This window comes from Oceanomicrobium pacificus, from assembly GCF_009833495.1.
GTDB classification, from domain to species: domain Bacteria; phylum Pseudomonadota; class Alphaproteobacteria; order Rhodobacterales; family Rhodobacteraceae; genus Oceanomicrobium; species Oceanomicrobium pacificus.
The window spans coordinates 283540-395715 of the sequence record NZ_WUWG01000003.1; the positions used below are offsets into that span (position 1 = coordinate 283540).

Consider the following 112176-nt stretch of genomic DNA (forward strand, 5'->3'; position numbering starts at 1 on the left):
GGCCTCGTAGCGCAGCGCCAGCCCCTTGGCATCGGCCAGTTCGGCCAGCGCCTGCCCGTGCATGGCCAGCATGGCCTTGTTGGCGGTGACCACATGTTTGCCCGCGGCCAGAGCCGCTTCGGTGGCGGCCTTGGCCGGGCCATCCTCGCCGCCGATCACCTCGATCAGAACATCCACATCGTCCCGCCGCGCCACCGCGACCGGATCGTCTTCCCAAGCGTAGCCGGACAGGTCGACTCCGCGATCCTTGGACCGCGAGCGCGCGGAAATCGCCGTGATCTCGACCGGGCGACCGGCGCGCGCTTCCAGGAGCGCAGCGTGGGTCTGGACAATGCGGACGATCCCCGTGCCGACGGTTCCGAGCCCGGCAAGGCCCAAGCGAAGCGGTGATGTCATGGTTGTCCTGTCCCGATCTGAATTGGTCTCGATGTTGCTTAGGGGATCAGCGCGGGCGCTGCAACCGCCGCGCCGCCGGAGGGCTTTGATCAGGGCTCCCAGAAGCCCCAGCCGTCCGGCGTGAAGCCGCGCGCGAGCGCTATGCGGCTCGTGCGTTCCTCATGCAGCCAGATCTCGTCAACGGCGAGCGCGACATCCTCCACCGCGACGGAAAACCCGCCATCCTCGGATGGGGTCGCCGCATAGCCGAACATGCCGAGCGCGCGGGTGGCGGCCTCCAGATCGGCTCCGGCGCCCGGGACGAATGTCAGATCGAGCGTGACGCGCGCATCCTGCGGGAAATCGGCTTCGCTGCGAAGCTGGTGCAAGGTGGCGGCGGTCTGCGCCTGTTGCAGTTCGAAATCCCAGTCCGGAGTCAGATCGGTCATGCGGCCTCCGGATCAAATTCGGCGAGCAGGCTGTCGGCATTGTCGAGCACCTTGCGGACGCCGCGCGCCGCCTGCCGGATGCGCTGTTCGTTCTCCACCAGACCGAGCCGCACGAACCCCTCGCCATATTCGCCGAAGCCGACGCCGGGGCTGACGGCCACACCGGCCTCTTTGAGCAGGATCTTGGAGAAGGCCATCGAGCCGACATTGTCGAACCGTTTGGGGATCGGCGCCCATGCGAACATGGTCGCGGGCGGGGCGGGGATGTCCCAGCCCGCGCGGCCCATCGCATCCACGAGCGTGTCGCGCCGCGCACGGTAGGTGTTGCGGATCTCCGCGATACAGTCGTCCGGCCCGTTGAGCGCTGCAGCCGCCGCCACCTGCACCGGCGTGAAGGCACCGTAATCGAGATAGGATTTGATCCGGGTCAGCGCCCCGATCAGCCGCCTGTTGCCCACGGCAAAACCCATCCGCCAGCCCGGCATGGAATAGGTTTTCGAAAGCGAGGTGAATTCGACCGCGATATCCTTGGCGCCGTCGACCTGCAGGATCGAGGGCGGCGGATTGTCGTCGAAATAGATTTCCGCATAGGCAAGGTCGGACAGGACCCAGAGGTGATGCTTCTTCGCGAAGGCAATAAGCTCGCGGTAGAAATCGAGATCGCAGACCTGTGCCGTCGGGTTCGAGGGGAAGGACACGACGACGGCCACCGGTTTCGGGACCGAATGGGCCATCGCGCGGTCGAGCCCGCGCATATATTCCTCGGGGTCGAAGCGCCCCTCATGGAGCGCGGGCAGGTGGCGCAGCGTGCCGCCCGCGATCATGAACCCGTAGGGATGGATCGGATAGGACGGGTTGGGCACCAGCATCACGTCGCCCGGCGCGGTGATCGCCATGGCTAGGTTGGCAAGCCCTTCCTTCGAGCCCAGCGTCGCGATCACCTCCGTCTCCGGGTCGAGATCGACGTCGAACCGGCGCTTGTAATAGCCCGCCTGTGCGCGGCGCAGTCCCGGAATGCCCTTGGATGAGGAATAGCGGTGCGTGCGCGGCTTGCGCACTGTCTCCACCAGCTTTTCAACGATATGCGGCGGCGTATCCATGTCCGGATTGCCCATGCCGAAATCGATGATGTCCATGCCGGCGGCGCGATATTCGGCCTTCAGCCGGTTCACCTCGGCAAAGACATAAGGTGGCAGGCGTTTGATCCTGTAGAATTCTTCTTCAGCCATGCGTGCGGCCCCGTTTCCCTCTTTGCTGCCTTATAGCAAGGGTGCGCTGAAAAAACAGAGGTCTTGGACGACCGGTCCGCGCGGCAAATTGGCCAAAGGCTCAGGGCAGGGGCAGGGCGGCCAGACGGGCGGCTTTCTCTTCGTCGCTGAGGCTCTGGTCCGACAGGATGGCCGCGCGCTGCTGTAGAATTGCGGCCCGGGCCGCAAGCGCCGCCTCTGCCGCCTGCCGCTCCTCTTCGGTGCCGGTGGCGGGTGCGGTGAAAATGCCGCGCGGTTCCAGCACCGGCCAGACCGACGGTGTGCCGGCGGCGACCGGACGGCTCGAATCGTAGTTGGGCAGTTCCGCCCCGATGCTGCACGCCCCGAGGCAGAGGCACAGCGCCATGCCGCAGCCGCGCCGGACCACACGGCGGGTGGCTGTCCTGTGGCGGGCGGGGAACGGGAACTGGCGCGTCATGCGGCCTCTTGCCGGAGGGGTCATTGAGGGCTTGGGAAATGCGGCCCTGCTCTGCCATAGTAAGACCGGTCACCGGACGGGAACAAGGCGAAAGGTCGGGCGAAGCATGGGCGAGAAGGGGCAGAATCTGGAACAGGATTTCGAGGAGCTGACGGAGGACAGTCAGGAATTCGCGCGCAACATGGCGCAAGCGGCGGAAACCTCGGCCCAGATCTGGCAGACCTTCCTCGAAGCGCAGGCTGCCGAGAAGCCCCAGACCCAGCCCGACCCGCTCAACACGATGCCGGCCTTTGCCGAACTGACACGCGCACTTTGGGACAATCCCGAGAAACTGGCCGAACGGACGCTTGAATTCTGGACCGAGCAGAACCGTCTCTGGCAGCACAGTTTCCTCAAATGGCTGGGCGCGGAAGAAGAGGCCGAGGCCCCGAACCTGCCCGACATGGCAGCGCCGGGCAAACGTTTCTCCCACGAGCAATGGTCGCAAAACGCGCTCTTCGACTATATCAAACAGTCCTATCTGCTGACATCAGGCTGGATCCAGAACACCGTCCATTCGGTGGAGGATCTGAGCCCGCGCGACCGCAAGAAGGCGGAGTTCTACACCCGGCAATATGTCGAGGCGATGAACCCCGCCAATTTCTTCGCGCTCAACCCCGAAGTGCTGGAGACCACGGCGAAGGAGAAGGGCCAGAACCTCGTCCGTGGTTTGCAGATGATGTTGCAGGACATGCAGCGCGGGAAGGGCAAACTCCTGATCCGGCAGACCGACATGGACGCGTTCGAGGTCGGCCGCGACATGGCGATAACGCCCGGTGCCGTGGTCTGGGAAAACGAGATCCTGCAGCTGATCCAATATGCGCCCACGACGGACGAGGTCCGCTCGGTGCCGATCCTCTTCATCCCGCCCTGGATCAACAAGTTCTACATTCTCGACCTGAACCAGAAGAAGAGCATGGTCCGCTGGCTGGTGGAGCAGGGCTACACCGTCTTCATGATCTCCTGGGTCAATCCTGACCGCGCGCAGAAGGACGAAACTTGGGACAGCTACCTGACGAAGGGCGCGCTGGCCGCGATCGACAAGGTGCTGGAAGAAACCGGGCAGAAAAAGCTGCATCTGGCCTCCTACTGTATCGGCGGGACGCTGACGGGCACGCTAATGGCCTGGCTCGGCAAGCAGGGCGACAAGCGGATCGCCTCCTCCACCTTCTTTACCGCGCAGCTCGATTTCGAGGATGCAGGCGAGTTGCAGGTCTTCGTCGACGACCGGACGATCGACCTTGTGGACGAGCAGATGGAGGAGGGCTACCTGCCCGCCGAGACCATGGCGAGCGCCTTCAACATGCTGCGGTCCAACGATCTGATCTGGTCCTATGTCGTGAACAATTACATGCTCGGCAAGGACCCGTTCCCCTTCGATCTGCTCTACTGGAATGCCGACAGCACGGCCATGCCGGCCAAGGTGCACCATTTCTATCTGGAACGGTTCTACCGCGACAATGCGCTGGTGAAGGGCGGGCTTTCGGTGCTCGACACGCCGATCACGCTCGCCGACATCAAGGGGCCGGTCTATCACGTCGCCACGCGGGAGGATCATATCGCGCCCGCGGCATCGGTCTATCGCGGCGCGCGGATGATGAAGAACGCCAAGCTGCGTTTCATCCTGTCGGGGTCGGGCCATATTGCCGGTGTGGTCAACCCTGTCGCGGCGCAGAAATACCAGTATTGGACCAATGACGATATGGACCAGCCGACGCTCGAGGATTGGTTCGACGGCGCGACGGAAACCCAGGGCAGCTGGTGGCCGGACTGGGACCGCTGGCTGACGCGGCGGTCCGGCAAATGGGTGCCCGCCCGCGCGCCCGGCGCGACACTCGGCCAGATCGAGCCTGCGCCCGGCCGCTACGTCAAACTGCGTTTCGACCAGCGCTGACGGGCTGGCCGCTCGGTCAGCGGATGCTGGTAATGACCGTGCCGCCCCAGAAAAGCACGAAGGCCGCGGGAAAGACGAACCGGCAGACATAGTCGATGCGCTGGGCCTGCGCCTCGCGCCCGCGCCGCGCGAGCGTGCCGGTGTAGAGCGCCTCCAGCAGGGCCGCGAAGACGAGCAGCGTCGCTCCGAAGAGCATCCAGTCGAGCGTCGTGAAATAGTTGAGCCGCGGCAGGATGGAACTCGTCGTCAGCTGGAATGCGATCAGCGTCAGCATGGATGTCGCGGCGAAGCCGATCTGCGCCTCGAATTTCTGCGGCGGAATCCAGAAGACGGTCCAGCTCATCGCCACGATCAGCGTCAGCGGCGTGATGATCTTGAAAAGGAAAAAGCCGTAATAGCGCGCCGCATCGATGGTGACCGCAGCGATGCTGCGCTCTTCCTGCAGGGTGCTCAACATGCTGTTCGCGGCGCTGATCGTGACACCGCGGATGTCCCAATCCTCGATGTTGAGCGTGTCGGCGAGCCGCGCGCCGTCCACCATGGGGACGAACTGGAATTCATCCACGCCGAGGGACGGGGAGGCGAACTCCATCGTGATCTGCTGCCGGTCGAACGGAAACTTGTGCAGGTCATGGTAGGAGGAAATCGTGCCGGTCAGCCGCTGCAGGTAGGTGACACGACCGCCCTCGGCCACGCTCACCTGATTGCGCGCCTGCGTGTAGGTTGCCCTCAGGTTGGAACTGTTGAGCAGGTTGGCTGGCGGGAACCAGACCTGCGTGATCGGAAAGCGGCAGCCCCCAAAATCTGCCAGCCGCTTATCGGTCCATTCCAGCACCATCAGGAAATCGCCCTCGATCTGCTGGTTCACATCGTCGATGCCGAGCACGTCGGCGACGATCATGCCGATCTCGACGTCCGTCGGGCCATCACCGGCGCCGGGGCGCACATTCGTGTCGAACGCGGGCAGGGCGCAGGCCTGAACAGGTGCGGGTGTAGCTTGTGCTATCGCGGACCCCGACCAGAGCGGCAGCAGGGCCATAACCAATAGCAGGCGCAGAAGGGGCGCCAGAGGGCCGGATGCGGGGCGGGTGGTCCGGTTCATGCACTGCTCTCCTCGTTGGTCGCGCCAGATTTGCCGAGCGGCGCCGGTCTGGCAAGCCCTCTCGGCAAGCACCCACTGGCATTTGAACGGTCGTTCAGTTACCGTCGCCGCGAGAGGGGCATCATGGCGCGCAAAACCGGATCGAACGGGGAAAAAACGGCACGGGACCTGCGGCGGGCGGCCACCAGCCTGTTCGCCCGGCATGGCTATGCGGCCGTGTCGATGCGCCAGATCGCGCAGGCCATCGGCGTGCAGGCGGGGGCGCTCTATCTCTATACGCCCGACAAGCAGAGCCTGCTGGCCGATCTGATGGCCACGCATATGACGGAGCTTCTCGACGCGTGGCAGGCGGAGGCAGATGCAGGGGCCGCGCCCGAGGACCGGCTGGAACAGTTCGTGCGCTTCCATATCGGCTTCCACGCCGGCCGGCCGGACGAGGTGTTCATTGCCTATATGGAGCTGCGCAATCTGGAGCCTGACAATCTGGCGCTCCTGCAGAAGCAGCGCCGCGCCTATGAGGATGTGCTGGAGGATATCCTGAAATCCGGTGTGGCCGCGGGCCGGTTCGACATTCCTGATACACGTCTGGCCACCATGGCGCTCATCGCCATGCTGACCGGCGTCACCACATGGTTCCGCTCCGGCGGGCGGCTGACGCTGGAGGAGATCGAGGAAACCTATCTGTCCATGGTGCGCGGCGCGGTGGGCCTGACATGAAGCGCCTGCTGCACCACGTGCCGCACAGCCGGTCGCTGCGCAGCCTCTGGCTGCTCCGGGAACTCGACCTGCCGCACGAGGTTCGGCTTCACAGGTTCGGATCGGCCCTGCAGGACCCCGACTATCTGGCCCGCCATCCGCTTGGCCGCGTGCCCTGCTATGAGGAAGGGGGCCTGACTCTCTACGAATCCGGGGCCATCGCCGAACATCTGTGCGAATCCGTGCCTGACACGCCGCTCTGGCGCCCTCCCGGCGATGCGGAGCGGGCCGCGTGGCTGCAATGGCTCCACTATGCGGAAACGATCGCGGTGCACGCGGCCTATCTGACCCAGTCGCATCTTGTCCTGCGCCCGCCGGAGGCGCGTTCGCCGGTGCAGATGAAGCTGGAAACACGGCGGCTGGCCCGGGCGCTCGGTGTTGTGGCCGACCAACTGGCCGCCCGCGACCACCTGCTCGGGACGTTTACTGCGGTGGATATTGCGGTCGGCTACTCGGTCTGGGTGTCGGGCCATTTCGTCGAACTGGGCGACATGCCGGCACTGATGGCCTATCTCGAGCGGCTCCGCGCCCGTCCCGCGGCGGACGGGGTATTCGGCGCGCCTGAGGGGTACGGCATCTACATGCAGCCCTTCTACCCGCTCGACTGATCGGGCACGCCGACAATCGTGCGCAGTGTGTCCACGCCGACCAGCGGGGCCTTCAGGTCGAGACCGCGGATGACCCTGTAGGGCGCATCCCGCTGGCCAAGATCGCTCAGAACCATGCGGGACGTGCCGAACTTGTCCGATGAACTGTAGATCCCGGGCGTGGCCAGCACCGGCATGCCGAGTTCCACCGACACATCCGCGCTGCGGTCCGAATCCTCGATCGCGACGAGCGAGCCTGCCTGTTCGCCCAAGCGCGCGAGCAGGTCGACCCGGGCGTTGCGCGCGCCTTCTCTCATGTGCAGGCCGCCAGCCTCGAACACATGCCAGGCCGTGAAGGCCTTTTCCGGCGGGCGGCCGGTCAGCTTCCGGATCAACTGGTCGAAATCCGATTCCGTGCCCTGCATGATGGCGCCCGATTTCAGCCCGGCGCGGTCACTTTCCTCCAGCAGGCGCAGCACGCCGGGTCGGGGTGTGGCTCGACCGGCTGCGATGGACCGGCTGAAATGCTGCTGCTTGATCCGGTAGATCGTCTCATAGAGGCCGCCCACATCGAAGGCGGTGGCGAAATCGGGATGGCGGCGCAGCATGAAATCCATGATCCGGCCCGGCCCGTCCGGCAGGTCGAGCACACCGGCATACATGGCGCGGGTCCAGATCCAGTTCAGGCCCAGATCCTCGAATGCGTGATTGTAGGCCTGACGGTGCAGGTCGGCCATGTCGGCGAACGCATCTTCGATATTGAAAACGAGTCCGGTCAGATCCACCGGCATCATTCCTTGTTCGGGCCCCGCGCGCCAACCGAACCCTGATCTTTGAACGCGTCTGATTTACAAATGGTTACGCCAACAGGTGCAGGCATCGGCTCAATTTGCGTTAACCTTGCCCGAACGGATCAGGCCGCCCCGTCCGGAGCGGCCTGCACGAGAATTCATCTGTCCGGGCTGACGGCCCGCGGATCACAGATCGGGATAGATCGGGAAGCGGGCGCAGAGCGCGGCCACATCCGCCTTCACGGCGGCTTCGACCTCGCCATTGGCGTCCGAACCGTTGGCGGCAAGACCATCCACGACCCGCACGATCATCCGGCCGATCTCTGCAAACTCGTCCGCGCCGAAGCCGCGCGTGGTGCCCGCCGGCGTTCCGAGCCGGATGCCCGAAGTCACCATCGGCTTTTCGGGATCGAACGGAATGCCGTTCTTGTTGCAGGTGATATGCGCACGGCCGAGCGCCACTTCCGTCTCGTTGCCTTTCACACCCTTGGGGCGCAGGTCGACGAGCATCACATGCGTGTCGGTCCCGCCGGTGACGATATCGAGCCCACCCGACATCAGCGTGTCTGCCAGCACCTTGGCATTGGCAACGACCTGCTCCTGATAGGCGCGGAATTCGGGGCGCAGGGCCTCGCCGAAGGCCACGGCCTTGGCGGCGATCACATGCATGAGCGGGCCACCCTGAATGCCGGGGAAGATGGCCGAATTGACCTTTTTGGCGATCGCCTCGTCATTGGTCAGGATCATCCCGCCGCGCGGGCCGCGCAGCGTCTTGTGCGTGGTCGTCGTGGCGACATGGGCATGCGGGAAGGGCGACGGGTGGACGCCGGCCGCCACAAGACCCGCGAAATGGGCCATATCGACCATCAGGTAGGCACCGACACTGTCGGCAATCTCGCGGAACCGCGCGAAGTCGATCTGGCGCGGAATGGCCGAGCCGCCTGCGATGATAAGCTTCGGCTGGTGTTCCTTGGCCAGGTCTGCCACCTGATCGTAGTCGATCAGATTGTCCTGTTTGCGCACGCCATATTGCACCGCGTTGAACCATTTGCCCGACTGGTTCGGGGCGGCGCCGTGGGTCAGGTGCCCGCCGGAGGCGAGGTTCATGCCGAGGATCGTGTCGCCCGGCTTGATGAGTGCCGTGAAGACCCCCTGGTTGGCCTGCGAGCCGGAATTGGGCTGCACATTGGCGAAGTCGCACCCGAAAAGTGCCTTGGCGCGGTCGATGGCGAGCGTCTCGGCCACGTCAACATACTGGCAGCCGCCATAGTAGCGCCGGCCCGGATAGCCTTCGGCATATTTGTTGGTCAGGACCGTGCCCTGCGCTTCCATCACGGCGCGGGAGACGATGTTTTCCGATGCGATCAGTTCGATCTCGTCGCGCTGGCGGCCGAGCTCGTCGGTCACGGCGGCGAACAGTTCTGGGTCGCGGCTGTCGAGCTGTTCGGTGAAAAAGCCGGAATCGCGGATGGTGGCGTCCATTCAAGGTCTCCTCAGGTGGCCCGTCTGCAGTTGCGGCCTTTCTATCGCGCTTGTTTCCTATAGGAAACATAAAAGCGCGCGGCGGTGAGAGGCGGTGCCATGCAGAATTCTGCGCTTCTCTTAGCCCTGCCGTGACAGGTGAAAAAGGGTGAAATCGGCGCGTTTGCGCATTGCCGCGCGGATTTCGGCGCGCGCAGGGTGCGGAAAGCGGCCGTCGGTTTCCGACAGGAAACCCCGTGCGCGCCGGCGGTTCCGGTTCCGACGGCAGGCGGTCATGCGCAAATCCGCCGCAGCGCCAAGGGGATAGGCGCTTGAGTTGCGCGCCCGAAGCGGCGAAACTGCCGCAGCGCAGCAACGAAGGGCGACACGAGTGGGATTTGAACGGATCTGTTTCCGTGCCGCCGGCACGCCGGGCGCGCATGCCGCAATGGTGGCGCTGCGCCAGCGCTACGGCCAGCATCCGGCGGAAGATGCGGACGTGATCGTCGCGCTTGGCGGCGACGGATTCATGCTCAACATCCTGCACGAGATGCAGGGCCATGATGTGCCGGTCTACGGGATGCATCGCGGCACGGTGGGCTTTCTGATGAACGCCTTTTCCGACGCCGACCTGCCGGAGCGGCTCGCCGCCGCGGAGGAAACGGTGATCAATCCCCTGCGGATGGAAGCGACGCGCCGCGACGGCGAGATGCGCACCGCGCTTGCGATCAACGAAGTATCGCTCCTGCGGGCCGGTCCGCAGGCGGCCAAGCTGCGGATCTCGGTCGACGGGCGCGAGCGGATGGAGGAACTGGTTTGTGACGGGGCGCTCGTCTGCACGCCGGCCGGGTCCACGGCCTATAATTACTCGGCTCACGGACCGATCCTGCCGATCGAATCGGACGTGATGGCGCTGACCGCCATGGCCGCCTTCCGGCCGCGGCGCTGGCGCGGTGCGCTGTTGCCAAAGACGGCGCAGGTGCGGTTCGAGGTTCTGGAACATGCCAAGCGGCCGGTTTCGGCCGTGGCCGATTCGACCGAAGTGCGCGATGTGGTGACGGTGGATATCCGTTCGGAGCCTGACATCCGGCACCGGCTCCTTTTCGACCCCGAACACGGGCTCGACGAGCGGTTGATCCGCGAACAGTTCGTGTGACGGCCGCGCGCCCGCGGCACCTGATCCAAGGGCAGAGCGGCGGATACGGCTTCCGGGCTTGCATGTGACACGGCGATGCCCGATCACACCGGAAAGACATGACGGCATCCGCGACGGGGAGCCGGCGCGCCGACAAGGAGGAAGAAGCGACTATGAAACTGGGCATCCGCGAACAGGTGCTGTGGTGGACTGGCGGGCTCGTTGCGCTCGTCGCGATCCTGTGGCTGCTCGGTGACGCGATCCTGCCCTTTGTCGTTGGCGCGGCCATTGCCTATTTCCTCGATCCCGTGGCCGACCGGCTTGAACGAATGGGCCTGTCGCGGGTTCTGGCCACCACGCTCATCTCGATCGTCATGGTGCTGATCGTGGTGCTGATCTTCGTGTTGCTGGTTCCGGTCTTCATCGAGCAGGGGGCCGAACTCGGTCGTGCGTTGCCGCAATATGTGCAGCAGTTGCGCGGCGCGGCGGAAAGCCGGTTTCCAGACCTGCTGGCCGCCGATGGCGGGCTCGCCAAGGGGATCGAATCGTTGCGCGATGTCGCCGCCGACAAGGGCATGGCGCTTTTCAATCAGGTCCTGTCCTCGTCGCTCGCGGTGATCGACTTCCTGTTGCTTGTCGTCGTCGCGCCGGTCGTGGCCTTCTACCTGCTGCTCGACTGGGACCGGATGGTGTCCGTGATCGACGGCTGGCTGCCGCGTGACCATGTGGACACGATCCGCCGGCTGGCATCCGAGATCGACAGCGTGCTTGCCGGCTTCGTGCGCGGGCAGCTTTCGGTCTGTGCGATCCTCGGCACTTTCTATGCCGTGGCTCTGGTGCTGATCGGTCTGGAATTCGGCGTCTTCATCGGGCTGTTCGCCGGTCTCATATCCTTCATTCCCTTTGTCGGCGCGATCATCGGCGGCGCACTGGCGATCGGCGTGGCCCTCTTCCAGTTCTGGGGCGACCCGATCTGGATCCTCGCCGTGGCAGCCGTTTTCTTCGCCGGACAGGCGGTCGAGGGCAATGTGCTGACGCCATATCTGGTCGGCAGTTCGGTCGGCCTGCATCCGGTCTGGCTGATGTTCGCCCTGTCCGCATTCGGGACGCTCTTCGGTTTCCTCGGCCTGCTCATCGCCGTGCCGACCGCAGCGGCCATCGGCGTACTGGGCCGTTTCGCGCTCGACCAGTATCAGGCGAGCCGGCTCTACACAGGGGAACCCGGGCAATGAGCGGGGCGACACAGCTTGTTTTCGACCTGCCAAGCCGTGCGGCACGCGGGCGCGGGGATTTCTTCGTCTCGGACGCCAACGCGCTCGCCGTGCGCCAGCTGGACGGCTGGCGCGACTGGCCGGAGCGCAAGCTCGCGTTGATCGGCCCCGCGCGGTCCGGCAAGACCCACCTGACAGGCGTCTGGGCGACCGAATGCGGCGCACGGGTCATCAGTGCGGCCGATCTGCCGGACTGGGATCTTGCGGCTTTGACCGAGGTGCCGGCGCTGGCGGTCGAGGATGTGGACCGGCTCGCGCTCCTGCCCGAAACCGCCCGCGGCGAGGCGGAAACCGCGCTCTTCCACCTGCACAATGCCGTGCTGCAGGCGCAGGGGCACCTGCTCGTGACCGGTGCCTTGCCGCCCGCCCATTGGGAGATCGGTCTGCCTGACCTTGCCTCTCGGCTACGAGCGACGCCCGTGGCGCGGCTTGATCCGCCGGATGACGCGCTCCTGATGGCCGTGCTCGTGAAACTCTTTTCCGACCGGCAGTTGATCGTGGACCCCGATCTGATCGAATATCTTGCCGTGCGGCTTGACCGGTCGTTCGAGGCGGCGGCCCATGTCGTGGCCACGCTCGACCGCGAGGCGCTGCGCCGCCGGCGGCCGGTCACCGTCCGCCTGGCGTCAGAGATCCTCTTCAAGCCCGAACCGGGCCAGCAAAGGAGCCAAGCCGATGCCTGACGATGCCGCCCGCGACCTGCCCGAACGGGTGAACGCGGATTTCCTGCGCTCGGCGCCGGGACCGGGCGTCGAGATGCCCGAGCTTGATCCCGAGAGCCCCGACCGGTTTTTCAACCGCGAACTGTCCTGGCTGCGCTTCAACACCCGCGTGCTGGAGGAAGCGGAGAACCCGAATGTCCCGCTTCTGGAGCGTGTGCGGTTCCTGTCCATCTCGGGCAGCAACCTCGACGAGTTCTATTCGGTCCGTGTGGCCGGTCTGCGCGGGCTGGTGCGCGCGGGGCTCGCCCATCCGAGCGTCGACGGGCTGACGCCGGCCGAGCAGTTGCAGAAGATCGACACGAGCGCTCGCAAGCTGATGGCCCGCCAGCAGGATATCTGGCGCAGCCTGCAACTTGAAATGGAAGCGGAGAATCTTTTCATCCTGTCCCCGGAGCGGTTGACCGAGACCGATCTGGCCGTGCTGGAAGAGGTTTTCGTCAGTCAGGTGTTCCCGGTCCTGACCCCGCTCGCCATCGACCCGGCCCACCCGTTCCCCTTCATCGCGAACGAGGGGTTCGCGCTGGCGCTGAAACTCCAGAGCAAGAAGGGCAAGCGGCGGCTCGACGCGCTCCTGCCGATCCCCGCGCAGATCCCGCGTTTCATCGAGGTGGTGAACGAGGCGGAGGAGGGCCAGCGCTTCCTGCCGCTGGAGAGCATGTTGCAGGTGTTCCTTGGCAAGCTCTTCCCCGGCTACACGGTCAAGTCGAGCTGCATGTTCCGCGTGCTCCGCGACAGCGATCTGGAGGTGGAGGAAGAGGCCGAGGATCTGGTGCGCGAGTTCGAGACCGCGCTGAAGCGCCGCCGCCGGGGGGAGGTGATCCGCCTCACCATCACCGGGTCCACGACCCGCGACCTGCGCGACACGATCATCTCGGCCCTGCAGGTGGCCGAAGAAGAGGTGATCGAGATCGACGGCGTGCTCGGCGTGGCCGACCTGTCGGAAATGGTGCTCGACAGCCGCGCCGACCTGCTCTGGCCGCAATTCTCGCAACGTTTCCCAGAGCGCGTGCGCGATTTCGACGGGGATATCTTCGCTGCCGTGCGCCAGAAGGACATGCTGCTGCACCACCCGTATGAAAGTTTCGAGAGCGTCGTGCGGTTTCTGCAGCAGGCCGCGCGGGACCCTGACGTGGTCGCGATCAAACAGACGCTCTACCGCACCTCCAAGAACAGCCCGATCGTGGCCGCGCTGTGCGAGGCGGCTGAGGATGGCAAGTCCGTCACCGCGCTGGTGGAGTTGAAAGCGCGGTTCGACGAGGCCGCCAACATCCGACAGTCGCGCCAGTTGGAACGCGCCGGGGCGCAGGTGGTCTACGGGTTCACCGACTGGAAGACCCATGCGAAAATCTCCACCGTGGTGCGGCGCGAGGGGCGGAACCTCGTGACCTATACCCATTTCGGGACCGGCAACTACCACCCGATCACCGCGAATTTCTACACCGATCTGTCGCTCTTCACCTGCGACGCCGCGCTGGGGCGCGACGCGACCAAGATTTTCAATTTCGTCTCCGGCTATGTGGAGCCGCAGAAGCTCGAAAATCTCGCCATTTCCCCGATCGGCCTGAAACAGACGATCCTCGATCAGTTGGAGGCCGAGATCGAACATGCCCGCGCCGGACGCCCGGCTGCGGTCTGGGTCAAGCTGAACGCGATCATCGAGGCGGATGTGATCGATGCGCTCTACCGCGCCAGCCAGGCGGGTGTGAAAATCGACATGGTCGTGCGCGGCATTTGCGGTGTGCGCCCCGGGATCAAGGGCCTGAGCGAGAATATCCGCGTGAAATCCATCGTCGGGCGGTTTCTGGAACATTCCCGCATCGCCTGTTTCGCCAACGGGTCCGGTCTGCCGTCGAAACAGGCGCGGGTCTATATTTCCTCGGCCGACTGGATGGACCGCAACCTCAACCGCCGCGTCGAGTCGCTGGTGGAGATCACCAACGCGACCGTGCGGGCGCAGATCCTCGACCAGATCATGGCAGCGAACCTTGCCGACGAGGCGCAGAGCTGGGTGCTCCAGCCCGATGGCAGCTACATCCGCCACGAAGGGGCCGAGGGCGAGCGGCTCTTCAACTGCCACCGGTTCTTCCTTGAAAATCCGTCCCTGTCGGGGCGCGGCAGCGTGGGCATCAAGGATGTGCCGCGCCTGACCCATTCCTATGATGACTGACTGGCGCGCCACAAAACGGGCAGGGCGCCCGTGCTGAGCCTGCCCGACGGTCCCGGCGCGGCGCCCGCGCCACCCGCCGATCCGGTCGCGCGCATGGGCGTGATCGATGTCGGCTCCAACTCGGTGCGCTTCGTCGTCTTCGACGGGATCGCCCGCTCTCCGGCCTATTTCTACAACGAGAAAATCCTGTGCGGGCTCGGGGCCGGACTGGCCGAAAGCGGGCGGCTGAACCCGCAGGGCCGCATCCGGGCGCTCAACGCGCTGCACCGGTTCGCCGCCCTGTCGCGGGAAATGAAGCTTGGCGGCCTTGTCGCGGTCGCCACCGCCGCCGTGCGCGAGGCCGAGGACGGACCTGCTTTCTGCGCCCGTGTGGCGGCGGAAACGGGACTGACGATCCGGGTCGCGAGCGGCGCGGAGGAGGCCGAGTTCTCCGCCAAGGGCGTGCTTCTGGGCTGGCCGCATGCCAACGGACTGGTCTGCGACATCGGTGGCGCGTCGATGGAACTGGCGCAGGTGGCCGACGGGCAGATCGGACGCTTGCAGACCTCGCCTCTGGGGCCTTTGAAGCTGCGCGACCTGATCGAGGGTGGCGGCGATCTGCGAACACATCTGAAAGACCAGATCGGCCTGCTCCGGCAGAGTTTTCCCGAAGCTGTGCACCGGCTCTTCCTTGTCGGCGGTTCCTGGCGCGCCATCGCGCGGCTCGACATGTACCGGCGCGACTATCCGTTGATGGTGCTGCATGAATATGAACTGGCGCCGAAGGACCTGCGCGACACGCTCGACTGGATCGCGGATTCCACGCCCGAGGACCTGGCCGGGCTGACCGACACCTCATCGGCGCGCCTTGCGCTGGTGCCGCTTGCCGCCCGTGTGCTGCGGCGGATGCTGAAAAGCTTCTCGCCCGAGCTTGTCTCCTTCTCCAGCTACGGGCTGCGGGAAGGGGTGCTCTATGACCGGATGCCGGTCAGCCTGCGCGAAAGCGATCCGCTTCTGGAAGTGGCCCGCCATCTCGAAGCGCGCGAGAGCCGCTTTCCCGGCTTCGGCGCCGCGCTCTATGACTGGATGCAGCCCATCGTCTCGATGCTGGACGAGGCCGAGCAGCGCGTGGTGCGCGCCGCCTGCCACATGCATGACATTGCCTGGCGCGCGCATCCCGACTATCGCGGCGAGATCTGTTTCGACAGTGTCGCGCGCGCCAATTACAGCGGGCTCGACCATCGCGGGCGGATGTTCCTCGGGCTGGCGGTGCTGGCGCGCTACAAGAATGCGGAGAAGATGCCGGAATATGCGCTCGCGGCCGCGATGCTGCCGCCCCACCGTGTGGAGCAGGCGCTGACGCTCGGCAAGGCGCTGCGGCTCGGTGCCATGCTGTCGGGATCGGTCGGCGGCGCGCTTCTGCGCACGCGGCTGTCGGTCGAGTCGGACCGGCTGGTGCTGACGCTGAGTGGGCCGGACTGCGCGCTGGAGGGCGAGGCGGTGGAGCGTCGGCTCGCAGCCCTTGCGGACCGGTTGGGCCTCGCGCCGGAACTGCGCGCCACTGCCTGAAGCCGTTTCTGAAGAAGATCCGGGAAGCCGTTCGTTCCGTTCAAAGAAAAACGGTCCGCAATGCGGACCGCTTTCCTTTCCCCTAGACTTGAGCCAATCCCGAGCCCGTCCGTGTGCGCGGTCGTCTCTTGTCCCCGATAGGAGGGGGGCGACCGTCTGCCGCACCTATTAAGCAGATTTGGCACCATGTTTCAATTCGTTTCTTGCGGGCGGTCCGCGACGCGCGCGCCATTGCGCCTGTCGCGGGCTTGGCCTACACCTCTGATCGAGTTGAAACCGCCAGATCCAGAGTCATCCATATGCGTCTGTCCCGCTATTTCCTGCCCGTCCTCAAGGAGACCCCGGCCGAGGCCCAGATCGCCTCGCACCGGCTGATGCTGCGCGCCGGCATGATCCGTCAGGCCAGTGCCGGGATCTATTCCTGGCTGCCGCTCGGCTTCAAGGTGCTGCGCCGTCTCGAAGATATCGTGCATGAGGAGCAGATCCGCGCGGGCCATATCCCGATGCTGATGCCGACGCTGCAATCGGCAGACCTCTGGCGGGAAAGCGGCCGCTATGACGATTACGGGCAGGAGATGCTGCGCATCACCGATCGGCACAATCGCGACATGCTCTACGGGCCGACGAACGAGGAGCTGATTACCGATATCTTCCGCTCCACGGTGAACAGCTACAAGGAACTGCCGAAGACCCTCTACCACATCCAGTGGAAATTCCGCGACGAGATCCGCCCGCGTTTCGGGGTGATGCGCGGCCGCGAGTTCTACATGAAGGACGGCTACAGTTTCGACATTGACGAGGCATCCGCGATCCACGCCTACAACCGCCATATGGTGAGCTACCTGCGCACCTATGAGCGCATGGGCCTGCAGGCGATCCCGATGAAGGCGGACACCGGTCCGATCGGCGGCGATTACAGCCACGAGTTTCTGGTGCTGGCCGATACGGGCGAGAGCGAGGTCTTCTACGACCGCTCCGTGACCGATCTGTCGCTGGGCGACCGTTCGGTGGATTTCGACAATGTTGCGGAGTGCCAGGCGATCGTGGACGAGTTCACCGCGCCTTACGCCCGCACGGACGAAACCCATGACGAAGCGCTCTTCGAGGCAGAGGTGCCCGCAGACCGTCGAAAGTCCGCCCGCGGCATCGAGGTCGGCCAGATCTTCTACTTCGGCACGAAATATTCCGAAGCGCTCGGCGCCGAGGTGGTCATGCCGGACGGGTCGCGCAAGCCGGTCGAGATGGGCAGCCACGGGATCGGCGTGTCGCGTCTGGTGGGCGCGCTCATCGAGGCCAATCATGACGAGAACGGGATCATCTGGCCCGAAGGCGTGACACCGTTCCGCGTCGGCATCGTGAACCTGAGGCAGGGCGATACGGATACGGACGCGGCTTGCGACAAGCTCTATGCGGACCTGACGGCGGCCGGTCTCGACCCGCTTTATGATGACCGCGAGGAACGGGCCGGCGCGAAATTCGCCACCATGGACCTGATCGGTCTGCCGTGGCGGATCACCGTCGGGCCGCGCGGCCTGAAGGAAGGCAAGGTCGAACTGACCTCGCGCCGCACGGGCGAGAGCGAGTTGCTGACGCCCGCAGACGCGCTCGCGCGCTGCGCCGACATTTACGCCGGGCTCTGAGCCACAGATGGCCGCGACGCGCCCCTTTGCCGGTTTCGAATGGGCCATTGCATGGCGCTATCTGCGCGCGCGCCGCAAGGATGGCGGCATTTCGGTCATCGCCTGGTACGCGCTGATCGGTGTGATGCTGGGCGTCGGCACGCTGATCGTCGTGCAGGCGGTCATGTACGGTTTCCGCGAGGAGTTCACCGACCGCATCCTTGGCGCCAACGCGCATGTGACCGTCTATTCGGCGCTCTACGAGGATGCGAACGGCAACCGCAGCCGCGCGATCACCGACTATGATGATCTGACCGCACGTGTCGCGGCGGTGCCTGGTGTGACCCGTGCGGCCCCGATCATCCGCGGGCAGGTCATGGCCTCTGGCAACGAGCGCAACGCAGGCGTGGAAGTCTATGGCGAGCGGCCGGAAGACATGCAGACCCTGCCGCTCATCGCCAATCCCGAAACCGCGGAGGGCGACCTGTCGCGCTTCCCCGAAGGGATCGCGGTCGGGCAGGGGGTGGCCCGCGAGCTTGGCCTGCGGGTCGGCGATTTCATCACGCTCATCTCGCCGAACGGGGTGAAAACGGCCTTCGGCACCGCGCCACGGATCAACGATTACGAGGTGGTCTATATTTTCAGCGTCGGGCGGTACGATATCGATCGGACGCGGGTCTATCTGCCCTTCGACGAGGCACAGAGCTATTTCGACCGCGAAGGCACGGCCGACGAGATCGAGGTGCTGGTCCAGTCTCCGCAGGAGGTGGACCAGTATTACCTGCCGATCATCGAAGCCGCTGGCGGGCAGAATCTTGTCTGGACGTGGAAGGATGCATCGGGCGCGTTCCTGTCAGCGCTCGATGTGGAGCGGCGGGTCATGTTCATCATTCTGTCGCTGGTCGTGCTCATCGCGGCGATGAACATCATCTCTGGTCTGGTGATGCTGGTGAAAAACAAGGGCCGCGACATCGGCATCCTGCGCACGATGGGCCTGAGCCAGGGCTCGATCCTGCGCATCTTCTTCATCTGCGGGTCGATGATCGGCGTGATCGGCACGTTCCTCGGCGTCATCCTCGGCTGCCTCTTCGCCTACTATATTCAGGACATCCAAGCGCTGGTCGAATGGATCAGCGGCGGGCAGGTCTGGGATCCGGAGATCCGTTTCCTGACCGAGATTCCGGCGCGGCTGCGCTGGCAGGATGTGTCTGCCGCGATGCTGATGGCGCTGGGCCTGTCCTTCGTCATCACCATATTTCCGGCGCGTGCGGCGGCGCGGATGAACCCGGTGGAGGCCCTGCGCTATGAGTGATGCCGTGCTGCGCCTGTCGGGTGTCACCAAGCGGTTCCACCCCGGCAAGCCGAACGAGATTACCGTGCTCGACGGGGCCGATATCGCGCTTGCGCGGGGGGAGGTCGTGGGCCTGGTCGCCCCCTCGGGCGCGGGTAAGTCGACGCTTCTGCATATTGCGGGGCTTCTCGACACGGCGGATGCCGGCTCGGTCCATGTGCTCGGGCGGGAGGCCTCGGGCGCGCGCGACCGCGAACGGACCCGTCTGCGCCGCGCCCATGTCGGCTTCATCTACCAGTTCCACCATTTGCTGCCGGAGTTTTCCGCGCTGGAGAATGTCGTCCTGCCGCAGCAGGCCAACGGGGTCGCCAAGGCGGCGGCCGAAGACCGGGCACGGGCGCTCCTCGGCCAGATCGGCCTGGAAGCGCGGCTCGATCACCGGCCGGCGGAACTGTCGGGCGGCGAGCAGCAGCGCGTGGCATTCTGCCGGGCGCTCGCCAATGCGCCCGACCTGCTTCTGGCCGACGAGCCCACCGGCAATCTCGATCCCGAAACCTCCGATCAGGTGTTCGACATCCTGCTCGATCTGGTGCGCGATACCGGCCTGTCGGCGCTGATTGCCACGCACAATCACGAACTGGCGGCGAAGATGGACCGTGTGGTCCGGCTCGATGCCGGGCGGCTGGTCGCGGCCTGAGCGGTTTCAGTCCGCGCAGATCGCCTGCAGCGTGATCCAGGAAAAATCGTCAAGCGACGGGGTATAGGGGCTGTCCGGATCGATCGTGTTCGCGCGCCGCATTGCGGCCACGCGGTCGGGATCGGGGGCGGCCCATGCGAGCGCGGTGGAGAGCGGCACGGTCGGCAGGTCCGCCGCTGCCAGCCGTTCCATCGTGGCCGGGTCCGCTTCGGGCCGGTCTGCCAGCGGCATGGACAGATAGGTGTCGATTGCGGCCTGCCGTTCGGCCGCATCTAGCCCGCCGCGCCGCAGCACATCGATCTGCTCGACCAGACTGTCATCGGCGAGCAGCGCATCGAGCGGCGCTTCCAGCGCGGCCTCTTCGATTTCCAGCGCGATCCATCCGGCCAGCGCGTCCGGGTCGCGCGCGCCCGCTACAAGGCCGGAACTGATCATCAGCCGCTGGCCGGGGATGGCGAAGATGCGCGCGGCATGGTGCCGGAAGACCCGCGCCGACCAGCCGCTGCCGGGTGCCACCCGCGCCACGATCCGGTCCAGAGCCGTCTGACCGCGCCGGTTCCGGCAGATGGTCTGGCCCGACTCCCGCATCTCCGCCACGATCTGGATGCCGATCCGGTCCCGCTGCACGGGCGCGATCTTGCCGCGCAGCAGGCTGCCGGCGATCTCGGGTCCGACCATGACCGCAGCCACCACGAGCGCGGCGAACAGCCCGCCGGCCACCCATGGCCAGACCGGCCGCCGCCGCTCGGGCAGGCTGCGCGCGGCGGTGGAGATCCGTTCGATCGCCTCGATCATCAGCGGGTCGGCAATGGTCAGCGCCTCCGCGCCGTCACTGTCGGGCGAGAAGGTGACGCCTGTCTCGTCTTCGGCGAAGCGGCGGGTCGCGGTGAGCGACCAGTGGGTCAGCGTCACATCCTTCATGTCGCTCAGGACGAGCGTGGCATTGCCGAAGGACACGATCACCTCGCGCGGCGCGGCTTGCGGCGTTTCCCGCCAGAGGCCGACTGCCTCCAGCCGTTCATATTGGTCGAGCGCGGTCACGCGTGGGTGGCCCCTCGGTCCGGGGCAGGGATGCGCATCTGCGTCATGGGCGACTCGGGATTTCTTGCCATGGCCAGACGATAAACGCCTGCTCGGGCAAGGTCATCCGGGAAGTGAGTAGCCCGAGGCATGGATCTGTTCGCGCAGGTGCAGCTTGGAGATCTTGCCGGTTGCTGTGTGCGGCAACGCGTCGAGGAAAATCACGTCGTCCGGCAACTGCCATTTCGCGACATGCTGCGCGATCAGGTCGATAATCTCGCTCTTTTCGGGTGTGGCACCGGCTTTCGGCACCACGCACAGAAGCGGCCGCTCGTCCCATTTCGGATGCGGCATCCCGATCGCCGCGGCTTCCGCCACGTCCGGATGGCCGACCGCCGCATTCTCAAGATCGATGGAGGATATCCATTCCCCGCCCGACTTGATGACATCCTTGGACCGGTCGGTGATCCGGACATAGCCGAGCGGATCGATGGTCGCCACATCGCCCGTGTCGAACCAGTTCTCCGCATCCGTGGCAGGTGCATCGGCCTTCAGGTAGCGGGCCAGCACGGCCGCGCCCCGTGTCCAGAGCCGGCCTTGCGTCTTGCCGTCCCAGGGCAGGTCTTGGTCCGCATCGTCGGTGATCTTCAGTTCCACGCCGAAGGGCGGATGGCCCACCGTTTCCTGCACGTCGACGCGTTCGGCCCCGGACCGGGCGCGCACCTCGGGCTTGAAGCTGCAGATCGTGCCGACGGGTGAGATTTCCGTCATGCCCCAAGCGTGCATCACCTGTACGCCGTACCTGTTCTGGAAGGTCTCGATCACTGCGCGGGGACAGGAGGAACCGCCGATGAAAACCCGCTCCAGATCGGGCAGGCCGCGGCCCTCGGCTTCCAGATGCTGCAAGAGCATCAGCCAGACGGTCGGCACGGCGGCGGTCACGGTCACGCCGAGGTCGAGCATCTGGCAGATGCCTGCCGGTGTCAGGTCGCGCCCCGGCATGACCAGCGACGCACCCGCCATCGGCGCGGAAAAGCCGATGGACCAGCCGTTCGCATGGAAGAGCGGCACGACCGGCATCACCCGGTCCGCGGATGAAAAGCCGAGCATGTCGGGTTGCAGCATCGACATGGCGTGCAGAAGGTTGGAGCGATGGGTGTAGACGACCCCCTTGGGATTGCCGGTCGTGCCCGATGTGTAGCAGATGCCGCAGGCGTCCGTTTCGTCGCCCGTGGTCCAGAAACCGTCACCATCTTCCGCGCCGACGAACTCGGCATAGGCCATGGCGCCCGCGGGCGCATCGGCGGGCAGGGCACCATCGTCGGACATGACGATGATCGCCTCGACCGTATCGAGCCGGTCGCGGATCGCGGTGACGACCGGCAGCAGGTCCGGGTCGACCAGAAGCATCCGGTTTCCCGCATGGTTGATCACATAGACAAGCTGGTCGGCAAAGAGCCGTGGGTTCAGCGTGTGGAGCACGGCCCCTGCACCCGGCACGCCGTACCAGACCTCCATCATCCGCGCGCTGTTCCAGGCCATCACGCCGACCACGTCGCCGCGCGCGATGCCCCAGCGCCGCAGCGCCTGCGCCAGCCGCATCGCGCCGGTCCGGACGTCGGCATAGCGGGTTTCCTCGATTGTGCCGTCCTGCAGGCGCGTCAGGACAGGGCGATTGCCATGATAGCGCGCCGCATGGTCGATGATCTCCGACACGCGTAGCGGATAGGATTGCATCAGGTTGTGCATTGGCATCGCCTCCCGTCTTTTCCTGCAACGGTAGCAGCTTGCACCGGTCCGGCAATCCCCCCGCGGGTCGGGCCATGAAAAAGCCCGGCCCCCAGAACGGGGACCGGGCAATTCATGCCGTCAGGCTGGAGCGGTCAGGCGGCTTCGGCATCCGGCGCGAACCGGCCGTAGAAGCTTTCGCCCTTGGCCGCCATATCGCGCAGCAGCGCGGGTGCGGCGAACCGGTCGCCGAAGCGGTCGGTCAGATCGTCACAGATCTCTACGGCCTTGGTCGCGCCCAGAATGTCAAGCCAGCTGAGCGGACCGCCGGACCAAGGCATGAAGCCCCAGCCGAGGATCGCGCCCACATCACCCTCGCGCACATCCATCAGAACGCCCTCTTCAAGCGCACGGACCGCTTCGAGTGTCTGGGCCATCGCGAGACGGTGCTGCACGGTCGTCAGGTCTGGCTGTTCGTCCGCCGGGGTCCAGTTGTCGCGCAGACCGGACCAGAGGCCCTGCCGCTTGCCCTTCTCGTCATAGTCGTAGAAGCCGGCCTTCGATTTGCGGCCCAGCCGGCCCTCGTCGAAGAGCTTGAAGATCACCTCGTCGGCCGCGCCGGCCGGATAGGCGTCGCCCATCGCGGCCTTGGTCGCCTTGGCGATTTTCACGCCGAGGTCGATGGAGGTCTCGTCCATCAGCTGCAGCGGGCCGAGCGGCATGCCGAGCTGTTTGGCCGCATGTTCGATCAGCGCCGGTTCGACCCCTTCGCCGACCATCCGCGCCCCTTCGTTGAGATAGGGGATGATGCAGCGGTTGGCGTAGAAGAAGCGCGCATCGTTGACAACGATCGGCGTCTTGCGGATCTGGCGCACGAAGTCGAGCGCCTTGGCCACGGCCACGTCGCCGGTCTCTTTGCCCTTGATGATCTCGACGAGCATCATCTTGTGCACCGGCGAGAAGAAGTGGATGCCGATGAACTGCTCCGGCCGGACAGAGGCCTTGGCCAGTTCCGTGATCGGCAGGGTGGAGGTGTTGGTTGCGAAGACGGCGTTCTCGTCCAGCTGGGCTTCGGCGAGCTTGGTCACTTCGGCCTTGATGCCCGGATCCTCGAACACGGCCTCGACGATCAGGTCGCAGCCCTTCAGGTCCTCGTAGCGGGTGGAGGCCAGCACGCGGTCAAGCACCTGCGCCTTCTTCTCCTCGGTGGTCTTCTTGCGCTTCACGCCTTCGGCAAGAATATCCTCGACATGGGACTTGCCACGGTCGGCGGCGTCCTGCTCGCGGTCGATCAGCACCACCTCGATACCGGCCATGGCCGAGACATAGGCAATGCCTGCGCCCATCATGCCGGCGCCGAGGATGCCGACCTTCTTGACGCTCTGATCGGCCACATCGGGACGCACAGCGCCTTTTTCGAGCGCCTGCTTGTTGATGAAGAGCGAGCGGATCATCGCGGCAGAGGAGGGGTTCATCAGAACCTTGGTGAACCAGCGCGCCTCGATCTTCAGCGCCGTGTCGAAAGGCACCATCGCACCTTCATAGACTGCCGAGAGCAGCGCCTTGGCGGCCGGATAGACGCCCTGCGTCTTGCCGTGCACCATGGCCGACGCACCCACGAAAGTCATGAAACCGGCCGGGTGGTAGGGGGCGCCGCCGGGCATCTTGTAGCCCTTGGCATCCCACGGTTTGATGATGTCGGCATCCTTTGCGTTCAGCACCCATGCCTTGGCGCGGTCGAGAAGCTCGTCGGCCGGCACGACCTCGTCGATGAGGCCCGCTGCCTTGGCCTTGGCGGGCGCGAGCATCTTGCCTTCGAGCAGGAGCGGAGAGGCTGCCATGGCACCCATCATCCGCACAAGACGCGTTGTGCCGCCGGCACCCGGGAACAGGCCGACAAGGATTTCCGGCAGGCCGATCTTGGCCTTCGGATTGTCCGCCGCGATCCGGTGGTGACAGGCGAGCGCGATCTCTGTGCCGATGCCGGCCGAGGTGCCGGGCGTCGCCCAGACCACCGGCTTGCCGCCCTTGTTGGTCTTCGGGTCCATCGCGTTGCGCTCGATCTTGCGCAAGATGCGGTGGCCGTTCATCGTGAAGTCGAACAGCGCCTGAGCCGGATTGTCCCCGGCTTCCTGACGGATCTGCGCGAGCACGTTCAGGTCCATCCCGCCCGCGAAATCCTTCTTCGCGGAGGTGATGATGACGCCTTTCACGGCATCATCGGCGATGGCGCCGTCAAAGAGCGTCTCGAACTCCTCGAACGCATCGCGCGTCATGACGTTCATGTTCGCGTCGGGCTTGTCCCAGGCGATGGTGGCGACGCCGTCGGCATCGACGGAATAGTGGAAGGTCTTGGCCATGTCGGGTCTCCTTACACGCGTTCGATGATGGTGGCCGCACCCATGCCGGATGCGATGCAGAGCGTGGCGAGCGCGGTTTCCTTGCCGGACCGCTCCAGCTCGTCGAGCGCGGTGCCGATGATCATCGCACCGGTGGCGCCAAGCGGGTGGCCCATGGCGATGGAACCGCCATTCACGTTCACCTTGTCATGGTCGACATCGAAGGCCTGCATGAAGCGCAGCACGACGGATGCGAAGGCCTCATTCACCTCGAACAGATCGATATCGGAGATGGCCATGCCGCTCTCTTTCAGGATCTTCTCGGTCACCGGAACCGGGCCGGTCAGCATGATCGTCGGATCGGTGCCGATCTTGGCGGTTGCGCGGATGCGCGCGCGCGGCTTCAGGCCGTGGGCCTCGCCGAACTCCTTGGTGCCGACGAGCAGCGCTGCGGCGCCGTCGACAATGCCCGACGAGTTGCCGGCATGGTGCACGTGGTTGATCTTCTCCAGATGCGGGTATTTCAGGAGCGCCACGGCGTCGAAGCCCGGCATCACCTCGCCCATATCCTTGAAGGACGGTTTCAGGCTGCCCAGCGACTGCATGTCGGTGCCCGGACGCATATATTCGTCACGGTCGAGGATCGTCAGGCCGTTCTGGTCCTTGATCGTCACGATCGATTTGTCGAACCGGCCGTCTTCCCATGCGGCGGCGGCGCGCTTCTGGCTCTCGACCGCATAGGCGTCGCAATCGTCACGGGAGAACCCGTATTCGGTCGCGATAATATCGGCGGAAATGCCCTGCGGCACGAAATAGGTCTTCATCGCCAGCGACGGATCGACGGCAATCGCCGCACCATCGGACCCCATCGCGACGCGGCCCATCATCTCGACCCCGCCCGACACATAGGCCTGACCGGCACCGCCGCGCACCTGGTTGGCGGCCATGTTGGTGGCTTCGAGGCCGGAGGCGCAAAAGCGGTTGATCGCCACGCCCGGCACGCTTTCATTGAAGTCGGACAGGAGCACAGCCGAACGCGCAAGGCAGCCGCCCTGTTCGCCAACCTGAGTGACGTTGCCCCAGATCACGTCTTCGACCGCGGCCGTGTCGAGATTGTTGCGGGTCTTGATCGCGTTCAGCACCTCGGCCGACAGGCGGACGGAGGTGACTTCATGCAGCGAGCCGTCCTTGCGGCCCTTGCCGCGGGGGGACCGCACGGCGTCGTAGATATAAGCGTCTGTCATCGAGAACACTCCTTCACGTGACTTGGGTTAACCAGAAGAGGATCGCCAGCAGCAGGCCTGCGCCGGCGAGCATGAGTTGAAAGGGCGCGAGCCGCGCCAATGCGGGCAGGCGCGGCGCGGCGAGGACAAGCGCCAGCAGGCCGAGCGCCGCTAAGCCCGGGCCAACAAGCCCGTCGCGCCAGACCGCCTGCACGGCCACCATGACGAGCACCGTGCCGCCGACCAGCCGCACGAAAAGCATTCGCCACCGCGTGTCGCTGCCCAGATCCGACGGATCGGGGTGGGCGAGGGCCGCGCGGTGGGCGGCAAGGCCGAGGGCCGCGCAGGACGCGGCGGCCAGCGCCAGCAGGCTATGCTGCGCCAGAACCATCAGGCGCCGGTCCCCAGCGGGTGGCCGGGCATCAGGTCATAGGGATGTTTCCAGCCGGGCAGGGCGGCGATCGCGTCGCGCCAGCGGGCGATATTGGGATAGGCGGCCATGTCGATGCCCACCTCGTCGGTGAAATAGAGGTAGCCGATGCAGGACAGGTCCGCGATGGTCATCGCATCGCCGACGATCCAGTCGCGCCCGTCGAGCCGCGCGTCGAGCACCGCCATCGCCGCCTTGGCCCGGCCCATCAGGAAACCCGTGACATCGGCGTTGCGCTTTTCCTCGGGCAGAAAGTTCATCATGAATCGCCCGGTGGCGAGGTTTGCCGTCAGCTTGTGATTGTCCCACAGCGTCCAGCGCAGGATCTCGCGCCGCTCTTCCGCATTGCGCGGCCCGAAGCGGCCGAAAACCTCCGCCAGATAGTCGAGGATCACGCCCGACTGGCTGAGGCGCAGGTCGCCATGTTCGAGCGTCGGCACTTCGGCCATCTCGTTCAATGCCTTGTAGGCATCGCTGCGCGCGGCGCCCTTGAAGAAATCGACAAAGACGGGTTCCCAGTCGGCGCCGCACAGTTCCAGCATCAGCGCCACCTTGTAGGCATTGCCGGACTGGGCGAAACAGTGGAGACGATATTCGGCAGCCATCAGAGCGTCCTCGCGATCAGTTCCTTCATGATCTCGTTCGTGCCGCCATAGATGCGCTGCACGCGGGCATCGGTCCACATTTCCGCGACCGGATATTCCGTCATGAACCCGTAGCCGCCATGCAGTTGCAGGCACTCGTCGATCACCTGGCCCTGCAGGTCGCTCAGCCAGTATTTCTGCATCGATGCGGTCTCGTTCGACAGTTCGCCGCGCATATGCGCTTCGATGCAACGATCGAGGAAGGTCCGCGCCACGACCGTGTTGGTCTTGGCCTCGGCCAGCTTGAAGCGGGTGTTCTGGAACTGTGTGAGCGGCCCGCCGAAAGCCTCGCGCTCCTTGCAATAATCGATGGTGCGTGCCACCGCGCCTTCCATCGCACCGACCGCGCCGCAACCGATCGTCAGCCGCTCCTGCGGCAGCTGTTCCATCATCTGGTAGAAGCCGCGGCCTTCCTCGGTGCCGAGCAGGTTCTCCGGCGGCAGTTCGACATTGTCGAAAAAGAGCTCGGACGTGTCCGCGGCTTTCAGCCCGATCTTGTCAAGGTTGCGCCCACGGCTGAACCCGTCCGCGCCGTCGGTTTCCACGACCATGAGCGACACGCCTTTGGCGCCCGCCGACGGGTCGGTTTTGGCCGCGACAAGGATCAGGTTCGCATGCTGGCCGTTGGTGATGAAGGTCTTCTGGCCCGACAGGCGGTAGCTGTTGCCGGCCTTGACGGCCTTGGTCTTGATCGCCTGCACGTCCGACCCGGTGGAGGGTTCGGTCATCGCCAGCGCGCCGACCAGTTCGCCTGTTGCCATCTTCGGCAGCCAGCGCTGTTTCTGGTCCTCGGTGCCATATTCGAGGATGTAATGGGCCACGATGCCCGAATGGATCGGGTTGCCCCAGCTGGCCAGGTTGGCCCGCGAGCTTTCCATGTAGATCACGGCCTCATGGCCGAAATCCCCGCCGGCGCCGCCATATTCCTCGGGGATCGAGGCGCAGAGCAGCCCCATCTCGCCCGCCTGCTGCCAGGTCTCGCGATCCATCTCGCCCTGCTTGCGCCAGCGTTCGAAATGCGGCGCCCATTGTTCGGCGATGAACTGGTGGGTCATCTCCTCGAGCATCCGGTGCTCGTCGGTCATCCAGCGGCTCGGCAGATTGGCAAAGCTCATTTCTTCATCTCTCCCGGTTTCGGCGCGCCATATTCGGCGATGAAGTCTTCGAAGACTTTTCTCAGTTGGTCGTCGTCGGCATAGCGGTCCAGCCCTTCGAGCAGGACCACCAGCAGATAGTTGTTGCCCAACCCGTATTCCGCGTTGAGCGACCGAAGACGCGCATAGGCGTCTTCGGTCAGGGCCGCGTTGAAGCGCTTGGGCAGTGGCAAGCGCTTCGCCATCTCAGAAGGCCTCGGCGTCCAGCGCCATGACCGTGTCGGCACCGCTGTTGATGCGGGCCAGATGCATCGCCGTCGCCGGCAGCTGGCGCTGCATGTAATAGCGGCCGGTGGCGATCTTGGTCTCGTAGAAGGCAGCGTCACCGGTGCCCGCGTCGAGTGCGGCCTGCGCGGCCTTGGCCATGCGGGCCCACATCAGACCGAGGCAGACATGCCCGAAGAGATGCATGAAATCGGTCGAGCCGGAGAGCGCGGCATTGGGGTTCTTCATGCCGTTCTGCATGAAGAACATGCCGGCCGCCTGCAGGTCCTTCGACGCCGCTTTCAGCGGGTCGAGGAAGTCGGCCTTCAGCGCTTCGTTGCCCTCGTTTTCCTTGATGAAGCTTTTCACCAGATCGAAGAAGGCCATGACATGCTTGCCGCCATCCTGCGCCAGCTTGCGGCCGACAAGGTCAAGCGCCTGCACGCCGTTGGCACCTTCGTAGATCATGGCGATCCGGGCGTCGCGGGCGAACTGGGACATGCCCCATTCCTCGATATAGCCGTGACCGCCATAGACCTGCTGGGCCTGAATGGTCATGTCGAAGCCCTTGTCGGTCAGGAAGCCCTTGATGACCGGTGTCATCAGAGAGATCAGGCCGTTGGCATCCGCATCTCCGGCGCGGTGATGCGCGTCGATGAGCGTCGCGCCCCACAGCGCGAAGGCCCGTGCGCCTTCCACGAAGCTCTTCTGATCCATCAGGTTGCGGCGGATATCGGGATGCACGATCAGCGGATCGGCCGGACCATCGGGGTTCTCGACACCGGTGACGGCGCGGCCCTGCAGCCGGTCCTTCGCATATTCCACGGCATTCTGATAGGCGACCTCGGCCTGGGCGTAGCCCTGCAGGCCAACGCCGAGACGGGCCTCGTTCATCATCGTGAACATGGCACGCATGCCCTTATGCTCGGTGCCCAGCAGATAGCCGGTCGCCTCGTCATAGTTCATCACGCAGGTGGAGTTGCCGTGGATGCCCATCTTTTCCTCGATGGAGCCGACGGAAACGCCGTTGCGCGCGCCGACCGAACCATCCTCGTTCACTAGGAACTTCGGCACGATGAAGAGCGAGATGCCCTTCACGCCCTCGGGACCGCCGGGGATCTTGGCGAGGACGAGGTGGATCACATTGTCAGACATGTCATGGTCGCCGGCGGAGATGAAGATCTTCTGGCCGGAGATCTTGTAGCTGCCGTCATCCTGCGGTTCGGCCTTGGTGCGCATCAGGCCCAGATCGGTGCCGCAATGCGGCTCCGTCAGGTTCATGGTGCCGGTCCATTCGCAGGTGACCATCTTGGGCAGGAAGGTGGCCTTCTGTTCGTCGGTGCCATGCGCGTGGATTGCGGAATAGGCGCCGTGGGTCAGGCCGGCATACATGTTGAAGGCCATGTTGGCCGCCGAGAAGGTCTCGCCAACTGCGGTGGCGAGCACATAGGGCATGCCCTGGCCGCCATATTCGGGGTCGCAGTCGAGCCCGGTCCAGCCGCCCTCGCGCTGCGTGTCGAAGGCTTCCTTGAACCCTTTGGGCGTGCGCACGACGCCATTGTCGAGCGTGCAGCCTTCCTGATCGCCGACAGCGTTGAGCGGCGCCATCACGTCCCGCGCGATCTTGCCGGCTTCCTCCAGAATGGCGGAGGTGAAGTCGCGGTCCAGCTCGTCATAGCCGGGCACATCGCTTTCATGCACGTTGAGGGTCTCGTGAAGGACAAAGGACAGGTCCTTCACCGGCGGGTTGTAGACAGGCATAACTCTCTCCGTCGGCGGTGTCAGAATGGTTTTGGTCGGTTCCGGAAAGGTCGCCGCCCGGAACCGGCTGTGTCGGTGATTTTCGGTGCGCTGCGTGCGCGGCCCGCGGGATTATTCCGCGGCGCGTTTGACGCCCTTGGAGGCCAGGAATTCCTCGCCCCAGCGCAGCTGTTCCTTGAGGTCCTCGATCGCGGTCGTCAGTTCCTCGCGCTGCTCTTCCATCGCGCGCAGCCGATCGCAGCCCAGCTCATAGGTGCGGGCCATCTGCGTGACCTGCTGGTCGCCAATGTCATAGAGGTTGAGCAGCTGGCGGATCTCCTCCAGCGAGAAGCCGAAGCGCTTGCCCTGCAGGATGAGTTTCAGCCGGGCCCGGTCGCGTCGGGTGAACAGACGTTTCTGGCCTTCGCGCTTGGGAAACAGAAGCTCCTTGGCTTCATAGAAGCGAAGTGTGCGGGGCGTTACGTCATAGGTCTCGCACATTTCACCAATGGTATAGAGCTCGTCAGTCATTGCGGCGCTCCTCCGGTGTTTTGTTGTTGAACCTTATGACGCAAAGGTGCGCAATCGGAGGGTGCATTGCAAGGCTTTACCTTGACGTTAACGTCAAGTTTACGCAACGTTATGTGACCTTAACGTCAAGTCGAGCCGGAGCCGCCCGCCGAAAGCCTCTGGAAAGGCGCGGAAATTTGTGACCAACTCCGGAATAGGCGGATTTCCGCGCCCGGGGGTCAGGAAAGGCGATTTTCATGTCCGACGATCAGAAAGCGCAGATCGCGCGCCAGTTCATCAACGCGATTCCCCATTCCCGCGACCTCGGGATGGAGCTGCACGCGATCGGCGAAGGCATGGCCGAGATGACTGTGCCCTATGATCCGCGCTTCGTGGGGGACCCGGACACGGGCGTGATGCATGGCGGGGTCGTGACAGCGCTTCTGGACACGTCCGCCGGGGCAGCGGTCATGGCGCATCCGACCGGCGCGGTCGGCACCGCCACAATCGACCTGCGCATCGATTATATGCGACCGGCCAAGCCCGGCGACACAATCCGCGCGCGGGCCGAATGCTACCGGACCACGCGGTCGGTCGCCTTCGTGCGCGCCTTTGCCTATGACAGCGATCCCGACGATCCGGTGGCCACGGCGGCAGGGGCTTTCACGCTGGAGCGCCCGCGCAGCAAGGCGCAGTCGGGCAGCAAGGGGGCAGGGGCATGAGCCGGACCGCGCCCGAACCCGTACAGGTCATCAAGCAGCGCCGTGATGCCGCCCTGTCGCGCTTGGCGGGCGGGGTGCCCTATATCAACCATCTGGGCGTCATTTTCGAGCGGCGCGGCGACGAGTTGACCGCGCAGTTGCCCTACAAGGAAACGCTGATCGGCAATCCGGTGCTGCCGGCGCTCCATGGCGGCGCCATCGGTGCCTTTCTGGAGATCACCGCGATCATGGAACTGGCCTGGTCCATCGTCTGGGAACAGATGGAGGGGCGCGGCCCATGGGCCGAACGGATTGAGGAAGGGCAGTTCCCGCCCATGCCCAAGACCATCGATTTCACCGTCGACTATTTGCGCTCGGGCCTGCCGCGCGACGCCTATGCGCGGGCGCGGGTGAACCGGTCGGGCCGGCGCTACGCCTCGGTCCATGTCGAAGCATGGCAGGACAACCGCAACCGGCTCTTTGCGCAGGCGACCGGCCATTTCCTGATGCCGCAACTCGATCTCGACCGTGACTGAGCCCGCATCCGCGGGCGGCACGCCCCCGGCGGAGATCACCCATCGCCGGGTTCTGAACGTCGCGCTGCCGATTGTCCTGTCGAACGCCACATTCCCGATCCTCGGCGCCGTGGACACGGGCGTCATCGGGCAGATGGGCGCGGCGGCGCCGATCGGCGCGGTCGGGATCGGCGCGGTCATCCTGACCTCGATCTACTGGATTTTCGGCTTTCTGCGGATGGGGACGACGGGCCTCGTCGCGCAGGCCAAGGGGCGCGGCGACATACCGGAGACGGGCGCGGTCCTGACCCGTGCGCTGATGATCGCGGGCGCCGCGGGGCTGTTCTTCATCCTGTTCCAGCTGCCGGTCTTCTGGGCGGCCTTCCGGATCGCGCCCGCCTCGGCGGAGGTGGAAAGCCTGGCCCGCGACTATATGGCGATCCGGATCTGGGGGGCGCCGGCGTCCATAGCCGTCTATGCGGTCACCGGCTGGCTGATCGCGGTGGAGCGGACACGGTCGGTGCTGGTGCTGCAACTCTGGCTCAACGGGCTCAACATCGGGCTCGATTTCCTCTTCGTTTTGGGCTTCGGCTGGGGCGTCGGCGGCGTGGCGCTGGCGACGCTCATTTCGGAATGGACGGCCATCGGGCTGGGGCTCTGGCTCTGCCGCGCGGCCTTCACGGGCAGCCAGTGGCGGGACTGGGCGCGGGTTTTCGACCCTGAACGCGTCCGCCGCATGATGGCGGTGAACCGCGACATCATGATCCGGTCGATCCTGCTTCTGATCCCGATGGTGTCCTTCATGTTCACCGGTGCGGCCTTCGGCGATGTGACGCTGGCCGCGAACCAGATCCTGCTGCAATTCCTGAACATCACCGCGTTCGCGCTCGACGGGTTCGCCTTTGCCGCCGAAACGCTGGTGGGGCAGGCGCTGGGCGCGCGGGCCCGCAGCCGGCTGCGTCGCGCCGCGCTCCTGACCTCGCAATGGGGGGCGGTGTCTGCGGTGCTGCTGGCCACGGTCTTCGCGCTGGCCGGTCCTGCGATCATCGACGTGATGACAACGGCGGTGGACGTGCGCGACGCCGCGCGGACCTATCTGCCGTGGATGGTGGCGGCGCCGCTACTGGGACTGACCAGCTGGATGCTCGACGGGATTTTCATCGGGGCAACGCGAACGCGGGACATGCGCAATGCGATGATCTGGTCGTTTCTGGTCTTCGTTGCCGCCGCGCTTCTGCTTGCGCCGCTCTTTGGCAATCACGGGCTCTGGGCGGCGATGATGATCTTCTTCGTGGCGCGCGCCGTGACACTGGGGCTGCGCTATCCAGCGCTGGAGGCCGAGGCGGATAGCCCGGCCTGATCAGTCAAAGAGCGCCAGCACCGCTTCCGGCGGGCGGCCAAGCACGGCGCGGTCGCCTTTCACAACGATCGGCCGCTCGATCAGTTTCGGCTCCTCGACCATCGCGGCGATGATCTCCGCCGGCGGGCTGTCGGGCGTCAGCCCGCGGTCGCGTGCGGCCTGCTCGCCCTTGCGCAGAAGCGCACCGGCTTCGATCCCGAGCAGGGAGAGCACCGTTGCCAGTTCCGCGGCATCCGGCGGGTCCTGCAGGTAGAGTCGGATCTCGGGCGTGATGCCATGTTCTGCCAGAAGTGCCAGCGTCTGCCGCGACTTGGAGCAGCGCGGATTGTGCCAGATGGTCGTCATGTCCAGTCCTCCCGTCCCGTGCCGACCGCGTCGCGCACGGATGCAAACCCGCGGGCGGCGAGTAGCTTGTCCAACCCTTCGGCGATCCTCGCGCCCAGCGACAGGCCGCCATAGACCAGCCCGGTATAGAGCTGCACGGCGCTGGCGCCAGCGCGGATTTTCTCGAACGCCTGATCGGCGGAGGCGACCCCGCCGACGCCGACCAGCGGGATCGCGCCGCCGGTTTCGGCCGACAGGCGGGCAAGGACCCGCGTCGAGCGGTCGAAGAGCGGTTGGCCCGACAGCCCACCGGCCTCTGCGGCATGGGGCGACGCCAGCCCGTCCCGCGACAGGGTCGTGTTGGTGGCGATGACGGCCGAAAGTCCGGCGTCGAGCGCGACGGCAGCCACATCGGCCAGACCGGCATCGTCGAGGTCGGGTGCGACTTTCAGGAACACCGGAATCGGCCGGTCGAGGGCATCCCGCGCGGCCATCACCCCGTCGAGCAGCGCCGCCAGCGCCGCGCGGCCCTGCAGGTCGCGCAACCGCTCGGTGTTGGGGGAGGAGACATTGACGGTGGCGAAATCGACGAACGGACCGAGCCGTCTCAGGACGGTTGCGAAATCGGCCGCGCGGTCGTCGCTGTCCTTGTTGGCGCCGAGATTGACGCCGAGCGGAACGCCGGACTTGCGCGTCTCAAGCCGCGTCGCGACCGCCTCCATCCCGTCATTGTTGAAGCCGAACCGGTTGATCGCGGCGCGATCCTCGGCCAGCCGGAAGAGCCGCGGGCGCGGATTGCCGGGTTGGGGTTTCGGTGTCACCGCGCCGATCTCGACAAAGCCGAAGCCCGCGCGCGCGAGCGGGTCCACCGCCTCTGCGTTCTTGTCGAAACCCGCCGCAAGGCCGACCGGATTGGGCAGGGCAAGACCGGCCAGATCCGTGGCGAGACGCGGCGATGTGACGGGGCCGGGCAGGGGCGCCAGCCCGAGGCGCAGCGCCGACAGCGCCAGCCCGTGTGCGCGTTCGGGATCCACCTGCCGCAGAAGCGGCAGGCCGACCCGTTCAAGAATGCGGCTCATGCCAGTCCGTCCGGGAACGCATGCCCCTCGGGGCCGAGCGGCAGCGGGCCGTCGGCCTCGATGTCCGAGAGCCGCAAGGGCCGGTAGAGATGCGGGAACAACTGCCCGCCGCGCGACGGCTCCCAGCGCAGGTCATCGCCCAGCCTATCGCTGTCGAGGGTCAGCAGCACGAGCCCGTCCTCGCCCGCGAAATGCTTGGCGGCGGTCTCGCGCACCTGCGCAGCGGTGGAGAAATGGATGTAGCCGTCGGCCAGGTCGACCGGTGCGCCTGCGGTTTCGCCCTCAGCCTGCAACGCGGCCCATTCGGGGGCACGGAATATCTTGTAGATTTTCATGCCCGTCCCTTGCCCGACCAGCCGCGCTCGCGTCAACCCTGTGGCGTCATCACACGCCGCGCCTGGCTGCGCCGCAGGCCCAACTGACGTTCGCGCCAGATGATGAAGAGCCCGGCCAGAATGATAAGCCCGGCCCCGAACATCATCGTGCGGGTCGGCACTTCCCCGAAGAGCGCATAGCCGATCACGAGCGCCATGAGCATCGAGACATATTCAAACGGCGCGATGACAGATGTGGGCGCATAGCGATAGCTCGAGGTCAGAAGGATCTGACCGATCCCGCCGAGAAGCCCCGACGAGACGAGCAGCAGCGCCTGCCGCGTGTCGGGGAAAGTCCAGCCGAAGGGCAGGGTCAGAAGCGACAGGACCGATGCCGCGACCGAGAAATAGAAGACGATGGCCGCCGTGTTCTCCGTCTGCACGAGCTTGCGGATGAAAACCTGTGCCAGCGCCATGAAAACCGCGCCCATGAGCGCCGCCATGGCACCGAGCGCCTCCCATTTGGACGCATCCTCGAAGGAGGAGACGGTCAGGCGCGGCGAGAGGACCACCGTCACACCGATCAGCCCGACCAGCACCGCCGTCAGGCGGAAAAGCCGCACTTCCTCGCCAAGGAACATGGCCGCGAAGATGACGATGAGCAGCGGCGCTGCGTAGCCGATGGCCGTCACTTCGGGCAGGGGCAGGAGCCCCAGTGCGGTGAATCCCATTGCCATGGCGGCGGTGCCGACGAGCCCCCGCCACAGGTGCCCCATCGGGTTCTGTGTCTCCAGCCCGTGACGCAGGTTGCCCTGCCAGACGAGCCAGCCGAGGATCACGGGAATGGCGAAGAAGGAGCGGAAGAAGACCGCCTCGCCCGGCGGAATATCCGGTGCGGCGGCCTTGATGCAGGTGGCCATGGCCATGAAGACCGCGACGCTCAGCACCTTCAGCCCGATGCCGCGCATCGGCGCAGTCTGGCTGTCGTCCCCTGTGGCCGTTTCCGGTCCCGTCTTCGCCGTGTCGCTCACGCCAGCCCTTCGCTCCGCGCCCAGTCATGCGCCGCATTGAGCGCATCCTCGACCGGATCGAACAGTTCGTCCACTTCCGCCTCGGTGATGATCATCGGCGGGCAGAAGGCAAGGCTGTCTCCAATGGCGCGGCAGATCACGCCGCGCGCCGTCAGTTCGGCCGCCACCTTGGCACCGGTTAGCATCGGGCGGTCGAACATGCGGGTCGAGCCGTCGGGGCTGAGTTCCAGTGCCCCCATAAGCCCTGCATGGCGGGCCTGCCCGACCAGCGGATGGTCAGCCAGACGGTCGAGATGGGCTGCGAACCGCTTCGACACGCGTTTCACATGGCCCGGAATATCGTCGCGCTCGTAGATTTCCAGCGTGCGGATGCCGACCGCGCAGCTGACCGGATGGCCGCCATAGGTGAAGCCATGCCCGAAGGAGCCGATCTTGCCGGTATTCTCCTCGATCGCGCTTGCCATATCCTCGCGGATGGCAACAGCCGAGAGCGGCGCGAAACCCGCCGTCAGCTGTTTGGCCATGGAAATCGAGTTCGGCACATAGCCGAAGCTCTGGCTGCCGAACCATTCTCCGGTGCGCCCGAAGCCGGTGATCACCTCGTCGGCGATCATCAGGATGTCGTATTTTTCGAGCACCGGCATCACGGCCTCGAAATAGCCCTCGGGCGGGACGATGACACCGCCCGCGCCGATCACCGGTTCGGCGATGAAGGCGGCAATCGTTTCGGGATCTTCGGCGAGGATCGTCTCTTCCAGTTCGCGTGCCAGCCGCGCGGAAAATTCAAGCTCGCTCTCGCCCGCCTCGGCTTCGCGCCAGTGATGCGGTGTGCGCAGGTGGGTGACGATGTCGAGCGGCAGGTCGAAATCGCGGTGGTTGTAGGGCAGGCCGGTCAGCGAGGCGCTGGCAATGGTGACGCCGTGATAGCCCTTCATCCGGCTCAGGAGCTTCTTCTTCTGCGGCTTGCCGCGGGCATTATTGTAGTACCAGGCCAGCTTGATCTGCGTGTCGTTCGCCTCCGATCCCGAGGACTGGTAGAGCACACGCGCCATGTTGCCCGGCGCCAGCGCCTTGATCTTCTCGGCCAGTTCCAGCGCCGTCTCGTGGCTGCGGCCGCTGAAGATATGATAATAGGGCAGCTTCGCCATCTGCTCGTTGGCCGCCTCGATCAGTTCGGCATTGTTGAAGCCGAGCCCGCAGCACCAGAGGCCGGCCATCGCCTCGATATAGGGCTTGCCGGTATCATCGAAGACCCGGATGCCCTCCCCGCGCGAGATCATCTGGACGCCGTTTTCCTTCAGCGCCATCGCGTTGGCATAGGGGTGCAGCAGGCTGTCGGTGTCCCGGGTCCGCGAGTTCGAGAGATCTGTCATGGTCCTGCTCCTATGGTCGGTGATTCTGCCGCGAGCATAGTGGAGTGCAGGCCGGATGACAGGGGGGCGGGCAAAGCTTTTCGCCGCTCGGCGGACGGGCGCGGACAGGGCAGGGTCCGGCCGTTGCGGTCCCTGCCGTCCGTCAGGCCAATCGGATCAGCGCAGGCGCTGGTAGCGCACGATGCGTGAACTGTAGAAACCGCCGCGCTTGACCGTGATCTGGCGCGGGATCAGGAGCGCCTGCTGGCCCGCATAGCCCGGCTGCCACGGCAGCCCGGTCACCCCGCAAGCGACCTGACCGAGTGCAGCGCGCCCCGGGATGCGGTTGAAGAAGGCGACCGAATTGGCCACGACCGTGTCCCCGACGCGGGCATAGACGTCGCGCACGAAGCTTTCATTGTAGAGCGAGGCGCTGTTGTTGAGATAGGGCGCGATGGCCCCGCACAGCGCGAGCCGCCCATTGACCTCCCGCAACTCGCTGTAAATGTCCACGCCCCCCGAGCCGCCCTGGGTGATCTTGAAAATCTCCCAGTTGGCGCTGGCCGAAGACGGGTTGGCGGGTGCCTGCGTCACGGCCGAGATTCCGCCACCGCCTCCGGCACAGGCGGCCGTCAGGATCAGGGGCAGGATCAGCAACCAGCGGGGCATGGCGAACTCCTTTCACGTTTAGGGCAAACAAAGCGTAGTCGGAACCCGCGCGAGTTGCTAGCGTGGCGGGGGTGAGTCTCACGCGAATTTCAGTGGGCTTTCAATCGCATGACAAACGGGGAGCATAAAATGACACGCACCTTTCTGATCGCGGCGTCCGCGCTGGCCATGACGGCTGCGGCGGCACATGCCGAATACAAACTGACCATTCTTCACACGAACGATTTCCACGCCCGGTTCGAGCCGATCAGCAAATATGATTCCGGCTGTTCCGAAGAGGACAATGCCGCGGGCGAATGTTTCGGCGGCTCTGCCCGCCTTGTGACGGCCGTGGAAGAGGCCCGCGCACGGGCAGAAAATCCGGTCCTGTTCGATGGCGGCGACCAGTTTCAGGGCACGCTGTTCTACACTTACTACAAGGGTCAGGTCGCGGCCGAGTTCATGAACAAGCTCGGCTATGACGCGATGACCGTGGGCAACCACGAATTCGATGACGGTCCGGAAGTGCTGCGCGGGTTCATCGACACGGTCGAATTCCCGGTCCTGATGTCCAATGCCGATGTGAGCGGCGAGCCGCAACTGGCTGACGTCATCCAGAAATCCACGATCATCGAGCGCGGTGGTGAAAAGCTCGGCCTGATCGGTCTGACCCCGCAGGATACGGATGAACTGGCCAGCCCCGGCAAGAACATCATCTTCACCGATCCGGCTGACGCTGTGGCCGCGGAAGTGGCGAAACTCGAAGCCGAAGGCGTGAACAAGATCATCGTGCTCAGCCATTCCGGCTATGGCGTGGATCAGGAGGTGGCTGAGAAAGTGCCGCAGATCGACGTGATCGTCGGCGGCCACTCCAACACGCTTCTGTCGAACACCAGCGACCGCGCGGCGGGCCCGTACCCGACCATGGTCGGCACCACCGCGATCGTGCAGGCCTATGCCTATGGCAAGTTCCTCGGCGAATTGAACGTCACCTTCGATGATGACGGCAATATCGTCGAGGCGATGGGCGAGCCGCTCATCATGGACGGCAATGTGGTCGAGGATGAGGCCACCGTCGCCCGGATCAAGGAACTGGCCGGCCCGCTGGACGAGATCCGCAACAAGATCGTGGCCGAGTCCGCCGATGCGATCGACGGTGCACGCGAAACCTGCCGCGCCGGTGAATGTGCCATGGGCAACCTTGTGGCAGATGCCATGCTCGCCCGCGTCGCCGATCAGGGTGTGGACATCGCCATCCAGAACGGGGGCGGGCTGCGCGCGTCCATCGACGCAGGCGAAGTGACCATGGGCGAAGTGCTGACGGTGCTGCCGTTCCAGAACACGCTCGCCACCTTCCAGTTGAAAGGCGCGGATGTGATCGCGGCGCTGGAGAATGGCGTCAGCCAGATCGAGGAGGGCGCCGGGCGGTTCCCGCAGGTGGCCGGTCTCAGCTTCAAGTTCGACGCGGCGGCCGAGCCGGGCAGCCGGATTTCCGACGTGATGGTGATGAAGGACGGCGCGGCCAGCCCGATCGATCCGGACGCCACCTATGGCGTCGTGTCGAACAACTACATGCGCTCGGGCGGCGACGGCTACAAGGTCTTCGCCGAGGCGGCCATGAACGCCTATGATTACGGTCCAGGCCTTGAAGTCGTGGTGGCGGACTATCTGGCCGAGAATGCGCCCTATACGCCCTACACGGACGGCCGCATCGCCGCCAAGTAAGGCAGACTTGCAGTAACAATCGGGGCGCGCCGTCCGTCGGCGCGCCCTTTGCTTTGCCGGACCGGCCGGACTGGCGGCCGCGCACAGGCCGTTCTAGACTGGTGCCATGTGCGGCCGATTTGCCATGACGCTGCCCGTCGATGCGATGGCGGGTCTCTTCGACGCGGTGCCCGATCCGGTCGCCGCCGAGATCCCCGTGCCGCGCTACAATGTCAGCCCGACCCAGACCATCCCCGTGGTGACTGGCGACGCGGATGCAGGCCGCCGGATCGAGCCGCTGCGCTGGGGGTTCATCCCGCATTGGTACAAGACGAAGTCGGACGGGCCGCTCCTGATCAACGCGCGGGCCGAGACGCTGGCCGAGAAACCGGCCTTCCGAAAATCCGCACGGAGTCGGCGCTGCATCATTCCGGCCTCTGGTTTCTACGAATGGAAGCGCGCCGGAGACGGGGGCAAGCAGCCCTTTTACATGCGCGATGCCCAGGCGCCGCTATTGGCCATGGCCGGCATCTGGCGCGACTGGACCGATGCAGAGGGGCAGGTCACGCGCAGCTGTGCCATCGTCACCTGTGCTGCCAACAAAGCGATGGCCGATCTTCACCACCGCATGCCGGTGCTGCTGGCCGCATCGGATTACGGGCTCTGGCTGGGCGAAGAGGGCCATGGCGCGGCACGGTTGATGGTGCCCGCGCCCGAGGATCAGCTGCTCTTCGAGGAGGCTGACAGGGCGCTCAACGGCGCACGGGTGGACCGGCCGTTCACGTCGAGTCAGGCGGCGGCTGAAACCGCCGGGCGCGCGGAAGGATGACGTTGCGGCAGGACCGCCCGTGCCTTATTTCCGCCGCACAGCGCCCGGGGCGCTTTGCTCACACCGCCTGCGGTCAAATGTCTGATTTTTGCTGAAAATTTTAGCAGTCACCCGCACCTGTTTCCCACAGCCTGTGGATAAGTCGGGCGCGTCAATAGTCCCGAAAACCGCCGAATGACCAAATCGCAGCCCTAATCGCGCCCCAATTGAAGGTCAGATTCAGGATGCGTACGGGGGCAGTGTAGTGAGTAGCCCAGTGTAAATTTCGCTCCTGTACGCACCAGTCGGGCGCCCCCACCCGACGCCCCCAACTTCTTCCCAAAATGTCAGGATCGATGCCGCGCGGCTGAGCGCGTCACTGGCTCGTGGCCATGATGTAGCCAAGCGCGGCCGCCGCCAGCAGGCCGAGGATGACCGCGATGGTGATCTTGATCGCGCTGAACGGGCGCTCGCCCTCGACCGCGCCGGTGCGGCCGTTGACCACGAACCTGTAGGTGCGGCCGCGATACTTGTAAGCCGCCACCCAGATCGGCAACAGCACATGTTTGAAGGTCACGTCGCGCACGTCGGTTTCCATCGCCGTGATGTCCTGCCGGTCGCCGCCAATGTCGAACTTCACGTCGCGCGTGATCATGGCCTGCATGATCTGGCGCGCCTCGCGGTAGCCGTCCTCCAGCGGGACGGTATAGCCCTCCGCCCGGAATCCGGCGAGGAAGGCCGGCTGGTAGGGTTCCATCGCCGACAGGTCCCAGGGCGCGATCCGGTCGGTATAGGCTTTGGGCAGCGAGGTGGAGGCCAGCACCAGCACATCGTCGAAAAACCGCGCAACCCGGCCCGACACTTTCCGCCAGCGCACTTTCTGCACGGTCTGCATTCTGGTGCGGGCCTTGCCGTCCACCATCACGCGGACCGGGCGCTGCTCGGTATAGACGGTGCCGCGGCGCCCGCGATAGCGCGTGGCCGTGTCCGCGTCATAGGTCCAGTAGGGGGCGTATATGCCCTGCATCCGGCGCCCCTTGCGGGCATAGTCCTTCAGCCCATTGGGCGCGAACCAGAGCCGCCCGAGCCAGCGCGTCATGGCGCTGCGGGCCTCTTCCTCCGATATGGCGAAGGGCAGGAGCCCGGCCGGCTTGATGTGGCGGTGCGCGCCCGTGTCGGTGACGATGGGCGATGCGCAGAACGGGCATTCGGCTGCATGTTCCGCCGGGTCGAATTCCACCTGCGCACCGCAGGAGGTGCATTGCACGACACGGGTTTCCTCGATCTCGGCCTCGGGCAGCGCGTCGCGGAGCGCGGCTTCGAAATCAAGCTCGACCATGCCGTCGCGCGCCTGCCACGGCCCGTCTTCGTCACTGCCGGCGATCGCTTCTTCATGCCCGCAATGGTCGCAAAGGAGCCGCGTGCTGCCGGGCAGGAACCGCATGTCCGACCCGCAGGACGGGCAGGGAAAGCGATGTTCCACGATGCCCGTCGGGGCAGCGCTGTCGGACGGGGTGGCGGTCGCGTCGGCCATGCGGGTGCCTGCCGGTCAGGCGCCGGGCGGAGGTGGCGGCATCACGGTGAAAAGCTGCGCGAGTTCAGAGATCTCGCCCGCTTGCGTCCAGCCGTCGAGGCCGGGCGACCAGACGAGCGTATCCCGCGCCATGCCCCCCTCGGTCACCAGCCGGCCGAGTTCGGCGCGCGAGAAAGGCCCCTTGGTCGCGCCCTTTTCCGCAATATGCCAGACCTTTTCCACCGGCGGCGGGGGCGGAGGCGGCGGGGCTGCAGCGGCGGGCGGCTGCTGCGCGGCGGCAGGCGCTGCCCCCCATGGACCGCGCGCGGCCATCTGGCTGCCCATGGCCATGCCCATGCCCATGCCGAGCCCTGCGCCCATCCCGTTGCCGCCGGACGGATTGGCGGCGGCCTCGGTCATGGCTTCTGCCGCGCTGAATTGCGTATAGGCCCCCAGATCGCCCACGATCCCCATCGAGGTGCGCTTGTCGAGCGCGGCCTCCACCGCCGGCGGCAGAGAGATGTTCTCGATATAGAAAGCGGGCATCTCCATCCCGTACTCCGCCAGTTCCGGGCTGACCTTGGAGGCGATGAGCTTGCCCAGATCCTCTGTGTTGGCGGCCATGTCGAGCACCGGAATGCCCGACCCCGCGATGGTGGCGGAGAAACGCGCCACGATGATGTTGCGGATCTGGTAGCTGATTTCGTCGGTCGTGAACTCGCCGTCCGTGCCGACGATTTCCTGCAGGAAACGCCCGGGATCGGAGACGCGGATCGTATAGGTGCCGAACGCGCGGATGCGCACCGGGCCGAATTCTGGGTCACGGCACATGATCGGGTTCTTCGTGCCCCATTTGAGGTCCTGGAACCGGGTCGTGTTGACGAAGTAGATTTCCGATTTGAACGGGCTCTGGAACCCGTGGTCCCAATGCTGAAGCGTCGTCATGATCGGCATGTTGTTGGTCTCCAGCATGTAGAGACCCGGCGGGAACACGTCTGCAAGCTGGCCCTCATGCACGAAGACGGCGGCCTGCCCCTCCCGCACGGTGAGCTTGGCCCCGTATTTGATGGCATGCCCCTCGCGCTCGAACCGCCAGACAAGCGTGTCGCGCGTGTCATCCGTCCAGTGGATGACATCGATGAATTCACCGGTCAGAAAATCGAGTATGCCCACAGGTGCCTCCCACGGCTTGAAAGAATGGCCCGTTCTGCTGCGCGGGTGCCGGGCACCCGGCTCAAGCCGGGCATTGACCCGGCCAGACGCCGGACGCCCATCAGAATATGCGCATCAGCTGCCCGAACCGCGCCCGGCCCGCGTTGCCACGCTTGGCAGGAGCGGCAGAACCTCCACCGCCGACATGCCGGGTTTCAGACGCGGGTCATAAAGCATTTGTAGCAGCAACTCGTCATGCCGGGTCAACAGGGCAAACTCCTCATCGTCGTTGAAGATGGAGGGCCGTGCCTCCCGGCTGTCATTGGCGAGCCCCATGGCCTGAGCCATTTCCTCATGGATGCAGGAGAGCCGCATCAGGTCCTTGTGTTCCGCCTTCACGAGGATCACGGCCGATGTGTAGACATAGGGGCTATCCTCGCTCGCGAACGCATAGGCCACGCAGAAAATGTTGCGCGGACTGTTCTGGAAGGCGCGCACGACCGCCGGTTCGATGTTCGGATAGCGCGCCTGCAGGATACGCGCGAACTGTTCCTGTTCCGACTGGTTGAGGAACATGACAAGGAAATTGGCCTGCCCCAGACCGGAGGACATGCGCATGTTCTGCCCGGTCAGACGCGCCAGCCGGGCGGTGAATTCCTCCACATTGCGGCGGTCGGTCTTGCGCTGTTCGGACGAGACCGAGGGGCCGAATAGCGTGTCCACGCGGATCGGCCGGTCCCACTTGCGCAGCGCGCTCGGCGTTTCCCGCCGGACATATTGCCCGCCGCGGACCGTATATTCGTCAAACAGAGCGATTTTCTGGAAATTGCGGATCAGGTCATCCGTCCCGTAGGACGCATCCTTCGGACTGTAATCCGTTCGCAGCTTGCCCCGCGCCAGCAGCTTCTGCTGCTCGCTCTCATAATAGTCTTCAAGATCCGGATTGCTGACCGTGGTGCTGGTGCACGCGGCCAGACCCAGACACAAGGTCATCAGTAGAAGTCGCCCCATGATACGCCCTTACATCCTGTACTATGCCCCCGTTCCATGGGGCCGGCGGCCCCATGGTGCGCGCCGTCCGATTATGCCGGATCGACGCTTTCCCCGACATTAACCCCAAGGCCCGTTTCCTTGGCCTTGGCGGCTGCCAGTGTATTCTTAAGTTCCGTTTCCATCGCGATCAGTTCCCGTTCCGCCTCGGCCCGTTTGGCCTTGCCCTCATCGGCAATGGCGAGGCTTTCCTCGATCGTCGCGATCAGGTCGCTGTTGGCCTGCTTGATCGCCTCGATGTCGAAGACGCCGCGCTCCATCTGGGTGCGGATCTCGGCATTGGCGGTCTTGAGGTTCGACGCGTTCGAGGTCAGCAGTTCGTTGGTCAGGTCGTTGGCGTCCTTGACCACGCCCGCGGCCTCCCGCGAGCGGTGGATGGTCACCGCCTGCGCCAGCTGGGTTTCCCACAGCGGCACCGTGTTGACGAGCGTCGAGTTGATCTTGGTCACGAGCGACTTGTCATTCTCCTGCACGAGCCGGATCGAGGGCAGGGACTGCATCGTCACCTGACGAGTCAGTTTCAGGTCATGGACGCGGCGCTCCAGATCGTCGCGGGCCGAACGCAGGTCGCGCAGTTCCTGCGCCTTGATGACGCCCTGATCCTCGGGCGCCTCATTCACCTCGCGCTCCAGCGCCGGAATGTCGGCTGCGTCGAGAATACGGAGCTTCTCCTCGCCGGCGGCGATGTAGATCGCCAGCTGGTCGTAGAAATCGAGTGTCTTTTCATAGAGCTTGTCGAGCGACTTGATGTCTTTCAGCAGGATATGCTCGTGCTGCAGCAGGTCACCGGTGATCTTGTCGATCTGGCCCTGCACATCTTCGTAGCGGGACATGAATTCGGCCATCGGCTGGGCTTTGCCCAGCAGCCGTTCCCACCAGCTCAGCTTGCGGTTCGGGTCCAGCTCCTCGGCCGAAAAACCGCGCAGCGACGTGACCATGTCGCGCAGCGCGTCGCCCGCCGGGCCGACATCCTTGCTTTTCACATCGGCCAGCATCGCCTGGCTGATCTGCTGCAACTCGGCCTGTGCGGACGAGCCGAAGCCGATGATCGACTGGGTATTGTCCATGTCGAGCTGGGCCATCGCTTCCTCGATCTTGGCCTTGTCGGCGGCGCTGGCCGTGTCGACCACGATCAGGTCGGCCTTGGGTTCAGGCAGAGGCACCTGTGCGACCGCGTCGACATCCTTGGTGGCGGCGGCGGCCTGGCTGCGAATCTCTTCGGTCATTCAAATCCTCCCTCACGACCGGGCAACAACGCCCTCGGCCTGCAATCTCTCTCTCAAAACTTCAATCTCGATATCCAGTTCGGTGCGATCCTCCACCAGCAGGGCGGATCTCTGGGACTGCACCGTCTCCTCTAGATCCGACAGGAGCGCCTCGAAATCCCGGCGCGCTTCGGCATCATGGCTGTTTCTGTAGACATCGGCAAATTTTCGTGTCGAGTCGCGCAATCCCAACAGGTAGACGGACAGGAACTTGCGCGCGCGCGGCAGGTCGCGCGGGTCTTCCTCGACAGTGCGGAACACTTCCCGGGCGGCGCCGCAAAGCCGGTTGATCCTTGCCTCCAGCCCGCGATCGCCGAGCGTTGCAGCGGCACGGCTCGTCTCCTGCAGGAGCGCCTCGGCATCGTCGAGGACACGGGCCACCCGGTCGAGCTCCTGCGCCGACTGGCCCTCGATCCCCTTGCGGCGCATCGGGTCGAGGCCGAAGGTCATCAGATGCGCGCCCGCAGCCACGCCGCCGAACAGGAGCGCGGGCAGAAGCCCGAGCCCGTCGCCGAACCAGGCAGCGGCAAAGACGCCAAGCCCGGTCAGCGCGGAGGCAAACATCTTGCGCGGGATCGCGGGCGGGCGGGCCACGATGCGGGCCTCATATTCGACCTGCGCCTTCTGCCCCTCGCGCAGCATCCACGCTGCCGCAAGCAGCATGGAAAGCGCCAGCAGATCGGCGATCATGCCAAGCGCATCACCGCGGTTGAGCGCGCCGATCGCAGAAAAAAGGAGCGGCAGGGGCACAAAATAGAGGAGCGTGGCCCGCAGATCGCGGTGCACCGGGCGGCGATTGCGAAACGCATTCCCGGGTGACGGGCGGGCGCCCTTGGCACTGTCGGGTCGTGGATCGCCGTCGGGGGAATATTTGCCGCCATAGCGCTGGGCCGCCATCAGAGCGCCCCCGTCTGCGTCGCAAATGACCCGGCCGCGGCCGCCCAGATGGTCAGCACCAGAACGATGTAGGAGATCCACTTGAATGCCGAACCAGACATGTGACCCCGCTGCTTGCCCTTTGGTCAGGTGAAATATAGGAGCTTCGCGGCGATCTTGCCACTGTTAAGCTGCAGCCCCGTGCGGGCGGCGGTGCTCCGCCACCCGCACCGGCGCGGTTATTCCTTGCCGATCGCGCCGAGGCGTTTTTCCGCTGCCAGCTTGCGCTGGTAGCCGGACTGGACCACCTCCACGAGCACCAGAACGATGACCGAGAAGTAGAAGGTCGTCTTGGACAGCGGCTCGACCGCGAAGCCGGCCAGTTTCAGGTGCCCCTGATGTCCGCCTTCGCCCAGCAGCACCACGCCGACGATCAGCAGGATGAAGAGGCCCAGAACCTCGTACATGCGGTTCTTCTGCAGGAACTCGGCCACCCGGTCGGCGAGGACCAGCATCGCGATGCCCGACAGGATGATCGCGATGGCCAGCAGGATGAACACGTCGGTGATCGCAAGCGCGGACAGGATCGAGTCGAAGCTGAAGATCAGGTTCATCATCACGATCAGGGCCACGACCTGCCAGGCCGACTTGCCCGCCCGGTCACGATGGGCCTCATGCACCAGATCATCAATGCTCAGCATGTGGCTGATTTCCTTGACCGCCGTGTACATGATGAACACACCGCCGAAGAGGAACACGATCACCGCGAAATTGAACTCACCCTCAATCACGCCGGGTATGTTGATCGAGAAGAAGGGCGCTTGCAGCCGCTCGATCAGCTGGATCATGGTGAACAGAAGCACGATCCTGAGCGCCACGGCGATGATGATGCCCCATCGGCGGACTGCCGCCTGTTTTTCCTTCGGCGCCCGCTGGCTTTCGATGGTGATATACAGCAGGTTGTCGAAACCGAGCACGGCCTGAAGAAAGATCAGCATCATCAGATTGCCGAGATTGGCCAGGTTGAAAAGCTCTTCCACGCGGTGTCCCTCCGGAAATTATCCTTGCTTTAGCAATCGCACGAACACCCTGTTGGTTCCATATCGCGAAACTTTTGTGACGTATTCAACGGGGGATTGTGCTTGTGCTGCTTTTGTCCTAAGTTGCTGACGTTTGGTCAATTCGATTGATGAATGTGGGGCCAAATTACGAAGCCCGTGCACGCTGTGCGGGTCACAATTTGAAGGACTGTCAGAGATGGCAAAAGGAACTGTTAAGTGGTTTAACGCCGAAAAAGGCTATGGCTTTATTCAGCCGGAAGAAGGTGGGAAAGACGTATTCGTTCATATCACCGCCGTTCAGGCCGCAGGTCTTACTGGCCTGCAGGACAATCAGCCGATCGAATTCGAACTGATTGACGGGCGTGACGGGCGCATGAGCGCCGGTGAACTTCGCGTATAAGAAGTTTTTTTGACCCTTTGAAACGCCCCGCTTCGGCGGGGCGTTTTTTTATGGGCGGTCGACGGCCGGTCAGCCGCCGTTCAGCATCCGGCGGTAGGGTTCGGGCGACCAGCCGCAGGCGAACCCGTCCCCGTCGGGATCGAGATTGCCCGGGTCGCGTTCCGGTCCGCCGCGCGACAGGAAGGCGCTCTGGGCCTCGTCGCCCGTGCGGTAGCGCCCGCACGCCGCGTTTGATGCGCTCGCGCTGCCGCCGAAGCCACGGGAATATTTGCGCTCGCCCACACCGTGCGACGTGGCCAGCGCGAAGGCTGCCACATTCTGCTCGTTACGGCGCTGGGGCAGGGCGTCGGGCTGGACGATGACAAGCTGCTGGCGCGCCTCCTCCAGCTCGCGTGCCGCAACTTCCCGCTGGGCGGCCTGAACGGCCTGGCTCGACGCGGCAAGATTGATCGACTGGGCGTTCGGAGCGACCCCCGCAGTGGCCGGCAGGCCGGTTTCGGGGTTGATCGGCACGCCGCTGCCCGATGCCTCGTCGATGGCGGCGGTCACGGTCGCGTTGAAGTCGCCGGTCTGGGTCACGCGCGCGTCAGGCGGCAATTCGCCGATGCCCGGCTCGTAATCCGAGATCGGATAGGATGTCGTGCCGCCAACGGAGGCGGTCGACGTGCCGCCGATCGGCGTGAACGCATCGCTATAGCCGACCTCGCGGTCGGAACAGGCCGCAACGAGCAGGGCGCAGGGCAGGATCAGGAAATAGCGTCTCATGACTCTCCTTCTTTGCCCCGTTTTACCACCATTTTTCCGGTTTTGAAGAAAAACCGATTGCGGTTTCGAGCGCATAGGCCGTGTTCAGCATGTCGCCTTCCTCCCACGGGCGGCCGATCAGCTGCAGCCCGAGCGGCAGTCCGTCCGCATCGAGACCGGCGGGAACCGAGACGCCGGGCAGGCCGGCAAGGTTCACGGTCACGGTGAACACGTCGTTGAGGTACATCTTGATCGGGTCGGCATCGGCCATCTCTCCGATCCCGAAGGCGGCGGAGGGCGTGGCGGGCGTCAGAATGCTGTCGACGCCGTCGGCAAAGACTTTCTCGAAATCCTGCCGGATCAGAGTGCGAACCTTCTGGGCGCGCAGGTAATAGGCATCATAGAAGCCCGAGGAGAGCACATAGGCGCCGATCATCACGCGGCGCTTCACCTCGTCGCCGAACCCTTCGGCTCGGGTCTTCTCATACATCTCGGTGATGCCGTCGCCCGGCGCAAGCTTGGCGCGGTGGCCGTATTTGACGCCGTCATAGCGCGCAAGGTTCGACGAGGCTTCGGCCGGCGCGATCACATAATAGGCGGGCAGTGCGTATTTCGTGTGCGGCAGGGATACGTCGACGAGTTTCGCGCCGGCATCCTTCAGCATCTCCGCGCCGCGCGACCAGAGGTCCTCGATCTCCTGCGGCATGCCGTCCATCCGGTATTCCTTCGGAATGCCGATGGTCTTGCCGCGGATGTCGCCGGTCAGGGCCGCCTCGAAATCGGGCACGGGCAGGTTGGCGCTGGTGCTGTCCTTCGCATCATGGCCAACCATCGATTTCAGCATGATCGCGCTGTCGCGGACGGTCTTGGTCATCGGGCCGGCCTGATCGAGCGACGAGGCGAAGGCAACGATGCCCCAGCGCGAGCAGCGGCCATAGGTCGGTTTCACGCCGACGATGCCGGTGAAGGCGGCGGGCTGGCGGATCGAGCCGCCGGTATCGGTGCCGGTCGCCGCAAGGCAGAGGTCGCCGGCCACCGCCGCTGCGGACCCGCCGGACGAACCACCGGGGGTCAGAGCAGCATCATCGCCCTTGCGCTTCCACGGATTGACTGCGGGGCCATAGGTGGAGGTCTCGTTGGACGAGCCCATGGCGAATTCGTCCATGTTGAGCTTGCCGAGCATCACGGCCCCGTCGCGCCAGAGCTGGCTTGTCACCGTGCTCTCATAGGGCGGGCGGAACCCGTCAAGGATGCGCGAGGCGGCCTGGGTCTGCACACCCTCGGTGCTGAACAAATCCTTGATACCGAGCGGGATGCCGCACATGTCGGGCGCGTCGCCGGCCTTCAGTCTTGCGTCGGCGGCATCGGCCATCTCGACCGCGCGGTCGGGCGTATGGGCGCTGAAGGCGTTCAGCTTCTCGCTGCCGGCCGCTGCGGCAAGGCAGGCATCGGTCAGGTCTCGGGCGGTGAAGTCACCCTTGCGGAGCCCGTCACGGGCGTCGGAAATGGTCAGTTTGTTCAGCTCGGACATGGTCACTCCACCACTTTGGGCACGGCGAAGAACCCTTCGCGCGTGTCGGGTGCATTGGCCAGAACCTTGTCCTGAATGTCACCGTCGGTCACTTCGTCGGGGCGGCGGTAGAGCGCCATCGGCGTGACCGAGGTCATCGGCTCGACACCGTCGATATCCACTTCGTTCAACTCGTCCATGAAGCCCAGGATCGCGGACAGTTCGCCCGCCAGCGGCTCCAGATCTTCCTCGGCCACGGCAATGCGTGCCAGATGCGCGACCTTGCGCGCGGTTTCCTTGTCGATCGACATGGATGTCCCTTTTCCAGCCAGATGGGTTCGCGGCAGGTATTAGCCCCGTGGCGGACCATGCGCAAGAGAGCCGGTCAGGCAGCAGGCAGCGATGCGCGGGGCCGTGGCCCCAGCACCATCGCGCGGATCATCCAGCCGAGCATCAGCCCGTTGAGCAGGTGCCACAGGAAATGCGTGCCGAGCGGGAGCGCGGCGCAGACCGCCTCGTCGATGCTGCGGAAGAAAAGCGACAGGGCGAGGATCGCGGCGCCGGTCAGGAGCCGCACCCCCGTCGCCGGCTCGCGCCAAAGAAGGACGAGCCCGTAGACCGCGATCAGCACCGCCACCGGTATGTAGGACACGCTGCCGTTCATCGGCCCCCAGCCGAGCATCAGGAGCGTGGCAAATCCCGCCGCATAGGGAAAGAACCCGATCACCGCCACAACGCCCGCCCAGGGCGGAAAGCGCAGGAACCGCACGGTGGCCAGATAGATATAGGTCAGCACGAAGCCGAGGATCGGCAATGTGTCGAGCGCTGCGGCCCAGGCCTGCGCCACCGTATGGAACAGGAAGGAGCCGATGCCGATCATCACCAGCCACCCCATCAGGATCGCCTCGCCCGTGTCGAAGTCTTGCCGGTGGCGGCGCCAGATCCAATAGGCCGCAATCAGGAAGGCAAGGTTCGTCACCGCATTGACCGGCTCGGACCAGAATGTCGGATCGGTCCGCTCGCAATAGCTGTCTATTTGCTCAAGCCAGTTCATGTGCCACTCTGGTCCGCACTCCGGGGTCTTTGATCCTGACTAGGACATTCAAGGGGAGCGCTCCAATGAAAATCACCTGGCTGGGTCACTCCGGGTTCCGGATCGAGATCGGCGACCAGATTCTGCTCGTCGATCCGTGGCTTGACGGCAATCCTGCCTTCGATCCGGCGGATCGCGACAGGGCAACGGCGGGCGCGACCCATATCCTGATCAGTCACGGGCATGGCGACCATAGCGGGTCGGCGGTGAAAATCGCGCAGGACCTGAAGATCCCGCTGGTCGGCATCTACGACCTGATCTCCTGGTGGTCGGACAGCGAGAGCGTGGAGGGCATCGGCTTCAACAAGGGCGGCACGGTCATGCTGGGCGATGTCGCGGTGACAATGGTGGCCGCGAGCCATTCCTCCTCTGTCGCGGGCGATGCAGGGCCGGTCTATGCCGGGGCCGAGGCCGGTTTCATCATCGCGGGCGAGGGACACCGGATCTATTTCTCTGGCGATACGGATGTGATGGCCGACATGGCGATTTTCCAGGACTTGCACAAACCCGATATCGGCATCCTGTGCGCCGGCGGGCATTTCACCATGGATATGAAGCGCGCCGCCTATGCTGCGCGGAAGTTCTTCGACTTCCGCACCGTGATCCCGTGCCACTACAAGACTTTCCCGCTGCTCGAACAATCGGCCGATGCGCTGGTGTCCGGTCTTCCCGGCGTCGATGTGCGCACGCCCGAGGTGATGGAAGAGATGGAGTTCTGAGGACGCGCCGGCCCGTGGCCCGCCGCTCAGCGCCGGCCGGCAAAGAAGCTGCGCAGCAGGTCGGCTGCGGCCGCTTCGCCGATCCCGCCATAGATTTCCGGCACATGATGGGCCTGCGGATGGCTGAAGATCCGTGGTCCCTGCTCGATGCCGCCGGACTTCGGGTCGGCCGCGCCGTAATAGACCCTGTCGATCCGCGCCGCCGCAATCGCGGCCGCGCAGAAGGGGCAAGGCTCCAGCGTGACAAAAAGGTCGGTGCCACCCAGCCGTTCGCTGCCGCGCTCTGCGCAAGCCCTGCGGATGACCAGCGTTTCGGCATGCGCCGTCGGGTCATGCAACTCGCGGGTGCGGTTGCCATCCTGCGCCAGCACCTCACCGCTTGTCCTGTCGACGAGCACTGCTCCCACGGGCACCTCACCGCGCGCGGCGGCGGCGCGGGCTTCTTCCAGCGCCATGTCCATATATCTGTTGCGCGTCACCATGACCCCTTATCGGGGCCGTCCGGCCCGCGATCAAGCGGCTTTCCCTTGGAACCCGCGGCGGGCGGGTGTAGGGGTCGGGCATGAGCGACACAGAAAAAACAGGCGACCGGATCGCCAAGGTCCTGTCCCGCGCGGGCGTGGCATCGCGCCGCGATGCGGAGCGGATGATCGAAGCGGGCCGCGTGGCCGTCAATGGCAAGCGGCTGACCTCGCCCGCGCTGAACGTGACCGATGCGGATACGATCACCGTCGATGGCAAGCCCATCGCGGCGCGCGAGCCGGTGCGGCTCTGGCGGTATCACAAGCCTGCGGGCCTCGTGACCTCGGCGCGGGACGAAAAGGGGCGGGAGACGATCTTCGACAAGCTGCCTGCCGACATGCCGCGGGTGATGAGTGTCGGGCGGCTCGACCTCAATTCCGAAGGGTTGCTGCTCCTGACCAATGACGGGGCGCTGAAGCGGCGGCTGGAACTGCCCTCGACCGGCTGGGTGCGCAAATATCGCGTCCGTGCCAAGGGCCAGCCCAGCGAAGAGACGTTCGCGCCGCTGCGCCAGGGCATCGTTGTCGACGGCGAGCGGTTCCAGCCGATGGCCGTGGAGATCGACCGCCAGCAGGGCGCCAATGTCTGGCTGACGATCGGCCTGCGCGAGGGGCGCAACCGCGAGATCCGGCGTGCGCTGGGCGCAGTCGGGCTCGACGTGAACCGGCTCTTGCGCGTCTCCTACGGGCCGTTCCAGCTGGGCGATCTGGCTCGCGGCGGGGTGGAGGAGATCCGCCCCAAGGTCCTGCGCGACCAGCTTGGCATCCGGCGCGAGCCCGAGGCGACGCCGGCCGCGCGTCCGCCCAAGCCGACCGGACCGAAAAGCCGCAGCCGCACCCTGTCCCGCGGTGCCGTGCCGCAAAAGAGCGGCGACCGGCCGGTCCGGGGCCCGTCCCGTCCGGCGGGCGGGAAGGGACGCAAGCCCACTCCGAAACGCTGACATGCCGGCCGGGCCGCCGCTCATCGACCATGCTTCGCCCAATTTCGGCGACCGGCGCGGCGGCGTGCGGCCACACCTTATCGTGCTGCATCACACGGCGATGGACACATGCGCGGCCGCGCGCGACAGGCTGTGCGATCCGGAGGCAGAAGTGTCCGCCCATTATCTGATCGACGCGGACGGGACGATCCTGCGCCTTGTTGCGGAGGAGAAGCGCGCCTGGCATGCCGGCGCCGGCCAATGGGGCGGCTGCACGGATGTCAATTCCGTGTCCATCGGGATCGAACTGGACAATCAAGCGGGACTTGCGGGCTTCCCCCCGTTTCCTGCCGCCCAAATGCGGGCGCTTGTCGCCCTGCTGCCGGGGATCATGGCGCGCTGGCAGATCGGGCCTGCCGCCGTGATCGCCCATTCCGACATGGCGCCCGGGCGCAAGGCCGATCCGGGGCCGAAATTCGACTGGCGCGCGCTGGCGCATCTCGGCCTGTCCATCTGGCCGGACGGGCAGGGGGCGGCGGATGAAACGCCGATCGATGCCGGCGGGGGCATCGAACTCTCCAACGCATTGCGGCGCTTTGGCTATCCAGTTGGCGGTGGTCAAATGACGGCGGATGACCCCGTCCTGCAGGCTTTCCGATTGCGATTCGCGCCCGGGCGCACCGGCCCGCCCTGCCGCGCCGATCTGAAGGCGGCCGACGCGCTCGCCCGGGCCCATCCTGCAATTGACCCGGGCGCGCGGAGCGTCTAACGCTGCGCGCTGTGCGGATGGCCGGACGATCGCACCCCTCGGGGTGAGGAAAGTCCGGACTCCGGGAAGGCATGGCGCCGGGTAACGCCCGGCCGGGGCAACCCGAGGGACAGCGCCACAGAAAACAGACCGCCGCCGGTGCGCCGGAGGCAAGGGTGAAACGGTGGGGTAAGAGCCCACCGCGGGACTGGCAACAGGACCGGCACGGCAAGCCCCGCCAGGAGCAATGCCAAATAGGGACCGCGCGGGCCTTCGGGCCCAGGCCGCTTCCAGCCAGCGGTCCGGGTTGGCAGCAAGAGCGCATCGGCAACGGTGCGCCCAGATGAATGATCGTCGGCGGACATATGTCCGGCCACAGAATCCGGCTTACAGGCCATCCGCACACTCACACCGATCCGCGCCCGTCCGCGCGAATTTTTCCAAAAAATCCGTTGCATGCGCCGCAGGGGCTGAATAGGCTCGATCCATAGGCCGATGTGCGGCCGGGTTTGCGTATCAATTCGAGTGGCGTGCTTTTCACTCCGGGGGCTTGGAAACTGTCTTTGGAGAGGACGCATGGTCTATTTGAAATTGAAAGTTGCCCATATCGTGGCTCCCGCCGAGAGCGCGCGTGACGCGCAGACAGGTCCGGCCACGGCTATTTTCGTCGATGATGAACAGCTTGCTATCCACCGCCTGCGCCCGCGCCGTCGGATGGAGCTGGATTTCGGCTTCCGGTCCGACCGGCTGAACCGCCTGCTCGGGCGGGGCGTCAAGGGCGGCGAACTGGCCGCGCTCTGAGCCGCACCTTCCTGTCCGGGCCTCCGGTCTGACAGCGACAGGGATCGATCAAGTCTGAAAACGTCGGCTTCGGCCGGCGTTTTTCTGTTTCGGCCGCGAGAATCCCCGGCGCAGGCCGCGAAAAAAGTTTGGGCCAAAGGTGGGAAATCATGGGACAAGGCCCGGATTTGGGGCGTTCATGGGATTTTTCCCCACTTTTTTTCATTTGAACAGCGCGACCATCTTGTGTGCGGTTGAAAATCGGACACCACATCTGGTGTATTGAGGCGCACGCATCCACGATCTAGAAGAAAATCAGCGGTTTCAGGGTGTTTTGGGCGTCAGATTCCATTGATTTCCATAAATTCCCATGCTACACCATTTGCACAGGGTGGATCGCGGAATACATCCCCACAAGGTCGCAAAGACCAGCCACAACAAAACCAGAGCAGGTTTCATACAGGCACCGCATCCACCCTCAACAGATCCGACGCGACGGCGTTCGCAGACAAGGCCGGGCAGTCGGACAAGCCCTACGATGGGACAGGCGGCGGGACGTGAATTGAGCAGCACGGTCCCGCCGTTTCCATTTCAGGGCGATGGCAGGAGAGCGGAAACGTGGCACGGCGTTTCAGAGGCGAATCGGTCCACAAGGTGGACAGCAAGGGGCGGGTGTCTATTCCCGCGCCTTTTCGCCGTGTTCTCGAGGAAGGTGATCCCGACTGGAAGCCGGGCGAGAATGCCAACCTGGTGATCGTCTACGGGCGCCGCGGCCGCAACTGCCTAGAAGGCTACTCCATGAACAGCATGAGCGAAGTGGACGACATGGTCTCCGACCTGCCGCGCTATTCGCGCGAGCGCGAGATCCTCGAGCGGATGCTCAACACCCAGTCCGTTTACGCACAAGTCGATGAAAACGGCCGCATCGTGCTGCCCGCGAAGCTGCGCGAGCGGATCGGCGTCTCCAAGGAGGCCACGTTTGCGGGTATGGGCGACAAGTTCCAGATCTGGGAGCCGGAGGCCTATGCCGAGGATATGAACCGGATCGACGACTGGCTTTCCGATCAGGGCGAGGAGGATGATCCTTTCGCACTGCTCGACCGGCGGCGGGCGGAGGGGTAGGCATGTGTGCCGCGCCCCACGCCCCTGACAGCCCCCATATTCCCGTATTGCTCGACCCGTTGCTGGACGCCGTGGCGCCGGTCGAAGGCACCTGGCTTGACGGCACATTCGGGGCCGGCGGCTACAGCCGCGGCCTGATCGCGGCGGGTGCCGCCCGTGTCATCGGTGTGGATCGCGACCCTGACGTGCTCGACCGCGCGGCCGCGTGGATCGAGGAATATGCCGGTCGGATCGCACTCGTGCCGGGCCGGTTCGGGGATCTCGACCGGATTGCGGAGGAGGGCGGTGCCGCACCGCTTGACGGGATCGTTCTCGATATCGGTGTCTCCTCCATGCAGATCGATGAAGGCGACCGCGGCTTTTCCTTTGCCAAGCCCGGCCCGCTTGACATGCGCATGGAGCAGTCCGGACCCTCGGCAGCCGATCTTGTTGCGGAAGCGCCGGCCGATCTGCTTGCCGATATCCTGTTTCAATATGGCGAGGAGCGGGCGTCGCGCCGGATCGCGCGGGCCATCGTCGCCGCGCGTGCAGAGGCGCCGATCACCACCACGGAACGGCTCGCTTCGGTCATCGCGAGCGTCATGCCGCGCCCGCGCCCCGGACAGATCCACCCTGCCACGCGTAGCTTTCAGGCGCTGCGGATCGCGGTGAATGACGAATTGGGCGAACTGGTGCGCGGGCTGGCAGCGGCCGAACGCGTCTTGCGCCCCGGCGGGCTGCTCGCCGTGGTGACGTTCCATTCGCTCGAAGACCGGATCGTGAAACGCTTCATTCAGGCCGCGAGCGGCAACCGCCCAAACGCCAACCGCTACGCGCCGCCCACCGAAGGGGAGGCCGCGCGGTTCGAACGCGTCACCCGCAAGGCGGTCGAGGCCGACAAGGATGAATGTGCCCGCAACCCGCGCGCCCGGTCCGCGCGCCTGCGGGTCGCCCGCCGCACGGATGCGCCGGCGCAAGCCCCTGACGCGGCCGAGCTTGGCTTGCCGCAACTCGATCTCAGCAAGGGAGGATTGGCATGAAAACCATTCTCTATCTGTCCTGCGTGACCCTTGTCATCGGGGTTGCGACCTTCGCCTATCAAGTCAATTACGACACGCAGGAGGCTCTGCGCCGCGTCGAGGCGCTGACCGACGAGATTGCTCGCGAGCGCGCGGCCATTTCCGTGCTGGAGGCCGAGTGGGCCTATCTCAACCGGCCCGACCGGCTGCTGGCGCTGGCCGAGGAGCATTTCGAGACGCTGAAGCTCATGCCGCTGCACCCCGACCATTTCGCGGAGCCGGCATCTGTCGTCTATCCGCCGCAAAAATTCCAGTCGGTTGACGAGGCGTTGGCTGCGCTCATTGCCGAAGGCGCGGTGTTGCCGACCGATCCGGAGACCGACCTGTGATCCGCCGCCCGCTTCGCCCGCTCGCCCGCGTTATCGATGCCCGCAAGAAGGGGCAGGACCCGCGTCTGGTCGAGGCCGAGGAACGCGCCGCACGCCTGCGCGCGATCCGCGCCGCCGAACGCCAGAGGGCGGAAACGCGGCTCTTGCTGCTCGCGGCCCTGTTTCTGCTCGGCTTCGGCACGATCGGGGTGAAGATGGGTGCGCTGTCCTCCACCGTTGCCGAGGAGCCGAAGGCCGGCGCACCCGGCTCGATCATCGCTGCCCAGCGGGCGACCATCACAGACCGCAAGGGCCGGGTGATGGCGACCAATCTGGAAACCGCCTCTCTCTATGCACAACCGCAGCATATGGCTGACAAGCGTGCCGCCGCCGACGGGCTCGCGGAAATCTTTCCCGACCTTGATGCGGAGCAACTCTACAAGCGCTTCACATCGAAGCGCAAGTTCTTGTGGATCAAGCGAAAACTGTCGCCGGAGCAACAGCAGGCCGTGCATGATTTGGGTGAGCCGGGCCTGCAGTTCGGGCCGCGCGAATTGCGGCTCTATCCGAACGGCACGCTGGCGGCGCACATTCTTGGCGGGTCGAGTTTCGGGCGCGAAGGTGTCCATGCGGCCGAGATCATCGGTGTGGCGGGTGTCGAGCGCGAGTTCGACGAGCGGCTGCGCGACCCGGCGCAAAGCGGCGAGCCGCTGTCGCTCTCCATCGACCTGACGGTGCAGGCCGCGATCGAACGCGTACTGCGCGGCGGCATGTCGGTGATGAATGCCAAAGGGGCGTCTGCGGTCCTGATGAAAGCGCGCACGGGCGAGATCCTGTCCATGGTCTCGCTGCCCGATTTCGACCCGAACCACCGGCCCGCGCCCGCGACATCCGGCGACCCGTCGCTGTCGCCGCTTTTCAACCGCGCAGCGCAGGGGCGCTATGAACTCGGGTCCACCTTCAAGGTTTTCACCGCCGCCCTGTCGATGGAAATGGGACTTGCGAGCCCCGACACGCTGATCGAGACCGCCGGTCCCCTGCGTTGGGGCAAGTTCAAGATCCGGGACTTCCACAATTACGGACCGCGTTTGAGCCTGACCGACGTGATCGTAAAAAGCTCCAACATCGGCACGGCGCGGCTGGCCATTGCCGCCGGCACGCCCGCGCAGAAGGACATTCTCAACAAGCTCGGCTTTTTCGAGCCGGTGCCGGTCCAACTGCCCGAAGCGGGGCGCAGCAAGCCCCTGATGCCGGCCAAATGGTCCGACCTGTCGACCATGACGATTTCCTACGGTCACGGGATCGCGGCGACACCCCTGCATCTGGCCGCGGCCTATGCCACCATCACCAATGGTGGCCTGAAGGTGACGCCGACGCTGTTGAAGGATCCCGATCTGCCAACCGAGGCCGACCGGGTCATCTCGCCGGCCACGTCGATGCATGTGCGGCGCATGTTGCGCGCGGTGGTCACTCGCGGGACCGCCTCGCTCGGCGATGTCGAGGGCTACGAGGTGGGCGGCAAGACCGGCACGGCAGACAAGCCGAAGCCGACGGGCGGCTACTATGATGACAAGGTGATCGCCACCTTCGCCTCGATCTTTCCGGCTTCAAATCCCGAATATGTCTTGGTAGTGACACTCGACGAACCGGTCGAGATGACCGGGAGCGAGCCGCGGCGGACCGCCGGCTGGACCGCGGTGCCGGTGGCGGCTGAAATCATCCGCCGGGTGGCGCCGCTGATGGGGATGCGTCCCCGTCCGAAGCGGGAAGAAATGGACGATCCGACGGTGACGCTCGCGCGGAACTGACCACAGGAGACAGGGCGCATGGCGCAATCCGGACCCACCAGCACGACGCGACCGCTTGGCGAGCTGGTCCCCGCAGGCGCCGGAGAGCCGCAGGGCGGCTGGCGCGCGGACCTGCGTGTCACCGGCCTGTCGGTCGACAGTCGGGAAGCCCGCGACGGGCACCTGTTCTTCGCCTTGCCCGGCAGCCATGTGCATGGCGGGGAATTCATCTCCTTCGCCGCCCGGATGGGTGCGGCCGCAATCGTGACCGATGCCGAAGGGCTGCGGATTGCGCGGAACGAGGGCGTGGGCGGCGATCTGCCGATCCTCGTGACGCCCGAGCCGCGGCTCGATCTGGCCCGTGCCGCCGCCGCCTGGTCGGGCGCGCAGCCCGAAACGGTGGTTGCGGTCACAGGGACGAACGGCAAGACGTCGGTCGCGAATTTCACCCGTCAGATCTGGGAGCATCTGGGTGAACGGGCGGTCAATTTCGGCACCGTCGGCGTCGAGGGAGCGGTCTCCGCGCCGCTCAGCCACACGACGCCCGAGCCGATCACGCTGCACGCGCTGCTCGCGGAACTGGCGGCTGACGGCGTGACCCACGCGGCCATGGAAGCCTCGTCGCACGGGCTGGCGCAGCATCGGCTGGACGGGGTGCGCCTGACCGCGGCGGGCTTTACCAACATCACCCGCGACCACATGGACTATCACCATGATTTTCAAGACTATTTCGCGGCGAAACTCGGGCTGTTCGACCGTGTGCTGCCCGCCGGTGGTACGGCGGTCGTCAATATGGACGACCCGTTCGGCGAACGCGTGGTGCGCACCGCCGAAGAGCGTGGCATTTCCTGCCTGACCATCGGCCGCGGGGAGGGGAATGACATCACCATCGACACGACCCGCTTCGACGCGGCGGGACAGGATGTGCGCTTCACCCATGCGGGGCAGGTCCATGTCGCGCGGCTTGCGCTGATCGGCGGGTTTCAGGCCTACAATGCGCTCACCGCCGCCGGACTGGCGATTGCCTCGGGGGCCGCACCCGATGCGGCTTTCAAGGCGCTTGATGCGCTCACGACGGTGCGCGGCCGGATGGAACTGGTCGCGACGCGGGCCAACGGCGCGCATGTGTTCGTCGATTACGCCCACACGCCCGATGCGCTGGCGACCGCGCTCAACGCGCTGCGCCCGCATGTGATGGGGCGGCTTGTGGTCGTGTTCGGCGCGGGCGGCGACCGTGACCGCGGCAAGCGGCCGCTGATGGGGCGCGCGGCGGCCGAAGGCGCGGATGTGGTTATCGTGACCGACGACAATCCCCGTGGCGAGGACCCGGCCGCCATCCGCGCCGAGATCATGGAGGCCGTGCCCGAAGGGACCGAAATCGGCGACCGCGCTGCGGCCATTCTGGCCGGCGTCGATGCGCTGCAGCCGGGCGACACGCTTCTGATTGCGGGCAAGGGGCACGAGACGGGACAGATCGTCGGCGACGATGTGCTGCCCTTCAACGATGGCGAGCAGGCCAGCGTGTCCGTGGCCGCGCTTGATGGTGATGGTGCATGAGCGCGCTCTGGACAGCGGAAACGGCAGCCCGCGCCACCGGCGGGCAGGCCCACGGCGACTGGGCCGCCACCGGCGTGTCGATCGACAGTCGCAGCCTCGCCCCCGGCGACCTGTTCGTGGCGCTGGCAGACCAGCGGGACGGGCATGATTTCGTCGCTGCGGCACTGGCGAAAGGGGCCGCGGCTGCGTTGGTCACGCACCGGCCCGACGATGTGCCGGACGATGCGCCGCTCCTCGTCGTGCCTGACGTGCTGAAAGCGCTCGAAGGGCTGGCCGTGGCGGCGCGCGCGCGCAGCCGCGCGCGGGTCATCGCCGTGACCGGATCGGTCGGCAAGACGACGACGAAGAACATGCTGGCCGCGATGCTCGGTGCGCAGGGCCATGTCCATGCGGCCGAGAAGAGTTTCAACAATCACTGGGGTGTGCCGCTGACGCTGGCGCGCCTGCCGCAGGAAGCCGATTTCGCGGTCATCGAGATCGGGATGAACGCACCGGGCGAGATCGCGCCGCTGTCGCAACTGGCCCGCCCCCATGTCGCGATCATCACCACGGTTGCGCCGGTCCACCTGGCGGCGTTCCAGGATGTGCGCGGCATCGCGGAGGAGAAGGCGTCGATCTTCACCGGGCTGGAGCCGGGCGGAACGGCCATCATCTGTGCAGAAAGCGCTGCGCCAGACCTGCAGGCAGAGGCCGCAGCCCGGGCGAGTGCGGTGCTGCGGCGCTTCGGAGAAGCTGCGGATGCGGATATGCGCCTCGACAGTTGCCGGCCGGCGGCGGGCGGCAGCACGGTCGAGGCCCACTGGCAGGGCGAGCCGTTCCTGTTCAACCTGCGCAGCCCGGGCCGGCATTTGGCGATGAACGCACTGGCGGCGCTGACAGCCCTTCTTGCCGTTGATGGCGATCTGGCGCGCGCGCTCATCGCACTTGGCGCTTGGCGGGCCACGGACGGGCGCGGCGCGCAATGGTCGGTCGCGCTCGGACCGGACGGGATGGACGGGCAGTTCACGCTGATCGACGAAAGCTACAATGCCAACCCGCTGTCGATGGCCGCGGCGCTTGATGTGCTGGCGGCCGCGCCGGTCGAGGATGGCGTGGGCCGTGTCGGCCGTGGCCGCCGGATCGCGATCCTCGGCGACATGCTGGAGCTTGGCGACACCGAAGAGGCGCTGCATGCCGGACTGGCGGACCTGCCGGTGATGGGGCAGGTGGATCTGGTGCATACGGCCGGACCGCTGATGGCGGCGCTTCACGCCGCGCTTGACGACGACCGTCAGGGCCGCCATGCGGACAGTGCCGCGGCGCTGGTGGCGGTCGCGGCGCGGCTCGTCGATGCGGGCGACACGGTGATGGTCAAAGGATCAAAAGGCTCGCGCGTGGCAGATGTTGCCGCGGCGCTTCTCAAACTCGGCCGGGCAACTCGGCACGGAACAGGCTGACAAGGCCGGACAGGCGAAGGGCAGGCAGAATGCTTTACTTCTTGAGCAACATTTCGGACGGGGGCGATTTCTTCAACCTGTTCAGATATATCACCTTCCGGGCTGGCGGGGCGTTCATGACCGCGCTGATCTTCGGGTTCCTCTTCGGGCGGCCGCTGATCGACCTGTTGCGGCGCAAGCAGAAATCGGGCCAGCCGATCCGCGAGGACGGGCCGGAGGGCCATATCGTGACCAAGGCGGGCACGCCGACAATGGGCGGGGTGCTGATCCTCGGTGCGCTGACCGTGGCGACGCTCCTCTGGGCACGCTGGGACAACGGCTTTGTCTGGATGGTGCTCTTTGTGACCCTGTCCTTCGGGTTGATCGGCTTTGCCGACGATTATGCCAAAGTGTCGGCCCAGACCCATGCGGGCGTCTCGGGCAAGGTGCGTCTGGCGCTCGGCTTCACGGTCGCCGGGATCGCGGCGGCCTGGGCGATGATGCTGCACCCTGACGATCTGGCGGGGCAACTGGCCTTTCCGGTGCTGAAAGACCTGCTCCTGCCCATGGGCATCCTTTTCGTGCCCTTCGCTATGATCGTGATTGTCGGTTCGGCCAATGCGGTCAACCTGACAGACGGGCTCGACGGGCTGGCCATCATGCCGGTGATGATCGCGGCAGGCTCTTTCGGGATCATTACCTATCTCGTCGGGCGGTCGGATTTCTCCCAATATCTCGAGGTCCATTACGTCCCCGGCACGGGCGAGATCGCGGTGATCTGCGCGGCGCTGATCGGCGGCGGGCTCGGGTTCCTGTGGTACAATGCCCCGCCCGCCGCGGTCTTCATGGGCGACACCGGATCGCTGGCCCTGGGCGGCGCGCTCGGCGCCATGGCGGTGGCGGCGAAGCATGAAATCGTGCTCGCGGTGATCGGCGGCCTGTTCGTGGTCGAGGCGCTCTCGGTCATCATCCAGGTCGCCTATTTCAAGCGGACCGGGAAGCGGGTGTTCCTGATGGCGCCGATCCATCACCATTACGAGAAGAAGGGCTGGGGGGAGAGCCAGATCGTGATCCGTTTCTGGATCATCTCGGTCATTCTTGCCCTGATCGGCCTCGCAACCCTGAAACTGCGGTGAGACCGGCGATGTACCTGCAAGACCCGATCTGCCACCGGGCCGGAGCGGCCCGATGATCCCCGTTCGGGGATTGCGCGACCGGCGCGTACTGGTGCTCGGTCTGGGGCGCAGCGGCCTGTCCGCGGCGCGCGCGCTCCGCGAAGGCGGGGCCGAACCGCTCTGCTGGGATGACGGGGCGGAGGCTCGCGACGCGGCAGAGGCTGAAGGGTTCACGATCGCCGACCCGAAACGCGACGCAAGTTGGGACGGTGTGGAGCGGTTGATCCTCTCGCCCGGCATTCCGCATCTCTATCCCGCGCCGCATCCGGCGGTGGAAGCCGCATGGGCGCGCGGGATTGCGGTCGACAATGATATCGGACTTTTCTTCACTTCGGTGGTGACACCGGACTGGGACCAGTTCGACAGCACGCCGAAGATCGTCTGCGTGACCGGATCGAACGGCAAATCCACGACCACGGCGCTCATCTGCCACCTGCTGGAGAGCGCCGGCCGCCGCGCGCAGATGGGCGGGAATATCGGGCGCGGCGTGCTCGACCTCGACCCGCCGGGCGATGGCGAGACGATCGTGCTGGAACTGAGCTCCTACCAGACCGAACTGGCACGCATGTTGCAGCCCGACATTGCGGTCTTCCTGAACCTGTCCGACGACCATCTGGACAGGCATGGCGGGCGCGGGGGCTATTTCGCGGCCAAACGGCGGCTTTTCTCCCAAGGTGTGCCGGAACGCTCTGTCATCGGCGTCGACGAGGTCGAGGGCCGGTTTCTCGCCAACCAGATGCGCGACGGGGCAGGGCAGGCGGCGCCTGTCATCACCCTTTCGACAAAGTCAAAGCTGCAGAAGGACGGCTGGAGCGTCTTTGCCCGCCGCGGGTTTCTGGCGGAATGGCGCAAGGGACGCCAGGTTGCCAATATCGACCTGCGGTCTGTGCCCGGGCTGCCCGGTGCGCACAATCACCAGAATGCCTGCGCGGCCTATGCGGTCTGCCGCGGGCTCGGCCTTGCGCCGCGGGTGATCGAGGCGGGGCTTGCAAGCTATCCGGGCCTGCGCCACCGCTGCCAGATCGTCGGTGTGCGGGACGGTGTGACCTTCGTCAATGACAGCAAGGCCACCAATGCCGATGCCGCGTCCCACGCGCTCGGTGCGTTCGAAAACATCCACTGGATTGCGGGCGGTGTCCCGAAAGAGGGCGGGATAGACAGTCTCAAACCGCTGTTCGGGCGTCTCAAGGGCGCCTATCTGATCGGGGAGGCTGCACCGCAGTTTGCCGAAACGCTGGACGGGGCGCCGCACGAGATCTCGGGCACGCTCGATGCAGCACTCGGTGCGGCGGTGGCAGCGGCGGAACCGGGCGACACGATCCTGCTTGCGCCCGCCTGCGCCAGCTTCGACCAGTTCGCGAGCTTCGAGAAACGCGGAGAACGGTTCGAGGCGCTGGTCGCCGCGCTCGCCGACTGAGGCCCGCGCGCAGCCGGAACCCGCTGATTCGAAATGCTGGCTCTTTGATTCGGTTCGCGCTAGAGTGGCAGCCAGACAAGGCCAGACCCGGACAAACGGGCAGCGCCAAGAGGCAAATGGCCGGTAGGCCGAGGGTTCGTGTGACGAGGGGCAGCTTCGCATGACAGATATGGTGTATGGGGCGCTGGTCGAGGCCGATCAGGGTGAACCGGTCATCCCGCGCTGGTGGCGCACGGTCGACCGCTGGACGCTGGCCGCCATTTTCGGTCTCTTCGCCATCGGAATCCTTCTCGGCATGGCCGCGTCCGTCCCGCTCGCCCAGCGCAACGGGTTGAGCGACTTCTACTATGTCTCGCGGCAGGCGGTGTTCGGCGTGGCCGCGCTCGGCACCATGTGCGTCGTCTCGATGATGTCGCCCCTGATGGTCCGTCGCTATGCGGTGCTGGGCTTCGTCGCGGCCGCGATCGCGGTCGCGCTTCTGCCTTTCCTCGGGACGGATTTCGGCAAGGGGGCGGTGCGCTGGTATTCGCTCGGCTTTGCTTCGGTCCAGCCGTCAGAGTTCCTCAAGCCCGCATTTGTGGTCCTGTCGGCCTGGCTCATGTCCGCGAGCTATGATCTGAGCGGCCCGCCGGGGCGGCTCATCTCCTTCATGCTGGCCGTTCTGATCGCAGCACTTCTGGTGCTGCAGCCCGATTTCGGTCAGGCAACGCTGTTGCTGGCCGTCTGGGGCGTGATGTATTTCATCGCCGGCGCGCCGATGCTGCTGATGGTCGTGCTGGCCGCGGGCGTCATGGGGGCGGGCGTGCTCGCCTATGGTCAGTCGGAGCATTTCGCCCGCCGGATCGACGGGTTCCTGAGCGCCGATGTCGATCCGCGCACGCAGCTTGGCTATGCCACGAACGCGATCCGCGAAGGCGGTTTCTTCGGTGTCGGCGTGGGCGAGGGCAAGGTGAAATGGGTGCTGCCGGACGCGCATACGGATTTCATCATCGCCGTCGCGGCAGAGGAGTTCGGCCTCGTGCTCTGCCTTGCGATCATGGCGCTCTTCGCGACCATCGTGATCCGCTCGCTCCTGCGCCTCCTGCGCGAACGCGACCCGTTCATCCGGCTTGCGGGTGCCGGGCTGGCGGTGATGATCGGGATGCAGGCGCTCATCAATATCGGCGTTGCGGTGCGGGTGCTGCCGGCCAAGGGCATGACCCTGCCTTTCGTCAGCTACGGCGGATCGTCGGTTATTGCGGCCGGGCTGGCGCTCGGGATGCTGCTTGCCTTCACACGCCGCCGTCCGCAGGACGATTTCAGCGACATTCTCGGCCGGGGCAAGTGAATGAGCGCGACGGATGCGAGCCGGACCATGCCGCTTCTGGTGATCGCCGCGGGCGGCACCGGGGGCCACATGTTTCCCGCACAGGCGCTGGCCGAGGAAATGCTTGCCCGCGGCTGGCGGGTGCGGCTGTCCACGGATGCGCGGGGCGCACGTTATGCGGATGGGTTTCCCGAGGCCGTGCCGCGTGACGTGGTGCGCTCGGGCAGTTTCACACAAGGTGGGGTCCTGCGGCGCCTGATGGTGCCCGCGCTCATCCTTGCCGGATCGGTGTCCGCATGGCGGGCGATGCGGCGGGACCGGCCCGCCTGCATTGCCGGGTTTGGCGGCTATCCCGCCATGCCGGCGCTCGTTGCCGGCATGGTGTCGGGCGTGCCGCGGCTCATCCATGAACAGAATGGCGTGCTGGGCCGTGTGAACCGGCTCTTTGCCCGGTCGGTCGACCGCGTCGCCTGCGGCACATGGCCGACGCCGGTGCCTTCCGGCGCTGATGCGGTCTTTACGGGCAATCCGGTGCGCGCAGGTGTGCTGGAGATGCACGGCGCCCATTACCGCCCCCCGGGCAAGACGGTGCTGAACCTGCTCGTGATCGGCGGATCGCAGGGCGCGTCGTCTCTCTCGAACCTCGTGCCCGAAGCCGTCGCGGGGCTGCCCGACGAGATGCGGAGCCGCATGCGGATCAGCCAGCAGGCGCGACCCGCCGACCTCGATGCCGTGCAGGCGCGCTATGAGGAACTCGGCATCGACGCGGATGTACGCACCTTCTTCACCGACGTGCCGCAGCGCCTGTCGGATGCGCAACTCGTCATCTCGCGCGCGGGCGCCTCGTCGGTTGCGGATATCGCGGTGATCGGCCGGCCGAGCATCCTGCTGCCCTATCCGGCCGCGACCGACGATCACCAGACGGCCAATGCGTCCGGCCTTGCCACGGCGGGCGGCGCGGTTGTGCTGCAGGAAGCCGGGCTGACGCCCGAGCGGATCACCGCGGAAATCGCCCGCATATTGGGTGAGCCGGAAGTCGCCATCGCCATGGCGCGCGCCGCAGCCGGCTATGGACGTCCGGAGGCGACTCTGGCATTGGCCGACCTCGTGACGGAAATCTCGAAATCAGGACAGAAGACGTGAACGCAGCGACCCGGCTCCCGCAGGATATCGGCCCCATCCATTTTGTCGGCATCGGCGGCATCGGCATGTCGGGCATTGCCGAGGTGCTCCTCAGCTTCGGCTACAAGGTGCAGGGCAGCGACCTGAAAGCCTCTCCGATCACCCGGCGGCTGGAGGATATGGGCGCGCGGATCTTCATCGGCCAGGCGGAGGAAAATCTCGACGGGGCGGATGTGATCGTCATCTCCTCGGCGATCAAGCCCGGCAATCCGGAACTGGACGGGGCGCGGCGGCGCGGCCTGCCGGTCGTGCGCCGGGCCGAGATGCTGGCCGAACTCATGCGCCTGCGCTCGAACGTGGCCGTGGCCGGCACCCATGGCAAGACGACGACAACGTCCATGGTGGCAGCACTTCTGGATGGCGGCGGGCTCGATCCGACGGTGATCAACGGCGGGATCATCCATGCCTATGGCTCGAACGCGCGCATGGGCGAAGGCGACTGGATGGTGGTCGAGGCCGACGAGAGCGATGGCACGTTCAACAAGCTGCCCGCCACGGTCGCGATCGTGACCAATATCGACCCCGAGCATATGGACCATTACGGGTCTTTCGATGCGCTGCGCGATGCGTTCCACACATTCGTGTCGAACATTCCCTTCTACGGTGTGGCGGTCTGCTGCACCGACCATCCCGAGGTGCAGGCACTGGTCGGCCGGATCGACGACCGCCGCGTCATCACCTATGGCATGAACCAGCAGGCCGACCTGCGCATCCGCAACCTGCGCTACGAGGGCGGCTCGGCGCATTTCGACATCGACCTCCAGCATGAGGACAGCCGGATCGCCGATCTAGTGCTGCCGATGCCGGGCGACCATAACGTGCTGAACGCCGTTGCCGCCGTCGCGGTGGCGCGGCATCTGGGCGTGGGACCGGCCGAGATCCGGGCGGCGCTCGCCGGCTTTGGCGGGGTCAACCGCCGCTTCACCCGCGTGGGCGAAGTGGACGGGGTGACGATCATCGACGATTACGGCCACCATCCGGTGGAAATCGCCGCCGTGCTGAAAGCCGCGCGCCAGGCCACCAAGGGCCGTGTCGTCGCGGTCCACCAGCCGCACCGCTATTCGCGCCTGCACGAACTGTTCGAGGATTTCTGCACCTGTTTCAACGATGCAGATACGGTTGCCATTTCCGAGGTCTATGCCGCGGGCGAAGCACCGATCGAAGGGGCCGACCGCGAACATCTGGTCGAGGGGCTGATCCGGCACGGCCATCGCCGCGCACTGACGCTGGACGATGAGGCCGGTCTTGCCGATTTCGTCCGGGCGGAGACGCAACCGGGCGACCTTCTCGTCTGTCTCGGGGCGGGCACGATTTCCGGCTGGGCGCACGGGTTGCCCGCGCGGCTCACCAAGGGCGCCGCATGATCCTGCGGCTCCTCTTCGTCATTCTGGTGATCGTCACCGCGGCGGCATGGTTTCTCGACAGGCGCGCCTTCCGCGCGACCTTCATCGGGATCGCGCTTGCGCCGGCGGCTGTGTTCATCGGCGCCGCGCTCTACGAAAACTGGGGCGTCGACGATCTGGGCTATCTGTTCTGGAACCTGCTGAAACAGTCGCTGGTCTGGATCGGGCCGGTGCTGGTCTGGGGCGCGCTCCTTGATCGGTTCAAGGCGCGGACCGGCGCCGGGCAGGGGGACGCATGAGCGATCTTCTCGACCGGATGCCGCAGGTCCGCGGGCGGCTCACGCCGTCGCGTGACATGGGGTCGCTCAGCTGGCTGCGGGTCGGCGGCGCCGCGGAAATCCTGTTCCAGCCTGCCGATATCGAGGATTTGCAGAGCTTCATGCGCGGTCTGCCGGCCGATGTGCCGGTCATGCCCGTGGGGGTCTGCTCGAACCTCATCATCCGGGATGGCGGCATTCCGGGCGTCGTGATCCGCCTGGGGCGCGGCTTCAACGGGATCGAGACCGGTCCGGACGGGCGGGTCGTGGCCGGCGCGGCCGCGCTCGATGCCCATGTCGCGCGCAAGGCCGCCGATGCCGGCATCGACCTGACCTTCCTGCGCACCATTCCCGGCGCGATCGGCGGCGCGCTGACGATGAATGCGGGCTGCTACGGTCGCTATGTGGCCGATGTCTGTGTCTCGGCCCGCGCCGTTCTGCGGGACGGGGCGCTGGTGACCCTGTCGGCGGCGCAGTTGCAGTTTGCCTATCGCCAGTCCGTGCTGCCCGACGGCGCCGTGATCGTCGACGCGCTTTTCGATGCCCCCGAAGGCGACCCCGAAGCGCTCCACGCGGCGATGGAAGATGCGCTCGCGCGGCGCGCCGAAACCCAGCCGGTGGACGACCGCAGCTGCGGGTCCACCTTCCGCAATCCGGCCGGCTTTTCCTCAACCGGGCGCGCTGATGATGTGCATGATCTGAAAGCCTGGAAGCTGATTGAGGATGCGGGCCTGCGCGGCGCGCGGCTTGGCGGCGCGCAAATGTCCCCCAAACATGCCAATTTCCTCGTCAACACGGGTGACGCATCTGCCGCAGACCTCGAAAATCTGGGCGAGCTCGTCCGAAAAAAGGTTTTCGAAACAAGCGGAATAGAGCTAGAGTGGGAAATCAAGCGCGTCGGGCGTCCCTAGGGGCGGACACGATGCGACGATAAGCGCCAGACCGTCAAAAGGCGGCAGCGCACAAGAATGAGGCGGGGCATGTCGAGCAGGGCAAACTCCCGCATCGCGGTACTACTTGGCGGTCCTTCGGCCGAGCGTGAGGTGTCTCTCTCCTCCGGCCGGGAATGCGCCGCCGCGTTGCGGCAGGAAGGATATGAGGTGGTCGAGATCGACGCCGGGGCCGATCTGGCCGCGCGTCTGGCCGATGCCGCGCCCGATGTCGTGTTCAATGCCCTTCATGGCCGTTGGGGAGAGGATGGCTGCGTCCAGGGACTTCTGGAGTGGCTGCGCATCCCCTATACCCATTCCGGCGTTCTGGCCTCGGCCCTTGCCATGGACAAGGAAAAGACCAAGGACGTCTATCGCCGCGCGGGCTTGCCGGTGGCCGACAGCCTGCTTTGCGGCAAGGCGGAGGCGATGGCCGCCCACCCGATGCAGCCGCCCTATGTGGTCAAACCCTATAACGAAGGCTCCTCTGTCGGGGTCTATCTGGTGCATGAGAGCGCCAACGGACCGGCGCAGCTGGACGATGCCATGCCCGACACGGTCATGGTCGAGGCCTTTGTGCCGGGGCGCGAGTTGACCACCTCCGTTCTGGGCGACCGGGCGCTCGCCGTCACCGATATCATCACCGACGGCTGGTATGACTATGACGCGAAATATGCGCCGGGCGGCTCGCGCCATGTGGTGCCAGCCGATATCCCGTCGGAGATCACCGGCGCCTGCCTCGATTTCGCGCTGCGCGCGCATCAGGCGCTCGGCTGCCGCGGCCTCAGCCGGACGGATTTCCGCTGGGACGAGGCGCGTGGCCTCGATGGGCTCTATTTGCTGGAGACGAACACCCAGCCCGGCATGACGCCCACCTCGCTCGCCCCCGAACAGGCGCAGGCCTGCGGCATGGATTTCGGCGCGCTTGTGCGCTGGCTGGTGGAGGATGCCTCATGCTCCCGATGAAACAGCGGCACAATCCGGCGCCCTCGCGGCTCAAATACCGGCTGGAGCGGCTCTGGCTTCGCCCGGGCGTGCGCTTCATGGCACTGCGTGGCCTGCCGATGGCGGTCATCGCCTGCGCGGGGCTGCTGCTCTTTTCCGACGCCGAGTTGCGCGCACGCATCGATGCGGCGGTAGCCGACATGCGCGACCAGATTGCCGCCCGCCCCGAGTTGGCCGTCCGGTCGCTGAAGGTCACCGGCGCATCGCCGCGCCTGCTCTTGCGGGTGAAGCAGGTGGCCGATCTCGATCTGCCGGCCAGCTCGCTCGATCTGGATGTGGCGGCGCTGCGGGTCCGCGTGGTCAACCTGCCCGCAGTGGAGGATGCCGACGTGCGGCTGACCACCGGTGGCACGCTGGAGATCGGTATCGTGGAGCGGATCCCGGTTGCCGTCTGGCGCAACGAGGAAGGGCTTTTCCTTGTCGACCGGCACGGGCAGGCGGTCGCGCGGCTGAACCAGCGCACCGACCGGCCCGATCTGCCGCTCATCGTGGGCGAGGCCGCCAATGACATGGTGCCTGAAGCCTTGACCATCATGCGGCTGGCCGAGGGGATCGACGATCGCGTGCGCGGGTTGCAGCGGGTCGGCGCGCGGCGCTGGGATCTGGTGCTCGACCGCAATCAGGTGATCCGGCTGCCCGAGACCGAGCCGGGTCCGGCCCTGAACCGCGTGATGGCCCTGCACCAGGCCGAGGATTTGCTGGAACGGGATGTGCGCGTCGTGGACATGCGCGACGGGGAACGCCCGGTCCTGAGGTTGAGTATCGATGCCGTCGAGGAGCTGCGCCGCCTGCGGACGGAAATGCAAGGAGAGGACGCATGATGTCGAGCCTGTTTCAAGAACAACGCAAGCTGCGCCAGCAGCGGGAAGTCGCGATTCGTCGCGGTGTGGTGGCGGTGCTCGACATCGGGACGACGAAACTGGCCTGCCTGATCCTGCAATTCGTGCCGCCGCCAGCCAACGACGCAGGTGCGGCGGGTGTGAAGATGCCCCATGCCTCCGCATTTCGGGTGATCGGGGTCGGCACCGTCCAGTCGCACGGGGTCGAGTTCGGTGACATCTCTGCCATGGATCAGGCGGAAAACGCGATCCGCAACGCCATCCAGAAGGCCCAGAAGATGGCCGGCCAGCGGGTCGACCATGCGATCGTCTGTTTCTCCGGCGGGACGCCGCGCTCCTACGGGGTGGAAGGCGTGGTCGAGGTCGCCAATGGCGAGGTCGTCGAACAGGATATCGGCAACGTTCTGGCCCATTGCGATATTCCCGATTTCGGGGAAGGGCGCGAGGTGGTGCACGCGCTGCCGGTGAATTTCACGCTCGACCACCGCACTGGCCTGTCGGACCCGCGTGGCCAGATCGGGTCGCAACTGGCCGTCGACATGCATCTGCTGACCGTGGCGGACACGCCGATCCATAACATCATCCAATGCGTCCGCCGCTGCGATCTGGAACTGTCGGGCATCGCGGTCTCCTCCTACACGAGCGGGCTGTCGAGCCTTGTGGAGGACGAGCAGGAGCTTGGCGCGGCCTGCGTCGATCTGGGCGGCGGTGCGACCGGCATTTCGGTCTTCCTGAAACGCCAGCTCATCTATGCCGACGCGGTGCGCCTTGGCGGTGTCCATGTGACCCGTGACCTGAGCGCGGGCCTGCATCTGCGCTACGATATTGCCGAACGGCTGAAGACCATGCATGGCGGGCTCGTGGCCACCGGGCAGGATGATCGCGACGTGATCGAACTGGCCGATCCCAAGGCGCCCCCGACCGACGAGCGCCGCACCATCACGCGGTCCGAACTGATCGGCATCATGCGCCCGCGGATGGAGGAAATCCTCGAAGATGTGCGCGCACGGCTCGATGCGGCCGGGTTCGACAGCCTGCCGTCGCAGCGGATCGTGCTGACCGGCGGCGGCAGCCAGACCCCGGGGCTGGAAACGCTCGCGCAGCACATTCTTGGCCGCCAGGTGCGGATCGGGCGTCCGATGCGCGTGCATGGGCTGCCGCAACTCGCAACCGGGCCGGGCTTTGCCTCTGCCGTGGGCCTCGCGCTGCACATTTCCAATCCGCAGGATGAATGCTGGGATTTCGATATTCCCGCCGACCGGATGGGCGCCCAGCGGATCCGCCGCGCCGTGCGCTGGTTCCGCGACAATTGGTGATCCGGACGATGCAGTAGACGGCGCTGTCCGCGCGCCCGTCCCGCGGGCGCGGTGATCCCGATTCCGACGTCTAGTGGCCTTACCGGCAGGTTCCCGCCGATGTCGCGGTGCACCACAAAATATTGTGGATTGCGCCCAAATACTCCGTGACCGGTCCGGACCTTTCCGCTATCGTTAGGAATCAAGGTATTGGGGGCCAATAACTGCACGAAAGCGGCAGAGGCAGCAGACAGACAGGCGGACATCACATGACATTGAATCTTCGGGAACCCGAAACGCATGATCTGAAACCGCGCATCACCGTGTTCGGCGTGGGCGGGGCGGGCGGCAATGCCGTCAACAACATGATCGAGAAACAGTTGGAAGGCGCGGAATTCGTCGTTGCCAACACCGACAGCCAGGCGCTGCAGCAGTCGCTGGCACAGTCCCGGCTCCAGCTTGGCGCGCAGGTGACCGAAGGGCTCGGCGCCGGTGCACGGCCCGAGGTTGGCGCCGCCGCAGCCGAGGAAAGCATCGAACAGATTGTCGACCATCTGGCCGGCGCGCATATGTGTTTCATCACCGCCGGCATGGGCGGCGGCACCGGGACCGGAGCGGCCCCGATCATTGCCAAGGCGGCGCGCGAAATGGGCGTACTGACCGTGGGCGTCGTGACCAAGCCCTTCCAGTTCGAGGGCGGCCGCCGCATGCGGCAGGCCGAGGAAGGGGTGGAGGCGCTCCAGTCCGTCGTCGACACGCTCATCATCATCCCCAATCAGAACCTGTTCCGCCTCGCCAACGAGAAGACGACCTTCACCGAAGCCTTCTCGATGGCCGATGACGTGCTCTATCAGGGCGTCAAAGGCGTGACCGACCTGATGGTCCGCCCCGGCATCATCAACCTCGATTTCGCCGATGTCCGGTCCGTGATGGACGAAATGGGCAAGGCGATGATGGGCACGGGCGAAGCCACGGGCGAGGATCGCGCGGTTCAGGCGGCCGAGAAGGCGATTGCCAACCCGCTGCTCGACGAGATCAGCCTGAAAGGCGCCAAGGGCGTCCTCATCAACATCACCGGCGGCGAGGACCTGACCCTCTTCGAACTGGACGAAGCGGCGAACCGCATCCGCTCCGAGGTCGATCCGGACGCCAACATCATCGTGGGCTCCACCCTCGACAACAGCTCGGACGGCGTACTGCGCGTGTCCGTGGTGGCAACCGGCATCGACGTGATGGAGGGGCAGGAGACCCCGTCGGCCAGCCGCAAGAGCTTCGCCGCGACCCGCCAGCCCGAAGCACCTGCCATGGTCGAGGAAGCAGCGGCGCCCGCGCCGGAACCGGCACCTGCTCCGGCAGCCGCGCCGGTGGTGGCTCAGGCCCCCGCACCGCAGCCGGAAGAAACCGCGGCCGATGACGTGGAGGCCGTGTCGGCTGAACTGTTCGGCCAGCCGCAGCCCGAGCCGGCCCCCGCGCCGGTCGCAGCCGAGCCGCGCCGTCCCTTCGGCGCACCGGCCATTCCGAACGGCGGCGGCCAGCCTTCGCCGGAGACGATCGCCCGGCTTCAGGCGGCGATCAACAAGACCCCCGAAGCCCAGCAGGCACCGGCCGCGGCCCAGCCTGCACCGGTGGAGAAACCGGCCCGTTTCGGCGGTCTCAACACGCTGATCAGCCGCATGGCCGGCCATGACGACCACGCGCAGCCGGCGCCCGAGCGCCGTGCGCCGCCGGTGCAGTCGCACCCGTCCGACGACATGGCGCAGGAAGAACGTGATCGCGCGGAAATCCCGGCATTCCTGCGGCGGCAGGCGAATTAACCGAAGAATTTCAATTCTTTGGTCGAAGGGCGCGGTTCCCACCCCGCGCCCTTTTCTTTTGCGCGGCAACCGCCGGTGCGGAACTGTAGCAATCGGTCACAAAGCTTGAATTGAGTTCACAAGGGTGCGCCCCTAGGTAGAGGGTCAGGTTAACGCCCGATGGGGATCGGGCTCATTCTTCGAGGTTGACGTGACCACTGCTCAGACGACCCTTCGTGATGATGTGAAACTGGTGGGGACCGGTCTGCATTCCGGTCGGCCCGTGCACCTGACCGTGCGCCCGGCGCCTTCCGGTCACGGGATCGTCTTCGACCGGATCGACCTCGACGGGGACAGCCGCATCAAGGCTGTCTATGACGCGGTAGACGACACGCGGCTTTGCACGCGGATTGCCAATTCCAGCGGCGCGACCGTTTCCACCATCGAACATCTGATGGCCGCCTTTGCCGGCTGCGGCATCCACAATGCGCTTGTCGAACTGGACGGGCCGGAAGTGCCGATCCTCGACGGGTCGTCGGCCAAATTCGTGCGCGCCTTCCTTGCGGCCGGCGTCGTGGAACTCGACGCGCCGCTGAAAGTGCTGCGCATCCTGAAACCCGTGCGGTTCGAGAAGGGCGATGTCTGGGCCGAACTGACGCCGGGCAATGAGCTGTCCATCGATTTCGCCATCGATTTCGAGGATGCGGCCATCGGGTCCCAGTCGCTGCACCAGAACATGGCCAACGGCGCCTTCGTTCGGGAATTGAGCGATTGCCGCACCTTCTGCCGCCGCGCCGATATCGAGTTCATGCGCGCAAACGGTCTGGCGCTCGGCGGCGGGCTGGAGAATGCCATCGTCGTGGACGGACCGACCGTGCTCAACCCCGAAGGGTTCCGCCGCAGCGACGAATGCGTGCGCCACAAGATGCTGGACGCTCTTGGCGACCTCTATCTGGCCGGTGCGCCGATCCTTGGCGCCTACCGCTCGGAGAAGGGCGGCCACGCCACCACCAACCTGCTTCTGCGCCAGCTGTTCGCGACGCCGGATGCCTGGGAACTGGTGGACTGTCCGGCCGGTTTTGCGCATCTGCTGCCCGGCGCCGACATTACCGCACGCGACCTGCGCGCGGTCGGCTGAGGCAAGCCGTTCACAGACCGGTAAAATCGCGCCCGAATCCCTTTTTACCGCCCGAGGTTTCATGCTAACTGAGTGGGCTGCCGCAGGGCGGTGACAGGATTTGCAACCGAGGGCATGCATGCGGATTTGGCGACACGCGACGACCGGGCTTCTTCTGGCTTCGGCGCTGGCATTGTCCGCGTGCAACAGCAACGAGGTCTCGCAGGAGGCGCTCGAAGCCTCCTCGGCGGAGGAAATCTTCACCCTTGGCGAAGCGCAACTGGCGTCCGGCAACGCCGCAGATGCGGCCTTCTCCTTTTCCGAGGTGGAGCGGCTTTTCCCCTATTCTCAATGGTCGAAGCGCGCGGTCATGATGTCCGCCTTCTCCTACCATGAGGCCGGGCTCTACGAGGAATCGCGCGCGGCCGCGCAGCGCTATATCGATTTCTACCCAGCAGATGAGGATGCGGCTTACGCGCAATATCTGCTGGCGCTCAGCTATTACGACCAGATCGTCGATGTCGGCCGTGATCAGGGCAACACGTTCCGCGCTCTGCAGGAATTGCGCACTGTCATCGAACGCTATCCCGACAGCGACTATGCCAAGAGCGCGGAGCTGAAATTCGATCTTGCGCTCAACCATCTCGCCGGCAAGGAGATGGAGATCGGGCGCTACTACCTCAAGCGGGGCCACTATTCGGCCGCGATCAACCGGTTCCGTTCGGTGGTTGAGGATTACCAGACCACCGCACAGACGCCCGAGGCGCTGCACCGTCTTGTCGAAGCCTATCTGTCGCTCGGCCTGACGCGGGAAGCCGAAACTGCAGGTGCCGTGCTCGGCTACAATTACGAAGGCTCGGTCTGGTATCAGGACAGCTATGCGCTTCTGACCCGCAACGGCCTGCGCCCGCAGGACAGCAGCGACGGCTGGCTGTCGAGCATCTACCGTCAGGTCGTGCGCGGCGAATGGAAATAGGCCGGCGCGGAAGGACCATGCCCCCATGCTCCTGAGCCTCAGTGTTCGCGATATCCTGCTGATCGACCGGTTGGACCTCGATTTCGCACCGGGACTGAACACGCTGACCGGCGAGACCGGTGCAGGGAAATCCATTCTTCTTGATTGTCTGGGCTTTGTGCTCGGCCAGCGCGGGCGCGCCGAACTGGTGCGCAGCGGTGCCGAGCGGGGCGAGGTGACGGCGGAATTCTCTCTCTCGCCCAGCCATCCGGCGCGTGCGCTGCTGGAAGAAGCCGGTTTCGACCCTGATGACACGCTCCTCATCCGCCGGGTGAACGGCGCGGACGGCCGGAAACGGGCCTTCATCAACGATGCGCCCGCAAGCGGTCCGCTGTTGCGGCAGTTGGGCGAAACGCTCGTCGAGATTCACGGGCAGCAGGATGATCGCGGGCTCCTGAACCCGCGCGGCCATCGCGACCTGCTCGATGCCTATGGGGGACTGGGGGCCAAGGTCGAGGCCGCGCGCACGGCCTGGCGTGCGCTGGCGGAGGCGAAGAAGACCCGCGACACGGAAGCCGCGGCGATTGCCGCGGCACAGGCGGATGAGGATTACCTGCGGCACACGGCCCGTGAACTGGCCGAGTTCGACCCGCAACCGGGCGAGGAAGAGGAACTGGACCGCAACCGCGCGCTGATGAAAGCCGCCGACCGGATCCGGGAGGATGTCTCCCGCGCGGAACAGGCGCTCGGGCGCGAGGGGGCAGAGGGCCAGATGCATGACGCGCTGCGCTGGCTCGACGCGATTGCGGGCGATGCGGCCGGCGCGCTTGACGAGCCGATGGCGGCCCTCACGCGGGCGCTGACCGAACTGGGAGAGGCACAAGCCGGCATCGAGGCGATGCTGGGCGGTCTCGACGCCGATCCGCTGGCGCTGGAACGGCTGGAGGACCGGCTCTTCACGCTGCGCGGTCTGGCGCGCAAGCACAATGTGCTGGCCGACGAGTTGCCGGCGCTGAACAACACGCTGCAGGCGCGCCTGTCGGCGGTGGAGGAGAGCGGCACCACGCTCGCCGCGCTCGATGCGGCGGTCGAGGATGCTACGGCGGCTTATACGGTCGCGGCCACCGCCCTGACGGAGGCGCGGCAGAAGGCGGCCGCGAAACTCGACCGCGCTGTGGCGCGCGAACTGGCGCCCCTGAAGCTCGACAAGGCGCGGTTCGAGACCAGGATCACACCGATCGAGGACGGGCAGTCCGGGCAGGCGGGGCAGGATCAGGTGGTGTTCACCGTGGCGACCAACCCCGGCGCGCCGGCCGGCGCGCTCAACCAGATCGCTTCAGGCGGGGAACTGTCGCGCTTCCTGCTGGCGCTCAAGGCCTGCCTGACCGCCCGCCAACCCGACCAGACCCTGATCTTCGACGAGATCGACCGCGGCGTTGGCGGCGCGACGGCCGATGCGGTGGGCCGCAAACTCGCGGCACTGGCCGAGGGCGGGCAGGTGCTCGTCGTCACCCACAGCCCGCAGGTGGCGGCGCGGGCCGGCCACCATTGGCGGGTCGCCAAGACCACGAAGGCGGGGCAGACCCTGACCGCGGTGACGACGCTCGGGGCAGAAGCGCGGGTCGATGAAATCGCCCGCATGCTGGCCGGCGAGACGATCACGGATGCCGCCCGCGCCGCGGCACGCGAATTGCTCGGGGCCGGTGCAACTGTGACTTGACCCGAACCGCCGCCCGCTCGCAGACTGGCCTCAGGATCTGCAATCGGACGAGGAGAGGGGCTTCCATGACGAGAGTGGGATCACGCACGGGCGCAAGGGTGCGTGCCGGCGGGTTGGCAGCCGGGCTGGTTCTGGCCGCGCTGGCCGGACCGGCTTTGGCCGGGGTTGCCGTCACATACGAGACCGGTGGCCGCAATGTTTTTTCCGTCGAGGTGCCGGATAATTGGGTCGCCGCCGTAGGCGGCACCCGGGCTGCGGCACCCGACGGGTCGGGCATGACCGACGTGCCGCGCGTGCTGGGGCTGACGCCCGAGACCGACCCGCGCGTCTGGGTCGGCTTCTATGTGCCGCCCGGCGTGCCGAACCTCGTGGCCGCGCGGGAGTTTCTCAAGTCGCTCGACGGCTATCTGGTGGAGGACCCGCAGGTGTCGCCGCGCAGCACAACGCGCGTCGGCGGCCGTCCGGCCGAAATGTTCCGCGGCACCGGCACGCGGGAGGGCAAGCCCGTGACCTTCACCATCGCCACCGTCCAGATGTCCGGCAACCGGGTCGTCGTGGCGGCCTTCATTGGCGAAGAGGGCGCGCGCGGGATCTACACGGATGAACTCAACAGCATTGTCCGGTCCTTCCGGGCGATCCAGTGAGGGAGGCGCAGATGACCCGCAAACCGATCCGCCTTGCCCTTGCGGCCGCCAGCCTCGGGGGGCTTATGCTCTTAGCCGGATGCACCGACGGGACGGGCTATGCCTCTGTCGGGGTGTCGACGGGCTATTATCCCTACTATCCCTATCGCGGCTCGATCTATCATCACGGCTACTATCGCCCGCCGCCGGGGCGCCCGCCGACGGTTGGCCCGCCGCCGAAGCCCAAGCCGCCGCCACGCCCGAAACCGCCACCGCGGCCGAAACCGCCGGTGCGCCCCACGCCCTTGCCAGCGCCGATCAAGCAGCCGCGCTAGGCTCAATCTTCCGGTTTGAAGGCTGGAGCGCGGGTCGCCTGCCGACCCGTGCTGCCCGTCAGTTCAGGGCGACGAGTTTGCCGGGGTTCAGGATATTGTCGGGGTCGAGCGCGCGTTTGATTTCGCTCATCACCGACCAGGCCTCTCCATGCTCCTGCTGCATGTAGCCGAGCTTGCCGATGCCCACCCCATGTTCGCCCGTCACCGTGCCGCCCATGTCGAGCGCACGCAGGCTGAGACGGTGCAGCAAGTCCTTGGCCGCGCGCTTCTCTGCCTCCGCCCCCGGGGTCAGAAGGAAGGTGCAGTGGAAGTTGCCGTCGCCCACATGGCCGAGCATCGGCCCGAGCAGCCCGCTCGCCTCGATATCGGCGCGGGTCTCGGTCACGGCCTCGGCGAGACGGGAGATCGGCACACAGATATCCGTCGCGATCGCGTCGCTTTCGGGCTTGAGGGACTTCTGGGCGTAGAACGCATTGTGCCGCATTTTCCAAAGCGCCGTGCGCTCCTCGGCCTTGGTGGACCAGCGGAAGTCGCCGCCGCCATGGCTGCGGACGATCTCGCCCACTGTCTCGGCCTGTTCGCGCACCGCGTTTTCCGACCCGTGAAACTCCAGGAACAGATGCGGCCGTTCCGGCAGGTCCGCCTTGGCATAGATGTTGAAGGCCCGCGCCGTCAGTTCGTCGACAAACTCGATCCGCGCGACCGGAATGGCCATCTGGATCGTCTCGATCACCGTGTCGACGGCGGCACTGATATCGGGAAAGTCGCAGATCGCGGCCGAAATGGCCTCCGGCTGACCCTGCAGGCGCAGCGTCATTTCAGTGATGATGCCAAGCGTGCCTTCGGAGCCGATCATCAGGTGGGTCAGGTCGTAACCGGCCGAGCTCTTGCGGGCCCGCGACCCTGTCCGGATGATCCGCCCGTCGGCCAGCACCACCTCCATCGACAGGACATTTTCGCGCATCGTGCCGTAGCGCACCGCCGTGGTGCCCGAGGCCCGCGTCGCGGCCATCCCGCCGAGCGAGGCATTGGCGCCGGGATCGACCGGAAAGAACAGACCCGTGGCGCGCAACTCCGCGTTCAGGTCCTCGCGCGTGACACCGGGTTGCACGACCACGTCCATATCTTCCGGGTGAATCGCCAGAACCCGGTTCATGCGCATCATGTCGAGGCTGACGCCGCCGCGTACGGGCACGGCATGGGCCTCCAGCGAAGTGCCGGTGCCCCAGGCGATGATCGGGCAGCCATGATCGGCGCAGATGCGCACGATGCGGCTGACCTCTTCCGTGGACTCTGGGAAGGCGACCGCATCCGCGGGGCGGTCGGGGAAATGGGTTTCGCTCCGGCCGTGGAATTCGCGGTCGGCCCGGCTGGTGCTGATCCGGTCCCCCAGCGCATCCTTCAGCGCGGCGATAGCGGTTTCGATTGTCATGGCATGCTCCGAAAACTCGCCGTAGCCTAAGGGGCGGAACGGGCGAGGGAAAGGCGAATATGGCGGAGCCAATCGGCGGGCATGACGGGCCTTATGACGCACCTGTGCGGATCGGTCCGAGACGGGTCGCGCGGGACTGGATCGACTATAACGGCCACATGAACGTGACCTATTACACGCAGGCCTTCGATGATGCGGTGGACGTGTTTCTGGCGCGCGAACTGGGGGTCGGCCCCGACTATGTCGCAGCTCAGGGGCAGGGACCCTATGCGCTCCAGTCCCATATGCATTATCTGGGTGAACTGCTGGAAGGCGCATCCTTTACGGTCGCGGTGCGTCTCCTCGATGCCGATGCCAAGCGCCTGCACCTGTTCATGGAACTGGTTGCGGATGAAACAGGCGACATCTCAGCCACTTGTGAGCAGGTGCTGATGAATGTCGACTTGACCCTCCGCCGCTCGACCGCGTATCCCGAAAAGGTGCAAAGCCGCTTCCGGCGGATGCGCGACAATCACCGGAACCTGCCCGCGGTGGCGCAACAGGGCGCACCGATCGGCATCCGGCGGTGAGGCAAGGGGACCCATGATCGACCGGCTCAAGCTGAAGGCCCGGCGGCTCTGGCGCCGCAGCCGCCGCGATCTGTCCGACGCATGGGCCACGCTGCGCCAGAACGGCCCCGGCGAGGTGCAATTCTGGATCATCGCGCTGATCGTCGGCATCGCGGCCGGCACGGCGGCGCTGGCGTTCCGCGAGGCGATCATCTGGCTGCAGGCCACTATCTATGGCGAGAGCGATTTCCGCCTTGCCAGTTTCGCGAGCGAACTCCCCTGGTTCCGCGTGCTCATCATTCCGATCATTGGCGGTCTGGTCGTCGGCCTCATCTTGTGGAAATTCACGCCCGACGGGCGTATCCGCTCGCTCGCCCATGTGATCGAGGGCGCCGCGATGCGCAACGGCCGGGTGGAGAAACGCGCAGGCCTCGCCTCGGCGCTCGCCTCGCTGATCACGCTATCTACCGGTGGATCGACGGGGCGGGAGGGGCCGGTCGTCCATATCGGCGCGGTGATTTCAAGCTGGGTGTCCAACAAGATCCGGGCCGACGGCGTCACCGCGCGGGACCTGATGGGCTGCGCCGCCGCAGCCGCCGTATCCGCGAGCTTCAATGCCCCGATCGCCGGGGCAATTTTCGCCATGGAAGTGGTCCTGCGCCATTTCGCCATGCACGCGTTCGCGCCCATCGTCATCGCCTCGGTCTCCGGCACGGTCATCTCGCGGCTCTATTCGGGCAATGTGCCGGAATTCACGCTGCCCTCGCACACACTTGCCTTCTATGTCGAACTGCCGGCCTTCCTGATCCTTGGGATCATCTGCGGGCTGGTTGCGGTGGTGATGATGCGCACGATCTTCGTGGCCGAACGGCTGGGGGACCGGATGCAGGCCGCGACCCGCATGCCCACCTGGGCCCGCCCGGCTGTTGCCGGTGCGATGCTGGGGCTGATCGCCATCTTCTTCCCCCATATCATCGGCGTCGGCTACGAGACGACGAACATGGCGCTTTCAGGTGACCTGCTCTTCTGGAATGCGGTCGTCTTTGCGATCGTCAAGGTGATCGCCGTGGCCATCACCATGGCCGGGCGCATGGGCGGCGGGATCTTTTCGCCGTCGCTCATGATGGGGGCGCTCACGGGCATCGCCTTCGGCTGGGTCGCCACGGCCATCTTCCCGACCGTATCGGGTGCGCATACGCTCTATGCGCTGGCCGGTATGGGGGCGCTGGCCGCGGCCGTGCTCGGCGCGCCCATTTCCACCATCCTGATCGTGTTCGAGATGACAGGCGACTGGCAGGCGGGGATCGCTGTCATGGCCTCCGTGTCGCTCGCGACCGCATTTTCGAGCCGGCTCGTCGACCGCTCCTTCTTCCTGACCCAATTGGAACAGCGCGACATCCATCTGGCGGCTGGTCCGCAAGAATATCTGCTGGCCACGATCCATGTCGGCGCGGTGATGCGCCCGCGCGGGGTGGAGAACGGCGCGTCGGACACGCAAAGCTGGGAACTCGTGGATCAGGGCGTGACCCTCGCGCCCGGCGACACGCTGGAAACCGCGATGCCGCTCTTCCAGAAACTCGGAATGGATTTCATTCCGGTGACGCGCCCGGGCGCAGAAGGGGAGGCGCCCGACCTGATCGGTGCGCTTTTCCTTGTCGATGCGTTGCGGTCCTACAACAGGGCGCTGGCCGAATGCGCGGCGGAGGAACATTCCTGACGCCGCGCGGGCATTGTGCGGATCAGAGCTGTTCGACCGCCACCCGGTCCTTGTCGAAGGCCAGATGCCCGCGGATCGCCTCGGCCTGCGGCAGAGGATCCTCGTAGGACCAGACCGCATCGGCGATGAGCCCGCTCTTGGCGACGATCCCGTAGTAGCTCGCGTCTCCCTTGTGCGGGCAGCGGGTGCGCGTGTCCGACGGTTCGATGAAGGGCATCGAGATATCCGCGCGCGGGAAGTAGATGACCGGTTTCAGCCCCTTTTCGCGCAGTTCCAGCGCGTTGCTGCTCTCGCCCAGCACGGCGCCGCCCGCGCGCACCACCCAAGTGCCGGGGGCCGGCACGATCTCGATCACGGATTCACTCATTCATGCTCTCCTCTGTTGGGCGGACCCTAGCATGGCGCAGGGCGCGGCACCATTGGTGCGCCGCGCCTGTCACCCTATCTTCAAACTGCATCAGACCGGGGCGCAGGAGGCTTCTAGCCAGTCCCGCACCGCGCCGTCCACCTGCGGTCCGACCTCGGCCAGAACGCGGGCGTGATAGGCATCGAGCCATGCCCGCTGTTCGGCGGTCAGGAGCGCGGGCAGGATCATCCGCCGGTCGATCGGCACGAGCGTCAGCGTCTCGAAGCCCAGCATGTCGCGGTCGCCGCCATCGACGGGAGCGGGGGGCGTGACGACGAGCAGGTTCTCGATCCGGATGCCAAAGGCACCTGTTTTGTAATAGCCCGGTTCGTTCGACAGGATCATGCCGGGCTCCAGCGGCACGGTGGAGCGGCGCGACAGGCCCTGCGGCCCTTCATGCACGCCGAGATAGGCGCCCACGCCATGACCCGTGCCATGGTCATAGTCGAGACCGGCCGACCAGAGCGGACGCCGCGCCACCGCGTCGAGGTCGCGGCCCGCCAGTCCGGCCGGCCAGCGCAGACGCGACATGTCGATCATGCCCGCGAGCACCAGCGTGAAGGCGCGGCAGGCCTCCGGCGGCGGCGTCCCGATGGCCATGGTGCGGGTGATGTCCGTCGTGCCGTCGCGATACTGCGCGCCGCTGTCGACGAGCAGCACGTCATTCTCCGCCAATGTGCGGTTGCTGTCCTCGGTGACGCGGTAATGCACGATGGCGCCGTTCGGTCCGCTGCCCGAGATCGTCTCGAAGGAGATATCCTCCAGCACGCCCGTGTCGGCGCGGAACCCTTCCAGCGCGGTTGCAATGTCGATCTCCGTCCGCGGTCCGTCGCCGGCGCCGGTGTCGAGCCAGTGCAGGAAACGCACCATGGCCGCGCCGTCACGCAGATGAGCGGCACGGGCGCCGGAAATCTCGGCCTCGGTCTTGCGGGCGCGGGGCAGGGCGCAGGGATCGGCCAGATCGACCTGTTCGGCCGATCCCTCGCCCAATCGGTCGGCCACCCAGACGGGGGCGCTTTTCGGGTCCACGCCGACCGGTCCGGCGAGCGCGGCCAGCGCGGCACCGAACCCGTCCGGCGGTGCCACCGCCACGTCCGGACCCAGATGGGCGCGCAGGTCCGCGTCAAGCTTCGCGTCATCACAGAAAAGGGTCACGGCCGCGTCCGAGCCGATGATCGCGAAAGCATGGGGCACGGGTGTGCGCTCGATATCCGCGCCTCGGATGTTCAGAAGCCAGGCAATGCTCTCGGGCAGAGTCAGCACCATCGCGCTGACACCGGCCTCGCGCAGGGCGTCCGCGATCTCCGCGCGCTTGTCGGCATGGCTGCGGCCGGCCAGATCGTCGGGGTGGATCCGCACCGCACCTTTCGGCGCGTCGGGCTGGTCGCGCCAGACCCTGTCGATCAGGTTCGGGCAGGGCACGAGCGACACCTGCCGGTCCTCCAGCGCGTCTGCGAACCGGTCCAACTCGTCGCGCGTGTGGAGCCACGGATCATAGCCGATCCGCCCGCCCTGCGGCAGTTGTTCGGCGATCCAGTGGATCGGTCCGTCATCGAGAAGCGACGCCGTCTGGAACGCCTCCGTGTCGACCTGATCGGCCACCTGCAACGTATAGCGCCCGTCGACAAAGACGGCGGCAGTGTCGCGGAGCGCAACCGCAAGTCCGGCAGAGCCGGTAAAACCGGTCAGCCAGGCCAGCCGTTCGTCGCGCGGGGCGACATTCTCGCCCATATGGGCATCGCCGCGCGGCACCAGAAATCCGGCGACCCCATGTTCGAGCATCTGGTCGCGCAAAGCGGACAGCCGGTCCGCGCCCGTGTCCGGCGATGTGGTGGCTTGAAAGGTCTGGAACATGAAGGGCCTCCGTTAAGCAAAATCGCGCCGACGTGCGATTGCGCTATTTGAACCTGTTAGCGCCAGTTTCTATCATGGTGGCTGAGGACCCTGAACACCCAATCGTCGCCTGACGTCACGACCGGATACCACGCCCCATGCTGCTCCTGCTTTCGCTCCTGTTCTTCGCGCTTGCGCTCGTGCGCACGACATTCGACTGGCAGGCGACCGTGTCGCAGGGCGATGCGTTCCGCTTCTCCGACATTGGCGAGACGTGGTTTGCGTTGCACCCGTCGAGCCTGCAGATGTTCCAGCCTGCGGTGGAGCGCTATATCTCCGTCTGGCTCTGGGAATCGGTGCTGCAACCGGTGCTGCTCTGGCCGCTCGCGCCGGTTCTGGCCGTGCTCGGGCTCATCTTCTGGTGGCTCGCGCGTCGCAAGCGCCGGCGGAAGGACAAGTCGCCCTTCGCTGGCCGTTGAACGCGAGAGCCGGTCAGGTCAGCCGCGGGCGATGCCGCGGACGCGGGCTTTGGCGCGCAACGGATCGCTGTCGAACAGTGCGGCCAGCTGTTCGGTGATCGCGCCAGCGAGCTGTTCCACATCCGTGATCGTCACCGCGCGGTCGTAATAGCGCGTCACATCGTGGCCGATGCCGATGGCGATCAGTTCCACCGCTTTGCGCTTTTCGACCATCTCGATCACGTCGCGCAGATGCTTTTCGAGATAGTTGGCCGGATTGACCGACAGGGTGGAATCATCGACCGGCGCGCCGTCTGAAATGACCATCAGCACCTTGCGGGCCTCGGGACGGGCCAGCATCCGGCGCTGCGCCCATTCCAGCGCCTCGCCGTCGATATTTTCCTTCAGCAGACCCTCTTTCATCATCAGGCCCAGATTGGGCCGCGCGCGGCGCCACGGGGCGTCGGCGGATTTGTAGATGATGTGGCGCAGGTCGTTGAGCCGCCCCGGCAGCGGCTCGCGCCCCGCCTTGAGCCAGTCCTCGCGGCTCTGGCCGCCTTTCCACGCGCGGGTGGTGAAGCCGAGAATCTCGCATTTCACCTGACAGCGTTCCAGCGTGCGGGCCAGCACATCGGCGCAGATCGCAGCGATCGAGATCGGGCGGCCGCGCATCGAGCCGGAATTGTCCAGAAGCAGCGTTACGACCGTGTCGCGGAACTCCATGTCCTTTTCCTGCTTGAAGGAGAGCGGCGTGGTGGGATTGGCCACAACCCGCGCGAGCCGCGCGGCGTCCAGCATTCCCTCTTCGAGGTCGAACTCCCAGCTGCGGTTCTGCTGCGCCTGCAGGCGGCGCTGCAACCGGTTGGCCAGCCGCGAAACGGCCCCCTTGAGCGGTTCCAACTGCAGGTCGAGATAGGCGCGGAGCCGTTCCAGCTCCACCGGATCGGCCAAGTCCTCGGCCATGATCTCCTCGTCATGGGCGGTGCTGAAGACCTTGTATTCGGGATCGGCCTCGCTGTGCGGGGCGGGGGCGGGCTCCTCCTGCGGCGGGTCGCCATCCTCTGTCTGCGCATCCTCGGTCAGGTCGGGATCGTCGCTATCCTCCATCGAGACCTGGGCCTGCTGCTGGTCGGCCTGGTCGCTCGACTGGTCTTCGGGCGATTCCTCGTATTCGGCGCTCTCGTCTTCGTTGTCGCCGCTCTCGTCGGGCTGGTCGGTCTCGTCCTGATCGGTTTCCTGTTCAAGCTCGCTCTCATCCTCGCGCTCGTCAGGATCCTCGCCCAGCTGGTCGCCATAGCCCAGATCCTTGATGACCTGACGGGTCAGCTTCGCGAAGGCCGTCTGGTCGGACAGGTTTTCGCTCAGATCGCCGAGGCTCTCGCCCGCCTGGCTTTCCAGAAAACCGCGCCAGAGGTCGAGCACATTCTGCGCCCCTTCGGGCAGGGCGCGGCCGGTTGCCTGTTCGCGCAGCAGGAAGCCGGCGGCCTCGGCCAGCGGGGCCTGGCTCGCCTCGCTCATCTGGGCATAGCCGAGCTTGCGGCCCTCAGCCTCGATCTTGGCGTCGATATTGCCGGCCGTGCCGGGCATAGCGCGCGCGCCCATCGCCTCGCAGCGGGCGGTCTCCATCGCCTCGTAAAGGGCCGACGCGACCTCTCCGGTCGGCGCGTAGCGGGCATGGGTGCCGGCATCGTGGAACCGCAGCCGCAGCGCATAGGCATCGGCCGTGCCGCGTGCCAGCAGCACTTCCTCGGTGCTCATCCGGCGCGTCACCTGCGGCAGGCGCATCGAATCGCCCGCCAGCCCCGGCGGATCGACTGAATAGCTGACGGAAAGCTCGCCCTCGTTGGCCATGGCCTTGGTGGCTTCGGCCAAAGCCTTCTTGAACGGATCGGACGGGTTGTCGCTCTGCTTCATCGGGGTCCCTTCAGGCCGCCGCGTGCGGCGGTCAGCCGAGGCTCAGCGAGACGGCGCTCTCGGGCAGTTCCTCGTCAAAACAGCGCTGGTAGAACTCGGCAACGGTCTGCCGCTCCAGTTCGTCGCATTTGTTGAGGAAGGTCAGGCGGAAAGCGAAACCGACATCGCCGAAAATCTCCGCATTCTGCGCCCAGGTGATCACGGTGCGCGGGCTCATCACGGTGGAGATGTCCCCGTTCATGAAGGCCGCGCGCGACAGGTCGGCCACGGTCACCATCCGGTTGATGGTCCGGCGTCCCGATTCCGTGTTGTAATGCGGGTTCTTGCCCAGAACGATGGCCGCTTCGGCGTCATGGCTCAGATAGTTGAGCGTGGCGACGATCGACCAGCGGTCCATCTGGCCCTGGTTGATCTGCTGGGTGCCGTGATAGAGGCCCGTCGTGTCGCCCAGCCCGACCGTGTTGGCGGTGGCGAAGATGCGGAAATAGGGGTTCGGCGTGATGACCTCGTTCTGGTCGAGAAGCGTCAGCTTGCCCTCCACCTCCAGCACCCGCTGGATCACGAACATCACGTCAGGGCGGCCGGCATCATATTCGTCGAAAACGATGGCCGTCGGGTTGCGCAGTGCCCAGGGCAGGATGCCTTCCTGGAACTCGGTCACCTGCTTGCCGTCGCGCAGCTTGATCGCATCCTTGCCGATCAGGTCGATGCGGCTGATATGGCTGTCGAGGTTGACGCGCACGCAGGGCCAGTTGAGCCGTGCGGCCACCTGTTCGATATGGGTCGACTTGCCGGTGCCGTGATAGCCTTGGATCATCACGCGGCGGTTGTTGCGGAACCCGGCCAGGATGGCGAGCGTGGTGTCGGGGTCGAACTTGTAGGTGCTGTCCACCTCGGGCACGCGGTCGCTGCGGTCGGCAAAGCCGCGCAGGGTCATGTTCGAGTCGATGCCGAACGTCTCGCGGACGCTGATCTCTTCGGTCGGTTTCGCGGAAATGTCCAACATGCCGTCTGCCACTGTGTGAGGTTCCTTCACTCGCGCGTTTCGTCCCTTGCCTTGTGAAGCATCCGACCCGCCGGTGCAAGGGCCTGCCCCCGCAGCGTCACCGGGGCGTGAAACGGGCGGCGCGGGCAGGGGCCTGTCAGTCGCGGAAGGACCGGCTGACCTTGATCTGGTCCCAGGCCCAGACGACCTCCGCGAGCCGTTCCTCATCGTCGCGCTTGCCGCCGTTGAGATCGGGGTGCAACACCTTGACGAGCGCCTTGTAGAGCTTGCGGATCTCGCTCTTGGTCATGCTGTCATCGGCTTCGAGGATCTCGACCGCCTTGCGCTCGGTCGGCGGCAGTTTGCGGCGCGACTGGCCAGCGGCACCCGCGGCCGGGTTGATCGTCGCATTGTCGCCGAGAATCTCCATCGGATCGTCGAAGCCGAACCGCTGCCACGCGCGGCCTTCCTTGTCCTTCATCGGCTTGGTCGAGCGTTCCCAGACCTTGTCGGCCGCGAACTGCTTTTCCATCTCGCTCTCGGAATGGTTCTCGAAGAAATTCCATTTCTGGTTGTACTCGCGGATATGGTCGAGGCAGAACCAGTAGAATTCGTCCAGATTGTCCGGCGAACGCGGCGCGCGGAACTTGCCGGGATTGGTGCAGCCCTCCTTGTGGCAGGGCCGGGAACTGGTCTCCACCGCGCCGGACATGCCACGCCGGCGGGCGCGGCGCTTCTTGTCGGCCGAAACGGAGATGTCGAATTCAAACGGAGACCGCCTGTTCATCAGAAATGTCTTTCCGGGTCAGTTTTCGAGTCGAGGCGCACATACTAATGTTTTATGGAGTGTCGCCAAGACCCCATTCTTCACGGAAAGGCCAGCATGTCAGTCAGGGACCGGATCGAAGCCAAGCTGCAGGAGGCATTCGCGCCTGCGCATCTCGAAGTGGTGGATGAAAGCGACCAGCATATCGGCCATGCCGGCTGGCGCGAAGGCGGCGAGACCCATTTCCGCGTGACTATCCATGCTGCCGCTTTTGCCGGCATGTCGCGGGTGGCGCGCCAGCGTGCCGTCAACGCCGCGCTGGCCGACGAACTGGCGGGGCCGGTTCACGCGCTGGCGATGAAGGTGGAGCCGGCCTGACGGCGCTGCGCGCAAAAGCAAAACGGCGCACCATTGGTGCGCCGTTCAAATCCATCTCGTCGGTCAAGGTCAGTCGCGGCTGACAGGCCCGAGGCGCGGCCCCTCGTCCTGCGGCTCTGGATCGAGCGCTAGGGGGGCTGCTTCGCGGGCTTCGATTGCCGGCGCGGGCGTCGGCGCGGGCTCCGCCGGGGCGGGAGCGGCCGTCTGGGTCTGCGCCTGCGCGCGGGCCGGCACGTCCTTTTCGCGGCGGAAGACGAGCACGGTCTGGAACATCTCGACCTTCGACTTCATGAAGCCCGGCTTTTCCTCGATCGGAAGCGTTTCCGCGCGGAGATATTCCCAGCCGCCGAAGGTTTCGGCATTGATCGCTTCGGCAAGATTGTGGGCAAACCGTTCGGGCAGCGCTTTCACGCCCTTGACCTTCTTGGTCTTCCGCGGTGCGGCGATCACTTTATATTCGTAACTGGCCATCTCGGTTCCTGTGTCTCTGCTCTGCCACCCTGCAGTTGATGTGCCGGATCGGCGCGCGGCCCGCAAGGTCTTTGTCCCAAGGTGGGCGGGGTGCCGCCGGTCTGTCGCGGGGCTCAGAGCCCCAGTTTCCGGCGCACCGCCTCGTTCACCGCTTTCGGATTGGCCTTGCCGCCGGTTGCCTTCATCACCTGACCGACGAACCAGCCCGCCATGCTGGGCTTCTCGCGGGCCTGCTCGGCCTTGTCGGGATTGTCGGCAATCACCTGAGCCACGGCCGCGTCGATAGCGCCAGTATCGGTGACCTGCTTCATGCCGCGCGCCTCGACAATCTCGGCCGGGTCGCCGCCCTCGGACCAGACGATCTCGAACAGGTCCTTGGCAATCTTGCCCGAAATGTCACCCTTGCCGATCAGGTCGATGATGGTGCCGAGCTGGGCAGCGGAAACGGGTGTCTCCTCAATCTCCAGCCCCTGCTTGTTCAGCCGTCCGAACAGTTCGTTGATCACCCAGTTGGCCGCCTGCTTGCCGTCGCGGCCGCTGGCCACTTCCTCGTAGAAATCGGCATGGGCGCGGCGGGCACAGAGCACGCTCGCATCATATTCGGTGATGCCATAGTCGGTGACGAGACGGGCCTTCTTCTCGTCCGGCAGTTCCGGCAGCCCGTCGCGGATCGCGTCCACCCAGGCCTGTTCCAGCTGCAAGGGCAGCAGGTCGGGGCAGGGGAAATAGCGATAGTCATGCGCTTCTTCCTTGGACCGCATCGAGCGGGTCTCGCCCTTGTTGGGATCGTAGAGCCGGGTTTCCTGATCGACCGATCCGCCATCTTCCAGAATGGCGATCTGGCGCCGGGCCTCGAAATCGATTGCCTGCTGGATGAAGCGCATCGAGTTCATGTTCTTGATCTCGCACCGTGTCCCCAGGTGCCCGAAATCACCGGTCTCACGATATTTCTCGTAGGCGCCCGGCGCGCAGACCGACACGTTCACGTCGGCGCGCAGCGAGCCTTCCTGCATGTTGCCGTCGCAGGTGCCGAGATAGCGCAGGATCTGGCGCAGCTTGCGCACATATTCCGCCGCTTCCTCCGGTCCGCGAATGTCGGGGCGGGAGACGATCTCCATCAGCGCCACGCCGGTCCGGTTAAGGTCGACGAAGGACATTTCGGGGTCCATGTCATGGACCGATTTGCCGGCATCCTGTTCCAGATGGATACGCTCGATCCGCACCTTGCGCGCGATCCCCGGCTCCATGTCCACGAGCACTTCGCCCTCACCTACGATCGGGTGGTAGAGCTGGCTGATCTGATAGCCCTGCGGCAGGTCGGGGTAGAAATAGTTCTTCCGGTCGAACCGCGAGTAGAGGTTGATCCCGGCCTTGATCCCGAGCCCCGTGCGCACGGCCTGTTCGACGCAGAAATCGTTGATCACCGGCAACATGCCCGGCATGGCCGCGTCGACAAGGCTGACATTGGTGTTCGGCTCCGCCCCGAAGGCGGTGGACGCGCCCGAGAAGAGTTTGGAGTTGGAGGAGACCTGGGCGTGAACCTCCATCCCGATCACCAGTTCCCAGTCGCTCTTGGCGCCGGCAATGGTCTTGGGCTTGGGTTCGGTATAGGCCAGTTCGGTCATGGGGTCCCTCTGAATGCTTGGGTCAGCGCGGTTCTATGCGTTGCAGCGCAGCGGGGCAAGTCCCGAGAAACGGCCTGTGCAAGCGGGCCGGCTCAACCCGGATCGGCTGGCCTCAGAAGTGTCTGGCAATCGGTCGAGGCGAGCCAGTCAGCCGCCGGGTCGTGCAGGCGCAGAAGCAGCCGTGTCAGCCCCGGCGGGGCGGAGGATGCGGGGCGGCGGACGGGGCTCGTTTTCGGATAGATCTCGCGCCCGTCGCGGCGGTTCAGTTCCGCCCGCGGCAGCGGCATCGGCGATTGCAGGCCGGACACGGTATCTTCCGCCCGGCGGTCGGCGGAGCGATCGGTGTCCCGCCAGCGCAGAAGGAACCGGTCGGGGCGTTGCCGCACCTGTTCGGACAGCGGCAGTTCGGATTGCCGCGGGCCGAAAAAATCGTCCTGCGCAACAGGTCCGGGCAGGCCCTGATCCTGATAGTCGAACCAGACCAGGTGCAGCACCGCATCGGGCAGGTCCCAGATCAGCTCGGCTTCGCGCAGGCCGCGATCGGGGCAGCGGCGGTCGGGTGGGCCGAGCGTCGACCAGAGTTGCGCGAGCGCGGTTTCAAGCGCTGCCGGATCGGCCGCCGCGCGGCGGTTGTCGAGCAGCACCTGCCGCAGGGCGCCATCCTCGAACTGGAATTGCGCGGACAGGGTGAGCGGCCCGAGCGTCACGCCGGAGGCCACGATCGGCACGGTCATGCGGCCGGCCTCAAGCGGCGGGTCGGGGCGCTGGATGTCGGGCAGGGCGGCGGCGACCTCCGCCGCGGTGCTATTCCAGCAGATCCCGTTGGGCAGAAACAGGGGCTGTGCCGAGGCTGCTGTCGCCAGACAGAAGGCAAGCGCGGCGGCCAGACAGGGGACCGGCCACCGCGTGCGCATGTCAGGCGTCCAGCATCCGCGTGACCTTTTCGGTCATGTCGCGCGACAGGTTCGGTGTATCCGCGATCCGCTGCAACTGGCTCAGGATCTTCGACTGGCGACCTTCATCGTAGCGGCGCCATGTCTCGAAGGCGCTCGACAGGCGGGCGGCGGTTTGCGGGTTCACCGGATCGAGCTTCAGGAGCCAGTCGGCCAGAAGCGCATAGCCCGACCCGTCGGCGCGGTGGAAGCCGACCGGATTGGCAAGCGCAAACGCGCCGATGAGCGAGCGCAGCCGGTTCGGGTTCTTCCAGTCGAAATCCGCATGATCCGTCAGGCGCTGGACGACGCCAACCACATCCTCGGGCGGGGTGGCGGTCGCCTGCACGCTGAACCATTTGTCGACCACGAGCCGGTCGCCCTTCCATTTCTCGTAGAAACTGTCGAGCGCGCGCCCACCGCGGCCGAACCGGACAAGGATCGAGAGCGCGGAGAGCTGTTCGGTCATATTGTCAGCCGACAGGAAGGCCGATTGCGCAGCGCCCGCGCTGCTGTCCAGTTGCGTGCGCAGCGACAGGGTCCGCGCGGCCAGCGCGCGTTTGCCCGCGGCTTGCGCATCGGGCGAATAGGGTCCGTCGATCTGCATCGCCTCGCCGACCCGTTCCAGATCGGCCGCCAGCGCCTCGGCCAGATGCAGGTCGAGCGCGTCGCGGGCCCGGAAGATCGCATCCGGATCGGCGGCATGGCCATCGGCAGCAATGGCCATGGACAGCGCGTCCTCGGACGGTAGCGACAGGGCGAAGGCCCGGAACGCCGGGTCAAGCCGGTCATCTGTCAGGATCGCGCGCGCGGCTTCGGCATAGGCCGGATCGAAGGGCGCATTGTCGATCACTTTGCGCTTGATGAGGTCACGGGCAAAGTCCCGCGCCGCTTCCCATTTGTTGAAACTGTCCGTGTCATGGGCCATCAGGAAGGCGCGTTCGGCATTGTCCGTCTCGCGCTTCAGGATCACGGGGGCCGAGAAGCCGCGCAACAGCGACGGGACCGGCTTTTCCGGAAGCTCCACGGTCAGGCTCTGTTCGGCCTCGGTCATCTCGAACAGCCCCGGTTCGCCAATTTCCGCCCCGCTGGCGCCAAGGAACCCGTAGGCAATCGGGATCACCATCGGCTTCTTGTCGGGCTGTCCGGGTGTCGGCGGCACGGTCTGGCGGAAGGTGAGCGTGTAGCGCCCATCCGCGTAGCTGTCCGTCACGTCCAGTTCCGGCGTGCCCGCCTGATGATACCAGAGCGCGAATTGCGACAGGTCGCGGCCGGTCGCATCCTCGAACACCTGAATCCAGTCCTCGATCGTGCAGGCCTGCCCGTCATGTTGGTTGAAGTAGAGGTCGAGCGCCTTGCGGTAGCCGTCATCACCGACGAGGCGGTGGAGCATGCCGATGACCTCGGCGCCCTTCTCGTAGACGGTGGCCGTGTAGAAATTGTTGATCTCGATATAGGCGTCGGGGCGCACCGGATGGGCCAGCGGGCCGGCATCCTCACGGAACTGGCGGGCGCGCAACTGCACCACATCGGAGATGCGCTTGACTGCGTGGCTGCGCATGTCGCCGGAAAACTGCTGGTCACGATAGACCGTCAACCCTTCCTTCAGGCAGAGCTGGAACCAGTCGCGGCAGGTGATCCGGTTGCCGGTCCAGTTGTGGAAATATTCATGCGCGATGATCCCCTCGATCAACTCGTAATCGGTATCGGTCGCTGTTTCGGGCGAGGCGAGCACATATTTGGAGTTGAAGATGTTCAGCCCCTTGTTCTCCATCGCACCCATGTTGAAATCGTCGACCGCCACGATCATGAACAGGTCGAGATCATATTCCCGGCCATAGACTTCCTCGTCCCAGCGCATGGAGCGTTTGAGCGCGTCCATCGCATAGTCGCAGCGGTCCTCGTCCCCCGGGCGGACATAGATTTTCAGCGCAACTTCGCGGCCTGAAGCGGTTGTAAACGTGTCATCCACCGAGACCAGGTCACCGGCGACCAGCGCGAACAGGTAGGCGGGCTTCGGCCAGGGATCGTGCCATTCCGCCCAGCCATCGCCGCTGTCCACCGGATTGCCGTTCGACAGAAGCACCGGCGCATCGCCCTCGATCCGCACCGTGAACGGGGCCATCACATCCGGACGGTCGGGATAGTAGGTGATTTTCCGGAAACCCTCGGCCTCGCACTGGGTGCAATACATGCCGTTCGACATGTAGAGCCCTTCGAGCGACTGGTTCGATTTCGGGTCCAGTTCTGTCACGCATTCCCAGTCGAACCCGTCCTGCGGCACATGATCGGCGGCAACGGTCAGGGTCTCATCGCCCGTGCTGATCGCGTTCTGCGGCACGTCCGTGCCGTCGATCCGGGCCGACACGCGCGTGAGCTCCTTGCCGTTCAGTTCCAGATCGAGCGTGCCTGCGGGGGCATCGGGGTTGCGGGTGAACCGAACCTTGGCCGTCACCCGTGTGGCATCCGGTTCCAGCTTGAAGGTCAGATGAACGCGCTCCACAAGGAAATTGGCCGGACGGTAGTCCGACAGGCGGATCGTCTGGGGTGCGGGCTGGTCCATCTCTCACTCCGGATCTGCGGCCGGGTCGGGTGCCGGGCCGGTGAAACTGTCTATGCGCAACCTAGACCAGATGGGCGCGAGTTCAATGGGGCAGCGCCGCTGCCCCGACGGGAGGGGCGGGCGCATCGACACCCGATCCGATGCAACCATTCTGTTGCCGATAGGAAACTTTGCCCTTATCCCTCGTGCTGACATGGCATTTGAGGGAGACGGAGCATGGGCAACCGGGTCGAGCGCAACGGGTTTCAGGTAGACGGGGCCCTTGCGGCTTTCATCGAGAACGAGGCCCTGCCGGGCAGCGGGATCGACGCGGACTGGTTCTGGACCGGTCTGGCCGGGCTTCTGACCGGCAAGAGCCCGAAAAACCGCGCCCTGCTGGAACGTCGCGCGGCATTGCAGGCGCAGATCGATGCCTGGCATCGCGACCGCGCCGGCAAGGAGATCGATCCTGCCGAATACCGGTCCTTCCTGTCAGAGATCGGGTATCTGGTGCCGCCGGGTCCGGCCTTCGAGATCGACACGTCGAATGTCGATCCCGAGATCGCGACCATCGCCGGCCCGCAGCTGGTCGTGCCGGTTATGAATGCCCGCTATGTGCTGAATGCCGCCAATGCCCGCTGGGGCAGCCTTTACGACGCACTTTACGGTACAGATGCGATGGGCGACCTGCCATCGGGCAAGGGCTATGATCCGGCCCGCGGCGCGCGGGTCATCGCCTGGGCGCGTGACTTTCTCGACCGGTCCGCGCCGCTGGCGGGCGGTAGCTGGGCCGATGTGACGGGGCTGCGGGTCGCGGACGGCATCCTCTTGGTCGATGGGCCGCATGGCGAGACGGGGCTGGCCAATCCGGGCCAGTTCGTGGGCTTCAGCGAAGGCGGCGACGTGCCGCTGGCCGTGCTCCTGAAACGCAACGGGCTGCATGTCGAGATCCGCATCGATCCCGCCAGCCGCATCGGCCAGGACGATCCGGCCGGCATTGCTGATGTCTGGCTGGAAGCGGCGATCTCCACCATCATGGATTGCGAGGACAGTGTCGCGGCGGTCGACGGGCCGGACAAGGCGCTGGCCTATCGCAACTGGCTGGGGCTGATGAAGGGCGACCTGACCGAAGAGGTCACCAAGGGCGGCAGCACATTCACCCGCAAGCTGAACGGAGACCGCAGCTATACCGGACCGGATGGGGCGGGGTTCACGCTCAAGGGGCGCTCGCTCATGCTGGTGCGCAATGTCGGACATCTGATGACCACGCCTGCTGTGAGGGATGCCGATGGGGCCGAGGTGCCCGAGGGGCTTCTCGATGCGCTTTGCACGGTGCTTTGCGCGTTGCATGACTTGAAGAAAAAGGATGGTGCGCGCAATTCGACCGAAGGCTCGGTCTATGTCGTGAAACCCAAGATGCACGGCCCCGAGGAGGTTGCCTTCACCGACGAGATCTTCACCGAAGTGGAAGAGATCCTCGGCCTGCCGCGCTATACCGTCAAGATCGGGATCATGGACGAGGAACGCCGCACGACGGTCAATCTCGCCGAATGTATCCGCGCCGCGCGCCACCGTGTCGCCTTCATCAACACGGGCTTCCTTGACCGGACGGGCGACGAGATCCACACCTCGATGGAAGCCGGTCCGATGATCCGCAAGGCGGAGATGAAATCGACGCCGTGGATCGCGGCCTACGAGGACAATAATGTCGATGTCGGTCTGGCCTGCGGGCTGCGCGGCCGTGCCCAGATCGGCAAGGGCATGTGGGCGATGCCGGACCTGATGGCCGATATGCTGGAACAGAAGATCGGCCACCCCCAGTCGGGCGCCAATTGCGCCTGGGTGCCCAGCCCGACCGCGGCAACGCTCCATGCCACCCACTATCACGCGGTGGATGTGGCCGCGCGGCAGGCAGAACTCGCCGCCGGCGGCGCGCGGGCCGACCTGTCCGACATCCTGACCATTCCGGTCGCTCGCGGCGCCAACTGGTCGGATGCGGATATCCGCGCCGAGATGGAAAACAATGCGCAGGGTATTCTGGGTTATGTGGTGCGCTGGGTCGATCAGGGGGTCGGCTGCTCCAAGGTGCCCGACATCAACGATGTCGGCCTGATGGAGGACCGCGCCACCTGCCGTATCTCCTCGCAGCATATGGCCAACTGGCTGCATCATGGCGTGATCTCGGAAGCCGAGGTGATGGAGGTCATGAAGCGCATGGCTGCCGTTGTGGATGCGCAGAATGACGGCGATCCGACCTACAGCCCGATGGCGCCCGGATTTGATGGTCCGGCGTTCCGCGCCGCCTGCGATCTGGTGCTGAAGGGCGTGGAACAGCCGAGCGGCTATACCGAACCGCTCCTGCATCACTACCGCCAGATCGCCAAAGGCGCAGCATGAGCGCAGCCCTGACACTCGCGGAAGCGAAATCGGTGATTGCCGCGGTGCAGGCGCACGGTCGGGCAGAACGGATGGAGCCGTTGTCGGTACTTGTGCTCGATGCCGGGGGGCATCCGCTCGCGTTCGAACGCGGCGACGGCACGCCGCCCGGCCATTTCACCATCGCGCAGGCGAAGGCGCACGGCTGCCTGATGATCCATGCGGGCGGCACAGCGATCGAGGAACGGGCGGCCGCGGGCGATCCGTTCATGCAGGCCGCGCCGACGCTCTTTGGCGGCCGTTTCGTGGCCTGCCGCGGCGGCATGCTGATCCTGCGGGACGGCACGGTTGTGGGCGCGCTGGGCGTGACCGGTGATACGTCGGAAAACGACCTTGCCGCCGGTCTTGCGGGGCTCGACGCCTGCGGCTTCGGCGCCGAAGGCTGAGCCGCGTCACAAGCGCCTCTCGACCGGCGGGGCGCGCGGCGTTACTCTGCCGGTCACTTCCGCGTTTGAAAGGCCAGTTTCACCATGTCGCGTCCGGTCATCGGCATCATCGGCAACGTCCACATCATCAATGACGAATACCCGGTTCAGGCCGCGGGCGTCTCCAACATCGAAGCGATTGCACAGGTCACGGGCGCGACGCCGCTCATCGTGCCGGCGCTCCCGCATGCGGTGGGCGTGTCCGATCTGATCGACGCCTGCGACGGGTTCCTGTTCACCGGCGGCCGGCCGAACGTGCATCCCAAACATTATGGCGAGGACGCGACAGAGGCACATGGCGCCTTCGATCTTGACCGCGACGCGGTCGCGCTGCCGCTGATCCGGGCTTGCGTGGAACGCAAGGTGCCGATCCTGGGCATCTGCCGCGGGTTCCAGGAATTCAACGTGGCTTTCGGCGGCTCGCTCTATCCCGAGATCCGAGACCTGCCGGGCCGGATGAACCACCGGATGCCGCCCGACGGCACGCTGGAGGAGAAATTCGCCCACCGCCATGTCATCACTCTGACGCCCGGCGGGCGGTTTGCGCGGATCTTCGGCCGTGACGAGGTGCTGGTGAACAGCCTGCACGGGCAGGGGATCAAACGCCCCGGCGAGCGGATCGAGATCGAGGGCCACGCGCCCGACGGCACGCCCGAGGCGCTCCATGTCGCCGGCGCACCGGGTTATGCGATGGCCGTGCAATGGCATCCCGAATGGCGGGCGCATGAAGACCCCGTCTCGCGCCCGCTGTTCGAATCCTTCGGTGCCGCCCTGACCGCGCGGCACGCGCGTGGCGCGGCCTGACCGCAACCGGCACGAGCGCGGTGGGGACGCGAAATCGCTTGCCAAGTCCGGCCGCCGCGCCTACCTGCGGCGCAGTGCAAGCCATTGAAAACGGGCAGGGCCATGGACAGACGTGATTTTCTTTCCGCCGGAATGGCGATGGCAGCGGCGGCCGGACTGACCGCCACGACCGACCGAGCGGCCGCACAGGGGCTTTTCGGACGCGGGCGGCCGTCGCTGGCGCTGGCGCTCGGGGGCGGCTCGGCGCTCGGCTGGGCCCATATCGGTGTCCTGAAGAAGATCGATGCCTACGGGCTGAAGCCCGAACTGGTGGTGGGCACTTCTATGGGGTCGCTCGTTGGTGCGGCTTATGCGATGGGCCGGCTCGACGAGGCCGAGGAATTGGCCCGTTCGCTCAACCTGTGGGATTTCCTGCCGGTCGTTGGCGACCTCAGTTTCGGCGGCGGCGGTGTGCTGAGCGGCGATGCCGCCGAAACGGCGCTGCGCGACTTTTTCGGCGATGTGCTGATCGAGGACCTGCCGCTGCCCTTCGTGGCCGTGGCGGCGGACCTGCTCACGAACGAGGAAGTGCTGATCGGCAAAGGGTCGGTCGTCGCGGCGCTACGGGCGTCGATTTCGCTGCCCTATGTCTTTGCGCCTGTCATCACCGACAACCGGGTGCTGATCGACGGCGGCATGAAATCGCCGGTGCCCGCGGGGGCCTGCCGCGCCATGGGCGCGCGCAAACTGGTGACGGTCGACGTGACCGGCGACTATAGTGGGGTCACGGCCTCCACGCCGGAACTGCAGCCGGGCGATGCGTTCGACGCGGCCAGCGCCCAGATCACGCGGCTGGCCTATGTGATGATGTCGAGCAGCATCATCGAGGCGCAACTGGCCATCGCGAAGCCCGAGGTGGAGATCGTGCCGCGCCTTGGCGGGCACAAGAGTTTCGAGTTCACCCGCGCGGCGGAGCTGATCGCGCTGGGCGAGGAAGGCGCGGAAGAGAAGCGCGCGGAATTGCTGGCGCTGCGCTAGGCGCCGCCGGATAGGAGCAGGGATGCACCAGACACTCCAGACGACGGTCTTCGCGCTGGCGCTCGCGATCATGATCGGGTGGGTGCTGATGATCGGGCAGGGGATTTTCATTCCCGTCTTCGCCAGCGTCATCTCCGTCTATATCCTGACCACCGTGGCCCACGGGATGGGCCGGCTGCCGCTGATCGGGCCCATCCTGCCGCTCTGGGCACGGCACGGGCTCGCGATCCTCGCCTTCATTGGTGTCTCGGCGGTCATGTTCTCGCTCTTCACCGGCAATATCGAGCGGGTGGTGGAAGTCGCACCGCGCTATCAGGCGACGCTGGTCCGGTTCATCGTGCAGGGCGCCGACCTGATCGGGGTGGAGGACGAGCCGAGCTGGGAGACGATCAGCCGCCTGATGCGGGACCAGGTGAACATCCAGGCGCTGCTCGGCTCGACCGTCGCGTCGGTGACCTATATCGGGTCGCAGATATTCGTCATCGTGCTCTATGCGAGCTTCCTGATCGCCGAGCGGGCGCAGCTGGCCAACAAGATCAACATCATCCTGCCCGATGCGGAGCGCAATGCCCGCTTCATGGCGACGGTCACCCGGATCAACAGCCGGATCGGCAGTTACCTGACGATGAAGACGCTCATCAACATCGCGCTCGGTGTGATCTCCTATGTCATCATGACGATCATCGGGATTGACTTCGCGGGCTTCTGGGCGGTTTTGATCGCGCTCTTCAACTATGTGCCCTATGTCGGCTCGATGGCGGGTGTCTTCTTCCCGGTCTTCCTGTCGGTTGCACAGTTCGGGAATTTCTCGGTCGTGCTCCTGTCGCTCGTGGCCCTGACCGCCGCGCAGGTCTTCATCGGCAATATCGTGGAGCCGCGCGTCATGGGGCGCTCGCTCAACCTGTCGCCGTTCGTCATCCTCGTCTCGCTGACCTTCTGGTACGCGCTCTGGGGCATTCCGGGCGCGATCCTCGCCGTGCCGCTCACCTCGGTCGCGATGATCATCTTTGCCGGCTGGCCGCAGACCTGGCCGATCGCCGTCATGCTGAGCCAGAGCGGCGAGCCGGATCTCGACGGGCCGGCTCCGGCCGAGCCGAAGCCCGCGCGCAAGGCGGCGCGGGGCGCCGGCGAGGTGCCGCCGCAGAGCGCCGCGCGGGGCTGACCGCCAGCCATGTGGGAACTGTTCGACACGGTGGGCCGGGTCCTGAGCCTCGACCCGGACGTGTTTCGCGGGCCGGTGACCGCGAGCGACCGTGTGCGCGCCGGGCTTGTCGTCCTGCTCGCGGGCATGTCGATGCTGCTCGGCCAGTGTTTCTCGCTCTTTCTCGTCTCTGCCTCGGCCCCGCGCTTTATCCTCGGTCTTGTCATCAACGGGGTGATGATGGCGCTGCGGCTGGCGCTCTGGATCACGCTGTCCACGCTCGTGGCCTCGGCGCTGGCCGGTCGGCTGATCTCGCCCGATGCGATCCTGTTCGTGGTGTTCCTGTCCACGGCGCCGATGATCTTCGGCTTTATCGCGATCCTGCCGACCATTGGCCCGGCGCTGCTCTACCCGCTCTATGGCTGGGTCTGTGTGGTGCTGATGTACGGGCTCTTTGTCGCCAACGGCGTGCCGTTCCTGTTCGGCGCGGTCTGCGGGGCGGGCGGGCTTTTCGCGCTGTTTCTGCTCGACCGCTACATCTTCCTGCCCGTCTTCCGCGTGAGCGAGGACAGTTTCTACCATGCCGTCCGTTTCCTGCCGGGCGCCTCGCGGGCGGAGCTTGTGGACCGGATCCAGAGGATGTTCAGCGGTGATCGGTAGTCTCCAGAGCCTCGGGCTCGGCATCGTGATCGTCATGGCCACGATGCTGATGATCGCGCTGCTCTCCTCGCCGTTCGAGTCAATGTTCTGGTGGTCGCGCCGCCAGCGCCGCGACGCGCTGCCAGAGCCGCATCCGCTGGCCGAGCCGCCGCGCAATCCGCCTGCGGTGGTGATTTACCTGTCGGGGATCGGCACGCTGGCGGGCGACGCGCATCCGCGCTCCGAGCGAAAGTTCCTGCGCCGGCTGGAGGGCCGGATCGCGCCCGCGCTCCTTCTGTCCGAAGTGTTTCCCTATTCCGCCAAAGGGGTGCCACTGAACGGTGAACGGCTTTTCAACTGGCTCTGGGAAGCGCAGGGGCGGATCAAGGCGCGGGACGGGTTCGGCGCCTTCGGGGTGAATCTTCGCAACCTCTTCCAGGTGCTGGTCTCGGCCGACCGACGTTACGGTCCGATCTATTCCGCCGGTGTGGCCGATCTGGTGCTGGCGCAGTTGCGCGCGAACGGGATCGGTCCGGATTACAGAGGGCCGCTGATCTTCGTCGGCTATAGCGGCGGCGCGCAGGTCTCCGTCGGCATGGCGCCGTTCCTGCGGGCCCATGTGGCCGGTCCGATGTATCTCCTGACGCTGGGCGGGGTGATTTCCTCCGACCACGGGCTGACCGAACTGGAAGAAGTGATCGATTTCCGCGGCCCGAAGGACCGGGTTGTCACCTACGGGGCGGTCGGTTTCGTGCCCCGCTGGCCGATCTTCCGCAATTCCGACTGGAACATCGCGCGCCGGGCGGGGAAGTTCGAAACCCGCACGCTCGACGGGATGGGGCACAATGGCCGGGGTGGCTATCTGGACCGGTTGGCGCGGGACAAGGCGGGGCGGAGCAATCTGGAGCGGACTGTCGAGGCCATCGCGACTGAAGTGGACGAGATCACCCGACGCGCGCCATCCGGGCCAACAGCACCGGCTGCCGGCGGTGTGCAGGACGCGGAAGGTCCAGCGTAACCGGATCGGCGGCTTTGCCCCTGTTGCACAAGGGAATCACGCAAGTCCTTTCTGAAGGCCGCCTCCAAATTGTTTGAAAAATCAGCAGATTTTTGAGATACTTCGCGCGCGGCAAGTGGGGCAGGGCGCCTCTCCCGCCGTACGCTCGGCCGTGCATCGGCCCACAAAAAGGAGAGACCTATGAGCGAGACTGACACCCCGGCGGCCGAACCGGCCAAGACCGGGTCCGGCTGGTTCACCTTCTTCGGTATCCTGGCCATCATTGCCGGCGTGATCGCGATCATGTTCCCGCTGGTATCCTCCATCGCCATCAAGCTGGTCATCGGCTGGACCTTCCTGTTCTTCGGGATCGGCTACCTGATCCACGCATTTTCCGCCGCGGGCTGGAAAGGCAAGCTGATGGACGTGCTGCTTGGCATCCTGTTCATCATCGTGGGCGGCTGGCTGGCCTTCAACATCCTTGAAGGGCTGATCGCGCTGACAATCATGATTTCCGCCAGCTTCATCGTGCAGGGCATCGTCGAGATCGGCGCCTCCTTCCAGATGAAGCCCGAAAAGGGCTGGGGCTGGTTCCTCTTCTCCGGCATCATCGCGGTGGTGGCCGGTGTGATGATTTTCCTTGGCCTGCCCTCGACGGCCGCCTGGGCACTTGGCCTTCTGGCCGGCGTGAACATGATCACCTCCGGCATGTCCTTCCTCGCCCTGGCATCGGCCATGCGCGCGGCGGCCTGACCGACCTGGACTGATCCGATTGTGCGGGCGCACCCACGGGTGCGCCCGTTTGCATTTGACGGGCCGTCCTGCTTGGCGGAGCGCGGTTCGCACCTATATCGCGGGCCATGGCGCAACCGGCGCCGCTATGCTACCCAAGCCCTTCTTTGATCCCTTTTGAGCTTTTACCTGCCGTGACCCAAGTTCCGACGGACACAGAGAACAGTTTGACCCTCAGCCGGAGCGCCCGTCTGAGTGTGGCCCCGATGATGGACTGGACAGACCGTCATTGCCGCTATCTGCACCGGCTCCTGAGCCGCCATGTACTGCTCTATACCGAAATGGTGACGGCACCTGCCGTGCTGCACGGGGATCCGGACCACCTGCTCGGCTTCGATGCGGCCGAACATCCCGTGGCGCTGCAACTGGGCGGGTCGGACCCTGCGGAACTGGCGGCGGCCACGAAGATTGCGGTTGCGCGCGGCTATGACGAGGTGAACCTCAATGTCGGCTGCCCGTCTGACCGGGTGCAGTCGGGCCGGTTCGGCGCGGTTCTGATGCAGGAACCGGCGCTTGTCGCCGCCTGTGCCGCTGCCATGCAGGAAGCCGCTGGCGACGTGGAGGTGACGGTCAAGTGCCGCATCGGCGTGGACGAGCAAGAACCGCGCGAGGTCCTGCCCGATTTCCTTGCCCGCGTGTCGGCGGCCGGTATCCGCCGTTTCTCGATCCACGCCCGCAAGGCCTGGCTGCAGGGGCTGAGCCCGAAGGAGAACCGGGACATCCCGCCGCTCGACTACGGGCTGGCGCTGGAGATGGTCGGCCTGTTTCCGGGACTGGAGATATCGGTCAACGGCGGGATTGCCTCGCTCGACGCGGCCGAAGAGTTTCTCGATCAGGGATTTCACGGGGTGATGATCGGCCGGGCCGCCTATCACAGTCCTACCGATATTCTGGCAGCGGCGGACCGGCGCATCTACGGGGCACCGGGACCGGATCGCGATCCGTTCGATGTGGTGGAGGCGATGATCCCCTATATCGAGGCGCAACTGGCCGCGGGCCAGCGGCTCAACCGGATCACGCGGCATATGCTGGGACTGTTCGCAGGCCGCCCCGGCGCGCGCCAGTGGCGGCGCGTCCTGTCCGAAGGCGCGCATCTGCCCGATGCCGGACCGGCGCTGGTGCTGGAGGCACGCGATGCGGTGCTTCAGGCGCAGAACGCAGCCGCCTGACCGGCGCTGAAGGTCTGTCCCCATTGCCAAGGCGCGGCGATCAGGCTAGGGGCAGGGGACGCGCCAGACAGAAAGCCCTGACATGCTTGACCTTCTTCCCCTTCTTGCCCTGATGATCGTGGTCGGCGGGGTGGCCGGCGTCATTGCCGGGTTGCTCGGCGTCGGCGGCGGGATCGTGCTTGTCCCGGTCTTTTTCTACACGTTCACGGCCCTCGGCTATACCACGCCCTACATGATGCAGATCGCCATCGCGACCTCGCTGGCGACCATCGTCGTGACCTCCGCCCGGTCGGTCATGTCGCACAACAAGAAAGGCGCCGTGGACTGGTTGATCCTGCGCGGCTGGGCGCCGGGCATCGCGGTCGGTGCGATCATCGGCGTGCTGGTCGTGGGGCGGCTGGAAAGCCGCACGCTGATGGCGCTCTTCGGCATCCTTGGTCTGTGCGTGTCGGCCTATATGGCGTTCGGACGCAGCGAGTGGCGGCTCGGCGACGTGATGCCGACCGGCATCCGGCGGGCGCTGACCGCACCTGTCATCGGGCTCCTGTCGGTGATGATGGGCATCGGCGGCGGCAGTTTCGGCGTGCCGCTGATGACGCTCTACGGCACGCCCATCCACCGCGCAGTGGCAACGGCGGCCGGTTTCGGACTCATCATCTCGGCCCCGTCGGTGATCGGGTTCCTGTTCACGGGCTGGGGCACGCCCGGGCGGCCGGAATATTCGGTCGGACTGGTCAATATCCCGGTCTTTCTCGTCATCATCTGCATGACGATGCTGACCGCGCCGCTTGGCGTGAAACTGGCCCATGCGCTGAACCCGAAACCGCTCAAGCGGATTTTCGCGATCTTCATCGGATTGGTGGCGCTGCGGATGCTGATAAGCGCGTTCGGCGCCTGACGGGCAGGGATCAGTTCCGCAGGAGCATCCGGTCCTTGCGGATGACCGTTTCCTGCAGTTCCTCAAGGAAGCTCATGCCCAGAAGAGAGCTGTGCAATTCGCCCCGCTGGGCGATGGCGCCGCGGATGTTCTGCGCCCGCACCCCGTCGACCGAAATCATGTCGAACGTGTAGGGCGCGACCTTGGAGCGGCCGCCCGCAGTCGTGACCGGCACCGAGAAATCGAGCGCGTCCATGTCGACGCCGATCCGTTCGGCATCGTCGTAACGCAGAAGCACGATGGACGCACCGGTATCGACCAGCAGGCCGACATCGGTGCCGTTGATGCTGGCAAGCGCGCGGAAATGCCCGTCCCATGCGCGCTTGATCGAGGTTTCCGCACCGATACTGGCCACTGCCACGACCGGCGTCGGCTCCGCGCGGCCCGCCTTGATCCGGGCATAGTCGGAAATCTCGTCCCGGAACTCGAGCGCGGCCAGCAGACCCAGCACCGTCACGATCATCAGGCTGTTCATCAGGGCGACCGGCAGGTGGGGCGAGATGAGATGCGCGAAGCGTCCGATCAGGAAGCCGCCAAGGAGCAGGAGCACCAGTCCGAGCCAGACCATGTCCTGCCCGCCACTGACAAGCGCCGGCAATTCATCGCGAAAAACCACCGCGAGACCGACCAGCGTAAGAGCGTAAAAAAGGCGTGAATTCATGGACCTGTCTCGTTTTCAGTCGAGTATAGGCTAAAATGCGCGCAAGGGAATCCGAAACTGTGCCAGCACGTTGAAACTGTGACTCAATTGCCGCGCTTCGAAGATGCGCCCCGCGTGCGTCCGCCGCGGCGCGTGCCCTTGATCCGGTCCTCGCGGTTGGGCAGGTCCGCCATCAATGCCCGCCGCGCCTCCGGCTCCATTTTCGACCAGTCGGAAATCTCGGCGATCGTCCGGTAGCATCCCATGCACAGGCCCGAAGGCGGATGGATGACGCAGACCCGCACGCAGGGGCTTTCCACCTCGCGGCGTGACCAGATCGCGTCGTCATTCATCTGCCCGAAGCTCCCAGATGGGCGATCCGGTCGAGGAACCCCTGCAGGATGAAGGAGGCGGCGACATGGTCGATCACCTCGGCGCGGCGGCGGCGTGATGTGTCTGCCTCGAGCAATGCCCGCTCGGCGGCGACGGTTGAGAGCCGTTCGTCCCAGAAGGTGATCGGCAGATCGGTGACGCCAGACAGGTTGCGCGCAAAGGCCCGCGTCGACTGGCAGCGCGGCCCTTCCGACCCGTCCATGTTGAGTGGTAGCCCGAGCACCAGTCCGCCGATCTCGCGATGGGAGAGGATTGACAGGAGCGCCGCGCTGTCGACCCCGAATTTCTTCCGCCGGATCGTCTCGAGCGGGGAGGCCACCTGCCGCAGCCGGTCTGACACGGCAATGCCGATCGTCTTCTCGCCGAAATCGAGCCCGGCCAGCGCGCGCATCGGGGCGGTTGCGGACAGGAACGCCGCCGGATCGTCATGCAGGCTCAATTCGCAACCTCCGCATCCTGCGCGGCGCGGCGCAATTCAAGAAGCGCGGCTTCGTCCCCTACGTAGGCCTCACGGGCCGCGGCCCAGGCATCCGACGCATTGCGGGTCTGACCGAGCACACCATAGGCGCGGATGAGTTGTGCCCATTCCGCAGCTGTTCCGCCCTCGGTCGAAAGGCGCTCCTGCAGGCCCGCGACCATGCCTTCGATCATCGCTGCGCGGTCGCCCGCGGACATCTCGGCCGCCGCCTCCATGTCGGATCCACTGGGCCCGGCCAATTCCGGCGCTGTCGGCGCGGTGGGGCCGCCATCGCCCGGCATCAGGTCGCCGATCTGGCTGCGGATCGTCTGGACCCACGGCGCGTCGTCCGGACCTTCCTCAAGCAGGCGCATCCAGAGCTGGAGCGCGAGTTCCGTCTGTCCGGCCTGCGCAAGGGCAAGGCCTGAGTAATAGCGGGGCTGCGGCAGGGTCGGATCCTGCGCCAGAGCGATCGCCAGCGCCCGCTCCGCTTCGGGCGAGACATAGCCGCCCGCCGCGAGGATCATGAATTCCGCAAGATCGGAAAATTCCGCCGCGCCCGCATCCTCGTTCATGATCTCGATCACCCGCTGCTGGGCGCGGCGCGCTTCTGCGAACCTGCCGAGACGGGCGAGGTTCTGCGACAGCAGCACATGGCCGCGCAAGTCGTCAGGCCGGTCGGCGAGAACCTCCTCAAGCTGGTCGACCAGCGGCACGAGCGCTGGGTCGACCCCGTCGGGCACAGAGTCATCGGGAAGACCGCGGATCTGGGCAACCATATCCTCGGCCTCGGCCTGACGCGGGCGGTTTTCGCGCGCCTCGGCCAGTTGCGCGAGCCGTGGACCAAGCGGCTGGTCGGGAAGGCTCGGCGTGCCGATCTGGGCATAAAGCCCCCAGCTGAGCGCTGCGAGCAGGACCAGCACCGCGACGGCGGCAATCCGTGTGGCACCGCGGGGTGCATCTTGGGCAAGGGACCCGGCCGGCGCCTTGCGCTCCTCCTGGTCGGCGCGCAAGAGGCGGCGGGCCACTTCGGCGCGGCTGCGCTCGGCTTCCTCCGCCGACAGGATGCCCCGGTCGAGATCCTTGTCCAGTTCCGCCAGTTGGTCGAGATAGACCTGCCGGTCATAGGCTTCGCGCGCCGCATCTCCCCCGCGGCGGCGCAACAGCGGCAGCAGGATGGCCAGAAGGGCGATCAGGAACAGAAGGGCGGACAGGATCCACAACATGGGCGGCGGCTTTCGACCTGAAGTCAGAGTGGCCAGACCCTAACCATCGCGCCGCCGCCCGCGCAAGGGCAGGCCGCCGCGCGTTTTGGCGCAGCAGGGCACGATGTCGCGATCAGGCGATGACATGCCGCTGGCAAGGAACAGCCCGCGGCCGGCTCTGGGCATATGTCGATCAGGGGTTGCGTCCGCCCGCGGGACGCGCACCATGGCACCTGTTGCCCCGCTGTCGGAGGAGCGAACCCGTTGAAGAAATATTCCGTCTTCTCGTTGGCGCGCGAGGCCCTGCGCTACCATAGCGGATGGGAGCGTGCCTGGGCATCGCCGGACCCGAAAGCCGAATATGACACGATCATTGTCGGCGCCGGTGGGCACGGTCTGGCGACCGCCTACTATCTGGCCAAGGAACACGGGATCACCAATGTTGCCGTGCTGGAAAAAGGCTGGCTCGGCGGCGGCAATACCGGGCGCAACACCACGATCATCCGGTCGAATTACCTCCAGCCGGAAAGTGCGGCCATCTACGAGAAAGCGCGCGGCCTTTATGAAGGGCTGAGCCAGGAGCTCAATTTCAACATCATGTTCTCGCCACGCGGGGTGATGATGCTCTGCCAGACCCAGCATGAGCTGCGGGCCATGCAGCGCACTGCCCATGCCAACCGGCTGGCCGGGATCGAGACGGAAATGGTCTCACCCGAACGGGTCAAGGAGATCGTGCCGATCATCGAGATCGACGGGCCGCGATTTCCGGTGCTGGGCGGGCTCTGGCAGCCGCGCGGCGGCACGGCGCGGCACGATGCGGTGGCCTGGGGCTATGCGCGGGGCGCCTCGGCGCGCGGGGTGGACATCATCCAGCAATGCGCCGTGACCGGCATCGACCGGGACGCGTCGGGCGTCACCGGCGTGCAGACGACCCGCGGACCGATCCGGTGCAAGAAGCTCTGCATCGTGGTGGCGGGGTCATCCGGCGTGCTGGCCGATATGGCGGGCTTCCGCCTGCCGGTCGAATCCGTGGCGCTGCAGGCACTCGTCTCCGAGCCGGTCAAGCCTTGTATGGACTGTGTGGTGATGGCCAATACGGTCCACGGTTACATGAGCCAGTCCGACAAGGGCGAGATGGTGATTGGTGGCGGCGCGGACGGGTTCAACAACTACACCCAGCGCGGGTCATTCCAGCATCTGGAGGAAACCGTACGTGCGCTGATCGAGACCTTCCCGATGATCTCGCGCCTCAAGATGCTGCGGCACTGGGGCGGGATCGTGGACATGACCGGCGACCGGTCCCCGATCATCGGCCAGACACCGGTGCCGGGCATCTTCATCAATTGCGGCTGGGGCACGGGCGGGTTCAAGGCGATCCCGGGGTCCGGATGGGCCACGGCCGAGATGCTCGCCAAGGGCACGCCCGGCACGCTGGCGGCGCCATTCTCGCTCGACCGGTTCACCGAAGGGCGGATGATCGACGAATCCGTCGCCGCCGCGGTGGCGCATTGATGGGCGCGGTGATGATGGGAGGTGGACCTGCCGGATGCGTTCCGGGGTCGGGCACAGAGCGGGCGTGGGGTGGTGTCAAGTCGCCCTGTCTTGCGTCCGAACAGGGCAACACCGCACCCTTTGGGGGCGCGGTGTCCGCCACGATTTGCCCAGTGTCAGCCGTAACGGCCGAAATCGTAGCTTCTCGCGTCCGAATTGCGCATCGCACCACGGATGCGCACCATCACGACGACGAGCGCCACGATACCGGCATACATGAGGATCTGATTCTGGTTGGCCGTCGTTTCAATGCCGAAACCGTCATTGAACACGATGCCGATCTGGTCCTGAACGAAACTGGACGTCTTCTGAAGATCGGACAGAATCCGATCGAAACTTATATTCATTGCATCGCCCCCACGAAACCCAATGAATGTTACCGATTACTGTGCGGACAGGATAGCGAACCCGACCCGACAGCGCAAGATTCAGTTTCCGACACAAGGGTTAACCTTGCGTTGAGAGCGAAATCGCGGCGCGCGCTCAGGTTGCAGGGGCGAGGACGGAGCCAATGCTGATACTCAGATGCCCCTATTGCGGGGTGGATGCCGAGGAAACCGATCTGGCGCCGGGCGGCGAGGCGCATCTGACGCGCCACGGGCCGGGATCGGACGATGCGGAGTTCCGCGACTACCTGTTCCAGCGGCGCAATCCGCGCGGCGTGCATTTCGAACGCTGGCGCCATGCGTTCGGCTGCGGAAAATGGTTCCATGCGGCGCGCTGCACCCAGACGCTGGAAGTGTTCGGCACCTACAGCGCGCAATGTTCCGAACCGCCCGAGGAGATCATGACGGCGATCCGCACCCGCCGCCCGGACTGGGAGATGCCCGCATGAGCAGCCGACTGGCCACCGGCGGCCGCCGGATCGATCGCAGCAAGCGCCTGTCCTTCAGCTTCAACGGGACAAAACTTACCGGATTTGAGGGGGACACGCTGGCATCGGCTCTGCTCGCCAACGGGCAGGACCTTGTCGGGCGCAGTTTCAAATACCACCGGCCGCGCGGTATCGTGGCTGCCGGGGCGGAGGAGCCGAACGCGCTCGTGGCGTTGGGGCAGGGCGACCGGATGGAGCCGAACCAGCGCGCCACGATCACGGAGCTTTTCGACGGGCTATCCGCCCGGTCGCAGAACCACTGGCCAAGCCTCCAATTCGATATCGGCGCCATCAATGCGCGCCTGTCGCGGTTCCTGCCGGCTGGCTTTTACTACAAGACCTTCATGCAGCCGCGCGCGGCCTGGAAGCATCTGTTCGAGCCGGTGATCCGCAAATCCGCGGGCCTCGGACCAGCACCCACGCAGGGCGATCCTGACCGGTATGAATATTTCTACGCCCATACGGATGTGCTTGTCGCGGGCGGCGGGATTGCCGGACTGGCGGCGGCACGGGCGGCGGCCGAGGCAGGTGCACGGGTGCTGCTCGTCGAGCAGGACAGCCGCTTCGGCGGGCGCAGCGCGACCGACGGGGTGGTGATCGACGGCACGGATGCAGAGGCGTGGGTTGCAGAGCAGGTGGCGGCGCTGTCGGCCATGCCGAATGTCGATCTGCGGCTCCGGACCATGGCCGCAGGGGTCTACGATCACGGCTATGTCACGCTTTACGAGCGGGCCGGGGACAGGGATCCGGGCGCGGCCCCCGTGCGGCACCGGCTCTGGCGGGTGCGTGCCGGCCGGACCGTGACCGCCACCGGCGCGATCGAGCGGCCGATCTCCTTTGCCGGGAACGACCGGCCGGGGGTGATGCTGGCCTCCGCGGTGCGGGACTATATCGACCTCTATGCGGTCAGCCCCGGCGACCGGACCGTGGTCGTCACCGCAACCGATGACGGCTATCGCACGGCGCTGGCGGTCCGCGACGCGGGGCTCGATGTGCCGGCGGTGCTCGACACCCGGCCGGACCCGAAAGGCCCGCTCGTCGATGCGGTCCGCGCGCGCGGCATCCGGGTCGAGGCGGGACGCGGGATCGCCAAGGTGCGCGGCACGCGGCGGGTCACGGGTGTCGATATCTGCGCCCAGGCGGGCGAGGGCGCGGTGATCGAGCATGTCCCTTGCGAATGCGTGGCCATGGCGGGGGGCTGGTCGCCGGTTGTCCACCTTTGGTCCCATTGCGGGGGCAAGCTGCTCTGGGACGAGACGGCACATCATTTCCGGCCCGATCCGGACCGGCCGCCCACAGGCGCGGACGGGCAGGGTTTTGCCGT

109 protein-coding genes and 1 other RNA gene (2 of these 110 cut by a window edge) are annotated in these 112176 nt (G+C 65.7%); 61 read left to right on the top strand and 49 right to left on the bottom strand.

Annotation, left to right across the window (positions count from 1 at the left end; genetic code table 11):
* From GSH16_RS07860 to GSH16_RS07875, 4 genes are all read right to left on the bottom strand, one after another.
* On the bottom strand, window positions 1-396 hold the start of the coding sequence (locus tag GSH16_RS07860; RefSeq protein WP_160853767.1) for a homoserine dehydrogenase. 891 nt of this gene lie to the left of the window's left edge; only the first 396 of its 1287 coding nucleotides appear in the window; its start codon is at window positions 394-396; its stop codon lies off the left edge, out of view.
* Between the two features lie 89 nt (window positions 397-485).
* A complete protein-coding gene (locus tag GSH16_RS07865; RefSeq protein ID WP_160853769.1) occupies window positions 486-824 on the bottom strand; it encodes a hypothetical protein in 339 nt (112 codons plus the stop codon).
* Window positions 821-2053, bottom strand: coding sequence for an LL-diaminopimelate aminotransferase (locus GSH16_RS07870; RefSeq protein WP_160853771.1), 1233 nt, complete (start codon window positions 2051-2053; stop codon window positions 821-823). Before GSH16_RS07870 ends, GSH16_RS07865 begins: the two co-directional genes overlap by 4 nt.
* A 100-nt stretch (window positions 2054-2153) precedes the next feature.
* Complete coding sequence (locus GSH16_RS07875) at window positions 2154-2510, bottom strand: lipase chaperone (RefSeq protein ID WP_160853773.1); 357 nt, start codon at window positions 2508-2510, stop codon at window positions 2154-2156.
* A gap of 106 nt (window positions 2511-2616) precedes the next feature.
* On the opposite strand from GSH16_RS07875, the gene GSH16_RS07880 reads away from it, so the two are divergent.
* Window positions 2617-4443, top strand: coding sequence for a PHA/PHB synthase family protein (locus GSH16_RS07880; protein ID WP_160853775.1), 1827 nt, complete (start codon window positions 2617-2619; stop codon window positions 4441-4443).
* A 16-nt stretch (window positions 4444-4459) separates the two neighbouring features.
* Here GSH16_RS07880 and GSH16_RS07885 read toward each other — a convergent pair whose 3' ends face one another.
* Entirely contained in the window at window positions 4460-5545 is a 1086-nt protein-coding gene (locus GSH16_RS07885; protein ID WP_160853777.1) for a ligand-gated ion channel, read from the bottom strand.
* A gap of 123 nt (window positions 5546-5668) precedes the next feature.
* On the opposite strand from GSH16_RS07885, the gene GSH16_RS07890 reads away from it, so the two are divergent.
* Both GSH16_RS07890 and GSH16_RS07895 read left to right on the top strand, forming a co-directional pair.
* Window positions 5669-6262: a TetR/AcrR family transcriptional regulator gene (locus tag GSH16_RS07890; RefSeq protein ID WP_160853779.1), complete on the top strand. Its 594-nt coding sequence runs from the start codon at window positions 5669-5671 to the stop codon at window positions 6260-6262.
* Window positions 6259-6909 (top strand): glutathione S-transferase family protein, encoded by a 651-nt coding sequence (locus GSH16_RS07895; RefSeq protein WP_160853781.1) that lies wholly within the window; start codon window positions 6259-6261, stop codon window positions 6907-6909. The genes GSH16_RS07890 and GSH16_RS07895 overlap by 4 nt, the downstream gene beginning before the upstream one ends.
* Here GSH16_RS07895 and GSH16_RS07900 read toward each other — a convergent pair.
* Window positions 6894-7673 (bottom strand): HAD family hydrolase, encoded by a 780-nt coding sequence (locus GSH16_RS07900; RefSeq protein ID WP_160853783.1) that lies wholly within the window; start codon window positions 7671-7673, stop codon window positions 6894-6896. The genes GSH16_RS07895 and GSH16_RS07900 overlap by 16 nt on opposite strands.
* A 192-nt stretch (window positions 7674-7865) precedes the next feature.
* Window positions 7866-9161: a serine hydroxymethyltransferase gene (glyA, locus tag GSH16_RS07905; RefSeq protein ID WP_160853785.1), complete on the bottom strand. Its 1296-nt coding sequence runs from the start codon at window positions 9159-9161 to the stop codon at window positions 7866-7868.
* Window positions 9162-9531: 370 nt separating this feature from the next.
* Between glyA and GSH16_RS07910 the strand changes: the two genes are divergently transcribed.
* The 8 genes from GSH16_RS07910 (at window position 9532) to GSH16_RS07945 (ending at window position 19590) form a co-directional block, all read left to right on the top strand.
* Window positions 9532-10296, top strand: coding sequence for an NAD kinase (locus tag GSH16_RS07910; protein ID WP_160853787.1), 765 nt, complete (start codon window positions 9532-9534; stop codon window positions 10294-10296).
* A gap of 152 nt (window positions 10297-10448) precedes the next feature.
* Entirely contained in the window at window positions 10449-11507 is a 1059-nt protein-coding gene (locus GSH16_RS07915) for an AI-2E family transporter (protein ID WP_160853789.1), read from the top strand.
* Window positions 11504-12229 (top strand): P-loop NTPase family protein, encoded by a 726-nt coding sequence (locus GSH16_RS07920; protein ID WP_160853791.1) that lies wholly within the window; start codon window positions 11504-11506, stop codon window positions 12227-12229. The genes GSH16_RS07915 and GSH16_RS07920 overlap by 4 nt, the downstream gene beginning before the upstream one ends.
* Window positions 12222-14435 carry an RNA degradosome polyphosphate kinase gene (locus tag GSH16_RS07925; protein WP_160853793.1) on the top strand — a complete coding sequence of 738 codons (2214 nt, stop codon included), beginning with the start codon at window positions 12222-12224 and terminating at the stop codon, window positions 14433-14435. The genes GSH16_RS07920 and GSH16_RS07925 overlap by 8 nt, the downstream gene beginning before the upstream one ends.
* Before the next feature lie 30 nt (window positions 14436-14465).
* A complete protein-coding gene (locus GSH16_RS07930) occupies window positions 14466-15983 on the top strand; it encodes a Ppx/GppA phosphatase family protein (RefSeq protein WP_160853795.1) in 1518 nt (505 codons plus the stop codon).
* A gap of 299 nt (window positions 15984-16282) precedes the next feature.
* A complete protein-coding gene (proS, locus tag GSH16_RS07935) occupies window positions 16283-17623 on the top strand; it encodes a proline--tRNA ligase (RefSeq protein WP_160853797.1) in 1341 nt (446 codons plus the stop codon).
* A 7-nt stretch (window positions 17624-17630) separates the two neighbouring features.
* Window positions 17631-18914: a lipoprotein-releasing ABC transporter permease subunit gene (locus GSH16_RS07940; RefSeq protein WP_160853799.1), complete on the top strand. Its 1284-nt coding sequence runs from the start codon at window positions 17631-17633 to the stop codon at window positions 18912-18914.
* Window positions 18907-19590 (top strand): ABC transporter ATP-binding protein, encoded by a 684-nt coding sequence (locus GSH16_RS07945; RefSeq protein ID WP_160853801.1) that lies wholly within the window; start codon window positions 18907-18909, stop codon window positions 19588-19590. Before GSH16_RS07940 ends, GSH16_RS07945 begins: the two co-directional genes overlap by 8 nt.
* Window positions 19591-19596: 6 nt before the next feature.
* On the opposite strand, the gene GSH16_RS07950 is transcribed toward GSH16_RS07945, so the two are convergent.
* The 10 genes from GSH16_RS07950 to GSH16_RS07995 all read right to left on the bottom strand — a co-directional run bounded on the left by GSH16_RS07950 (window position 19597) and on the right by GSH16_RS07995 (window position 30603).
* On the bottom strand, window positions 19597-20631 hold the full coding sequence (locus GSH16_RS07950) for a hypothetical protein (protein WP_160853803.1): 1035 nt from the start codon (window positions 20629-20631) through the stop codon (window positions 19597-19599).
* A 102-nt stretch (window positions 20632-20733) separates the two neighbouring features.
* Window positions 20734-22359: a long-chain-fatty-acid--CoA ligase gene (locus tag GSH16_RS07955; RefSeq protein ID WP_160853805.1), complete on the bottom strand. Its 1626-nt coding sequence runs from the start codon at window positions 22357-22359 to the stop codon at window positions 20734-20736.
* A gap of 134 nt (window positions 22360-22493) precedes the next feature.
* A complete protein-coding gene (locus GSH16_RS07960; protein WP_160853807.1) occupies window positions 22494-24698 on the bottom strand; it encodes a 3-hydroxyacyl-CoA dehydrogenase NAD-binding domain-containing protein in 2205 nt (734 codons plus the stop codon).
* Between the two features lie 11 nt (window positions 24699-24709).
* Window positions 24710-25921, bottom strand: a complete 1212-nt coding sequence (locus GSH16_RS07965; protein WP_160853809.1) for an acetyl-CoA C-acetyltransferase — start codon at window positions 25919-25921, stop codon at window positions 24710-24712.
* Window positions 25922-25934: 13 nt separating this feature from the next.
* Window positions 25935-26291 (bottom strand): hypothetical protein, encoded by a 357-nt coding sequence (locus GSH16_RS07970; RefSeq protein WP_160853812.1) that lies wholly within the window; start codon window positions 26289-26291, stop codon window positions 25935-25937.
* On the bottom strand, window positions 26291-26935 hold the full coding sequence (locus GSH16_RS07975) for a glutathione S-transferase family protein (RefSeq protein ID WP_160853814.1): 645 nt from the start codon (window positions 26933-26935) through the stop codon (window positions 26291-26293). Before GSH16_RS07975 ends, GSH16_RS07970 begins: the two co-directional genes overlap by 1 nt.
* Window positions 26935-28089, bottom strand: coding sequence for an acyl-CoA dehydrogenase family protein (locus tag GSH16_RS07980; protein WP_160853816.1), 1155 nt, complete (start codon window positions 28087-28089; stop codon window positions 26935-26937). Before GSH16_RS07980 ends, GSH16_RS07975 begins: the two co-directional genes overlap by 1 nt.
* Entirely contained in the window at window positions 28086-28313 is a 228-nt protein-coding gene (locus GSH16_RS07985; protein ID WP_160853818.1) for a DUF3105 domain-containing protein, read from the bottom strand. The genes GSH16_RS07980 and GSH16_RS07985 overlap by 4 nt, the downstream gene beginning before the upstream one ends.
* A 1-nt stretch (window position 28314) precedes the next feature.
* Window positions 28315-30093 carry an acyl-CoA dehydrogenase C-terminal domain-containing protein gene (locus GSH16_RS07990; RefSeq protein WP_160853820.1) on the bottom strand — a complete coding sequence of 593 codons (1779 nt, stop codon included), beginning with the start codon at window positions 30091-30093 and terminating at the stop codon, window positions 28315-28317.
* A gap of 111 nt (window positions 30094-30204) precedes the next feature.
* Window positions 30205-30603 carry a MerR family transcriptional regulator gene (locus GSH16_RS07995; RefSeq protein ID WP_160853822.1) on the bottom strand — a complete coding sequence of 133 codons (399 nt, stop codon included), beginning with the start codon at window positions 30601-30603 and terminating at the stop codon, window positions 30205-30207.
* 236 nt (window positions 30604-30839) lie between these two features.
* On the opposite strand from GSH16_RS07995, the gene GSH16_RS08000 reads away from it, so the two are divergent.
* Genes GSH16_RS08000 through GSH16_RS08010 form a run of 3 tightly spaced genes read left to right on the top strand, consistent with a single transcriptional unit; the run spans window position 30840 to window position 33158 of the window.
* Window positions 30840-31304 carry a PaaI family thioesterase gene (locus tag GSH16_RS08000; protein ID WP_160853824.1) on the top strand — a complete coding sequence of 155 codons (465 nt, stop codon included), beginning with the start codon at window positions 30840-30842 and terminating at the stop codon, window positions 31302-31304.
* On the top strand, window positions 31301-31819 hold the full coding sequence (locus GSH16_RS08005) for a PaaI family thioesterase (RefSeq protein WP_160853826.1): 519 nt from the start codon (window positions 31301-31303) through the stop codon (window positions 31817-31819). Before GSH16_RS08000 ends, GSH16_RS08005 begins: the two co-directional genes overlap by 4 nt.
* Complete coding sequence (locus tag GSH16_RS08010) at window positions 31812-33158, top strand: MATE family efflux transporter (RefSeq protein ID WP_160853828.1); 1347 nt, start codon at window positions 31812-31814, stop codon at window positions 33156-33158. The genes GSH16_RS08005 and GSH16_RS08010 overlap by 8 nt, the downstream gene beginning before the upstream one ends.
* Here GSH16_RS08010 and arsC read toward each other — a convergent pair whose 3' ends face one another.
* The 6 genes from arsC to GSH16_RS08040 all read right to left on the bottom strand — a co-directional run bounded on the left by arsC (window position 33159) and on the right by GSH16_RS08040 (window position 37927).
* Window positions 33159-33503, bottom strand: a complete 345-nt coding sequence (arsC, locus tag GSH16_RS08015; RefSeq protein ID WP_160853830.1) for an arsenate reductase (glutaredoxin) — start codon at window positions 33501-33503, stop codon at window positions 33159-33161.
* Entirely contained in the window at window positions 33500-34561 is a 1062-nt protein-coding gene (locus GSH16_RS08020; protein WP_160853832.1) for a quinone-dependent dihydroorotate dehydrogenase, read from the bottom strand. Before GSH16_RS08020 ends, arsC begins: the two co-directional genes overlap by 4 nt.
* The gene (locus GSH16_RS08025; RefSeq protein WP_160853834.1) at window positions 34558-34896 is read right to left on the bottom strand and encodes a DUF952 domain-containing protein; all 339 of its coding nucleotides are present in this window, start codon (window positions 34894-34896) and stop codon (window positions 34558-34560) included. Before GSH16_RS08025 ends, GSH16_RS08020 begins: the two co-directional genes overlap by 4 nt.
* A 32-nt stretch (window positions 34897-34928) precedes the next feature.
* Window positions 34929-35843, bottom strand: a complete 915-nt coding sequence (locus GSH16_RS08030) for a DMT family transporter (protein WP_160855126.1) — start codon at window positions 35841-35843, stop codon at window positions 34929-34931.
* Window positions 35844-35902: 59 nt separating this feature from the next.
* Window positions 35903-37279 (bottom strand): aminotransferase, encoded by a 1377-nt coding sequence (locus GSH16_RS08035; protein WP_160853836.1) that lies wholly within the window; start codon window positions 37277-37279, stop codon window positions 35903-35905.
* Between the two features lie 156 nt (window positions 37280-37435).
* Entirely contained in the window at window positions 37436-37927 is a 492-nt protein-coding gene (locus tag GSH16_RS08040; protein WP_160853838.1) for a hypothetical protein, read from the bottom strand.
* A 129-nt stretch (window positions 37928-38056) separates the two neighbouring features.
* Between GSH16_RS08040 and GSH16_RS08045 the strand changes: the two genes are divergently transcribed.
* Window positions 38057-39631, top strand: coding sequence for a bifunctional metallophosphatase/5'-nucleotidase (locus GSH16_RS08045; RefSeq protein WP_160853840.1), 1575 nt, complete (start codon window positions 38057-38059; stop codon window positions 39629-39631).
* Between the two features lie 106 nt (window positions 39632-39737).
* Window positions 39738-40439, top strand: coding sequence for an SOS response-associated peptidase (locus tag GSH16_RS08050; RefSeq protein WP_160853842.1), 702 nt, complete (start codon window positions 39738-39740; stop codon window positions 40437-40439).
* Window positions 40440-40794: 355 nt separating this feature from the next.
* Here GSH16_RS08050 and GSH16_RS08055 read toward each other — a convergent pair whose 3' ends face one another.
* From GSH16_RS08055 to GSH16_RS08080, 6 genes are all read right to left on the bottom strand, one after another.
* On the bottom strand, window positions 40795-41952 hold the full coding sequence (locus GSH16_RS08055; RefSeq protein ID WP_160853844.1) for a primosomal protein N' (replication factor Y) - superfamily II helicase: 1158 nt from the start codon (window positions 41950-41952) through the stop codon (window positions 40795-40797).
* Window positions 41953-41967: 15 nt separating this feature from the next.
* Window positions 41968-43104 carry an SPFH domain-containing protein gene (locus tag GSH16_RS08060; protein WP_160853846.1) on the bottom strand — a complete coding sequence of 379 codons (1137 nt, stop codon included), beginning with the start codon at window positions 43102-43104 and terminating at the stop codon, window positions 41968-41970.
* Window positions 43105-43218: 114 nt separating this feature from the next.
* Window positions 43219-44094, bottom strand: coding sequence for a DUF2927 domain-containing protein (locus GSH16_RS08065; protein ID WP_160853848.1), 876 nt, complete (start codon window positions 44092-44094; stop codon window positions 43219-43221).
* Window positions 44095-44165: 71 nt separating this feature from the next.
* A complete protein-coding gene (locus GSH16_RS08070; RefSeq protein WP_160853850.1) occupies window positions 44166-45359 on the bottom strand; it encodes a toxic anion resistance protein in 1194 nt (397 codons plus the stop codon).
* Window positions 45360-45371: 12 nt separating this feature from the next.
* Entirely contained in the window at window positions 45372-46295 is a 924-nt protein-coding gene (locus tag GSH16_RS08075) for a 5-bromo-4-chloroindolyl phosphate hydrolysis family protein (RefSeq protein WP_160853852.1), read from the bottom strand.
* A gap of 218 nt (window positions 46296-46513) precedes the next feature.
* A complete protein-coding gene (locus GSH16_RS08080; RefSeq protein WP_160853854.1) occupies window positions 46514-47314 on the bottom strand; it encodes a TerC family protein in 801 nt (266 codons plus the stop codon).
* 217 nt (window positions 47315-47531) lie between these two features.
* On the opposite strand from GSH16_RS08080, the gene GSH16_RS08085 reads away from it, so the two are divergent.
* Entirely contained in the window at window positions 47532-47735 is a 204-nt protein-coding gene (locus tag GSH16_RS08085) for a cold-shock protein (protein ID WP_160853856.1), read from the top strand.
* A gap of 69 nt (window positions 47736-47804) precedes the next feature.
* Here the strand turns inward: GSH16_RS08085 and GSH16_RS08090 are convergent, their stop codons facing one another.
* The 4 genes from GSH16_RS08090 to GSH16_RS08105 form a co-directional block, all read right to left on the bottom strand.
* Window positions 47805-48500: a hypothetical protein gene (locus tag GSH16_RS08090; RefSeq protein ID WP_160853858.1), complete on the bottom strand. Its 696-nt coding sequence runs from the start codon at window positions 48498-48500 to the stop codon at window positions 47805-47807.
* A 22-nt stretch (window positions 48501-48522) separates the two neighbouring features.
* A complete protein-coding gene (gene gatA, locus GSH16_RS08095) occupies window positions 48523-50010 on the bottom strand; it encodes an Asp-tRNA(Asn)/Glu-tRNA(Gln) amidotransferase subunit GatA (RefSeq protein ID WP_160853860.1) in 1488 nt (495 codons plus the stop codon).
* Window positions 50011-50012: 2 nt separating this feature from the next.
* Window positions 50013-50300, bottom strand: a complete 288-nt coding sequence (gene gatC / locus GSH16_RS08100; RefSeq protein ID WP_160853862.1) for an Asp-tRNA(Asn)/Glu-tRNA(Gln) amidotransferase subunit GatC — start codon at window positions 50298-50300, stop codon at window positions 50013-50015.
* A 74-nt stretch (window positions 50301-50374) separates the two neighbouring features.
* Complete coding sequence (locus tag GSH16_RS08105) at window positions 50375-51043, bottom strand: ceramidase domain-containing protein (RefSeq protein ID WP_160853864.1); 669 nt, start codon at window positions 51041-51043, stop codon at window positions 50375-50377.
* A 65-nt stretch (window positions 51044-51108) separates the two neighbouring features.
* Here GSH16_RS08105 and GSH16_RS08110 point away from each other — a divergent pair, with 65 nt between their 5' ends.
* On the top strand, window positions 51109-51801 hold the full coding sequence (locus tag GSH16_RS08110) for a metal-dependent hydrolase (protein WP_160853866.1): 693 nt from the start codon (window positions 51109-51111) through the stop codon (window positions 51799-51801).
* 26 nt (window positions 51802-51827) lie between these two features.
* Here GSH16_RS08110 and GSH16_RS08115 read toward each other — a convergent pair whose 3' ends face one another.
* The gene (locus tag GSH16_RS08115) at window positions 51828-52283 is read right to left on the bottom strand and encodes a nucleoside deaminase (protein WP_160853868.1); all 456 of its coding nucleotides are present in this window, start codon (window positions 52281-52283) and stop codon (window positions 51828-51830) included.
* Between the two features lie 80 nt (window positions 52284-52363).
* Here GSH16_RS08115 and GSH16_RS08120 point away from each other — a divergent pair, with 80 nt between their 5' ends.
* The 26 genes from GSH16_RS08120 (at window position 52364) to GSH16_RS08245 (ending at window position 79368) form a co-directional block, all read left to right on the top strand.
* Window positions 52364-53263 carry a pseudouridine synthase gene (locus GSH16_RS08120; protein WP_160853870.1) on the top strand — a complete coding sequence of 300 codons (900 nt, stop codon included), beginning with the start codon at window positions 52364-52366 and terminating at the stop codon, window positions 53261-53263.
* Between the two features lies 1 nt (window position 53264).
* A complete protein-coding gene (locus tag GSH16_RS08125) occupies window positions 53265-54011 on the top strand; it encodes an N-acetylmuramoyl-L-alanine amidase (protein ID WP_160853872.1) in 747 nt (248 codons plus the stop codon).
* Window positions 54012-54024: 13 nt separating this feature from the next.
* An RNA gene (gene rnpB, locus GSH16_RS08130) (RNase P RNA component class A) lies at window positions 54025-54396 on the top strand.
* Between the two features lie 170 nt (window positions 54397-54566).
* On the top strand, window positions 54567-54791 hold the full coding sequence (locus GSH16_RS08135; protein WP_160853874.1) for a hypothetical protein: 225 nt from the start codon (window positions 54567-54569) through the stop codon (window positions 54789-54791).
* Between the two features lie 597 nt (window positions 54792-55388).
* Complete coding sequence (gene mraZ, locus GSH16_RS08140) at window positions 55389-55892, top strand: division/cell wall cluster transcriptional repressor MraZ (protein ID WP_160853876.1); 504 nt, start codon at window positions 55389-55391, stop codon at window positions 55890-55892.
* 2 nt (window positions 55893-55894) lie between these two features.
* Window positions 55895-56911: a 16S rRNA (cytosine(1402)-N(4))-methyltransferase RsmH gene (rsmH, locus tag GSH16_RS08145; RefSeq protein ID WP_160853878.1), complete on the top strand. Its 1017-nt coding sequence runs from the start codon at window positions 55895-55897 to the stop codon at window positions 56909-56911.
* Complete coding sequence (ftsL, locus tag GSH16_RS08150) at window positions 56908-57279, top strand: cell division protein FtsL (RefSeq protein ID WP_160853880.1); 372 nt, start codon at window positions 56908-56910, stop codon at window positions 57277-57279. Before rsmH ends, ftsL begins: the two co-directional genes overlap by 4 nt.
* Window positions 57276-59066 (top strand): peptidoglycan D,D-transpeptidase FtsI family protein, encoded by a 1791-nt coding sequence (locus tag GSH16_RS08155; RefSeq protein ID WP_160853882.1) that lies wholly within the window; start codon window positions 57276-57278, stop codon window positions 59064-59066. The genes ftsL and GSH16_RS08155 overlap by 4 nt, the downstream gene beginning before the upstream one ends.
* An 18-nt stretch (window positions 59067-59084) precedes the next feature.
* On the top strand, window positions 59085-60602 hold the full coding sequence (locus GSH16_RS08160) for a UDP-N-acetylmuramoyl-L-alanyl-D-glutamate--2,6-diaminopimelate ligase (protein WP_160853884.1): 1518 nt from the start codon (window positions 59085-59087) through the stop codon (window positions 60600-60602).
* On the top strand, window positions 60599-62038 hold the full coding sequence (locus tag GSH16_RS08165; RefSeq protein WP_160853886.1) for a UDP-N-acetylmuramoyl-tripeptide--D-alanyl-D-alanine ligase: 1440 nt from the start codon (window positions 60599-60601) through the stop codon (window positions 62036-62038). Before GSH16_RS08160 ends, GSH16_RS08165 begins: the two co-directional genes overlap by 4 nt.
* A 29-nt stretch (window positions 62039-62067) precedes the next feature.
* Window positions 62068-63153 carry a phospho-N-acetylmuramoyl-pentapeptide-transferase gene (gene mraY / locus GSH16_RS08170; protein ID WP_160853888.1) on the top strand — a complete coding sequence of 362 codons (1086 nt, stop codon included), beginning with the start codon at window positions 62068-62070 and terminating at the stop codon, window positions 63151-63153.
* A 52-nt stretch (window positions 63154-63205) separates the two neighbouring features.
* On the top strand, window positions 63206-64609 hold the full coding sequence (gene murD / locus GSH16_RS08175) for a UDP-N-acetylmuramoyl-L-alanine--D-glutamate ligase (protein WP_160853890.1): 1404 nt from the start codon (window positions 63206-63208) through the stop codon (window positions 64607-64609).
* Between the two features lie 160 nt (window positions 64610-64769).
* On the top strand, window positions 64770-65936 hold the full coding sequence (locus GSH16_RS08180) for a peptidoglycan glycosyltransferase FtsW (RefSeq protein WP_160853892.1): 1167 nt from the start codon (window positions 64770-64772) through the stop codon (window positions 65934-65936).
* Complete coding sequence (locus GSH16_RS08185) at window positions 65937-67058, top strand: UDP-N-acetylglucosamine--N-acetylmuramyl-(pentapeptide) pyrophosphoryl-undecaprenol N-acetylglucosamine transferase (RefSeq protein WP_235913083.1); 1122 nt, start codon at window positions 65937-65939, stop codon at window positions 67056-67058.
* Window positions 67055-68461: a UDP-N-acetylmuramate--L-alanine ligase gene (gene murC, locus GSH16_RS08190; protein WP_160853894.1), complete on the top strand. Its 1407-nt coding sequence runs from the start codon at window positions 67055-67057 to the stop codon at window positions 68459-68461. The genes GSH16_RS08185 and murC overlap by 4 nt, the downstream gene beginning before the upstream one ends.
* Entirely contained in the window at window positions 68458-68739 is a 282-nt protein-coding gene (locus tag GSH16_RS08195) for a hypothetical protein (RefSeq protein WP_160853896.1), read from the top strand. The genes murC and GSH16_RS08195 overlap by 4 nt, the downstream gene beginning before the upstream one ends.
* Entirely contained in the window at window positions 68736-69668 is a 933-nt protein-coding gene (murB, locus tag GSH16_RS08200) for a UDP-N-acetylmuramate dehydrogenase (RefSeq protein WP_160853898.1), read from the top strand. Before GSH16_RS08195 ends, murB begins: the two co-directional genes overlap by 4 nt.
* Before the next feature lie 69 nt (window positions 69669-69737).
* The gene (locus GSH16_RS08205; protein ID WP_235913085.1) at window positions 69738-70652 is read left to right on the top strand and encodes a D-alanine--D-alanine ligase; all 915 of its coding nucleotides are present in this window, start codon (window positions 69738-69740) and stop codon (window positions 70650-70652) included.
* Complete coding sequence (locus GSH16_RS08210; protein ID WP_160853900.1) at window positions 70640-71512, top strand: cell division protein FtsQ/DivIB; 873 nt, start codon at window positions 70640-70642, stop codon at window positions 71510-71512. Before GSH16_RS08205 ends, GSH16_RS08210 begins: the two co-directional genes overlap by 13 nt.
* Complete coding sequence (gene ftsA, locus GSH16_RS08215) at window positions 71512-72846, top strand: cell division protein FtsA (protein ID WP_160855132.1); 1335 nt, start codon at window positions 71512-71514, stop codon at window positions 72844-72846. Before GSH16_RS08210 ends, ftsA begins: the two co-directional genes overlap by 1 nt.
* A 248-nt stretch (window positions 72847-73094) precedes the next feature.
* Window positions 73095-74639, top strand: a complete 1545-nt coding sequence (gene ftsZ, locus GSH16_RS08220; RefSeq protein WP_160853902.1) for a cell division protein FtsZ — start codon at window positions 73095-73097, stop codon at window positions 74637-74639.
* Window positions 74640-74829: 190 nt separating this feature from the next.
* Window positions 74830-75756, top strand: coding sequence for a UDP-3-O-acyl-N-acetylglucosamine deacetylase (gene lpxC / locus GSH16_RS08225; protein ID WP_160853904.1), 927 nt, complete (start codon window positions 74830-74832; stop codon window positions 75754-75756).
* 118 nt (window positions 75757-75874) lie between these two features.
* A complete protein-coding gene (locus GSH16_RS08230; RefSeq protein WP_160853906.1) occupies window positions 75875-76711 on the top strand; it encodes an outer membrane protein assembly factor BamD in 837 nt (278 codons plus the stop codon).
* A gap of 25 nt (window positions 76712-76736) precedes the next feature.
* The gene (gene recN, locus GSH16_RS08235) at window positions 76737-78410 is read left to right on the top strand and encodes a DNA repair protein RecN (protein WP_160853908.1); all 1674 of its coding nucleotides are present in this window, start codon (window positions 76737-76739) and stop codon (window positions 78408-78410) included.
* A 65-nt stretch (window positions 78411-78475) separates the two neighbouring features.
* Window positions 78476-79054 carry a hypothetical protein gene (locus tag GSH16_RS08240; protein WP_160853910.1) on the top strand — a complete coding sequence of 193 codons (579 nt, stop codon included), beginning with the start codon at window positions 78476-78478 and terminating at the stop codon, window positions 79052-79054.
* Between the two features lie 11 nt (window positions 79055-79065).
* Window positions 79066-79368 (top strand): hypothetical protein, encoded by a 303-nt coding sequence (locus GSH16_RS08245; RefSeq protein ID WP_160853912.1) that lies wholly within the window; start codon window positions 79066-79068, stop codon window positions 79366-79368.
* Between the two features lie 58 nt (window positions 79369-79426).
* Here GSH16_RS08245 and GSH16_RS08250 read toward each other — a convergent pair whose 3' ends face one another.
* Complete coding sequence (locus GSH16_RS08250) at window positions 79427-80800, bottom strand: FAD-binding oxidoreductase (protein ID WP_160853914.1); 1374 nt, start codon at window positions 80798-80800, stop codon at window positions 79427-79429.
* 59 nt (window positions 80801-80859) lie between these two features.
* On the opposite strand from GSH16_RS08250, the gene GSH16_RS08255 reads away from it, so the two are divergent.
* Both GSH16_RS08255 and GSH16_RS08260 read left to right on the top strand, forming a co-directional pair.
* Window positions 80860-81369, top strand: coding sequence for a thioesterase family protein (locus tag GSH16_RS08255; RefSeq protein ID WP_160853916.1), 510 nt, complete (start codon window positions 80860-80862; stop codon window positions 81367-81369).
* Between the two features lie 13 nt (window positions 81370-81382).
* Window positions 81383-83065: a chloride channel protein gene (locus GSH16_RS08260; protein ID WP_160853918.1), complete on the top strand. Its 1683-nt coding sequence runs from the start codon at window positions 81383-81385 to the stop codon at window positions 83063-83065.
* 22 nt (window positions 83066-83087) lie between these two features.
* Here the strand turns inward: GSH16_RS08260 and GSH16_RS08265 are convergent, their stop codons facing one another.
* Window positions 83088-83432, bottom strand: a complete 345-nt coding sequence (locus tag GSH16_RS08265; protein ID WP_160853920.1) for a DUF427 domain-containing protein — start codon at window positions 83430-83432, stop codon at window positions 83088-83090.
* A gap of 90 nt (window positions 83433-83522) precedes the next feature.
* Window positions 83523-85325 carry an aminopeptidase P family protein gene (locus tag GSH16_RS08270; RefSeq protein ID WP_160853922.1) on the bottom strand — a complete coding sequence of 601 codons (1803 nt, stop codon included), beginning with the start codon at window positions 85323-85325 and terminating at the stop codon, window positions 83523-83525.
* A gap of 137 nt (window positions 85326-85462) precedes the next feature.
* On the opposite strand from GSH16_RS08270, the gene GSH16_RS08275 reads away from it, so the two are divergent.
* Window positions 85463-85783 carry a hypothetical protein gene (locus tag GSH16_RS08275; RefSeq protein WP_160853924.1) on the top strand — a complete coding sequence of 107 codons (321 nt, stop codon included), beginning with the start codon at window positions 85463-85465 and terminating at the stop codon, window positions 85781-85783.
* A gap of 18 nt (window positions 85784-85801) precedes the next feature.
* Here GSH16_RS08275 and cobT read toward each other — a convergent pair whose 3' ends face one another.
* The 3 genes from cobT to GSH16_RS08290 all read right to left on the bottom strand — a co-directional run bounded on the left by cobT (window position 85802) and on the right by GSH16_RS08290 (window position 89448).
* On the bottom strand, window positions 85802-87676 hold the full coding sequence (gene cobT / locus GSH16_RS08280; RefSeq protein WP_160853926.1) for a cobaltochelatase subunit CobT: 1875 nt from the start codon (window positions 87674-87676) through the stop codon (window positions 85802-85804).
* Between the two features lie 31 nt (window positions 87677-87707).
* Window positions 87708-88694 carry a cobaltochelatase subunit CobS gene (gene cobS, locus GSH16_RS08285; RefSeq protein ID WP_160853928.1) on the bottom strand — a complete coding sequence of 329 codons (987 nt, stop codon included), beginning with the start codon at window positions 88692-88694 and terminating at the stop codon, window positions 87708-87710.
* A gap of 124 nt (window positions 88695-88818) precedes the next feature.
* On the bottom strand, window positions 88819-89448 hold the full coding sequence (locus GSH16_RS08290; RefSeq protein ID WP_160853930.1) for a J domain-containing protein: 630 nt from the start codon (window positions 89446-89448) through the stop codon (window positions 88819-88821).
* 96 nt (window positions 89449-89544) lie between these two features.
* On the opposite strand from GSH16_RS08290, the gene GSH16_RS08295 reads away from it, so the two are divergent.
* Complete coding sequence (locus tag GSH16_RS08295) at window positions 89545-89805, top strand: BolA family protein (RefSeq protein WP_160853932.1); 261 nt, start codon at window positions 89545-89547, stop codon at window positions 89803-89805.
* Window positions 89806-89874: 69 nt separating this feature from the next.
* Here the strand turns inward: GSH16_RS08295 and GSH16_RS08300 are convergent, their stop codons facing one another.
* The 4 genes from GSH16_RS08300 to pepN form a co-directional block, all read right to left on the bottom strand.
* Window positions 89875-90276 carry a DUF4177 domain-containing protein gene (locus GSH16_RS08300; RefSeq protein WP_160853934.1) on the bottom strand — a complete coding sequence of 134 codons (402 nt, stop codon included), beginning with the start codon at window positions 90274-90276 and terminating at the stop codon, window positions 89875-89877.
* A gap of 113 nt (window positions 90277-90389) precedes the next feature.
* Window positions 90390-91901 carry an Asp-tRNA(Asn)/Glu-tRNA(Gln) amidotransferase subunit GatB gene (gene gatB / locus GSH16_RS08305; RefSeq protein WP_160853936.1) on the bottom strand — a complete coding sequence of 504 codons (1512 nt, stop codon included), beginning with the start codon at window positions 91899-91901 and terminating at the stop codon, window positions 90390-90392.
* 92 nt (window positions 91902-91993) lie between these two features.
* A complete protein-coding gene (locus tag GSH16_RS08310; protein WP_160853938.1) occupies window positions 91994-92815 on the bottom strand; it encodes a hypothetical protein in 822 nt (273 codons plus the stop codon).
* 1 nt (window position 92816) lies between these two features.
* Window positions 92817-95396 (bottom strand): aminopeptidase N, encoded by a 2580-nt coding sequence (gene pepN, locus GSH16_RS08315; protein ID WP_160853940.1) that lies wholly within the window; start codon window positions 95394-95396, stop codon window positions 92817-92819.
* A 216-nt stretch (window positions 95397-95612) separates the two neighbouring features.
* Between pepN and GSH16_RS08320 the strand changes: the two genes are divergently transcribed.
* The 10 genes from GSH16_RS08320 (at window position 95613) to GSH16_RS08365 (ending at window position 105693) form a co-directional block, all read left to right on the top strand.
* Window positions 95613-97772 carry a malate synthase G gene (locus tag GSH16_RS08320; RefSeq protein ID WP_160853942.1) on the top strand — a complete coding sequence of 720 codons (2160 nt, stop codon included), beginning with the start codon at window positions 95613-95615 and terminating at the stop codon, window positions 97770-97772.
* On the top strand, window positions 97769-98197 hold the full coding sequence (locus GSH16_RS08325; RefSeq protein ID WP_160853944.1) for a GlcG/HbpS family heme-binding protein: 429 nt from the start codon (window positions 97769-97771) through the stop codon (window positions 98195-98197). Before GSH16_RS08320 ends, GSH16_RS08325 begins: the two co-directional genes overlap by 4 nt.
* 84 nt (window positions 98198-98281) lie before the next feature.
* A complete protein-coding gene (locus tag GSH16_RS08330; protein WP_160853946.1) occupies window positions 98282-99040 on the top strand; it encodes a gamma-glutamyl-gamma-aminobutyrate hydrolase family protein in 759 nt (252 codons plus the stop codon).
* 102 nt (window positions 99041-99142) lie between these two features.
* Window positions 99143-100057, top strand: a complete 915-nt coding sequence (locus GSH16_RS08335) for a patatin-like phospholipase family protein (protein ID WP_160853948.1) — start codon at window positions 99143-99145, stop codon at window positions 100055-100057.
* A 22-nt stretch (window positions 100058-100079) separates the two neighbouring features.
* Entirely contained in the window at window positions 100080-101219 is a 1140-nt protein-coding gene (locus GSH16_RS08340; RefSeq protein ID WP_160853950.1) for an AI-2E family transporter, read from the top strand.
* Window positions 101220-101228: 9 nt separating this feature from the next.
* Window positions 101229-101858, top strand: coding sequence for a hypothetical protein (locus GSH16_RS08345; protein WP_160853952.1), 630 nt, complete (start codon window positions 101229-101231; stop codon window positions 101856-101858).
* The gene (locus GSH16_RS08350; RefSeq protein ID WP_160853954.1) at window positions 101848-102855 is read left to right on the top strand and encodes a hypothetical protein; all 1008 of its coding nucleotides are present in this window, start codon (window positions 101848-101850) and stop codon (window positions 102853-102855) included. The genes GSH16_RS08345 and GSH16_RS08350 overlap by 11 nt, the downstream gene beginning before the upstream one ends.
* Window positions 102856-103035: 180 nt before the next feature.
* On the top strand, window positions 103036-103587 hold the full coding sequence (locus GSH16_RS08355; protein WP_160853956.1) for an HdeD family acid-resistance protein: 552 nt from the start codon (window positions 103036-103038) through the stop codon (window positions 103585-103587).
* Between the two features lie 206 nt (window positions 103588-103793).
* Entirely contained in the window at window positions 103794-104795 is a 1002-nt protein-coding gene (gene dusA / locus GSH16_RS08360) for a tRNA dihydrouridine(20/20a) synthase DusA (protein WP_268893951.1), read from the top strand.
* Between the two features lie 82 nt (window positions 104796-104877).
* A complete protein-coding gene (locus tag GSH16_RS08365) occupies window positions 104878-105693 on the top strand; it encodes a sulfite exporter TauE/SafE family protein (RefSeq protein ID WP_160853960.1) in 816 nt (271 codons plus the stop codon).
* A 10-nt stretch (window positions 105694-105703) separates the two neighbouring features.
* On the opposite strand, the gene GSH16_RS08370 is transcribed toward GSH16_RS08365, so the two are convergent.
* The 4 genes from GSH16_RS08370 to ccmI all read right to left on the bottom strand — a co-directional run bounded on the left by GSH16_RS08370 (window position 105704) and on the right by ccmI (window position 108448).
* Window positions 105704-106393, bottom strand: a complete 690-nt coding sequence (locus GSH16_RS08370; protein WP_160853962.1) for a retropepsin-like aspartic protease family protein — start codon at window positions 106391-106393, stop codon at window positions 105704-105706.
* 83 nt (window positions 106394-106476) lie between these two features.
* Window positions 106477-106725 carry a DUF1289 domain-containing protein gene (locus GSH16_RS08375; protein ID WP_160853964.1) on the bottom strand — a complete coding sequence of 83 codons (249 nt, stop codon included), beginning with the start codon at window positions 106723-106725 and terminating at the stop codon, window positions 106477-106479.
* Window positions 106722-107156, bottom strand: a complete 435-nt coding sequence (gene ruvX, locus GSH16_RS08380) for a Holliday junction resolvase RuvX (protein WP_160855134.1) — start codon at window positions 107154-107156, stop codon at window positions 106722-106724. The genes GSH16_RS08375 and ruvX overlap by 4 nt, the downstream gene beginning before the upstream one ends.
* A gap of 44 nt (window positions 107157-107200) precedes the next feature.
* On the bottom strand, window positions 107201-108448 hold the full coding sequence (gene ccmI / locus GSH16_RS08385) for a c-type cytochrome biogenesis protein CcmI (RefSeq protein WP_160853966.1): 1248 nt from the start codon (window positions 108446-108448) through the stop codon (window positions 107201-107203).
* 243 nt (window positions 108449-108691) lie between these two features.
* Between ccmI and GSH16_RS08390 the strand changes: the two genes are divergently transcribed.
* Window positions 108692-109939, top strand: coding sequence for a sarcosine oxidase subunit beta family protein (locus GSH16_RS08390; RefSeq protein ID WP_160853968.1), 1248 nt, complete (start codon window positions 108692-108694; stop codon window positions 109937-109939).
* Between the two features lie 155 nt (window positions 109940-110094).
* On the opposite strand, the gene GSH16_RS08395 is transcribed toward GSH16_RS08390, so the two are convergent.
* Complete coding sequence (locus GSH16_RS08395; RefSeq protein ID WP_160853970.1) at window positions 110095-110325, bottom strand: hypothetical protein; 231 nt, start codon at window positions 110323-110325, stop codon at window positions 110095-110097.
* Between the two features lie 164 nt (window positions 110326-110489).
* Here GSH16_RS08395 and GSH16_RS08400 point away from each other — a divergent pair, with 164 nt between their 5' ends.
* A complete protein-coding gene (locus tag GSH16_RS08400; RefSeq protein WP_160853972.1) occupies window positions 110490-110813 on the top strand; it encodes a sarcosine oxidase subunit delta in 324 nt (107 codons plus the stop codon).
* Window positions 110810-112176: the beginning of a sarcosine oxidase subunit alpha family protein gene (locus GSH16_RS08405; protein ID WP_160853974.1), read on the top strand. Its footprint extends 1648 nt past the window's final position; only the first 1367 of its 3015 coding nucleotides appear in the window; its start codon is at window positions 110810-110812; its stop codon lies off the right edge, out of view. Before GSH16_RS08400 ends, GSH16_RS08405 begins: the two co-directional genes overlap by 4 nt.

Bases quoted from the DNA above. Each gene is read 5' to 3' on its own strand.
- GSH16_RS07940 (WP_160853799.1), top strand. From the start codon at position 17,631: ATGGCCGCGACGCGCCCCTTTGCCGGTTTCGAATGGGCCATTGCATGG.
- murB (WP_160853898.1), top strand. From the start codon at position 68,736: ATGAGCGATCTTCTCGACCGGATGCCGCAGGTCCGCGGGCGGCTCACG.
- GSH16_RS07865 (WP_160853769.1), bottom strand. From the start codon at position 824: ATGACCGATCTGACTCCGGACTGGGATTTCGAACTGCAACAGGCGCAG.
- GSH16_RS07980 (WP_160853816.1), bottom strand. From the start codon at position 28,089: ATGAGCTTTGCCAATCTGCCGAGCCGCTGGATGACCGACGAGCACCGG.
- GSH16_RS08045 (WP_160853840.1), top strand. From the start codon at position 38,057: ATGACACGCACCTTTCTGATCGCGGCGTCCGCGCTGGCCATGACGGCT.
- GSH16_RS08160 (WP_160853884.1), top strand. From the start codon at position 59,085: ATGGCGCAATCCGGACCCACCAGCACGACGCGACCGCTTGGCGAGCTG.
- GSH16_RS08055 (WP_160853844.1), bottom strand. From the start codon at position 41,952: ATGGCCGACGCGACCGCCACCCCGTCCGACAGCGCTGCCCCGACGGGC.
- GSH16_RS07960 (WP_160853807.1), bottom strand. From the start codon at position 24,698: ATGGCCAAGACCTTCCACTATTCCGTCGATGCCGACGGCGTCGCCACC.
- GSH16_RS08290 (WP_160853930.1), bottom strand. From the start codon at position 89,448: ATGAACAGGCGGTCTCCGTTTGAATTCGACATCTCCGTTTCGGCCGAC.
- GSH16_RS07870 (WP_160853771.1), bottom strand. From the start codon at position 2,053: ATGGCTGAAGAAGAATTCTACAGGATCAAACGCCTGCCACCTTATGTC.
- GSH16_RS08240 (WP_160853910.1), top strand. From the start codon at position 78,476: ATGACGAGAGTGGGATCACGCACGGGCGCAAGGGTGCGTGCCGGCGGG.
- GSH16_RS08165 (WP_160853886.1), top strand. From the start codon at position 60,599: ATGAGCGCGCTCTGGACAGCGGAAACGGCAGCCCGCGCCACCGGCGGG.
- GSH16_RS08110 (WP_160853866.1), top strand. From the start codon at position 51,109: ATGAAAATCACCTGGCTGGGTCACTCCGGGTTCCGGATCGAGATCGGC.
- GSH16_RS08105 (WP_160853864.1), bottom strand. From the start codon at position 51,043: ATGAACTGGCTTGAGCAAATAGACAGCTATTGCGAGCGGACCGATCCG.
- GSH16_RS08300 (WP_160853934.1), bottom strand. From the start codon at position 90,276: ATGGCCAGTTACGAATATAAAGTGATCGCCGCACCGCGGAAGACCAAG.
- GSH16_RS07875 (WP_160853773.1), bottom strand. From the start codon at position 2,510: ATGACGCGCCAGTTCCCGTTCCCCGCCCGCCACAGGACAGCCACCCGC.
- GSH16_RS08135 (WP_160853874.1), top strand. From the start codon at position 54,567: ATGGTCTATTTGAAATTGAAAGTTGCCCATATCGTGGCTCCCGCCGAG.
- GSH16_RS07995 (WP_160853822.1), bottom strand. From the start codon at position 30,603: ATGACTGACGAGCTCTATACCATTGGTGAAATGTGCGAGACCTATGAC.
- GSH16_RS08205 (WP_235913085.1), top strand. From the start codon at position 69,738: ATGTCGAGCAGGGCAAACTCCCGCATCGCGGTACTACTTGGCGGTCCT.
- GSH16_RS08180 (WP_160853892.1), top strand. From the start codon at position 64,770: ATGACAGATATGGTGTATGGGGCGCTGGTCGAGGCCGATCAGGGTGAA.
- GSH16_RS07945 (WP_160853801.1), top strand. From the start codon at position 18,907: ATGAGTGATGCCGTGCTGCGCCTGTCGGGTGTCACCAAGCGGTTCCAC.
- GSH16_RS08040 (WP_160853838.1), bottom strand. From the start codon at position 37,927: ATGCCCCGCTGGTTGCTGATCCTGCCCCTGATCCTGACGGCCGCCTGT.
- GSH16_RS07915 (WP_160853789.1), top strand. From the start codon at position 10,449: ATGAAACTGGGCATCCGCGAACAGGTGCTGTGGTGGACTGGCGGGCTC.
- GSH16_RS08230 (WP_160853906.1), top strand. From the start codon at position 75,875: ATGCGGATTTGGCGACACGCGACGACCGGGCTTCTTCTGGCTTCGGCG.
- GSH16_RS08345 (WP_160853952.1), top strand. From the start codon at position 101,229: ATGTGGGAACTGTTCGACACGGTGGGCCGGGTCCTGAGCCTCGACCCG.
- GSH16_RS07885 (WP_160853777.1), bottom strand. From the start codon at position 5,545: ATGAACCGGACCACCCGCCCCGCATCCGGCCCTCTGGCGCCCCTTCTG.
- pepN (WP_160853940.1), bottom strand. From the start codon at position 95,396: ATGGACCAGCCCGCACCCCAGACGATCCGCCTGTCGGACTACCGTCCG.
- GSH16_RS08265 (WP_160853920.1), bottom strand. From the start codon at position 83,432: ATGAGTGAATCCGTGATCGAGATCGTGCCGGCCCCCGGCACTTGGGTG.
- GSH16_RS07970 (WP_160853812.1), bottom strand. From the start codon at position 26,291: ATGGTTCTGGCGCAGCATAGCCTGCTGGCGCTGGCCGCCGCGTCCTGC.
- GSH16_RS08355 (WP_160853956.1), top strand. From the start codon at position 103,036: ATGAGCGAGACTGACACCCCGGCGGCCGAACCGGCCAAGACCGGGTCC.
- GSH16_RS07965 (WP_160853809.1), bottom strand. From the start codon at position 25,921: ATGACAGACGCTTATATCTACGACGCCGTGCGGTCCCCCCGCGGCAAG.
- glyA (WP_160853785.1), bottom strand. From the start codon at position 9,161: ATGGACGCCACCATCCGCGATTCCGGCTTTTTCACCGAACAGCTCGAC.
- GSH16_RS07975 (WP_160853814.1), bottom strand. From the start codon at position 26,935: ATGGCTGCCGAATATCGTCTCCACTGTTTCGCCCAGTCCGGCAATGCC.
- GSH16_RS08255 (WP_160853916.1), top strand. From the start codon at position 80,860: ATGGCGGAGCCAATCGGCGGGCATGACGGGCCTTATGACGCACCTGTG.
- GSH16_RS08025 (WP_160853834.1), bottom strand. From the start codon at position 34,896: ATGAAAATCTACAAGATATTCCGTGCCCCCGAATGGGCCGCGTTGCAG.
- GSH16_RS08065 (WP_160853848.1), bottom strand. From the start codon at position 44,094: ATGGGGCGACTTCTACTGATGACCTTGTGTCTGGGTCTGGCCGCGTGC.
- GSH16_RS08030 (WP_160855126.1), bottom strand. From the start codon at position 35,843: ATGCGCGGCATCGGGCTGAAGGTGCTGAGCGTCGCGGTCTTCATGGCC.
- GSH16_RS08375 (WP_160853964.1), bottom strand. From the start codon at position 106,725: ATGAATGACGACGCGATCTGGTCACGCCGCGAGGTGGAAAGCCCCTGC.
- gatC (WP_160853862.1), bottom strand. From the start codon at position 50,300: ATGTCGATCGACAAGGAAACCGCGCGCAAGGTCGCGCATCTGGCACGC.
- GSH16_RS08295 (WP_160853932.1), top strand. From the start codon at position 89,545: ATGTCAGTCAGGGACCGGATCGAAGCCAAGCTGCAGGAGGCATTCGCG.
- cobT (WP_160853926.1), bottom strand. From the start codon at position 87,676: ATGAAGCAGAGCGACAACCCGTCCGATCCGTTCAAGAAGGCTTTGGCC.
- GSH16_RS08005 (WP_160853826.1), top strand. From the start codon at position 31,301: ATGAGCCGGACCGCGCCCGAACCCGTACAGGTCATCAAGCAGCGCCGT.
- GSH16_RS07985 (WP_160853818.1), bottom strand. From the start codon at position 28,313: ATGGCGAAGCGCTTGCCACTGCCCAAGCGCTTCAACGCGGCCCTGACC.
- GSH16_RS08115 (WP_160853868.1), bottom strand. From the start codon at position 52,283: ATGGTGACGCGCAACAGATATATGGACATGGCGCTGGAAGAAGCCCGC.
- GSH16_RS08270 (WP_160853922.1), bottom strand. From the start codon at position 85,325: ATGTTCCAGACCTTTCAAGCCACCACATCGCCGGACACGGGCGCGGAC.
- GSH16_RS08250 (WP_160853914.1), bottom strand. From the start codon at position 80,800: ATGACAATCGAAACCGCTATCGCCGCGCTGAAGGATGCGCTGGGGGAC.
- GSH16_RS08125 (WP_160853872.1), top strand. From the start codon at position 53,265: ATGCCGGCCGGGCCGCCGCTCATCGACCATGCTTCGCCCAATTTCGGC.
- GSH16_RS08400 (WP_160853972.1), top strand. From the start codon at position 110,490: ATGCTGATACTCAGATGCCCCTATTGCGGGGTGGATGCCGAGGAAACC.
- GSH16_RS08320 (WP_160853942.1), top strand. From the start codon at position 95,613: ATGGGCAACCGGGTCGAGCGCAACGGGTTTCAGGTAGACGGGGCCCTT.
- GSH16_RS08085 (WP_160853856.1), top strand. From the start codon at position 47,532: ATGGCAAAAGGAACTGTTAAGTGGTTTAACGCCGAAAAAGGCTATGGC.
- gatA (WP_160853860.1), bottom strand. From the start codon at position 50,010: ATGTCCGAGCTGAACAAACTGACCATTTCCGACGCCCGTGACGGGCTC.
- GSH16_RS07925 (WP_160853793.1), top strand. From the start codon at position 12,222: ATGCCTGACGATGCCGCCCGCGACCTGCCCGAACGGGTGAACGCGGAT.
- GSH16_RS08275 (WP_160853924.1), top strand. From the start codon at position 85,463: ATGCTGCTCCTGCTTTCGCTCCTGTTCTTCGCGCTTGCGCTCGTGCGC.
- GSH16_RS08090 (WP_160853858.1), bottom strand. From the start codon at position 48,500: ATGAGACGCTATTTCCTGATCCTGCCCTGCGCCCTGCTCGTTGCGGCC.
- ftsA (WP_160855132.1), top strand. From the start codon at position 71,512: ATGTCGAGCCTGTTTCAAGAACAACGCAAGCTGCGCCAGCAGCGGGAA.
- GSH16_RS08395 (WP_160853970.1), bottom strand. From the start codon at position 110,325: ATGAATATAAGTTTCGATCGGATTCTGTCCGATCTTCAGAAGACGTCC.
- GSH16_RS08370 (WP_160853962.1), bottom strand. From the start codon at position 106,393: ATGAATTCACGCCTTTTTTACGCTCTTACGCTGGTCGGTCTCGCGGTG.
- gatB (WP_160853936.1), bottom strand. From the start codon at position 91,901: ATGACCGAACTGGCCTATACCGAACCCAAGCCCAAGACCATTGCCGGC.
- GSH16_RS08195 (WP_160853896.1), top strand. From the start codon at position 68,458: ATGATCCTGCGGCTCCTCTTCGTCATTCTGGTGATCGTCACCGCGGCG.
- GSH16_RS07990 (WP_160853820.1), bottom strand. From the start codon at position 30,093: ATGCCTGTCTACAACCCGCCGGTGAAGGACCTGTCCTTTGTCCTTCAC.
- murD (WP_160853890.1), top strand. From the start codon at position 63,206: ATGATCCCCGTTCGGGGATTGCGCGACCGGCGCGTACTGGTGCTCGGT.
- GSH16_RS07955 (WP_160853805.1), bottom strand. From the start codon at position 22,359: ATGCACAACCTGATGCAATCCTATCCGCTACGCGTGTCGGAGATCATC.
- GSH16_RS08330 (WP_160853946.1), top strand. From the start codon at position 98,282: ATGTCGCGTCCGGTCATCGGCATCATCGGCAACGTCCACATCATCAAT.
- recN (WP_160853908.1), top strand. From the start codon at position 76,737: ATGCTCCTGAGCCTCAGTGTTCGCGATATCCTGCTGATCGACCGGTTG.
- GSH16_RS07920 (WP_160853791.1), top strand. From the start codon at position 11,504: ATGAGCGGGGCGACACAGCTTGTTTTCGACCTGCCAAGCCGTGCGGCA.
- GSH16_RS08020 (WP_160853832.1), bottom strand. From the start codon at position 34,561: ATGAGCCGCATTCTTGAACGGGTCGGCCTGCCGCTTCTGCGGCAGGTG.
- GSH16_RS08365 (WP_160853960.1), top strand. From the start codon at position 104,878: ATGCTTGACCTTCTTCCCCTTCTTGCCCTGATGATCGTGGTCGGCGGG.
- ftsZ (WP_160853902.1), top strand. From the start codon at position 73,095: ATGACATTGAATCTTCGGGAACCCGAAACGCATGATCTGAAACCGCGC.
- GSH16_RS08185 (WP_235913083.1), top strand. From the start codon at position 65,937: ATGAGCGCGACGGATGCGAGCCGGACCATGCCGCTTCTGGTGATCGCC.
- GSH16_RS08075 (WP_160853852.1), bottom strand. From the start codon at position 46,295: ATGGCGGCCCAGCGCTATGGCGGCAAATATTCCCCCGACGGCGATCCA.
- GSH16_RS08310 (WP_160853938.1), bottom strand. From the start codon at position 92,815: ATGCGCACGCGGTGGCCGGTCCCCTGTCTGGCCGCCGCGCTTGCCTTC.
- GSH16_RS07890 (WP_160853779.1), top strand. From the start codon at position 5,669: ATGGCGCGCAAAACCGGATCGAACGGGGAAAAAACGGCACGGGACCTG.
- GSH16_RS08325 (WP_160853944.1), top strand. From the start codon at position 97,769: ATGAGCGCAGCCCTGACACTCGCGGAAGCGAAATCGGTGATTGCCGCG.
- arsC (WP_160853830.1), bottom strand. From the start codon at position 33,503: ATGACGACCATCTGGCACAATCCGCGCTGCTCCAAGTCGCGGCAGACG.
- GSH16_RS08000 (WP_160853824.1), top strand. From the start codon at position 30,840: ATGTCCGACGATCAGAAAGCGCAGATCGCGCGCCAGTTCATCAACGCG.
- mraY (WP_160853888.1), top strand. From the start codon at position 62,068: ATGCTTTACTTCTTGAGCAACATTTCGGACGGGGGCGATTTCTTCAAC.
- GSH16_RS07895 (WP_160853781.1), top strand. From the start codon at position 6,259: ATGAAGCGCCTGCTGCACCACGTGCCGCACAGCCGGTCGCTGCGCAGC.
- GSH16_RS08260 (WP_160853918.1), top strand. From the start codon at position 81,383: ATGATCGACCGGCTCAAGCTGAAGGCCCGGCGGCTCTGGCGCCGCAGC.
- GSH16_RS08070 (WP_160853850.1), bottom strand. From the start codon at position 45,359: ATGACCGAAGAGATTCGCAGCCAGGCCGCCGCCGCCACCAAGGATGTC.
- ruvX (WP_160855134.1), bottom strand. From the start codon at position 107,156: ATGCGCGCGCTGGCCGGGCTCGATTTCGGCGAGAAGACGATCGGCATT.
- GSH16_RS08340 (WP_160853950.1), top strand. From the start codon at position 100,080: ATGCACCAGACACTCCAGACGACGGTCTTCGCGCTGGCGCTCGCGATC.
- proS (WP_160853797.1), top strand. From the start codon at position 16,283: ATGCGTCTGTCCCGCTATTTCCTGCCCGTCCTCAAGGAGACCCCGGCC.
- rsmH (WP_160853878.1), top strand. From the start codon at position 55,895: ATGTGTGCCGCGCCCCACGCCCCTGACAGCCCCCATATTCCCGTATTG.
- GSH16_RS08050 (WP_160853842.1), top strand. From the start codon at position 39,738: ATGTGCGGCCGATTTGCCATGACGCTGCCCGTCGATGCGATGGCGGGT.
- GSH16_RS08210 (WP_160853900.1), top strand. From the start codon at position 70,640: ATGCTCCCGATGAAACAGCGGCACAATCCGGCGCCCTCGCGGCTCAAA.
- GSH16_RS08035 (WP_160853836.1), bottom strand. From the start codon at position 37,279: ATGACAGATCTCTCGAACTCGCGGACCCGGGACACCGACAGCCTGCTG.
- ccmI (WP_160853966.1), bottom strand. From the start codon at position 108,448: ATGTTGTGGATCCTGTCCGCCCTTCTGTTCCTGATCGCCCTTCTGGCC.
- GSH16_RS07880 (WP_160853775.1), top strand. From the start codon at position 2,617: ATGGGCGAGAAGGGGCAGAATCTGGAACAGGATTTCGAGGAGCTGACG.
- GSH16_RS08245 (WP_160853912.1), top strand. From the start codon at position 79,066: ATGACCCGCAAACCGATCCGCCTTGCCCTTGCGGCCGCCAGCCTCGGG.
- GSH16_RS08120 (WP_160853870.1), top strand. From the start codon at position 52,364: ATGAGCGACACAGAAAAAACAGGCGACCGGATCGCCAAGGTCCTGTCC.
- GSH16_RS08335 (WP_160853948.1), top strand. From the start codon at position 99,143: ATGGACAGACGTGATTTTCTTTCCGCCGGAATGGCGATGGCAGCGGCG.
- ftsL (WP_160853880.1), top strand. From the start codon at position 56,908: ATGAAAACCATTCTCTATCTGTCCTGCGTGACCCTTGTCATCGGGGTT.